Origin of the sequence: Bacillus sp. Au-Bac7 (assembly GCF_021341655.1) — a bacterium.
Classification (GTDB): domain Bacteria; phylum Bacillota; class Bacilli; order Bacillales; family Cytobacillaceae; genus Niallia.
On record NZ_JAJTTG010000001.1, the window covers coordinates 980415 to 1093929 of the forward strand.

Genomic DNA, 113515 nt, shown 5'->3' on the forward strand with positions numbered 1-113515 from the left:
CTTCCTTATTCAGGATAGCTGCCTGCCTGCGCAGAATATGGAAATATTGAGCAGATGTCGTAAGGTTTGCAACCGTCCAGTTGTTCTCGGCAGCAGAAGACAAGAAACGCTCCATTCGGCCGCTGGAATGCTCTGGACCTTGCCCCTCATATGCATGAGGCAACAGCATAACCAAACCGGATTTTTGACCCCATTTTGCTCTACCAGCAGAGATGAATTGGTCAAAAATTACTTGTGCAGCATTCGCGAAATCACCAAACTGTGCCTCCCACAGAACGAGTGTTTCTGGTGCAAACACATTATATCCGTATTCGAAGCCAAGAACGGCACCTTCAGAAAGGGGGCTGTTATGGACAGCGAATGATGCTTGGGCAGTTGACAGCAAATGAAGCGGTGAATAAACCCTTCCAGTTTCACTATCATGAAGGACAATATTTCTGTGAGCAAACGTGCCTCGTTCTGAATCCTGTCCTGACAAGCGAATTGGCGTTCCATCTTGAATTATGCTGGCAAATGCTAAGGTTTCTGCCATTCCCCAGTCAATTTTGCCATCTTCAATTGCAGCTTCACGCCGTTTTAAAATTTTCCCGAGTTTATCGAAAATTTGAAAGTTGTCTGGGAACGAAATAAGTTCATGATTGATTTCTTTCAGTCTTTCAGCTGAAATAGTTGTATCAATCAATGGCAAATCTCTTTTCACAGAGTTTGGCGGCAGTGCTTCTTCGTCCATTTCCTCTTTTGTTGGCACCTTTTCATACGCCTGCTTCAACTTGGCAACTACTTCGTTTTTGAACCCATGGAATTCTATTTCAGACAATACTCCTTCTGCTTGTAATTGGCGGAAATAGCTTGCTGTAATCGTAGGATGCTCTTTAATATTCTTATACATTAATGGATTGGTTGTCATCGGCTCATCCATTTCATTATGACCGTATCTTCTATAGCCGATTAAATCAATCAAGAAATCCTTGTTAAAAGCTGCTCTGTATTCACAAGCTAGCTTAGCAGCCTGGATGACAGACTCTGGATCATCTGCATTTACATGTATAATCGGTATTTCAAAGCCTTTAGCCAGGTCACTTGCATATCTTGTAGATCTAGAATCGCTTGATTCAGTCGTAAAGCCAATTGTATTATTGGCAATGATATGAATTGTTCCACCTGTCCGGTAGCCTTTCAGCCCAGTCAGATTAAGTGTTTCTGCAACAATTCCTTGGCCTGGGAATGCTGCATCGCCATGGATGAGAATGGCCTGTGCTGATTGATGGTTTTCTTCTGGAAAGCCTGGTGCCGTTCTATCATCTTGAGATGCACGTGTAAATCCTTCGACAACGGAGCCGACAAACTCAAGATGACTTGGATTATTGGCTAGTGTCAACCGTACATTTGACGTGCTGCTTTTCTTTATTTGCCTGTTCAAGCCTAAATGATATTTCACATCACCAGTCCAGCCGAAGCTGATTCCGATTGATCCTTCTGATGGAACAAGATTCTTATTTGGAGCATGCTGAAATTCAGCAAAAATCATCTCATATGGCTTTTCAAGGACATGCGCCAATACGTTCAGCCTTCCTCTATGCGCCATCCCGATATGTACATTTTTTGCACCATTAACAACAGACTGGGAAATAATCTCATCAAGCAATGGCACCATTGTATCTAGTCCTTCAATCGAGAAACGCTTTTGGCCGACAAAAGTTTTATGTAAGTAATTTTCAAACTCTTCAACCTCTACTACTCGCTTTAACAGCTTCTTTTTCAGCTCTTTATTGCAAGCAGGTTTGAGGCTTCCTGATTCTACCTTTTTTTGGAGCCAGTTTTTTTCGTTAATATCGTTTACATGATAAAATTCAAAAGCGATTTTCTTCATGTAAACATCCTTTAAGTAATTAACAACTTCATAGGCGTTTTTAACTGTGCTTGGTGCATCTTGACAAAGCAATGATGCATCCATTTTTTCTAGATCTTCTTTTGTTAGCTGATAGCGGGACAAATCGAACAATTCCTCTTGCCTATGTACATCTCCCAAAGGGTAAATATCTGCAGCTAAATGGCCATAAGCTCTGATTTTATTCACTAATGTGACTGCTGCAATGACTTTTTCAATGTCCATTTGGTTAGTTGAGGTTACTGCTGGTTTTCGTTCTGTGACTTCCTGCTCTATTGGTGAACCCCATGTTGCGAAAAAATCTCGCATTTCCTCATCAACAGAATCAGGATTTTCTAAGTATTTGTCGTACAGCTCCATTGCGACCCCGAGATTTGGTCCATAAAATGCTGGCTGATAGGAGCTTTTACCACTAGCTGGCTTTCCCATGAAAATTTCCCTCCACCATAATTAGTAACAACTATATTCCCCATATGCTCGCCTTTTACACTTTTCTAGGCGCTTGTCTGATAAAAAATAAAACGTTTACATTTCTATTTTAACACGGTATTGCCTTCGTTACAAAAGATTTCCCCGTTTTAATAGTAAAAATATTGTAAATTTTTTTCACATTGTTTTTAATTGGGCTAAAAACCTTTTATATTAATAAATATGCCAGGGATTTTCGGATAATGTACATTAATTTTATTATTGGAAAATGGATTAAATTATAAAAAAAAACTGCCTTATAAAAGCAGTTTAGAATGTAATCATGCATATGATATTTTGGGTTTTCCTTAATTCATTGCCACTCCTCTTTTTTAAAAGGGGGCAGCAGATTTTTCTATTAAAGCCTTTGGATCAGGCAATGTAATTATTACTTTTGTACCCTCGCCAAGCTTGCTTTTAATTTCGATTGTTCCAGAATAATAATCAACGATTTTTTTAGCGATGGCCAAACCGAGTCCTGTGCCGCCCCGCTCTCTGCTGCGTGCTTTATCTACTCTGTAAAAGCGGTCAAAAACTTTATCGAGCTCATCATGGGGAATTCCTATCCCTTTATCACTTATTTCTAAGCAGAACTGCTTGTCCTTTTTTGCTGTGGAAATGGAAATTTCTTTAACAGCTCCTGAGTATTTAATAGCATTGTCTATTAATATTGTCAGTATTTGTTGGAAATGCTGTTCAGCTACACCGTAAAGCTCATTAGACTGCAGATTAACATGAAACTTAAACTCACGGTGAAGCATTTGGAAGTCCTTAACGGCCCCGCTAATAATCTCCTCCACCTTGTCTGGTGACATATCATTTTCAAGCCGCTGCTGATCCAATCTTGTCAAATCCAGCAAATTGAGAACAAGTTTTTTTAGTTTTTCTGTTTCATCAAGGGATGCCTTTAAAGATTCTTCTAATATTTCCGGGTTATGCTTACCCCATCTGTTCAGCATGGAAAGATGACCTTCCAATATAGAAATCGGGGTGCGCAGTTCATGAGAAGCATCCTCTACAAATTGCTTTTGTGCTTGAAAGGATAGCTCTATCCGATCCATCATATGATTAAATATCGTCGACAGTTCGGAAATTTCGTCCTTTTGCGGGTACACAGGCATTCTTTCTTTAAAGCCTGCACTTTTTATTTTCTTCATTGTGTTTGTCATAATGCTCAGTGGCTTTAACAGTTCTCTTGATAATAAGTAGCCGATAATCGCGCTGATTAAGATGGCCGCAATTGCAAAAAGCATCATCGCAAAGGCCAGATGCTTCATTACGAGTTTATAGGAATCAAGCAGCCTGATAATTTCTATTTCTCCCGAAAATGCCTTTCCCTTTATCGGGTAACTGTATACTAATGATTGCTCCTCGCCAATGGAAATGTATTTCAACTCTTGTTTACTGTCGATTATGTCAGGTTCAAGTATGGGAAAATCGCCGTTAAGATGAGATATAATCACATTTCCGTTATCGTCAACGACACGAATGAGCTGATTCTTCGTGTTCAGCTTTTCTAATGTCGAAAGACTGTTTTTAACATCCTTTTCCGTAATTGACTTATCTTCTGATTCCAAATAGGCAACAAACTCATCCATCGTTTGTCTGACGTCATTTTCCTCCTGGTTCATCAGCCAAGTAGAGACAGTATGGAATTCAAAAAAGGTAAAAATACTGTAAGTCAAAAAAATGCTGGTTGACAACCCGAGTGTTAGCTTCCATTTCCAAGGAAGGAGAGATAGTCTTTTTACGATATTCATCTCATCACATACCCTATTCCTCTTACTGTTTCAATATATTGCTCCTGCCCCGTCGGATCCAATTTATTGCGTAAATAGCGAACATAAACGTCAATAACATTCGTTTCGACTTCTGACTCATAACCCCAAATTTTATTTAAGAGCACATCCCTAGTCAGTACAATATTGATATTGCTCATAAACATGCTGAGAAGATCATATTCTCTTTTTGTTAAAGCAATAACCTCATTTCCTTTTTTGGCTATATGTGATTCTAGCTCAAGTACTATGTCCTTATATGTAAGAACAGTCATTTTTGGTGCCGGCTCTGCTTGTTCACTCGATATAGTATCTATTCTTCTGAACAATGCTCGCAATCTTGCCAAAAGCTCTTCAATTGCAAACGGTTTAACCAAATAATCATCTGCTCCGCTATCCAAACCTGATACTCTGTCAAGAACATTATCTCTTGCTGTAATCATTAAAATCGGCGTATTTTTCACTTGCCTAATTCTTCTGCAAACTTCCATCCCGTTCAGTTCTGGCAGCATTAGGTCAAGGAGAATAACATCCCATTGCTCTGCGATCGCTTTATTCAAGCCGCTTCTTCCATCTGCACAAACTTCTGTATGATAGCCTTCATAATTTAATTCCAGCTCAATAAACCGAGCAAGATTTTTTTCATCTTCAATAATAAGAATTCTCTTCATTTACACCACTCACATCCCAAATTAAGCATACTTCTAGTTTATCATGCAATGTATAAAGACAAAAAGTGTGCAGATCTATTGTATACAAAAAGAAGGAGCGGGATGTGTCCCACCCCGCCTCATTCATTATATTATCATTTGTTTTTTCTATACATAAATGTGTCTTTTATAGCGTGTGTTATGCCCACAATTTGAACTCCGAACAATGAAGCAGCAGTTAAGGATGAAAAAATAATCATCGCATATCGAAATACCATCACTTTTCCTCCTTTAATCCGTAGTGTAGGTTAATGATTAACCCTATTTCCAAGTTGCATTTGTTTTTCTTATTGTTAAATTACACCCCTATTCAAAAAATCCAATGAGAGAAACATTAAAAAAACATTAGAACGCGTTTTCAGCTGAATATTTTTTTTAAAACTACGAAAGCTACTAATCGAACCAATTGGGGTGAGCTAAAAAAGGATAAGCTAGCAAGGATTAGGAGGATATAAGATGAATGTTGGAAGAGCTATTGAAATTATGAATGCTGGTGAAATAGTGCATGTAAGCTATAAAGGAGAACAGATTTTCATTCAAAATGTCGATGAGGATGCAAGAACAGCAAGAATTTATACGAAGAACAATCCAGACCAAGAATTAGAAGTAGATGTGCTGCAACTTATTGAAGAGCAATAAATACCTTTTTATTCAAAAAATAGTGAAAAACCAAAAAAAATGTTGCAATTTATGGAAAGGTATAGTAAATTAAATTCAAATTACATAAGTATTTTCTTATCAAGAGAGGTAGAGGGAATGGCCCGAAGAAACCTCAGCAACCTTCAGCTTGTATACCAAGACTGAAAAGGTGCTAATTCCATCAAGCAATGAATGCTTGAAAGATAAGAAGAATGGCCATAATGATAACACATTACGTCTTCTTCTTATTTTTAGGAAGAGGACTTTTTTATTGCTAAAATTCACTTCGCCTTCCTTCTATTCCTTGAAAGATAATACTCTCGGACAATATCAAACTATTAAAAATAGACTATATATTTCAAATTGTCCGTGAAACAAGAAGGAGTGTATCAATATGTATGATGTAGAAACTAAATTAGCCCAAATCGGCAACAGAAGTGAAAAAACAACAGGAACAGTCAACCCGCCCGTATATTTTTCAACGGCTTTCAGACATACAGGAATCGGCGAATCTACTGGATATGATTATACACGCACAGGCAACCCGACTAGAGAAATCCTTGAGCAGGCAATTGCTGACTTGGAAGAGGGCGACCGCGGTTTTGCCTGCAGCTCAGGTATGGCTGCTATTCAAACGATTTTAGCTTTATTCCAAAGCGGCGATGAATGGATTATATCGAAAGATTTGTACGGCGGAACTTATCGTTTGCTTGAACAAGGGTTTAAAAAATGGGGCCTTCGATGTTGTTATGTAAATACTTCAAACATTGAGGACATTGAAGCAGCCATTACGGAAAACACAAAAGCTATTTTCATCGAAACACCTACTAATCCTCTAATGGAAACAGCAGATATTGCCAAAGCAGCAGAGCTTGCTAAAAAGCATAATATTTTGCTGATTGTGGATAACACTTTCTATACTCCTCTTATCCAGCAGCCGATACGCCTTGGCGCAGACATTGTCATTCATAGTGCCACTAAGTATCTTGGTGGTCATAATGATGTGCTTGCAGGGCTGATCGTAGCGAAAGGCGCGGAAATCTGCCAGGAGCTTGCTCTGCATCATAATGCTGCAGGAGCTGTCTTGAGCCCATTTGATTCTTGGCTGTTAATGCGTGGAATGAAAACATTAGCCCTTAGAATGGAAAAGCATGAAGAAAATGCGAAAGCACTTCAAACATTCCTGCAAGGTCATGATGCAGTGCTTGATGTCCTGTATCCAGGCAGAGGTGGAATGATTTCATTTAGAGTCCATGATGAAGCATGGGTAAATCCATTCTTGCAAAACCTTACATTAATTTCATTTGCTGAAAGCTTAGGCGGTGTTGAGAGCTTTATTACATACCCTGCTACTCAAACACATGCAGATATTCCAGAAAAAATCAGACTGGAAACAGGTGTCTGCAACCGTCTGCTTCGCTTCTCTGTCGGCATTGAAAACATTGAAGACTTAATTAAAGATTTGGATAAAGCCTTTACGATTGCCAAGGAGGTAATAAAATGAGCGAACGATATTCCTTTGAAACGAAACTGCTTCACAACAAACATAAATTCGATCCTGCCACAGGTGCAGTAAGTGTGCCGATTCAGCATGCTTCCACTTTCCATCAACAGGAGATTGATAGTTTTGGAAAATATGATTATGCAAGAAGTCTTAATCCTACAAGAGAAGCACTGGAAGAGATTATTGCAGATTTAGAGGATGGTACAAAAGGCTTTGCATTTGCATCAGGAATGGCCGCTATCTCTAGCGCCTTCCTCCTCCTTTCCCAAGGAGATCATGTGTTAATTTCTGAGGATGTCTATGGCGGAACTTATCGCATGGTAACAACAGTGCTCAATAGATTCGGTATTGAACATACTTTTGTCGATATGACCGATCTTGCTGCAGTTCAAAATGCCGTGAAGCCTAATACGAAGGTTTTTTATATCGAGACTCCATCTAATCCGCTTATGAAGGTTACGGATATCAAGGCAGTCAGCACATTGGCAAAACAAAACGATGCTTGGACGTTTGTTGATAATACCTTCTTAACACCTGCTTTGCAAAAACCGTTAAATCTTGGTGCAGATATTGTTCTGCACAGCGCCACTAAATTCTTGTCTGGCCATAGTGATGTTATTGCCGGTCTTGCAGTTGTCAAAGATGAAGAGCTTGGCAAACTGCTCGGCTCCATCCAAAATTCCTTTGGAGCAGTACTTGGAGTTCAAGATTGCTGGCTGTTAATGAGAGGACTTAAAACGCTACATGTGCGCATGAAGCATTCTAGTGAGGCTGCCGAAACGATTGCTACCTATCTTAACAATCATCCGGCCATTAAAAAAGTCTATTATCCAGGGTTTGCAGATCATCCGCAATATGATATCCAACAAGAGCAGGCTACAAGCCCTGGCGCGGTATTCTCGTTTGAGCTTCACAGTGAAGAAGCGATGCGAACTTTTGTAAAAAATGTAGAGCTTCCAGTGTTTGCAGTAAGCTTAGGAGCTGTCGAGTCCATCCTCTCCTACCCTGCTAAAATGTCGCATGCGGCAATGGATCCAGTAGCCCGTCAAGAAAGAGGAATAAGCGACGCCTTACTTCGCCTGTCAGTAGGCTTAGAAAATCCACAGGATTTAATTGCAGACTTTGAAGCTGCATTAAAGAAAACAGCAGAACTTCATTATATTTAATAAAAAAATTCAGGACTTACATGTCCTGAATTTTTTGCCATCTACAAACCTGTAAAGGAGGGTATGCTGATGCTTCGGCAGCTTACGGTTAAAGACCACCAACAAGTGATGAAGTTTTTAAATCAAGACCCTTCTCTAAACCTTTTCATTATTGGTGATATAGAAGGGTTCGGATATGAGACTTCCTTTCAATCTTTATGGGGCGAATTTACTAATTCAAGCCTTAAAGCTATTCTACTGAAGTTCTATGACAGCTATATAATCACCGCTCAAGATGAAGCTTATGATGCGGATGCTTTTGCTAGCTTGTTAACATCCACTGATAGCATCATCAAGCTGTCTGGCAAGGCGAATATTGTCGCTAAGCTTGAAGACAAGCTTGGAGGCAGACTTGCATCCAAAAACGTACAATTTTTTGCAGAATGTACAAACTCAGTTAAGATGAAGACAAACACATTGCCGATTAAACAAGCAACAACAGCAGACGTAGACAGAATTATGGACTTGCGTTACGGCATATCCGAATTTAAGCAAAATAAGAACAGCCGTGACATGCTTTATAAAGCGATCGCAACAAATACTGGCCGCAGCTTTTATCTCGAGAATAATTTTGGAGAAATCGTCTGCTCGGCTTCTACCACAGCAGAAACCTCTGATTCTGCTATGATTGTTGCTGTTTGCACACATAAGGATTATCGGGGCAAAGGTTATGCTACTGGATTGCTGTCGGAAATGATTAACATTTTACTTCAGGAAAAGCATAGTGTCTGTCTTTTTTATGATAATCCTGATGCAGGCAGAATTTATACAAAAATCGGGTTTAATGAGATCGGTTTATGGGCGATGCATCGGTAACTTCAATAAATAAAGACGACCTCCAGTAAAGCATAAGGAGATCGTCTTTTTAATCTAGAAAGATGTTACTTAGATCCATGTATTTCGATAAAGTCTTCGTCATTTGCTTCCATTCTTTTGCCTTTATATCAATAAAACTGTATACATAGCTTTTGTTCGTTGTTTTAAGCTGAATCGTATAGAGGCTCTCTCTGCCATACGCTCCCTCGTCGCTTTCCCAATCCCAAATTTTTAATTTATAGAGATCCTTTTTCAAATCTGAATAAGAGAAATACGGAAATAAGACATCCTTAGGAGTAAAGCCTTGATTATCAGAAAATAACGTCCATGACTGAATATGATAAATTTCAAAAAGAAAGTCTACCTTCAGCCGATAAAAATGATTTCCTTTTTTTACATCCAATGTAATTTGGCTTATTTCTTTCTCAGGATGGATGGAAACAATATTATTATGGACGGAAAATAAGTCTTTTTTGCGGCTGATCACTGATTTAACAGAAGAAAGTTGAATTTCCTTATTGTTATCAGCTGAAATATTAGTTGATGACACCATCTTTTCATAAATGGTGCTGATTGGTATTGGACCATTCTCTTCCAAAACCTCAATGATTTTTTCATACATATTGCCCATTACTAATTCCTCGCTAGATTTTTATGACATATTCCTTCTGGGAAAACTCTCTTTCTAGTATAACAAAAGTATGGTAGTTGCCAACATTAAAATTCATACATTTATTTATCTCTGCCTACTCACCGTTTATTAGCTTATTCAACTCTAAGAACACAGTGGCTGCCATCTCCTTATAGCCATCTGCGTTCAAATGGATACCGTCGTCACTCATAAAATCAGAAACATCCCCTGCCTTTTCTAAATTAGTCCGGACATCAATTGTAAAAACGTCAAGTTTCTTCGCCAGTTTCTGAAGCTGATTGTTATACAGTCCATGCCAATGTTCAATTCCGCCGCACAGGCTTATCCAATGGCCAATGGAGTTTCCATATTTGCTTGCAAGAAACTTATAGTATTTAACTGGTTCCAATGGCGGCAATGTCAAGATTACAGGTATGATATTGTATTCTTTCACTTTAAGGACAATTGTTTTTACATTTTCCGTGTAATCGTGAAGTGGTACAATTGGTATATGTTCGAGTTCAGGAAACTCAGCAACCTCTTCCCATTTAAAGTTGCAATCATTTCCGCCTACTCCAATTATACAAATGTCCGGTTTTTCATAAAGAACATCTTTATCGAGACGGTTCATCAGAGAAGTGGAGTCGTCATTAAAGACCCCTTTATTAAGAACAAGCAGCTCCTCTGCAGTATGACCATTTGCCTGTAAGAGACTGTTGAGGATGGAAGGATAATTATCCTTGAGTATGCGCGGTCTTCCTTTTACAAAGGTCACGCCTCTAGTCAGACTGTCCCCAAAACAGATGATTTTCATTTATTACCCCTGCTTTCTGTCCATCACTGCTGCTGATGCGGTTAAATTTTAAAAAGTATACTATTTATTATAGCAAGTACAACTAAAAGAGCTAAATGCATTCGCCTAATTTTAGTAAAATGATGCATTTATCCTTTCAAACAGCAAAAAACAGGGAGCAATACTCCCTGTTCTAAAAATTAAAAGTTGAAGTTATCAGGATCTGGACCTACTCGTTCATTCTTGTTAAGGGCATTGATCTTGTCGATGTCCTCATTCGTTAATTCAAAATCAAAAATGTCAGCATTTTCAATGATTCTGTGTTCTTTAATGGATTTCGGTATTGTCACAATATCATTTTGCAGATCCCATCTTAAGATAATTTGCGCGGTAGACTTATTGTATTTCCCAGCAATTTCAACAAGAACAGGATTATCAAGCAGCTTTCCTTGTGCAAGCGGAGACCATGCTTCTACAACAATGCCTTTTTCCTTACAGAAATCACGTAGCTCTACTTGGCTTAACAATGGATGAAGCTCAATTTGGTTCACCATTGGCACGATTTCTGCCTCTTCCAACAGATCCTCTAAATGATGTTGATGGAAGTTGCTGACACCGATTGCTTTCACTTTTCCATCTTTATATAATTTCTCAAGTGCTTTCCACGTTTCCTTGTACTTGCCCTTTACTGGCCAGTGCACAAGATATAAATCAATATAATCAAGGCCAAGCTTTTGAATACTCGTTTCAAATGCTGCTAATGTAGACTCATAGCCTTGGTCTGCATTCCATACTTTTGTCGTAATAAACAAATCTTCTCTGTTGGCGCCAGACTCTTTAATGCCTTGGCCAACACCTTCTTCGTTCTTATATACAGCCGCTGTATCAATGCTTATGTAACCTGCTTTAATGGCTGATTTTACAGAATCGATAACCTCTTGACCTTCTTCCACTTTAAAAACACCTAAACCGAATCTAGGCATTTCCACACCATTATTTAACTTTACCGTTGACTGTAAATTCATCCCTAATCCCTCCTAATATGTACGCTGCTATTTTCTCATAATATGTCCTGGGAATAAAGTATTTTGCTTTGCGAAATACAAGTGTATTTTCCCTTTGTTATCATGCCAAAAAAAAACCTCTGTATACTTAACAGAGGTTTAGCTAATTATGTTTAAACGGATTTCTCCATTCCATCAGCAGAGCATAGTTTAAAGAATCCTCATCTTCCAAATAGTCCTGCAATACAGCTACAGGAGTCCTTTCACATCTCAGCAAAAAGGAAATGACAGGGTCCTTCTTTTCACCTGCAATAACATCCTTTATATAAGCTTCAGGAGTAAGCTGATCTGCCCATTTTCGATAACCTGGCATTCTGCCGCCGCCAAGAAGTCGATCGAGATTTTTTTCAATAACTATCTGGTACATGCTTTGCATCATAATTTTCCCTAATCCTAGAGAGCGAAAAGCTGGCCTGATACTTATATCCACAATATAAATAGCATTCCCATTTGGATTATGTGTAGTAATATTTCCGTCATCTGTCAGTTCACTCCAAGAATGATGCGGATGCTTTTCGTCATAATCCACACATAAAGAGGTAATGGAACCAGCTAATATTCCGTCAACTTCCACACAAATGGCTCCATCAGAAAAAATAGCTATATGACTCGCCAATTGCGCCTTCGTCCACCAAAGCTCTGACGGAAACGGAGGTGGGAAGCATTCTTCCTGAATTTTGATCAATTCAGCAAAATCTGCTTCCTGATAATTACGGACCTTGCATTTTTTTAATTTATTTCCTTCATATATATAAAAGCTGCTGCTGTAATACATATCAGCCCTCTATTGTTTCCCAATCTGTATACATATCAGTACGTCTGTCTCTCCAAGTTGTCACAGAACCTTTAGCACGCACCTCGTATAATAGAGATAGATCAAGATCTGCTGTGATGATCATATCATCATTAAGCTCGCCTTCTGCCATGATCCCTTTTGGAGGAAATGGGATATCATTTGGAGTAATGACAGCCGCCTGGCCAAAATTCGCACGCATGAAGTCAACATTAGTTAAGGAGCCGACCGTTCCTGTTACGACTACATACACTTGGTTTTCAATTGCTCTTGCATGGCAAGTGTAACGAACACGATGAAAACCGTGACGGTCATCTGTACAAGAAGGACAAAAGATAACATCAGCACCTTTTGCTTTTGCCATCCGGACAATTTCCGGAAATTCTATATCATAGCATGTCAAAATTGCAATTTTCCCTTTATCTGTTTCAAAAATACGGAAGCTGTCGCCTTTTTCCATATTCCACTCATCAATTTCTGTTGGAGTAATATGAAGCTTAGCCTGCTCCTCTATTTTTCCATCTGGATAAAATAAATGGGCGACGTTAAATAATTTGTCATCCCTGCGGATAACATGAGTTCCACCGATAATATGCATGCCAGTTTGTACAGCAAATGTGCGGAACAGATTTTGGTACTGTTCTGTAAACCCAGGCAACTCATTAATGGTTAACGGATTTTGACCATCGCCCATTGACAATAATTGTGTTGTAAAAAATTCAGGAAACAAAACAAACTCAGCGCCAAATTCTTGTGCCGTTCGGACATAGTGTTCACATTGCTTTGCAAAATCTTCAAATGACTTAATGTTTTTCAGCATATACTGCACGGCAGAAACTCTTATTTTCATCTTCCATCTCCCTTTAACAAAAAAATTTTTTGGTACTTCTTTGAAAGTTACAAGAATAGATTATGCGTCATTTTTTGTCTGTTTTCAATAGTTTTGCATCAGTTTTTTATATTTTATCTAATTTAGCATAAATCGTTCCTAAAATAATTGAAATGGTAAATTTAGGTTTAGGTTCTTTTAAACATAAATTTACCATTTCATGATACAATGGATATATATTACAGATAATTAAATAAATAACATATTTACTAAGCTTAGGTGATTTATGTAGCCAACAAGGGAGGGCTTATCATTAAATATTTGCTTTGGGGATTGCTTTTTTTCTTTTTATTGGAGGAAACCATTATTTTTAGTGTAAAGCGCTATTTACATGGACCAGCAAGATGGGAGTTGTTTCTGAAACAGAGAATGTCTCTTCTACGCAGAAAAAAACGGCCAGAGAACCATGCAGCCTAAGTCTAATACAAATAAACCCAAGAAAATCTTGGGTCTTTTTTTATGTTAAATCTCTCTTAATGATTTCTCTGCTAGCTGAGAAATTGTCATATCATCCATCGGAGGATTATGAAGTCCTGCCCGCACATCGCGGTAATATCGTTGCAGCGAGCTGCTTGCTGACAGACTTCGTGCTCCTGCAATACGCATAGCCAAGTCGACTACTTCAATCGCTGTGTTTGTTACAAAATGCTTGGCAGCGCTCATTTCAGGAACTAAAGCTTGTTGCTCCTCCTTTGGTGCAGCATCCCATTTTTTGCTGACGGAATAAAGGAAATGCTTGGCAGTCTGCATTTTCAACTCCATTTCGCCGATTTTCGTGCGCACATTCGGAAGGTCGCTGATTGTTCCTGTTATGCTGTTGGGCGAGTGGCTTTTTGCAAATCTGACCGCTTCTTTTTGAGCTGCCCCAGCAATCCCTAAATAACAAGCAGGGATATGAAGCAGCCATGGATTAATCTTTCTTGCTCCCCCTAGTTTCTCCACTAAAAAACGCTTCTCTATGATTGCATTTTCGAAGTACACATCATGACTGCCTGTTCCTCTTAAAGCGATGCTGTCCCAAGTTTCTTCAATTTTTAAGCCTGGGTTATCCTTTGCAATTAAAAAGTTGGCTACCTCGTCTGAATCCTTAATAGATGCACTGACAATGAAGTAATCAAGCATCGGTGACATGGATGTAAAGGATTTGCGTCCATTAATTACCCAAGTATCTCCGTTTTGCTCTGCTGTCGTTTGAGGTTTCCCTCCCCTAGTTGGACTCCCAGTCTGTGGCTCGGTAGCAGCACTATTAATAAGTGCTCCACCCTTAATTGCTGTATACATTTCTTCAAGAAGCGACGGCTCCCAGTTATTTTCGTACATATTGCGGATAACGCCCATATGCCAGCCAATGGATAAGGCTGTTGAGCCATCACCGATGGCAATTGCCTCCTGCAGCCGTACCATTTCATAAACAGATATCTCCTTGCCGCCATATTCACTTGGCACTGTTAAATATGTATAACCGCTCTTTTGAAGTTCGCTAATATTTTCATATGGGAAAGTTCCATTTTCATCCACTTCCCTTGCTCTTTCTGAAAACTTAACTGCCAACCTTTCCATTGCTTCCAGTCTTTCGCCAAGTTCCTTCATCTGTGAAAAATTCGCAGTCACCTTTTTTCATCTCCCGCACTAAAAGTTCTTGTTATATACTGTCTGACTCTCTCCTTTTTATTATAAAGGACTCTTTGTTACTTGTATATGAAACTGCCCGACCGAAGAACCTTTCAATAAGTTGTAAACCAAAGCAGGCGCTGCAGGCGGTACAGCAAATAACGAAATGCAGGAAGTTCCGCTTCTGTGCTGTAATTTTTTGTATATTCTCCGTCTTTATTAGACCAAAGTTTATCAAAATAACTTTTTGTTTCTTTCATTATATCTTTGTCTGGAGCAGCTGCTATTTTTATATTTGTTTCTAAATTTAAATCATGAAGATTTCTTCTCGTATAGTTGGCAGATCCTGCTATTATGACATTTTCCTTATCTCTTTCTATAAGCATCAGCTTAGAATGGTACTGCTCCATCCCAGTGTTATACCATCTTATCGCAATATGACCATTGCCTTTTTTCATCAACTCAGCAGAAGTTGGAACATTGGGAAGGCCTGCCTTCTTATTTCCGAAGGAGTTTTGATTAGGGTCAAGAATCAGCCGGATATTAACATCCCTTGCTGATGCAGCTATCAGCTCTTCCATTACTGGTCTGTCGGCAAGATAAAGCATACCAATCCAAATAGTATCACCGGCAGCTGTATTGTGAATCTCTTGTATAACATGTTTGGCTATTTTTCCTTCTGTCAAAAGCTGTAGTTTAATATCGCCTTTTTCCTCTGTTTTTTTGGCGACAGGAAAAGTAGTCTTATCCATTAATTGATAAACACTATCCTCCGTTTCTAACAAATCGTTAATAATATTTCCTTTAACTGTATAGGCAATATTAGAATGATATCCGCTCGCATCATGAATATTACCTGATGAAACGATGGCTGATTTTTCCGTAATTAACACCTTGCGATGATTTGCCTTAACATTCAGCAAATCTAAATAAGACCTCAATGTCACATCTGGTCCGCTATCAGCTAAAAGATTAGGAAGATGACCATCCTTACCGTGTCCGAACCATTTCATCGACATCCTCCAGAAAGCAGAATACAGTGGGTTCGAATCACGCAGGCTTTCCATATTCGTTTCCACCACTTGCGCGCCGATAGATTTAAGTTTTTCGAGCTCAGGAGACGGGTAGGAATGATACGTGGTATTTACAGGATCTGTTATAAAGATAAGCTTTAAATCAGGATTCTTTTGTTTCTTCTTCACAAGCTTGTCCAAGAACTTTTCTGTAATTTTTGGATATGTTTGATCATCGTTCGTATCGCTGTTAAATAAAAACATGTCTATCACAATAAATTGCTCTGCTTTATCTACCTCATCAAGCATTCGGGCAATTATTTCCTGATTCAAATGTTGGTTGCCCTTCTTATCCTTATAGGTTGTATCCTCCACAAACTCAATATCTTTATCCTCTACTAAATGTATCTCACCTTCATATGACAGCCCTTGAGGCAATGGTTTAAGTGTATGATATACTATTACGCTTATGTAGACGGCGAAATATACGACAAGTATATTTGCTGCTAACTTTTTTGTTATTCTCATTTCATTTCCCCCAAGTTTACAAAAAAATAATAATAATCTTTTTCCCTTTATGCAGGAAGCGATAAACTTAATGACTAGAAGATTTTTTCGAAAAAAGAGTGAGAATTTATAAATACGTGGTACAATATCCATATACATAGAACGAAGGAGAGTTAGCATTGATCATTGCCATTTTAATTATTTTAGCCTACCTGATAGGATCCATTCCTTCCGGGTTAATTATTGGTAAGGCTTTTTATAAAATAGATATAAGAGAACACGGAAGCGGAAACTTAGGCGGAACGAATTCGTTTCGGGTGCTTGGCAAAAAAGCGGGCTTTGTCGTGACATTTTCTGATATTTTAAAAGGAACGCTGGCAACATGCCTGCCTGTTTTGCTTGGTCTGTTCACAGATATAGATGTCAGTGTAAGTCCCTTAATTTTCGGAGTAGTTGCGGTAATCGGCCATATGTATCCAATATTTGCAGGCTTTAAAGGCGGTAAAGCAGTCGCAACATCTGCCGGTATTCTGCTAGGGCATGAACCGCTGTTATTTATTATAATTATTGCTGTCTTTTTCCTGGCACTATACTTATCAAAGTATGTTTCTCTGTCATCCATGATTGCAGGAGCTGCCGGGTTGGTTTATTCAATTATCCTTTGGGATGACAAGCTTCTGATTGCCATCCTTGCTATTCTAACTATATTTGTTGTATATAGACATCGAGCAAATATTAAACGAATCATAAATAAGACAGAGCCGAAAATTACTTGGCTGTAAATAATTAAAACCATCCTTGCGATGGTTTTTTTGGTTTTTTGACATATATAGCTTAATTTCGTCATAAAGTTTACTAACTAATGCGAAAAGGACGGTTGAACTTTATGTCAGATAACCACAAACTTCTAAACAATCCTCACAAAACAGCGGCTGGCTATGCTCATGAAATCAAAAATCCAATAACCGCAGTCCGCGGCCTTCTTCAGCTTCTTGCCAATCCAGATTTACCTGCATTAAAAAGATCTCTATATACAGAAATCGCCATAGAAGAACTCGACAGAGCAAATGGTCTGCTCTATGAAATGGTGCACAACAATCCACAAGCTAACAGGCAGGAAACAACTAATATGAAGGAAGCGATTACGAAAACTACCCTTCTTTTTGAGCAAGCCATTCAATCTAAAAACCTTCAGCTTGAAACATTTTTTGCGGGCAACTTTAATGTACAAATACCAAAACAGCAGCTGGCACAGGTGCTTGCAAACATTTTAAAAAATGCCATTGAAGCAAGCAGAGCAAATGGCAGGATTACTATTAGTGCCTACACAGAAAGACAATTTGGCATTATTTCCATTAAGGATAATGGACCTGGTATTCCGCCAGAAGCTTTAGACATGCTATTTACACCTTATTTCACAACAAAACGGACTGGAACAGGACTAGGTTTGAGCATATGTCAATCAATTATTCATGAAGCTAACGGTCAAATCACTGTTCACTCCGAACTTGACGCAGGAACAGAATTTATTGTAAAACTGCCTATCTGTTAAGCAATTCTGTCAGCCTTTATCAGAAATTTCATTATTTTTCCATTTTGCGAAATTAGTCGAATCGACCGTGCTTTTTTGTTATCCTATAAAGGAACTTATCTTTTTTAGGAAAACGCAATTAAAGGCAGGAATGAATAATGAAAAAAATCCAGCTCTATCTATTGCTTGCTTTTATCGGTATTTCGATCACAGCCTTTTTTATTTTTAAGCTTGATGAAGCAACATTAATCAAGCAAAACAGCAATACAAGCAGCAATCAGCCCTCAAAAAAAACACAACTCAGCACAAAAAGCATTGGCAAAGAAGTCACTTTAGGTGCTGTCGGGGATATTCTAATCCACGATAGGGTATATAATGAAGCAAAAGTAAAAGACGGTTTTGACTTTAGGCCTATGCTTGAAGAAGTGAAGCCAATCTTACAAAAGCCGGACATCCTTCTGGCTAATCAGGAAACCATTGTGGCAGGCGAGAAAATTGGTTTATCCAGCTATCCTGCTTTCAATAGTCCACATGAAGTCGCAGATGCGCTAATTGATGCAGGTGTCGACATTGTGACAACTGCTAATAATCATTCTTTAGACAGAGGTGTTGATGCCCAAAAGCAGTCTCTTGCGTACTTAAAAAAAATCAAGCTTCCTTATGTTGGTACATTTGAAAATAAAGAAGACCAACAAAAGCTCCGCATAATGGAGCATGACGGCATAAAAATTGCTTATCTTTCTTACACATATGGTTTGAATGGTATTACTGTTCCCAAAAAGGACGACTATATCGTCAATCTTATTGATAAGGAAAAAATGCAAAAAGAGATAGCGCAGGCAAAAAAACAAGCTGATTTTGTGGTAATGGGCATACATTGGGGCACAGAATATGAACGGAAGCCAAATGTGGAACAAAAAACTCTCGCCCAATATCTCGTTAATGAAGGTGTCGACATTATTTTCGGAGGACATCCACATGTTCTGCAGCCAATGGAATGGATGTATGACAAAAACGGAGAAAAGTCCTTAGTCGTCTATTCTCTCGGCAATTTCCTGTCAGGACAAGCAGATGATTATCGAGATATTGGTGGAATGGCCACTGTCAAAGTGACAAAAACTGAACTGGGCGGTAAAGTGACGAAAAAAATAGAGGTTCCATCCTTTTACCCAACATATGTCTACAGTAAAAATGATAAAGACTATAAAATGGTTCCTCTAGAAGAAGCTGGTAGTCTTGGAATGCCTGACAGTGAGGAAAGCTATAAGGAGATCATGACACATATGCTGAAAAATGTGCAGCCTAAATAAACTTACAGACAGTTTAATTATGTGCATAGTATATGTTTATCCTTTATAATAAAAGTGAGGGTTAATCTAATCTCAAAAAAGAGGTGCTTGAAATGAAAATAGTAGTTAGCGATAAAGCAGCAGAATGGTATAAAGATGAAATGCTTCTAAACGAAGGAGATTATGTACGATTTTTCGCCCGATACGGAGGATGCAGCACTGTCCAACAGGGATTTTCACTAGGAATTTCTAACGAAAAGCCTGTGAACTCAGCAGTTAGCACAGAAAAAGACGGCATCCGTTATTATATTGAAGAAAAAGATCTTTGGTATTTTGATAACAATGATTTATACGCAAACTTCAATGAAGCTGCACAGGAACCGGAATATCATTACACAGAAAAGCAGGCTTAATTAGCCTGCTTTTTACTTGAGAAGAATATCGATTCCTTCCTTCTCCAAAATATTTTTTTGGGTATCGCCAAGAAGATCAAAATGAGAGTAGCCATCTTTCCTTTTATGTATCCACTCTTTTTTTAATCCATACTTCGCTCCCCATTGCTCGAGCCTTTTCAAATCCGAACAGCCAACCTTCGTGACTGTCTTGCAGCCTGGAAAGCGGTCATCAAGCCAATAATGAGTCAAAAAAGCAATCTGGCCTTCATCTATTTTTCTTTTCCAGTCTGCCAATTCCTTTCGGTTGATGCCAAACGCCATAGTATTAGTCTCCTTAAAAAACGGTTATTTCTTTTTTAGCTCCTCATACTTTTGGAACCATTCCGGAAAGGTCTTTTTAAATGATTTAGGGCGGAAGCTATCTTTACTGACAATGATATGGGTAGTCGTACCCTCTACACAAAGATCTCCTTGCTCATTTACAATCTGATATCCATAAACCGTTTTAATGCCATCATTTAAGTCTATCCATGTTTTCACATACGCTTTTTCTCCGTATCTTAACGGCTTCTTATACGTAGCCTGTACATCATAGACAGGAGCGAAGTACCCAGCATCCTCCATCGCTACATAGCTATAGCCAATATCCTCTATCAGCGCTGTTCTGCCGCGCTCAAAAAACTTTAAGTAATTCGCATGATACACGACACCCATCATGTCGGTATCTGCATAATCGATCTTTAAATCTAGTTTATGTACGTATTCCAAATCTGCTTGCACTTCCTTTGTATTATTTCTTCCTTATTAATATTATGGTTAATTCAGCAACTAATCAAGGAAAGTGCCACCTTCAACATTACTCCGCAACCATCCTATTAATGAGCTCTTGCATTTTTTTTGTCAAATTTACTTCTTTCCGCAACAGCTCTTTATATCCTTTTGCCATTACAGGCATGTTCTCCATCTGAATGGAAAGCTTTTTAATCTCCATTTGCAAGAGCTTATACTCTGTATCTAAATCAGTCATATTCCCCTCCATATAACTAATCAAATCTATCTACCTTGTTTCTACAGTTATTAATATGTATTCATGTTAAGCGTTTTAAACAGCATAGCGTGTTATGTATTTACTGCCATCAAGCTTGTTATCTTTCCAGTAAGTCTATCCATTTTCAGTGAAACCCCAATCATTTGTGTAGAACTTACTTCTACAAATGCATTAATGTAAAAAACATTCTCTTTTCCCCGCTTGATTGATTCAATTATATATTCGTCTCCCAGCAAATAACCGCCAACTAATTTACCTGCTTCTTTCTCTGTGATTTTTGCAGTATTCATTGCCATCTGTATGTTCCATATAGTCAAGATTGTTAATCTTCCATTGACCTTGCTCTTTTTCTGCCTCTATTGTATAGATTAGGAGCATATTATTGTATGACGTTTGTGCCGTCTCCACGATAATCTTATTTTTTGAATGATCTTTCACGATGAAATGCTGCTGATAATCAAAATCTGCTGGGAAATTACCACCTGTAGGGACAGTAAATTCTACTGTATTAAGCTTACTTATGAAAGCTTCCGTAAAGTAAGGCTGCAATGCCTGTTTAAAGGGTTCCATAGTAAGGTGCTGATTCTGTTCTGCATAGTCTTTGGCCAATTCTGCCAGCTTATACGATTTCTCGCTAATATCTTTTATTTCAGCAACAGACAATAATTCAGTGTCAGAAACATTTACAGTATCCAGTTCTCGCCGTTCGACATTACTATTACTATTACTATTACTATTAATATCCTTTACGCTGTTTCCATATAATAATAATAATGTACAGCTAAATACGATACATAGCGTCAATCTTTTTCTCAAAAAAACGAACTCCTTCCCCAGGACAAATGTTATATTTATCCATTTTACCATATTTTAATGGAGGGAAGTCTATCGAACTTAGATAGTTTTAAGTTCTCTTAGACAGCTGGAATGATTTCTTTCATCTATTTTTTTTATAAGCTTCATACGATTTTTATGTAGATACGTTTGACATTTTTACTTATTAATATTACCTTAATAATTCGAAATAAAAAACACCAAAATGGTGTTTTTTATTTCGCGAATATACCTTAGCTCGCACTATTATGTAAAGCTTTAAGTATTAGGGAGCTTCTCCACTTTTTTCTTTGCTGTTTTCCTCTCTTTTCTCATCTTCCACTTTCCCTTCTGCAACTAGCTCTGTCCAATCTGTTTCTACTATTTTCTTCTGCAGCTTTTCAATGAGACCCATAATTCTTTACTCCTAGTAGTTTATTTTGTTATAATTATAAATACCCACTTAATGGAAATAAAAAACAATATTTTATAGGTTATGTCGTTATTTTTGGTACTATCTGTCTACAAGGAGTTAGAATGATGATTAAAGATGATGAAATGCTTTTATTCATTAGACATATATATTTTCTAGTGAATGAGTGTAAAAAATGTGAAGATTACGAGATGAAAAGCAAAATAACAGATGAGATTTATTTCTTCGGTGAACTATTGGAGCAAAAATAAGCTGAATTTGTGAAAATGTTAGCATTCACTATTAGTCAGACCTCATACAGTGCATTTTTAACCTCTTAAAACATGATATAAACAACGCTAATCCCCACACCACCAACAGTTGTTGGTTTAAATTACCTTTGTTATTTGCTTTTAAAAAAAGTACAATAAAGTCTGCAGTTTTTCACATAAACTACACACCTGAGATAAAAACTGCTGATTTTGACTATCCTTATGGGATAGTCCTTTTTTATATAAAAAAGCGGCTGTAAAGACAGCCGCTTTTGTTTACTATTATGATTGCTTTGTGTTTGCACTGTTGCTGAAGGAATCTAGTGCATGAAGCATATCTGCTTCTGTAAGAATAGAATAATCAAGGCTATCATCATTAGCTTCCATGATTCGCAATGCTTGCATCTGGACAGCTTCATCTACAAGATTAGTCGCAAATCGCCCATTTCCATTTGAGTTAAATGACGCAAGCTTTGTCTGAAGGGCAAGCTTCGCATTATTTTCTAACTGATAGTCATATTTTGCCGCATAACCTTCCATTATTTGAATCAATTCTTCACTATTATAATCCTCGAAATGGATAAACTTCTTGAAGCGTGATGTTAAACCTGGATTGCTTTCAAGCAATGCCTTTGTTTCATCAGGATAACCGGCCAAGACGACAACAAGATTTTCATTATGCTTTGTCATTTCCATCACAAGTGTGTCGATAGCTTCTTTGCCGAAATCTTGATTAGATCCTGACAATAGAGAATATGCTTCATCAATGAATAGAACGCCGCCTAATGCTTCTCTGATCTTCTTTTTCGTTTTAATCGCCGTTTGGCCCACAAATCCTGCTATAAAATCCGCTCTGCTTGCTACTACGAGATGCCCACGCTTTAAAATCCCGCAATCCTTTAAGAACTGGGCATAAAGCTTAGCAACTGTCGTTTTTCCTGTACCTGGATTTCCCGTAAATACAGCATGAAGCTGGATAGGCAAGTTCTTTTTAGAATTCGTTCGTCTGACTTGCTGAACTTTAACGAATGAAATAATTTTTTTCATTTCATCCTTTACCTTTGTCAGACCAATCATAGAATCAAGTTCTTCCGCTGGATTTTCTAAAGCCTCCTCCTCTGACGCAGCAAAATCATTGCCGTCAAGCAAGGTATATGTGAGGAACTGCTTGTTTGATTGTGCTTGAGAACCTTTGTTAAAAATCGCATCTAGGACAATATTTTTAACTGCACGGGCATTGCCGAAGCTTTCATCAACCTGTTCCTTTTCAAGGCGCAGCTCTAATTGCTGTTTGCCTTCTTCACTGATGACATAATCATTGTCATTGGCAATTTTTTCTCCGATAGCAACAAGTTCCTCTGCAGAATAATTAGGTAAATGAATAAAGTTAGATGATGGAAAACGGCTGCTTAATCCATGATTGCCGTCAAGGAACTGTCTCATCTCTTCCGGATAGCCTGCTAATATAACAGCAAACTTCCCGCCGAATTCAGAACTAGTCATTAAGGAAACCAATGTGTCAATCGCTGTTTGTCCGTAATCATTGCCTTGTCCATCTCTGTTTAAGCTGTAGGCTTCATCAATAAACAGCACACCGCCAAGAGATTGCTTTACAACATTGCGCACATTTTCCTCTGTCTGCCCCATATAGCCTCCGACTAGCTGGGATCGGTCTGTTTCAACAACCTCCTGACTAGGCAGCACACCTAGTTCATAATAAATTTTAGCCATTAACCGAGCCAATGTCGTTTTTCCTGTACCAGGATTTCCTGTAAAAATCATATTAAGACTTAATTCATCCTGAATGGTGAAACCGAGCTTTTTCCTTGAGTTTTGATACTTTAAGAATTGATAAAAATCCTTTACTCTATTTTTAACTTTCTCTAAGCCAATCATTTGTTGAAGCTGTTCTAAGGCTGAGGTTGTTTCCGCTTTTGCCTCGCTTGAGTCTTCCTCTTTAAAAATGTTCAACCAAGCAGCCTTTAACTCATTAAGCTCTTCAATCAGCTTTTTAACACTGTCATAATAAATAGATGTATGAAAAACACCGCTTATGGATTCTTCATATTCTTCAGATGATTGCAGAAGCTGAGATGTTTTTTGCGTTACTTCATCCAGCAATGTAATAATTTCTTTGTACTTAGTCACAGCAAGTGTATTATTAAAAATAGATGCTGCTGCACTGTTTTCTGTTAATTTATCGTTTTCATCATCAATCATATCAAGAAACTTCCGGCAGTTATTAATATACTGTTCAGCAATTTTCCTTTTCGCTGTCCGGTTATCTGTCTCTCTAATCGCAGGGAAATTAAGCATGTCCAACAGACCTTCATAGTTTTTCCAGTCGTTTTGGGAAAGGTATTTATTTGCCTCTTTATTACTTGAATCTAAATCTTTCGCCTTTTTAAGCCATGCTGTTGCAATTGAATCCTTTTCATTTGCTTTTAATCGGGAGATTGCCGCCATTGTTAGCAATCGGGAGACAATCTCTGGCTTCTCGGCTTCATTTAATGATTGTATCGCAGACAAAACTGCTTTTTCGTTGTTAATAGTACCTGTATTCTTAAATTCCTCTTCAAGAGAAGCAATTGTTTGACTGACTGTATTTTCGAATTTCTTTTCCATTATCTACTTTCACTTCACTTACATATAAGTTTATTTACATCTTCTTATAGTATCATAATCGTGAATATTCGTTAATGATTTAAGCTGTTTTCCTTCGTTTATACATACAAAAAGCTTCTGCACATATGTACAGAAGCTAAAAAGTTTATTCACCTTTTGTTTGGATCACTTGGGCATGCTGACCTGAAGTATCCTGCATTTTTTTGCCTTTATTGCCGCCGAAACCTCTCGATTTAGTTCCAATATGGCTAGGCACAAAATGCTTGCTGTCTTTTTTTGGATTGCTCATCATTCATCCCCTCCTTTATATAAAGTTTGCACTATAAAGGAATGGATGATGTGTGGCAAAATTTTTCACTAATTGATTATCTTGCTTTTTTCAAATGTTTTTTTTCAATGCGCTCTTCAATTTTCTCAATTGCTTCTCTGTCTCGAAGCAATTGCAGTTTATTTTCTGACACTAGTTCCTGAAATGACCGTTTACGAGGTTTTCTCATCTCTTTTATCTCCTTTATCCTTTTATATTTTCATAATTCCCAAAATTGCCTGTTTTTAATACGCATTTGAAGAAATTCTTTTAAAAGTTTGAAAAGTAATTGTTTTCTGAAAACAATACTCATATGTATACTTTTGATACGCTCTCATTATACGTGATGTCCATATAGTTGTAAAGCGCTTTCAGAAATTATTTCTTCCTTATTAACTCCCTCATTATCTCTAATGACATGACAGAATAGTATTTATTGACAATAACTCCTTTCTCGTCAATTAAAAAAGTAGTGGGAATAGTGATTACCTTATACATTTCATTTACCTTATCTTGTTCATCCAGCACGACAGGAAAAGTAAGCTTCATTTTTTTTATATAATCAGCAACGTTTTTGGGAGCTCCGCCATCAATATTTATTGCCAGTATCTCTATATCTCCCTTTTGTTCTTGAAAAAACTTCTCGATTTCCGGCATTTCCTGTCTGCATGGCGGACACCATGTTGCCCAGAAATTGATCATTACTTTTTTACCTTTTAAATCAGAAAGCCGCACTTTTTGCCCTTTCATATCCTTCAAAATAAAGTCAGGTGCGATATTTCCAATATTCACTCCAATATTTTTTCCAGTGCCTTCGGCAGAAGCTTTTTGTATATCAACCAGTAAAAGGCTTACACTAACAAGGATACATAAAAATACGATTATTTTTTTCATCAAGACCACTCCTATAATCATTTCTTACATTTAAGTTTTCCATTTTTATTTTAATTACGATGTTTATTTTTGGAAGGGACTTTGAATGCGTAAAATTATAAGGTTATAGGAATGAGTAAAATCAGCATATTTCATGCCTGACACGTCGTCATTTAAAACTCATTTGTTTCCTGTCCCTTACACCTTATCAGGTATAGACAGAAAAATATATAGGATATAATAAATGTTGCAAATATTGTCATAAATTAGGATTAAAATAAAAAAACAGCCTAAATGAGGCTGCTTCTTATAGTCAGATTAAAACCTGTCTTGCTCTTTACTTAATATTTTTCCTGTTTCTGCTGAAATGCTCAGCTCTGTTTCCATGCCATCCTTTGCTGTTACTTCTAGGTCATAAATGAATTGAGCGTTATCATCATCTAACTCAAATTCTGTAATGGTGCCATCTGCTTCTTTTAATGCTATTTCTTTCGCTTGCTCTTCTGTTACTTTAATTTTATCAGCAAGCATTTCCTTTGTAATGATGGTGCCGTCTTCTGAATCGACATATATATCATCTTGGTCATCAGCGAATTCTACTTGGTATACACCTGCTCCAGTTTCCGTATACTCTTGCTCTACCTCTTCTACAGCACTATTCTTTTCTTTTGAAGCAATTTCAGCAGCCTCTTGTTTTGATACAGCCGCCGTTTCTGCTGTAAAGCTTTTTACAATACCACCGTTTGCATAGACATCTCTGTCATCAATCAGGTCATATGCAGCTGCTCCGCCAAAACCGATGATTGCTGCACCGATACCGTATTTTAACCATTTAGTTTGTATAATTTTGCTCCACGCTTTTTTTATTGTATTCATTTTTTAATTCCTCCTTTTTCTTATACTTCTATCCTATCCTGAGAAAATGATAAGACTTTAGCAGAAATATGAGAAATTGATGAGAATTCATCGGAGCGTTTTAATCATTGTCCCAATTAATTGATTCAATGGCACCTGTATAGGCATTAATATACATTTTTACTTCTTTATCGCCTTCCGCTTCTATTTCCAATTCATAAACGAGACCGAAATCTTCATCCTCTTCCATATCGATTTCTGAAACAGTTCCTGCGATTTCCTGTAAAGCTATTTCCTCTGCTTTTTCCTTTGAGATATATTCTGTAGTTCCGTCTGCCGCATCTTCTTTAATTTCTCCAGTTTCCCTGTCTAGCAAATAGGCTGTGTCTTTAGCTTCTGTTTTAATAATAAAAGAATAATAGGAAATACTATCTTGGTTTGTTTCTTCAATTGTCAATAAATCACCTTTTATCTGCTCTTGTATCAACGTTTTTGCCTCTTCTTCTTGGATGAGACTAGCTTTGTCGGTAGTATCCTTCACAGATTGTTGAATTAAGGTCTCCACTTTGCCTGTCTTTTTGTTAAGCACTATATTGTATACACCACTGTCTGTTTCAAAAATGATTCGATAAGAAGGTCCTGATTCTCCATCCCTTTGTGAAACACTACTTACTGTGCCTCCATAATTAGACAAGACAAAATCTTTTGCCGCATCCTCTGTTAAAGTACTGCTTTCATCGGCGAAGAAGATAAAATACCCTAAAACCAATAGGACAATAATCAGGAGGAAGCTGCTAATGAGGAGAAGTTTCTTCTTGTTCATCATTTGTCCACCGCCTTTTGTCCTGCAGGGAACATACATGTAAACGTTGTTCCTTTATCTAACTCACTTTCCACTTCAATCATACCATCATGAGCAGTCATGATAAGTTTTGCGATCGACAGTCCTAGCCCAACACCGCCGTTTTCCCGATTTCTCGACATATCAGCACGGTAAAAGCGGTCAAATATTAACGGCTGCTTTTTTTTATCAATACCGATGCCATCATCTTCAACCTTTAAAATAATATTCTCTTGTGTAGTGTTCACTGCCAATTTCACTGTATTTGCTCCATACTTAAAGGCATTATCAAGGAGAATAAGAAGAAGCTGCTTTATTTTTTGCTTATCACCATACAGAATGACTGGCGTGCTTGCCTTTTCAACTAACACGATCCGTCCTGTCGCCATTTCCATATTCTTCGCAGTCTTGATGCAAAGCTTATTCAGCTCAAAGTCTTCCAAATGCAAGACAAGATGATCATCGGCTTTTGCCAGCTCAAGCATTTCATTTGTCATTTCCTTCATACGCACCGCCTCTGATAAAATGGCATCTATTCCTTCCTCTAAAGCATCAGGCTTATTCTTTCCCCAGCGCTTCAGCATGCTGGCATAGCTTTCAATTACAGTAAGCGGAGTTTTCAATTCATGCGAGGCATCATAGACAAATTGTTTTTGCTTATCATATTGCAATTCTAATATAGATATCATTTTGTTAAAGGTGTTCCCAAGCTGATACAATTCATCCTTACTTCTGTCTTGCAATTCAAGCTTTTGAAAACTGCCCTTTGACTGGATCTCCTCCATTGTTTTTATAAGAGACTGAATTGGTGTCAATATGAAACTTGATAGCAATCTTCCAGCCAAAAAAGTCGGCAATATAACGAGAACAGTCCCGATTATCAGAATCAGTCTTAATACATCCAATATACGCAGTGAGCTGTCGATATTTTCAGCCATCTCCAGCTTTACTACACTGCCGTCATTCCAGATGACTGGCAGTGAAGCAACGGCAAACGAGCTTCCATCTTGTTTTAGAACGTTTTCCGATTGGCCAGCTGAAAAGGAATGGTCTATATCAGCATAGCTTGATTCTTTCGTGCTTGTAAAAATCACTGCATTATTTTCGTCAATTGCACGAATCATTCCATTTGCTGGGACGAAGGCACGCAGGAGGGAATTTCTCGTCATTTCTGTTGTTGCACTGTCAAGATTTCCTGCTGCCTGCATCAACTTGCCTGCTGTTTCGTTCACTTCATTTTTAAGGATTTCCTTTTGAAAAACGAAGTAAATGGTCGTATTAAGACAAACCATCATTATGATTAGCAGCAATGTTGAAAAAACTTGGATGCGCGTTCTGACTCTCATATAGAAGATTCCTTAATGACATAGCCAACCCCGCGAATTGTTTGAATCAGCTGTCTATCAAATTGATAATCGATTTTCTTGCGTAAATATCTTATATAAACATCCACCACATTTGTATCTGCCATAAAATCATAACCCCAAACATGATTCATAATTTGTTCTCTGCTTAACACAATATTTTTATTTTCCATTAAATAAAGAAGCAGCTCAAATTCCCTTGGTGTCAGTTCAATATCGATGTCTGCACGCTTTACGGAATAAGATTTGACAAATACTTTTAAATCATCCACTTCTAGCACTTTTTCCTGCTCTTGTTTCCATTGCATCTTGCTGACGCGAAGGCTTGCCCGAATTCGGGCAAGCAGCTCCTCTATTTGGAATGGCTTTGTCATATAGTCGTTTGCCCCTAAATCAAGGCCTGCTACTTTGTCTGGAATAGAACCTCTTGCAGTCAAAAGAATAACCGGAACATGCACAGCTGCATTGCGGATTCTTCTTAAGACCTCTAAACCGCTTAATTCTGGCAGCATTACATCAAGCAAGACAAGACTCCAGCCTCCCTCAAGCACTTTCTCTAAACCTTTAACACCGGAATGCTCTGCGTGAACTTCATAACCTTCGTATTCGAGCTCCATCGTAATGATTCTTGCGATTTTTTGTTCATCTTCAATAACAAGAATTTTATCCTTTGGCAAACTTCCTCAGCTCCCTATTACATCTCTGGGGGAAATGTTTTTTAGTCATATCTTTACTTTGATATTATCGTAAACACGCACATAAAAAAAGAACTTGCCTTTGAATAAGTGATCTTTATGATCAACTTACACAAGCAAGTTCTTTTTACTATTATGGATTATTTTGATAATTCCTCTGTTAATACAGGAACGATTTGTTTTTTGCGTGATACAACACCTTTAAGCAAGGCTGTGTTATTTTCAAGTTTTACGCCAAATGCCGCTTCCACTGCACTAGTTTTCGTTCCAAGTGCGAGGGCAACAGAATCATTGTTTAAGATATCTGTTACAACAAGCAAGAATAAATCAAGCCCTTTGTCAGCAATCACTTTATTTAATGCATCTTCCAGTTCGCCTTGTTTAGCAAGTACATCATTTGTGTCCACTGCATTAACTTGAGCAACTTCCACTTTATATGACCCCATTGGAAATTCTTTTGCATCAAGGCTGATTAGTTGCTCTACTGTTTTGTCGCTTAAATCTGCACCAGCTTTAAGCATGTCCAAACCATATTGGTCCAAATTAATGCCAGCAATTTCAGCAAGCTCTTGTGCTGCTTTAACATCCTGATCTGTGCAAGTTGGAGATTTAAACAATAATGAATCGGAAATAATTGCAGAAACCATTAAACCTGCAATGTCTTTTTTGATTTCAACATTGTTCTCTTTGTAAAGCTTGTTAAGAATTGTAGCAGTACAGCCAACAGGCTCAGCGCGATAATATAAAGGATCGCTTGTTTCAAAGTTAGCAATACGGTGGTGGTCGATAACTTCCAGGATAGAAACCTCTTTAATATCTTCCACACTTTGCTGGAATTCGTTGTGATCTACAAGAATTACAGAATCTGTTTCCTCTGACGCCTTTTGTATGTATCTTGGAGCTTCAGCTTTGAAGTAATCTAGAGCGAACTTTGTTTCGCCATTGATTTCTCCCAGGCGAACAGCTTCCGCTTCTACACCTAAAGCTTTTTTCAATTCTGCATAAGCGATAGCAGAACAAATCGTATCCGTATCAGGATTTTTGTGACCAAAAACTAAAACTTTTCCCATTCTTTAATTCTCCTTGTAACTGAAATTATTGACATAGATAAACAAGGATGCACTTGTTATCCAATGTATTTATTGTATCATATCGCTAGCAAAAATAAATAATCGATAGACAAAATCTCCTTCTTATTTTATCGGAATTGTATTTTTGCGAAGAAGCATTTGACATAAACTACTAAGATAGCACAACAAAAAAAAGAGGGCTGATGCCCTCTCTTATCTATCAAACTATTAGAATTTAAATTGGTAGTTTTCAATTTCCCAAGCATGGATTTGTGTACGGTAGTTATCCCACTCTTCTTTTTTCGCTGCAACATACTCATAGAATACGTGCTCTCCAAGTGTTTTAAGACCGATTTCTCCTGCTTCCAGTTCAGCGATAGCTGCTTCTAGGCCACCTGGTAGGCTGTCGATGCCCAACTCTTCGCGGCGTGCATCTGTCATGTGGAAGATATCTTCGTTAACAGGTGCTGGAGCTTGCAATCCTTTTTCCACTCCATCAAGACCAGCAGATGCTATTACTGCAAATGTCAAATATGGATTTGATGCTGGATCTGGACAACGCAATTCTACGCGAGTTGCCATGCCTTTTTTAGCTGGAATACGGATTAAAGCTGAACGGTTTGAAGCAGACCAAGCAAGATATACTGGTGCTTCATAGCCAGGTACTAGACGTTTGTAAGAGTTTACTAGCGGATTTGTAACAGCTACGAAACTCTTAACATTATCAAGGATACCAGCGATGAAAGAGTAAGCTTCACTTGAAAGCTGCAGTTCATCAGACGGATCGAAGAAAATGTTTTCGCCATCCTTGAAGAACGACATGTTAACATGCATTCCTGAACCGTTGATGCCGAATACTGGCTTTGGCATAAATGTTGCATGCAAGCCATATTGTGCTGCGATTGTTTTAACTACCCATTTGTAAGTAGTCGCAAGGTCTGCAGCTCCTAGAGCATCTGCATATTTAAAGTTAATTTCATGCTGGCCTTCTGCTACTTCATGGTGCAATGCTTCAATTGTAAAGCCCATTGCTCGCAAAGTTTTGAAGATTTCAACACGAACCTTTTCACCTAAGTCTTTAGGAGATGGCTCAAAGTATCCGCCTCTGTCACCTAGGACTGTCGTTGGGTAACCTTGTGCATCTGTTTCAAACAAGAAGAATTCCAATTCAGGACCTACAGAAATCGTATATCCTTGTTCTGCTGCACGTGCCACTGTCTTCTTAAGAACATTACGTGTGTCACCTTCAAATAATGTACCATCTGGATTTGTTACAGAGCAAAGGAAGCGTGCTTCTGAATATCCTTCTTCTTCTGTCCAAGGCAACACAACAAATGTGTTTAAATCTGGGGCTAAATAAGAATCTGATTTATTGATAGGTGAGAAACCTTTGATGGAAGAACCATCAATCATGATTTTCCCTTCTACTGCATCATCTAATTGAGCTGCTGTAATTGTGATATTTTTCAAAATCCCTTCAATATCTACAAATTGCATATGCAATAATTCTACATTTTTTCCTTTAATGATACTTTGAATCTGTTCTAATGTAATTTCAGCCATGTCAATTTACCTCACAATTCATGTTCTATTATCTAACTTGAATTCATTATAAGAAATTATTTATAGTTATACAATATCTTTTTTAAAATTTTTTAAATATTTTATAAGATAGCGTTTACATTCTTTTGTTTTTATGTTTGGTTTATTTTTTATAAAAATCCGAAAATTCTGTAAAAAATGAAATTAACTGCTTATTTTCTTTTGAATGCTCGTTTTTTCGCCGTCTTTTAATATTTCCATATTCGAAATAAATAGCATATAGTTGGCTCTATATTCAGTAATTCTCCAAACGTTTTACTGACGAAAGGAGCAAACTGGCTTGGCTTCATGCAGTTTTGCTATCGGCAGCTTCTTTTCCCATTAGGAATGTCTGCACCATTAATCTTGTCAGATTTTCTTCGCTTATTAGCAATTCATGGAAGATAAATCAGGAATTTGCAAAACAGTACATGGAGGTAGTGAATCAAGGATTTATGATTAGCCTTTAACAAGCAATCCTTTTCTACTAAAAGCAGTTTTTGAAATAAATTACTTTATAAATTATTTGAATAGTGTTAATTTTTAAAATAAATTATTTTTTAAGAGGATGGTGTTTATAGTATGAATTCATTAAAGCAATTTACATTTAGTAAAAGATTTCCGAACATGCCGATTATCGGCTCCTCCTTCGCCGGTTCACTAGACCATGTTATTCCATTGTCTTATGGTTTTCCTGCTCCAGAGTCTTTTCCATTAGAAACGATGGTTGCTGCAACACAAGCTGCCATGAAAACGCAAGGGTTTGGTGCTATGTCTTATAGCGGCGGAACAGGCACAAGTCATATTGTTAACTGGATTCTCGAACGATCAAAGCTCCGTGACGTACATGCAAAAGAGGACCAAATCCTTGTAACTGCCGGGAGCATGCAGGCAATCGATTTAGTGGCACGAACACTCACTGACCCAGGTGACGAAATTTGGATTGAAGCTCCTTGTTTTTTTGGTGCAATTCGGACATTTAATTTGGCGCAGGTAAAATTACGGTCATTTCCGATTGATGAGAATGGAATAATGGTTGACTATGTGGAAAAAGCATTATTAGAAGCCACTCTTCAGCAAAAGCCAATTCCGAAGCTTCTGTACATCATGCCCAATTACCATAATCCAGGCGGTGTCAATCTCTCTGTAGACAGACGAAGGAAACTCGCAGAGCTTGCTTATGAATATAATTTCTTCATTTTGGAAGATGATGCTTATGTGGAGCTTTCCTTTGATGGCACTTATCTCCCTTCTATCCACTCCTTCGGTCCTGAGCGCGTCATCTATTTAAGCACCTTTTCTAAAGTAATTGCACCTGGGATCCGTTTAGGCTGGGCAATTGGATTAAGTGAGATTATCACTAAGATGCGTATTTTGAAAACAGACGGGCTGACTAGCGTATATGTACAGGAAGTTGTTCACAATGTGTTAGACCAGCTGGATATCGAAGAACATATCAAGTATTTAAGCAATACGTATAAATCAAGAAAAGAGGCAATGGTTGAAGCCATTAACGAGCATTTCGGCGACGAGGTCAGCTTTGTTTCACCAGAAGGAGGCTTCTTTCTCTGGCTCACATTCCCTGCTGGCATAAATACAAGCGACTTTGTGGAAGCTGCAATGACTGCTGGTGTCTCCTATTTGGATGGACAGCATTTCTTCCTTGAAGACGAAGGCTTTAACACAATGAGACTTTGTTTCACATACTGTAGTGAGGAGAAAATTAAAGAGGCGATTAAACGGCTTGCGGATACTTACTTCCAATATATCCGCACCTTGCCGATGGAGGAAGCTAACTGATGGATTCATCATCCCCTGTCATTTATGTTAGGTACAATATACCAAAAAAGTATATCGAAAAAATAAAAGCCTTAGGTGCAACCGTTTTGTTTGATCCTTGGCAATTTGGTAAAGAAGAACCAGCAGTGAACTTCGATTTAAGTGAGTGTGATATTATCCTTACCTTAGGTTTAATGGACCCTCTTACCATTAGGAACAACGCCCCAAAGCTTAAATGGGTACAATCATTAAGTGTTGGACTGGATGCTCTGCTTCATGAGGAAACAATTAAAAGTAATCTACTGATTACCAATACAAAGGGCTGCACTTCTATACCGATTGCCGAACATACTGTTGCCATGATTTCTGGGTTTGCAAGAGGGCTGCCAACCATGCTGCGTAATCAAAACAAGCGAATCTGGAGCAATACGGATATTCAAGACTTAGACGGCGCCACTATAGGAATTATCGGATATGGAGAGATTGGCAAAGAGATTGCGAAAAGATGCAAAGCTCTTGGCATGCATGTAGTCGGCTGCCGAAAGAGACCTTCCATTACAACAAGTAATGATCCTGCAGATGAGGTGGTTGGACTTGAACAAGTCGATGATGTCATTAAAAATGCTGATTTTCTTGTTCTCGCTTTGCCTTCAACAAAGGAAACGTACCAATTCATAAATAAAGAGAAGCTAAAGCTTATGAAACCATCTGCTTACTTGATTAATATCGGCAGAGGCAATACAATTGCAGAAGCTGATTTGCTGGAAGTGTTAACAGCTCAGCGAATTAAAGGTGCTGCTCTTGATGTATTTGAGGTGGAGCCGTTACCAAGCGAGTCCCCCTTCTGGGCATTGGAGAATGTCATAATATCTCCCCATAATGCCTATTATTCTCCGAAAAGCATGGATCGTTATATGGATATATTTTTAGAGAATGTCACTAGATTTAAAGAAGGCAAAGAGCTACTTAATTTGGTTAATAAAGAGCTTGGCTATTAAAATATAAAGAGGAGCGACCATTTAGCGCTCCTCTTTTCCTTCGATATTAAACTGTTTCGTAGCCTTCTTGTTTCCAAGCTGTTGTTCCGCCTTCAATGAAAGCTACATCAGCAAATCCCATTTGTTTAAGCAAATAAGCGCCAAGAGCAGCTTGTCCGCCTAAACCGCATGTTACTAGAATCGGTCTGTTGCGATCAGCTAATTCTGGATTGCGAAGCTCTTCAGGAAGCTCCAAATCAGCACGAATCGGCAGCATGCCTAGTGAGATGTTTACACTGCTTGGAATTAATCCGCAAGCTCCTGCATCCTCAGCATCCTGCACATCAATTACATATGTATTAGGTTTGTCTTCCATTTGTTTTTTTGCTTCAATTGATGAGATGCCTTTCACATTGCTTCTTGCTTCTTCTAATAATTTTCCGAATGTCAACGCCATTCCAATCACTCCTTCATGGTAATTTCCTACATATCTATAGTAGCAAACTTTTCCTTAATTACCTAGCAGAATGTACGCTCACTAAAAGAAAAAGAGACTAATGAGTCATTAGTCACTCATTAGTCTCTTTCTATCATTAGTTCTTCAATTTATCTCGAAGCACCATCGGTAAGATTCCACCGTGACGGTAGTAGTCTATCTCTACTTCAGAATCAAAGCGTACAAGCACTTCAAATGTCTTCTTGTTTCCATCCTCATCTGTCGCAGTAACTTCAATGAAATCACGAGGTTTAACTGTTTCATCGACATATATGTTAAACGTCTCTTTACCTGTTAAACCAAGAGACTCTGCGCTGTCTCCATCCTTGAATTGCAATGGAAGCACACCCATTAACACAAGGTTAGAGCGGTGGATTCTCTCAAAGCTTTCAGCAAGAACTGTTTTAATTCCAAGGAGATTCGTACCTTTTGCTGCCCAGTCACGAGAAGATCCCATGCCATAATCTTTGCCGGCAAGAACCATCAGGCCAGTTCCATCTTGTTTATATTGCATACAAGCATCATAAATGGATGTCACTTCACCTGTCGGCCAGTATGTCGTAAACCCACCCTCTGTACCAGGAGCAATCTGATTACGGATACGGATATTCGCAAATGTTCCTCTCATCATGACCTCGTGGTTACCGCGGCGAGAACCGTAAGAGTTGAAATCGCGAACCTCTACTCCGTTTGCTTTTAAATATTTACCTGCAGGAGTGTTGACACCGATTGCTCCGGCTGGTGAAATATGGTCTGTTGTAACAGAGTCGCCAAACTTGCCGACAATTTTAAGCCCTTTAATCGGAAGCACCTTCTCAGGATCAGGCTTCAGCCCTTCAAAGAATGGAGGGTTTTGAATATAAGTGCTTGAATCATCGAATGTGTATAATGAATCGCTGCTAGTCTGAATTTCATTCCAGCGCTCGTTGTCGTCGAACACACGCTCATACTCCTTCTTAAACAGTTCAGGAGTTACAGTGCGGTTTACCACTTCATTAACCTCTTCAGTTGATGGCCAAATATCCTTGAAGAATACATCGTTGCCATCCTTATCCTTGCCGATTGACTCGTTTTGCAGGTCAATATCAACAGTTCCCGCAAGTGCATAAGCCACAACTAACGGCGGTGATGCCAAGTAGTTTGCTTTTACAAGCGGATGAATACGACCTTCAAAGTTTCTGTTACCGGAAAGCACACTAGTAACAAGCAAATCAGAATCAGCAACTGCCATTTCGATTTCATCACGCAATGGACCAGAGTTTCCGATACAAGTCGTACAGCCGTAACCAACAAGGTTAAAGCCGATTTGTTCCAAGTATGGCAGCAAGCCGGAATCTCTTAAATAACCAGTTACTACTTTTGAACCTGGCGCCAAAGAAGTTTTAACGAATTTAGGCACTTCCATGCCAAGTTCCACTGCTTTTTTGGCAACAAGGCCAGCACCAACAAGCACATACGGGTTGGATGTATTTGTACAGCTAGTGATAGCAGCGATTGCAACAGAACCTGTCCTCATTGTCGTTGAGTCCCCGTTAGCAAACTTGATATCTACTGATTTATCAAACTCATCTTTCTTCAAGCCGAAGCCTTGATTTCCTTCAGGTGCAGTCACAGAATCAACAAATGCTTTTTGCAGCTGCGATAATGGAATCAAGTCTTGCGGACGTTTTGGTCCAGACAGGTTTGCTTCAATATCTGAAAGATTAATTTCAATTACTTTTGTATAAACTGGCTCAATACTAGGATCAAAGAACAGTCCATTAAGTTTAGAATATTCTTCTACCACTTTGATTTGCTCTTCTGATCTGCCTGTTAATCTCATATAAGCCAATGATTCCTCATCAACTGGGAAGAATCCGCAAGTTGCTCCGTATTCTGGAGCCATGTTAGCGATTGTCGCACGGTCAGCTAGCGGCAATTGGGAGATACCAGGTCCGAAGAATTCAACGAACTTGCCTACTACCCCTTCACCTCTCAACACTTGTGTAACTTTTAAAGCAAGGTCTGTTGCTGTTGAACCGTTAGGCATATCACCAATAAGCTTCACACCCACAACTTCTGGAACTGGGAAATATGATGGTTGTCCAAGCATGCCAGCCTCTGCCTCGATACCGCCGACACCCCATCCAAGTACGCCGATTCCGTTGATCATCGTCGTATGTGAGTCTGTTCCTACTAATGTATCAGGGAAAGTTTCTAACTCTCCATCTTCATTTTCGACTACTTGCACAACATTTGCTAAATATTCTAAATTTACTTGGTGTACGATTCCTGTAGCAGGCGGAACGGCACGATAATTATCAAAAGCTTTTTGAGCCCAGCTCAAAAATTGGTAACGCTCTGCGTTTCGTTCAAACTCAAGATCCATATTTGCAGTCAACGCATCTGGCGTACCATATTTGTCAACCTGCACACTGTGGTCAATAACAAGATCGACCGGTTTTTCCGGGTTAATTTTGCTTGGATCTCCGCCAAGATCAGCCATGGCTTTTCTTAAAGAAGCCAAGTCAACAACTGCAGGAACTCCTGTGAAGTCCTGTAGGATAACCCTTGAAGGCTTAAATGGCACATCAATTTCTTTCAGTTCATCTGTTCCCCATTTTGCAAGGTTTTCCACATGTTCGTCTTTAATGACAAAACCATCCATTTGTCTTAATACAGATTCCAATAGAACTTTGATAGAGTACGGCAATTTGGAAACATTGCCGATTCCCGCTTTTTCCAATGCATCCAATTGATAATAATGATAACGCTTCCCATCAACCTCGAATGATTTACGTGCATTGTAAGTATCTTTTGCCATATGTATTACCCCCTCCATGTAATCATATACCAAAAATAGAAAAATAGTCGAATATTTCGTACTTTCTATCTTTTTAGTCTTTTATTTCCTCATTCATTTTAATACAGCAGCTTTGATAAGTAAATAATAAGAAAGTTATCATTTATAATAAGCGCTACTTATGACCTAATTTAAAAAGCACCCTTTCCAAAAGAAAAGGTGCAGCTATTAAAGTTACGAAAGATCATTTACCTCACTGACAATCGTTTTTAAATCTTGCTGGAATGTCTCTAGCTGTTTGCGCTGATGTTCAGACGCAGTTTCTAAAGCATTTTCGATTTGTTCATATGTTTCGTTTATTTCTTGTTTCAGATGCTTCAGCTGATGACCGTAGCTTGCAGAATCCTTTACAATATCTTCATATAATGTCTGCGTTTCACGCATGTTATTTTGGGCAGCTTGGAAAGCTTCTTGTTTATTGCTGTGATAAAACACTGTATTTCCTCCTATCTATTTTTGCATAAGAATCGTGGTTGTAAGCAGGAAAGAAATCCTACAGTTAAATTGCTCAAAGACACAAAAAAATATTCTGTATAAACAAGAGATATTTCTCCCATTCTAAACAGTGAAGAGCAAACTGCTTTTCAAATGGCAAAGGAGATGAAGGTCTTGAATAAAAACGACGGTAAAGATATGCGCAAAAATTCACCGAAAGGCCATCACGGCGGACAGCCTGAGCCTCTCAGCGGGAGCAAAAAAGTGAAAAACCGCAACCATACTAGACAGAAGCACAACAGCGGACACGACTTTTAATAAATAGATAAACACAGGCTGATGATATATCATCAGCCTGCTAAAAAATTTTCTATGCACAGGTTACGGCAGCTGCGAATATCTTGTCATCAAAAAGGAGCAATTCACAATGAGTGATGAGCAATTATTTCCCTTGATGGAAGGATATAACTCTATTAGCAGCTATTTAGATGAAACAGAATTTCCTGTCGATTTATATGAAGCAGATTCTTACTATTTAGCTGAAAGCCTTCTGCCATACATCTCTCCTAATAGTATGGAGATCTTTGTAAAAGACAACCACCTGACTGTAAGGGTTCGTACTTTAGACAATCACATTAAATCAAGGACAGTTTATTTCCCTCAAAAGATTGAAAATAATGCTATTACTTCCGCCTTTACCAACAATATTTTAGAAGTAAAAATCTTTAAAAATTAGGAATACTTCAGTGTTAATCGTTCTTTCTCTAATATATAGTATATGATTCCGTTTGAATGGTTGCACGCCTTCATCAACTGCTTATTTGCTGAATCACATTTCCCCTGCTCTTGATAATCTAATGCAGCGATTGTATATTCCATCCATTTATGATCGGACGCTAAGCTTGAATCATTAAATTCATCTTTGTTTTGTCTGATTTTTAACCACTGCATAAAAAATTTTTTATTGTTATCACTGCTAAGTTTTGCTATTTCTTCCTTCACTCCTTTCGTACTGTGAAAATAAAAGCAAAATAGAATGGTCAAAAGCGGATAATACTTTCTGAGATTAGGGCGTTTCACAGCTCTGCGATAATTGGCAATAACAGCTTTGTCATCCTTATTAGCAAGGGCATAAATATAGCCATAATACGGGTTATGTTTTCTAAGCCGCAAATACGTTTCTATCCACTTGCTGCTCCGTGATTTTTTTTCGAAATGATAAGCAAGTAATCGTAAAAATAGAATCGCTGTAAGCATAATGATTGCTGTTACATATATAACTGTCAAAAGCACCCACCCTCTTCTCTACTAATTAAACCAAACTTTCGCAAGCTGCTTTATGTATTCGTCTATTTTATGCAGTGTTAATCCTCCAAACCCTAATATGATTGGACAATCATCTACTGATTTATTGGAATAATAGCTTGCAGTAGAATATATGCCAATAGACTGGTGTGCTGCTGCCTCAATCAATTGGGAATGCTGCTTATTTTCAACATTTATAAGCAGATGCAATCCGGCCTTTTCACCGATTATGTTAACAAATCCCCCCATATACTCATTTAGGGATGACAGCAGCATCTCATGTTTTTCTTTATAGATTTTCCTCATTTTTCTTAGATGCCTCTCATAGTGTTCTCTTTCCATAAATAGTGCTAATGCATGCTGAAAAATGGGTGAAGCATTTTGGGAATCAATGAACCCTTCATGCAGATTCTCCAATAATTTTTTTGGCAATACCATATAGCTAATCCGAACAGAAGGCAAAAATGATTTTGAGAAAGTCCCTGCATAAATAACTCTGTCCTGCCGGTCTAAGCCTTTTAAACTTGCAACCGGTGCCCCTTCATAACGAAACTCACTGTCATAATCATCTTCAATAATATAAGCATTTGTCTCTTCAGCCCATTTTAACAGCTCCAACCTTTTGGCAGCTGGCATGATACATCCGAGGGGGAATTGATGGGATGGTGTGATATACGCGGCATTGCAGCCACTGCTTTTTAATGCTTGGACATCGTACCCATCGTCTGCTGTAACAGGTATGTCAACAATCATACAGCCTTCTGTTAAGAAAGTATTTTTTACCCCATCATAGCCAGGGCTCTCCATGGCAACAGCTAGTTTATCCTTTTGAAGAAGGGAAATAACTGTTCTGACAAGCTGATTTGTTCCTGCTGATATTACGATATCTTCATATGTGCAATGAATTCCCCGCGATTTGTAAAGATATGTGGCTATCTGTTTTCGCAATGAAATGCTGCCTAATTTATTTCCGTATAGCAGGATTTCTTTATCATTTTCCTGTAAGCTGTCTTGTAAGCATTTTTTCCAGGTTTTCATTGGGAAATGCTCTAGATCAATATCTCCGTATTGAAAGTCAATGGTAAATTCCTTCGCTGCAATAGTTTTATTCTCCTCTTGAAGTACTTCCTGCTTTGTATCAGGTAAATATTCAAGATTAGGGACAACCCAATACCCTTTTTTGACTCTGCTTTCAATAAATCCTTCTGCCAAAAGCTGCTGATATGCTTCATTTACTGTATTTTTACTTATGCTTAACGTTTGAGAAAGGGATCTGACAGAAGGAAGTTTTGTGCCTTCTTTTATGTTCCCATTGAGCATTTCTTCTTTGTAGAAATCGTACAGCTGTTTATAAATTGGTGTTTTTTTGTCTTTTTCAATAAAACAGGAAACCATCTTCCCTCTCCATTCTGTCCCAATGTTTTTTTCGCAAACTGGCACTTTTTTCTATGACACTATTTTTTTACAATGATTCTAACATAACACTGAAGGAGATGGATAGGATGGAACAAATGAGACAGAAAAAAATGGAATGGACCGATGATGAACAAATCAACAGCTGTTTAACAAGTTGCCGCACCGGTTATCTTGGCTTGAGTGATGGCACTGAACCTTATGTTATTCCCCTTAATTATGTTTGGTATAACAAGGCCATTTACTTTCACGGTGCTGATGAAGGCAGAAAGGTGCGCATTATCGAAGCAAACCCCGCAGGCTGCTTCACCATTTGCGAAGAGCTTGGCACAATGAGCAATCCTGTTCCTGCAAAAACGGATACTGCTTATTGGAGTATCATGGCATTCGGAGAAATAAAGAAGGTAAGTGAAATGGAGGAAGCTAGGAATATCATGCAGGAAATGCTGAACAAATATGTACCAGATTACTATAACAAACCTCTTGCTTCGTCTCATTTAGAAAAATATCGGTCTTCTTTAGGCAGCAAAACAGCAATTTATAAACTTTGCCCAACAACGATAACGGGCAAGGAAAATCCACTTGATGCAAAGACAAAATTCTCGCTAGGACGAACGATTTCAATGGATTTAAGATGAAAATAATAGAAATGAAGGAACTAGTCTAGTTTTCTGTTCATTATTTTAGTATTATGAAGAAATGGATACTGCTATTTATTGATTTTAGAAATAGCAAACTGTCATCTTACATGTACTTTATAATGAAGTGAGGATACAAAAATATGTTATTGAATGTGGAAAATTTAAGCCATACATTTGGAGACCGCACCCTATTTAAAGATGTGTCTTTCCGTTTATTAGCGGAAGATCATGTCGGTCTTGTTGGTGCAAACGGGGTTGGAAAATCAACACTGATGAATATTATTACAGGACAGCTGATTCATGACTCAGGCAAAGTAGAGTGGATTCCTTCTGTTCATTACGGCTATTTAGATCAGCATACAGTTCTTACACCTGGAAAAACAATTCGCGATGCATTAAAGGACGCATTCCTTCCTCTATTTAAGGAAGAAGAGAAGCTGAATGAAGTAACGGCGAAAATGGGCGATGCCACTCCAGAAGAGCTGGAAGCTCTGCTTGATGAAATGGGAGTTATTCAAGATAAACTTGATGCCGGCGGCTTTTATACACTTGATATAAAAATTGAAGAAGCAGCGCGCGGGCTTGGTCTTGATGCAATCGGACTAGACCGTGACGTAACAGCACTAAGCGGTGGACAGAGAACAAAAGTTTTACTCGCAAAATTGCTCCTTGAACAGCCGCAAGTGCTATTGCTTGATGAGCCAACGAACTATCTGGATGTAGAGCATATTAAATGGCTTGCTTCTTATTTAAAAGAATATCCATATGCTTTTATCTTGATTTCTCATGATACAGAGTTTATGAACCAAGTATCAAATGTTATCTTCCATCTCGAATTCTCGAAGCTGACGAGATATACTGCAAGCTATGATAAATTCCTTGAGCTTGCTGAAATTAATAAAAACCAGCATTTGAATGCTTACGAAAAGCAAAAGGAATTTATTAAAAAACAAGAGGATTTCATCGCGAAAAACAAAGCGAGATACTCAACAACAGGACGTGCAAAAAGCCGTCAAAAGCAATTGGACCGCATGGAGCGCATTGACCGTCCGGAAACTGCCTTAAAGCCGACATTTGACTTTAAAGAATCACGCGGCAGCAGCCGTTATGTTTTTGAAGGGTCAGATTTTGAAATTGGCTATGGATCTCCGCTATTGCCGAAAATGTCCATTACAATTGAGCGCGGCGAAAAGATTGCTGTAGTCGGCTGTAATGGTGTCGGAAAATCTACGTTGCTGAAAACAATGCTTGGTAAAATTCAGCCGTTAAGCGGAAAAATTGAACGAGGTGACTTCCTGTACCCTTCTTACTTTGAACAAGAGGTTAAAGCAGGAAACTTAACACCAATCGAGGATGTTTGGAATGCATTTCCAAGCATGGATCAGCACCAAGTTCGTGCTGCCCTTGCACGTTGCGGGTTGAAAAACGAGCATATCTCAAGACCATTAAACCAGCTGAGCGGAGGCGAGCAAGCAAAGGTGCGCCTATGCAAGCTATTGATGGAAGAAAGCAACTGGCTATTGTTTGACGAGCCTACGAATCACTTAGATGTGACGGCAAAAGAAGAATTAAAACGAGCGCTGAAAGCTTATAAAGGCACTGTTGTTCTTGTTTGCCATGAACCTGATTTCTATGAAGATTGGGTTACAAAGGTTTGGAATGTGGAAGAATGGTCTAATCAAAACTAATTAATTTAAAAAACTATCATTAATGATATATTTTTCGCAAGGAATGGATAAACGGCCATTCGCGGGAATATTCATTATTTGATAGTTTTTTTATTTGAAGAAAGGAGGCTTTGCATGTATTTCTTTGGCCGAATTTGGAAAGTGATCATCAGCTTCAGCTTTTCAGCGATACTGCTCGTTACCATTATTGTTCTAATAAGTGCTGCATGGGTGTTTCACTTTTTAGAGCCTGCTACATTCCCAACCTATTTTGATAGCTTGTGGTTTACAATGGTCACTTCTACAACCGTTGGTTATGGAGACTATTATCCTCAAAGTGTGCCAGGCCGCTTATTTGCAATGGTCTTTTTCTTATACGGTATTATGACATTGACTGTTTTTATCGGAAAAATGCAGCAAATGCTTTCTGACTATAAAAGATTAAAGGAGGAAGGAAAGCTGGACTACAAAAAATCAGGTCATATTATTTTTATTGGTTATGGAAAAAAGACAATGATTGCGCTGAAAGAGATAAAAAACGCCAGCCCTGAGATGGCAATTGTGCTGATTGACAGCAAGCTTGCCAAAAACCCATATGATAATGATTATGTTTTCTTTATAAGTGGAAATCCAGCCGAAGATAAAACATTACTGAAAGCAAATTTGCCTGTTGCTGAACGGGTGTTTATCTTCTCAGATGAAAGGATAGAGGATGATTTAGCAGCGGATGGAACAACTGCGCTGATTGCATTAGGCGTTGAGGATTTATCCAGTGCTTATCATGTAAATATGCATACTACTGTTGAAATTCGTAAAGCAGCACATAAGGAGCGTTTTAAACATGCGAATGTAGAACGTTTCATTTATTCCTATGAATCTGTCGGGCTGCTATTTGCCAGAGAATGTCTGCATTCTGGAAGTGCGACTCTGTTTAATGATCTTCTGTCAAATGAAAGAGGCTCTGACTGGCATCACATAAAAGCCAAGCCAGAATGGATTACATATAAAGACGCTGCACTTGGTGTGTTTTCTTTAGGTGCAACATTACTAGCAGTGAATAATGATCTTGATGTCGCCACGAGAGCAGCAGAGCCCCTCCCGAAAAATGCGACACTAACGATTGTTTGCACCGACAGTTCTATCACTAATTTTTAACTGTACATAATTTGGGCTCTTTGTGTGTTTAAAACCAATCAGCCCCATTTTTTATTAATTTGCTTCTGTAGATTGCTTCCCTTTTTTAACTGCTTTTAATTCATATTTGCCGACAGTCACAGAGATTATATGATCCGGCTTTGGCTTACCAAGATTTTTGCGGTGTCCTTCAATATGTGCCGGGCTCTTTTCCCAATTTTTCCATGCTTCTTCTGATTCCCATCTGATTAATATCAGCACTTCTTCGTCACCGCGGCGGACTTTTTTTACATATACGCTAATGTCGACAAAGCCTTCCTGCTCCTCAATTATTCCCCCTTTACTGAACCTGTCCACAACAAGATGTGATGTTCCTTCCTTTACTACCATATTTCGTGTAACAACAAACATAACTCTATCCCCTTTCCAATTATATATACATATATTTTATTGATAAAGATTATCACTGTCAATTAAAACCCTTCTCTTCAACTTCCTGTCTGAATAAATACAAGGAAAAAATCAACTTTAAGCACTTTTTTTGGAAAGACTGTATTTTTTTCTCGTAACGACAAATAATACCAATAATTAGATTTATTGGAGGTCTTTCCTATGTTTAAAGGTTATACTCTTGCACTGCTTGCCTGCTGTTTGTTTGTTATGTACCCGCTCGATGCGTTTGCTGCTCCTACTGGTGAAGAAGTCAGTCAGCTTGCCGACTCCCTCGGCTGGACAGTTGATGATTTAGAAAACTACTTAAGCGATAAAGAGCTCTCTGTAGAGGAGTTTGATTCCATTAAGGAATTGAAGGATTATCTCGGCACACCAATTACGCCAAATAACTTAGATGCCTTATTAAAAAACTATAATATGACAAGGGAAGAACTTGATATTCTTCTGACAGGATTTAATGAAAATGTTCAAGATTACTGGTTTATTGAGGATTTAGACGTTGCGATTGATTTTTACCAGAATCACGAAGAGCAAATGCAAAGTCTAGAGGTATTCCTTCTCAATGCAGGAATGACGGAAGAAGAAACGGCAAATCTTTACCACCATTTTAAAAAGCTGGATAAACAAACACTTGCCGAAAATATTTCAGCCTGGAAGGAATTACTGCAAGGATTCGCTGCGATGGATCAGGAAGAGCAATTATCTGCTTCTAGCAAAGAGACATTGCTGTCGATGTGGAAAAGTGTCAGTGAACAGCTCGAATTGACACCTGTTTTCTACTCTGTTGATGACAATGGCAAGCGGGAAAAAATTGTTTTAGATGAGTTTCTCCAAGCACCGCAGTATGACACTGTCGCACTTGAAGTATTCGACAACAATAACGACTTGCTTGTCGATACTGTCATTTCTCCAGAGAAATTAACAAGCAACTTTGCTGTTGCAGCTGCTGACAAAGTCGTAAATCTTGCTGAATTAAGCGGTAACTTAACAACACTTTATGAGTCTCAGCTGCCAAACACAGCGTCAAAAGTCCCGTTATACTTATTTATCGGCTATTTGCTTGTATTAATCGGCTGCTTTATCCTTCTTGGTAAAAAGAGCAAAAAGCTTTATGAAAAGTAAAGCTGTCAATAGCCTATCTTTGCTTGCCTACTTCCTAGTGATTATTGGAATGACATTCATCGTGTTTAATTCCATTATTCTGTTAAGAACACATGAGCAGATACCTGTACAGGACATCACAGACATTCCCTCTTTCGATAAAAAGGATCTACCATTAAAAGAAGGCGAATGGTTCGGTGTTTTAATTGCACCGAGCCAAAATAAAAAGGTGCCCATTTATGAAGGCACAAGCAGCGATATTTTATCGAAAGGGGCTGGTCATTATTCAGCCAGCGCTTCTCCTGAAGACAGTGATAATACAATTATATCAGGACATCGTGATACGTACTTCCGTTTTTTGAAGGATGTATCAAAAAATGATAAAATTATTATCCAAACAAAAAAAGGGATTTTCACCTACCGTATCCGAAAAACCGATATTGTTTCTGCTTCGGCTGATAATATATTAACACCTAAAAGCAGACCGATTTTAACGTTAACGACTTGTTTCCCTTTTTCCTATATAGGCGATGCGCCTGATCGGTATATTTTAACGGCAGATTTAATAAAACAGGAAATAAATAAATAAGCCAAGATGCTACTATCTTGGCTATTCTTTCGTTCCTTTTACAACAAGAAAATGCGGATGACTCATCAAGTAATCATAACTTCCCCTAGCCAATTCTTTTAGCTGCTCTGTAGGCTTTAGCTCTTTTACTGCATTTAGCTTGAATGCTTTTGTTGTTTCATTAATAATAGCATGCAGCGGCCTGCGGAACATCGGAACCTCAAATTTTTGTCCGTCTTTATGCCAAGAATCTACATAAGCTTCCGTTTCAAAATAGCCTTGTTCGCCTGCATTCTTTATATCCATAAATGGATGATGAACAGAATAGATTATCTCACCACCCTTTTTTAATATCCTGTTAAACTCTTTAAATGTGCTGCTCCAATCTCGGATATAATGGAGGGTTAAAGAGCTGACAATGATATCAAAGGAAGCATCCGCAAATGGCAGTGCTTGCTCTAAATCCACACAGTAAATTTTACCCCTTTCACCAATTCTCCTTCGTGCCGCTTCAACCATTTGCGGGCTGATGTCAATCGCAGTTACGCTAGCGCCCCTAACAAGCAGTTCATTTGTATACCAGCCTGCTGCACAACCGGCATCCAGTATGCTCTTATCGTTTAGGTTCTCTGCGATTTCAGCAAGCATTCCCGGTCTTTCGTATTCTGCATTATAATAACTAGAACTATCCACTTGTGTTTCATAAATAGTGGATAAAGCATCGAATACCTTCCGTAATTCTGTTTTCATCCTTAAGCCTCCCTCATCTTTTTTATCCTTTGTTTATATTCTTGATATAAGCAAAATATCCTTTATCCAAGCAAAAAACCATGCAAACGCATGGTTTTTAATTCCATTTCGTTAAAATGGCCGCTAGTTTATTTTTCCATTCTTTTAAATATAAACTAATATTTCTTCCGCTTTTTTGCTTTTGCATTTCATACAGGCTGGCAGACGCAATTAAGATTGTGCCTGCGATAAGCAAGTACGCCCACCATGGCATAACACCCCAAAATGGTCTTGTTTGCAGAAGTACATTTAATAGAAGCACCCCTATGCCGATGAAAAAGTAGGATTTATACCGGAAATAAAATCCGCCGATAACAGACAGTAAGGAAAGTGTCCCTAAAATGATAGCATCTGTTATAGCAGAGGTTCTCAATCCGTCAACACATAAACTAACGGCAGCAATAAGCAGGAAGCCCCATTCTGCTCGTATGATGAATTGCTTAAATGGCGCCATGATTTTTTTGCTTGCCCAAAATAGCAAAAACCATGGGAAAAGCAGAAGCTCCATTCGATAATAAACTGATATCTGCCATTCATGGAGCAATATATAATATGGCTGCAGCAACAACAGCAAAGCAAGCATTTTTACTGTCCACGTAAATTTAATGCTAACTCTTCCCTTCTGGATGTATGCAGTTAATGCCATAAGCAATCCAGGCACTGCCTTCATCCACCATACATCCACGTGCGAAAACACCAAGAAAAGGAAGGCTATAAAGCCACTGATAGTGTAGAAATCAATGGATAACACTTTTCCATTTTCAATGAGAAGGATTTTTTTATAAAGATACATACCAATACAGACAAGTGCGACACCAATTAAAGTGTAGAGAATAAAGCGGTCTGTTGGCAGAAACCCTTTTGCGTATATTAACCGTTCTGCACTAATGAACAGGAGCAGCATTGCAGGTGCGACAAGAAAATGCTTCCTGTCCAGATGCGTAATAACTAAGTATATAATCAGATAAAACAGTGTGGCAAAAAAGACTGAATAAGAAAATACTGTAAGCACTTGCCACGAAATGATTCCAATGATGCTAAATGGGATAAAAAACAGGAGCAATGATCTGCTGCTTGCGCTTAAAACAACTCTGTGCAGGAGCAAAAGTATACTTGTAAATATAAAGGCTTGTGATACGGCAGGGACACTGTCAATTACAAGCAGCTTTTCTAAAGTAAAAAATAAAAAGAAAGATAGATAAGCCCCATATTGCAGCAGCACGTTAAAATACTTCTGTTTAACAAAATAAGCACTTGCCGCATAAGCAAAAAAGCTAAAAACAAAATGAATGCTTGCGTCACTATAGTTAAACCAAACATCCAATAGTAATGCAAATGGCAAATACAAATGACCAATAAAACTTAAAGGCATTTTAAAGTCTTTGTTTTTTATAAGCACGGCGGCAGTCATTAGGAATATCCAGCCATATAGTGCTGCTTTTTCAAATAACCAGTCAGATGAATCAAATAATAGGTCAATGGCCGAAAAATAAGTAAAACAAGCTACTGCTGATACAAGCCAAGCCAATGGTTTTTCCCGTTTTTTCCTATAAAACAGGTAAAAGACAAAGATGCCTGCAGCATATACTGCTGTTCGTGCGAAATCATGAGTAGATGGTGATGTAACAGTCAGCAAGATTGAGACCATATACATGATTTGGCTAATATAAAAACCATTTATGCCTAGTTTTTGATTTTTATTAGAATACCATTTGCACACCGATAATAATGTGATACTGCCAAGTGCAGTTGGACATGCTATCCCAAGCTCTCTAATGACTGGGACAGCTGTGTATAATGCTGCAAACGCAAAATATCCGACAATAGGAATAACAATGTCCAGTAATGAAAAACCAATCATATCTACCTTTTTATATTGGATATACAATAATATTACTCCAAGAAGGATAAGCATAAATACTACTTCCCATCCTCCAAAGAAAAACATCCCGCTTCCATATGCGCAAACAGCAAGTGCCCAAATGGAGATATTTGTTGAACTTCTTTTAATTAACTGAAGCATGGAAAACTTATTAAATATCCCTAAAACTAGCAAAAGGAAAAAGGCAATGACATAGCAAGTCACTAAAAAACTGTTTAAATTGGTGACAAAATCCCATTTTACTGCAAGCTGCCACAGACTGCTTCCCCAAAGTACTGCTGGGAAATAGGCAATGATGCCATGATAGTATCGAGATAAATAAACAAATTGTGCTCCAAGCAGTAAAAACGTACAGAAAACTATAAGAGAACCATACCAAAATAGTTCTAAATGAAAAACAGCACTATACAGCAGTGACGCCAAGCCCACAGCAATACTCGTGTATTCCCATGTTTTCCCTAAGTACAAGTCATTCCTCACCAATTTGAGCAAAAGGAATACAGCTCCTAAAGCAGCAAAGGCTAATGGCTGGAAATTGAAAATAAGATCATTTGAAAAAAGCTGATATGTCCCGGCAACAGCGGTCACTGTAACAAAAAAATGATAGTCCTTTTTTTTCGTTTGTAATAAAAATAAGAAATAAACTGCACTCATTAACAAAAAGTTCCAACCTTGAAAAACAGCAGATTCATAGAAAAAGCTTAGAAAAAGGGTTGTAACTGCCATATGAACAAGCAAATATACTGGAAGCAAACGATAGTAGCTTGAAGCCCATTTGTATTTCTTCTTTATTCCCATGAACAGAATGACTGCTAAATTAAAAATAACCATCAGCAAGACAAATACATCAAGCGGCACATACAATGCTGCAAACGCAAAGGCAAAAGCTGCTGAGACAGCGATTAATACTAATATGCGAAAAATGAGCGATTCTGTTATTTGTGCACATTTATGATAGACAGGAACAAGGATAATTCCTGCCATGACACCAAATAAATATTTGCCATCCCCGGTGACTGAAAGATACAGGCCTGCCAAGCGAAAATAGCTGACTGACAGAAATCCAATTGGTAAAAACAAACCGCCTAGCACAGTAAAGGCAAAAGCAGTTTTTTCAATCTTCACAAATACTTTGGCTACATAGCCAAAGCCGAAAAACAAAATAGACACAAAGAAGATGCTCGCAGCCTTCATCCAATCTGCCATTGTGCTCCAATTGCTTGTAGCAACAAATAGCCCGCCAATTATAAGCAGAAAGACGCCGATATACAAAAGATACGAAATATTTCTTTCGCGTATTTCTTCTTTGCTGCGGATTTTTTTTGGTTTTTTCGGTTGAACCGGCTTGGAGTTTACTTGTTTCTCTGTATAGGTTGAAACCGCCGTTTTAGCCTTTTCTGCTGCTGCTAATTTTTCATCATCAACATAGCTGGTATAGCCGCCTAACACTTCATCATACGTTTGTTCCCGTATGTATCCACGCGATTTAAGCAGTGCAAGCTTAGTCAAAAATGGATTTTCTGTCATTTCTATTAACCCCTTATGATCATTTTGTACATAATGTGTAATTTTACATTATTTAATACGATATTTCAATATTATGCACAAAAGTAATAAAAAAGCCGCTTAGGTTTATGTCTAAGCAGCGATTAAGATTAATTTGAAATTTTTATATATGTGTAAGTATCTTCCGCAATATTATTTAGGAATGGACTAGGTTTATCTTTTTCTTTATAAACATACAATTCATGCATTGCTCTTGTGCAGGCAGTATAAAAAAGTTCTTTTTCGAGCTCATTCACATATGCTGAGCTGTTATAAAGGATAACAGCGTCAAATTCAATTCCTTTTGCCAAGTAGGCAGGAACAACAGAAATACCCTTTTCGTAAGAAATAGTTCCCTTTTCTAATAAGCGGACACCGCCTAATCCTTTTAAGGAGTCATATACTTCTGTACTTTCCTTTTGTGTTTTACAGATGACTGCAATTGTTTTATGACCCGCCTCTTTTAATGTCTGCAAATCTCCTTGCAAATTAGCCAAGATTACTGCTTTATCAGCAGCTTCCTTAACGACTGGCTTATTTCCATGACGGTTAAATGGCTCAATGTCATCCCCATTATGAGTTAAACTTCTAGTAAACTCGATGATTTCTTTCGTGGAACGATAACTTTTCGTTAGAGTAATTTTCTCGACGTCTTCATTGCCATCCCGTATAAATTCATCATTTCCATGTGCAAAGATAGCCTGGTTTAAGTCACCTAAAAATGTCATTTTACTGTACGGGAAAAGCTCTTTTATATAGCTGATTTGGAAAGCGGAATAGTCTTGTGCCTCATCGATAAACACTTGCCTGATGCTTGTGCTTGCTTTTTTCCCTTCAAGCTTATCCTTCAAATAGGAGTAAGGTGTTCCATCTTCATTCCAAAGCAATCTCTTTTCTAGATTCTCCGATGTATCAGTGATAATTTTGTCCCAGTCTGTGTTTGACAGCTCTGCTGGCGTTGGCGTAATCTCCCTTAATGCGTTTTTGTATATTTGGCTGTAATCGATAAACCGGAGATTTTTTATCCTTTTATAAATTGATTTAAACCGTTTGTTCACAATTACCCTGCGAAGAACAACTTCTTCTTTGTCAAAATAAGTAAACTCATCTAAGTCATTATTTTTTTTCTGTGCTTCTTTAAAGGCATTTAAATAATCTTCTTTATCCAGAAGCATCATTTCCTCATCGACCCAGCTCTGTTTTCTTTCTGTTTTCGCATGCTTGCGCATTTCTGCTTGTGCCCAGTCCTTTAGAAGCTGCATTCTATTAGGTATAGTGATATGCTCTTCGGACTCATAAAATTTCCGTTCTAATTCTTCCTTAGAAATCAGGACTTTCTTTCGGAAAGAGATATCTTTAAAAACAATCCCTTCCTGCATTAATCCTTCTACATATTTATCAAGCTCATTTTTAAAGGAAAGACTGCTCTTATATTGAATCCCTGCAAGACGGAGCTTATGGCTTTGCACATCCTCATCGGAAAGAAGAGCTTCCAGCTGGGAAAAGGGATCTTCCACTTCTAATGATTTTCCAACACGATTGACAATATACTCATGCCAAGTTGTCTGCTGCATATTCTCCTCTCCTAATTCAGGAAGAACGGTGGAGACATAGCTGTTAAATAACGGATTGGGTGAAAACAGCATGATATTATCCGATTTAAGTGTCTTACGGTGCCTGTAAAGGAGAAATGCGACACGCTGCAGTGCAGCCGAAGTTTTGCCGCTGCCTGCGACGCCTTGAACGATTAAATATTTGCTCGTTTCATTGCGGATGATTTTGTTCTGCTCCTTTTGAATGGTGGCGACAATGCTTTTCATCATCGAGCTTGCATTAGTGCCGAGCACCTCAAGGAGCAATTCGTCACCGATCGTTACGCCAGTATCAAAAAGATTTAGAATTTTTCCATCACGAATCAGAAATTGCCTTTTTAATAAAAGCTCTCCGCCAATTTCTCCTTCTGGTGTCATATATGCAGCCGCACCTGGCGAATAATCATAATAGACACTGGAAATAGGCGCTCTCCAATCATATATTAAGAAATTTTCTTCGTTTTGGTCCATCAAGGAAGTAATGCCAATATAAATGGCTTCTGCTTCTTCGCCTTCTTCCTTAAAATCAATTCGGCCAAAGTATGGTGAGTACTGCAGTTTCTCTAATGTCTTTAGCTGCTTATGTATTTGGCCGATGCTTCGCTCTCTTTCACCCAACAGTTCTGCCTGCTGTCTAAGACTGATATGCGTCTCTAAGACGTCATCAGGCTCGTCAAGGTTAACCGTGACATCTTCCCAAAAAGTTTCACGAAGGTGTCCTGCATCACCGCCAACTTCTTTTCTGTTTGCTTCTAATTTATTTATTTTTTTGCCGATTTCCTGTATTACCATATCTGCTCTTTGTTGCTCTGTTGAGATTTCTTCTATATCCTTTTTGCTCATTTTTTCTACCACTCCTTGTACTTTACTATTTGACAAGCAGGATTTTTTATGATAATATAATATTAGATAGTTATAAATATTTTTATATGTTGTTATTTATAACTTTTCAAGTATATCATAATTTTCTTTACATATCTATAGAAATCATCCCATGCTAATAAGAAGCATGGGATTTTTTGCGTTTTCATTTTTTAAATCTTCGCCGCGGTTCTTTTCAAAAGAAGCGTATCTTTTCTCTTTAAGTATACGTAATAAGCAAAGAAAAATACACCGCTTAACGCTCTCAAAACAGATGATATATTCATCGCACTGTATATATTCGTCATTTCCAGCAGCACTACACCTGCTTGGGGTGCTACAAATGCAACAAGTGCCAAAAGGATATTATAATTTGATATACTTTGACTTCTTGTTTCTTCATTGGTGCTGTCCAGCAGCTGATTAAACAATAGCAGAACCGTTCCTGACACGAATAGTCCAGCAAGGAGATTAACAGCAACTATATAAGGTAAATTAGTGGATAGCACCGTCATAAATGGAGTTGTTGCCATCCCTAACGATACAAGGACAAGCATTTTAGAATGGGAATGCTTTTCAGCCATCCTGCCCCACCATTTAAAGCTGACAATTTGTCCGATGGAGTTGGCGACAGCAAACAAACTGATCCATAAACCAGTAGCTCCAGCGTACTTTATTTGATAGATGCTGAATAATGACCAGCACATTTGCCATGCAAAATTAAAAAACAAACTGCATAGCAGAAAATATAAAAAAGGTTTATGCTTAAAAACTGTTAAACCAAACAATGATTTTTTAACAGCTGTTTTTGGTTTTTCTTTTATCGGTTCGACATGTCTTTTTAAATAGATAATTTCAACTATTCCGCAAAGGAAGGCAGCGATAAATAACAGCTGGTATGGCAACGGATTGCTTGAATCAAACAGCTGCAGAAACAAACCGACAAGGAAAGTTGATATCATTGCTACAATTGTCATAACCTTATTGCGCGTGCTAAAAAATATATTTCGCCTCGTTTCTGAAACGATATCAGCAATTAAAGCCTGCCATGATAAATTAGCAAAGGAAAAAGGCAGATTCATCAAAGCGACAAGGAGAATAAATGTCCAGCTTTGCATTGTCTCTGGCAGGAAAACAACTAATGCCATCCCAATTAGAAAGATACGCGCCATCATAAAGGAATATACTGTAAACATTTTTTTACTTTGCAGCCTGTTCATGATGACGGAACCTATAATCATCGCAAACATTCCAACAAATTGCGGCAATGAGCCGATCAGTCCAAGCTCATAGTTACTAACACCAAGAACACTAATAGCGAAAAGAGGAAAATAATTATTAGAGATATTAAGAATGAGAGTAGTATAAATCCCGTTTTTAATACTCCATTTTTCATTAGCGCTATTCACCTGTTCATGCTCATCCATTATTGAATCCATCCTTTTATCGAATAGTTTTTCCTATCAAAATTTATTTCGAATTCTGAACTTTTCCACTAGTAATAATACTCCCATCCTATCGCTGTTACAAGTACTTTTTGAGAAATAAAAGTACAATTTTTATAAAGCTTATATAAAAGGAATAAAAGCTGTTGTTTGCAAATAAAAAAGCCGTTTATCCAATTGGATAAACGGCTATACTTTTATTCGCCACTATCTGTTGTTGCATTTGTTTCTGTTTCAGACTCTGTTGAATCTTCACCATTTTTTACATAGCTGTAATCATCTCGATTAATTGGCGTGAACCCTTTTGGCGTATAGAAACGCAGCAGATCTTTATTTACGATAGCATCAGATGTTTGCAGCTCTGCTGCTGCACTTTCTGCTTGCTGTGCACATTCTTTGCTGTCTAATAAATCACCGCTATTCGTATCATAACAATTGTCTCCGATTTTTGTTACGGTCGGTGACACATAGTCTCCGTTACGGAACGGTATTGTTTCACGATGATCTTTTGACAGCAAATCAGATCCGATTTGCAGATAATCCTTTGTGTCTACGCCTAATAAATGAAGCACTGTCGGCATAACATCAACGTCGCCGCCATACTCGCTGACAACTTTTCCTTCAGCACCAGGAACGTGGATGAATAATGGGACACGTTGCAGCTGCGCATTCATTAACGGTGTAATTTCATCAACACCCATAACCTTTGCCATTGCAGTATTATGGTTTTCAGAAATACCATAATGGTCTCCGTACATGACAACCATTGTGTCGTCATATAAACCTTCTTCTTTCAAGTAGCTGAAGAATTCTTTAATCGACTCATCAAGATAATGAGCAGATTGGAAATAGTCGTTTACAACAGAATCGCCAAAATCACCAGCAGGGAAGTCCGTATCTCCTTCATCCATTTCAAAAGGATGGTGGTTAGACAATGTGATGAATTTTGTATAGAACGGCTGTTGCAATGATTTTAAGAGCGGCATGCTTTCCTTAAAGAAAGGAATATCCTTCATACCGTAGTTCTTTGTATTTTCTTCGGACATATCATAGTATTCTGCATCAAAGAAATAATCATAACCAATTGATTTGTACATTTCATTTCTGTTCCAGAAAGTCTTGTAGTTACCGTGGAACGCCGCAGAAACATAGCCTTTTGTCTTCAGGATAGCTGGAGCAGACTGCAATGTGTTTTGCGCTTTGTTCACGAACACTGAGCCTTGGCTCATTCCATACAAAGAGTTATCCATCATGAACTCAGCATCAGAGGTTTTCCCCTGGCCTGTTTGATGGAAGAAGTTTTCGAAATAGAATGTGTTTTGGTTACCAACGAGAGAATTCAAGAACGGCGTAACTTCTTCTCCGTTAAGCTTGTAGTTAATAATAAAGCTTTGCAGTGATTCAAGAGAAATATAAACGACGTTTTTGCCTTCCGCTTTTCCATAATAAACGGAATTCGGCTCTGCGAAGTTAGCGTTGATATAGTTTTGCACTTCCGTTATATCACTGCTGTCAGCAAGAGCTCTTTGGCTTTCTGAGCGGGCATTCTGCACGACATCATAAATCGTAAAGTTATATGCGCCCAAATATTTCACCAAATAGTTTCGGTCAAATGATCTGCTTAAAAGCTGTGGACGATCTGCTTCTGCAAGACCTAAGTTGATGATAAACACCAAGATTGCAAGAGCAAACACAGATTTGGCAGCTCTTCTATTTTTTTGAACTTTAGGTTTATAAACTTTCGTTGCCAGCAATACTATTAGTATAATCACATCCAGGAAGTACAGGATATCAAATATGCTCATCAGCGAGTTGATGCTGTCGCTGAGCTGGCCACCGTTCACCTTCACCTGCATAACAACAGGAACGGTGATAAAGTCTGTAAAGAATCGGTAGTACACGATATTTGCATAAAGCAATGCAGACATGATTCCACTTATGACAACTATCATGATTGATTGTGCTTTTCCTTTAATAAACAAAGCAAGTCCTATAAAGAATAAAGCAGAGCTTAACGGGTTTAAGAACAGAAGGAATTGCTGCAGTGCACCTTCGACTCCAAGGCTGAACTCAACCTTATAAGCAATATACGTTTTCATCCAAAATAAAATAATGGCGATTAAAAAGAAAGAAGAATGTTTAGAGAAAAATTTCTTCATTAATTCCGCTGTACCTTTCAATCATATTCACCTCAATTCAAGTTTGTAGCAAAAAATCCAATACTGATTTCATCGGCTTCTTACTTAGCCTTTTTTTTGTAAATTTTATTGTCTAATCCTAATACAATTAGTAAAAGCCTATGTTCAGCCTTAATCGAGATGTGTTTTGCCTTTACATCAAAATACCGTTTAAAATTATAACACAGGATGATTCAAAGAGAAATAAATAAATATGCCTTCTTTTCCACTAATATCCTTCACATAGTGTTTACAAAAAGCATATAAATTCTTCAAATTAAACCCATCTTACATTAATTACAAAAAAAATGCTAGTGAAATACTATAAGTAAAAAGAATCAAAATACTTCGTTAATCAAATTAATTTTTCCCTCCTATTTCAGGGATTTCTTTAAACTATATCTTCCAGAATTTTTCAAGTATAATAAAATAGATACTTTAGCAGGAGGAATTAGCATGAATAACTGGAACAAAGAGGAGTTCTTTGAGACACTAGAGGGCTTATTAAATATAAGCAGCCCTTCTGGCAATACCGATACCATTATTGAATACATAGAACATCAGCTGCAAGCTGACGGAATCAGCACGAAAAGAAATAATAAAGGCGGCTTGATTGCAACCATTGGTGGTAAAAGCTCAGACAAACATAGGATGCTGACTGCACATGTCGATACACTAGGAGCAATGGTGAAGGAAATTAAAGCAAATGGAAGGCTTCGTCTTGACTTAATAGGCGGCTTCACCTACAACAGCATTGAAGGAGAAAACTGCCGCATCGAAACGGCAACAGGCGATGTATACACAGGAACCATTCTGCTTCATCAAGCATCTGTTCATGTATATAAAGATGCAGCCAAGGCCGAAAGAAACCAGGCAAACATGGAAGTCAGAATCGACGAACGTGTCTCTACTGCAGAGGATGTTAAAAAATTAGGAATTGCTGTAGGTGATTTTGTATCGTTTTATCCAAGGGTAGAAATGACTAAATCAGGCTTTATTAAATCTCGTCACTTAGACGATAAAGCTAGTGTTGCAATTCTTTTGCATATTATAAAGAAACTGCAAGCTGCAACAGATACTCTACCCTATACAACTCATTTCCTTATTTCCAATAACGAAGAAATTGGCTATGGCGGAAATTCCAATATACCAGCAGAAACGGTTGAGTATTTGGCAGTTGATATGGGTGCAATGGGTGATGGCCAATCAACAGATGAGTATACTGTTTCCATTTGCGTAAAAGATGCAAGCGGTCCTTATCATTTAGGGCTCCGTAAAAAGCTGGTGAAGCTCGCAGAAGATAACAGTATTCCATACCAGCTTGATATTTACCCCTATTACGGCTCCGATGCTTCTGCTGCCATCCGATCAGGACATGATATTATACATGGATTAATTGGTCCTGGAATTGATTCATCTCATGCGTATGAAAGAACGCATTTTTCCTCGATTGAGGCAACGGCAAACTTAATTTATGCTTATGTATGGAGTGAAATGGTTAAATAACTTAAATTATTCATAAAAAAAAACAGCGGCAATGTCATTTTGCTGCTGTTTTTTTATGGACGTTCCCCATTTTGCAAGTCTTCAATCGATAAACCGAAGTCCATTTGAAAATGTGGATAATCCTTAAAGCTGATCCAATCGCCGCCCCACTCAAATCCTAAGGATTTAGCTATTTCGACAACCTCCGACCAGTCATCTTTTGAATTGCCGTTTCCGTCATATTCCATATCCCAAATGACTTCCCCATTTATATTCATTAAGGCAAAATCGATTGCCAATCCATAGTTATGATAGGATTCGCCGCCCTTAGCATTTGTCACAATATCTCCATCTGCAGTCCTGCCTTGGGCATACAGTTCATCCTGTTCCTCTGCGCTTCTGAAATCTGCCGTTATAACCACATTGATTCCTTTGTCTGCTGCTAAGCTTATTAGCTCATCTCTTTTTTTAGCAACGGTCTCATTTAGTTCTGTCGGCATTGGAACATTTTCTTTTTTTACAGGCTGCTTTTCCTGCCAGTACACAACAACAAATAGACATAAAATCAGACAAACTAAAAGGAAGCTGGCAATATTCCTGCTCTTTCTTTTATTTGTTTTTTTCAATAATTCTCTCCTTGTTTCTTCTATAATATTATTGCTTAGTTAACAAATAGCAACACATATTTATATCACCTGCTGCTGCTTAACTTTTTCGCCTCAAAATAAAGCACTTGGATAAACTTTTTCGTGTGAATTTTCACTTGCTTTGGTGAAACTTCCTGTTCATTGCTGAGCTCTGTCATCTTACACCTTATAGTTGAAAAATCAAAAAACTTTGTCGCGTAATTTTCAAATTTTGCATTAGTTGACGCACTTAAACCAATGTTCGCCCAATGGGTAATCGATTGATAAATGGCCCTCCGCACCCGCTGTTCACTAGCTTTCGTCTCTCTGTTCAGCTCAAGTGGTGATGCTGCTTCGCCAAGTCTCATAAATGACAGCTTTTCAAACAGCTCCTTTAAAGAAGGAAAATGAAGATCAAACCCATCATTTATTTCATGTTCATATAAATATTGAACCATTTCCAGTAAATCTTTACTGCCGTTTTCCCCGATGATACCAAGTTCTGACAGCAAAAACTCTGCTGATTCGACAATTTTTACACTTGCTTGAGCAACTGCTGTACCGTCTGCGGTGTTTTTCCCATTTGAAGTCAATAAACTGTTAAGTGAACAGCGAATATCATTAACGGTTTTCTCCAGCTGAATGGATTGAATCACTTTATTTATAACAGCAACTAATTCCTTTTTGTTAATTGGTTTTGTCACATAATAATCAACGCCTTCAGCATAGGCATCGCCGATTAATTCTTTTGTTTCAACTTGAGAAAGCATGATAACTTTGCCTTTAAACTCTCTGTTCCAGGACTTTATTGTTTCAATACCATCACGCTCTGGCATCAGTAAATCCATGATGACAATGTCGATATCATTAAATTGCAATACATTGCTTGTCACTTTACAGCCTGTTTCCGCTTCTCCAATAACAGAGCCAAGCTTTTCACCCTCAATGATATGCCTCATTACAGATCGGATTGCTCCATCATCATCTACTAAAAAAAATCTCATGCATTATGCCCCTTTTTCCATTTTACTAATAATGGCCAGATTTTGCAGCTATTCGCAACTGTCCTATATACTAATTAAACATGTGTACTAACTAAAAATCTATTTTGAAACTATGTTTAAGTCGCTTTTTATCAAAATAGTACTACAAATTTTCCATTTCGTTGTATTTTTTTATTTTTCTTATTATTCAGAAGTCAAATAATAAAAAAATATAGGACGCTTATTCACCGTCCATTATAGCAGGACAACCAAAAAGGACATGTGCTAAAAATCACTTTTGTGATAAAAAGCCATGCCCTAATTATCTTAGAAAGCCTCTTTCTTTATTAGCAATTAAAGCTCCTCGAGATTTCCGAGCAATACTGATATAGAAAGGAGTTCTCTATTTATTAGAAATATGATTTTACGCCTAAATAACGTGGTTTCCAGTATGAATTGCTCATATCTGTAATTGTAACACCTGTTGAAGATCCAGCATGAATAAATTTATTATTCCCCATATAAATACCAGCATGTGATGGACCAGAAGTTGTCTCATAAAACACGATATCGCCTACTTCAGGTGTTGAAACTTGAGTTCCAGCATTCCAAATTGTTGCAACTGTTCTAGGAATAGAAAGACCTACTTTTGAGAAAACATAATTAATGAACCCGCTGCAGTCAAAACCAGATGGTGTACTTCCGCCCCATACGTACGGAACACCAATATATTTTTGTGCTTCAGCAATTAATGCATCAGCTTTACTAGCTGTGTTTTGAGTGGGAGCAGTTGACTCGCCAGATGCAGGTGCCTTAACATTTAAGGCTTGTCCAACATAAATGGTGTCTGTGCTTAACTTATTCCACGTTTTTAATTGATCGACTGTAATCTTAAACTTTGTTGCGATCGACCATAACGAGTCTCCGCTGGCAACCTTGTACGTTGTCACTGTTGAAGCTGTTTCAGTAGTATTCGTAGCTGTACCTTGAGACGTGACGATCATTAATGATTGACCAACTTTAATGATATCGCTTGTCAAACCGTTCCATTCTTTAATCTTTGCTGCTGTAGTATTATACGTGACTGCAATTTTAGACAATGCATCACCGCTTTTCACCGTGTAATGAATATGAGTCGGAAGCAATGTCAGCTCTTGTCCTACCTTAATAATAGAACCATTTAAATTATTATAAGCAGTAAGATTCGCAACAGAAACATTATTGGCAGCAGAAATCTTCCATAATGTATCTCCTGATTTTACTACATACTTCTTTTCATGAGCACTTGCATTTGTTTGAAATCCGGCAAAAAATATAGTCGCTGTTGCACAAACAGTTAGCAGCTGTTTTTTCATGTAGCAGCATTCTCCTTTTGGTGTGTTGTTGTCTATCTGACTTTTATTCTAATAACTAACCTGCTAGATTCCTATGCGTAAAAGCTGGATGTTTTGGTGTTCATTTCCTTTTTTGCAGCAGCAAGTATAAAAATACTATAAACGTTCACAGAAAACAGTATATTAAGCCTAGTATTTTTCCGGATGATTACTGTATTACCATATAAAAGAAAGAAAGCGCAAAGCAAAAAAAGCAATACACTAGGAGTATATCCCTAGTGTATTGCTACTTTATCTGTCTATTAAAACAAATGATGGAACTGAGTGGTGCTTCCGCTTTGTCCTGCAATAACTTCTAATTGTACATCAATTCTTTCCTTTAACTCAGGCACATGAGAAATAATTCCAACCAATCTGCCGGAGCTTTGAATTTCCATCAATGTTTCAATTGCTTGATCTAATGATTCAGGATCTAATGTTCCAAATCCTTCATCAATGAACATGGTTTCCAAAGAAACACCGCCAGCATATGCTTGAACAACATCTGCAAGTCCCAATGCTAACGACAGGGCAGCTTTAAAGCTTTCTCCGCCTGATAAAGTTTTAACATGCCGTTCTTGTCCAGTATATTGGTCAAAGACAAGCAGCTCAAGCCCACTTTGAACATTTCCTTTCGATCTGTCCTTCTTTCTCATGAGCTGATATCTTCCGCTTGTCATCTTCACAAGCCTGCTGTTGGCCTCTTTTAATATATCATCAAGGAATGCCGCCAATACATAACGCTCAAACGTCATTCTGTATGTGTTCTGCCCTCTTGTAATATCATATAAATGACCGATAAGCTTATAGCTCTCTTCTAGTTCTTTAATTTCTTGATTGATTTTCTCCACCTTGCTCATAATTTCTTTATTATCATTTTCTTTTATGAGCAGATTTGTATGCTCCTGCTGCTTCTGGCTGATGACTTCATCCAAGTCTTTCCGTCTTGCCAACAGTGATTCCATATCAGGTGTTTTCACATCCCGAAGTATTTCGTCCAAATCATGATAGCGATCCCTAATTGAACGGTATTGTTCCTTATATTGCTGTATGCTAGCCAGCAATGCTTCAATCTCACTTGCAGGCAGCTTCGCTTGATGAAATTGTCCGTATGTGGAAAAACCTTCTCCTGTCATCTTATCCAAGAAAATTTTCCGTTCTGTTTGCAGGTTCGCAGCAATATCCTTATGCTGCTTGTCCAAGCTTTCCATAATGCCAAGTTCTTTTTGCTGTTTCGTTTTCATTTCCTGCAAGGCAGCCTGTGATTTGCTGTATGCTTCCTCCAGAAGAGCAAGCTTAGACTCAGAGGCTGAGAGCTCCTGTTTAAAGCTAGCACTGTTCCGCAGATTTTCTGGGACTGCATTCCTCATTGTATTAAGGGCTGATTCTGATTCTGTCTTTTTTAAGGTTAACTGATGAATTTGCTCTGTTGTCTTTTCCATACGAGCAGTATTTACATCCATTGCCTTTTCCAGCTCTGTAATCGTACTATCAAGCTTTTCGAGCTTGCTTGCAGAAAGCTCTAACTTGCGCTGCTCAAGCTCTAATTCTTCTGTTTCCTGTAGTACTATTTGCTTCATGTCTGCAGCAGATTTACTTACAGCATCCTGTCTAACCTCTTCTAGTTCCACTCTTGTTGCCGTCTTCTGCTCTTCTAGGAAGCTAATTTGCGAATTTGTCTGCAGCAAGTCATTTTCTGCAGCAATCTTTTCCTTCTCAATGACAGCTAAATCTGCTTTCGCACTTTTAATATCTTCCTGTGTCGGCATTGTTCCATGGTTGTTTTTAGGGTTAGGGTGATGCGTGCTGCCACAGACAGGACATGGCTTGTCTTGTTCAAGTGTTTGAGCTAAATGGTAGCTTTGTGCTGCAAGCCAGTTCTCCTCTAGTTTCTCAACAAGCGCTTTAGCATCCTCGAAGCGGGCCGTATTATGGGCTGCCAATTTCGTTTTGTTTTGGACTTCTACTGTGCGTTCTGCAATTTTATTTTCAACGGATATAAGCTTTTCAAGCTTTTCCAATAAGTATCTTTTATCTGCTAATATTCCTTTGTTTTCCAAAAGGGTAAGTTTATTTTTTTCAAGTTCTTGCTTGTTTGCTTTTAATGCTTGAACGTCTTTTTCGTGCTGGGCTTTTTCTTTTACTAGAAACTGCTTGTTTGCTTCTTGCTGGCTTATTTGCGCAGACACCTTGACTACGGCTTCTTCTAATTTAGAAAACTGCTCCACATCATGCTGGATTGTTTTTAGATAAGCAATATATTCAGACAGCTTTTTTCGTTCCGGCTCTTTATCCACTTCCTGGTGAAAAGCTTTTTCTGCTTGGATTATATTTTCGGAAATTTTTTCAAGAATAGCAGTCAAATCATTTTTTTGTTGCTCACATCTGTCCAGCTGTCTTTTTAAATGATGGCAAATTTCCTCCTGTTGGGTAAGCAATGCAGCCTTTTGGGCCAATAATGCTGTCTTTTCGTTCGTTTCGACAGCTTCGCGCTGTTGTTCGAGCTTATCTTTTTGCTCTTTCAATTCTTCCCTTAGCTTCATTTGCTTTAAAACAGCTTCTGCCTCAAACACTTTATTGTTAAGGTCATCCCGTTCTTTATGCTTTGCTTCCAATTCTATTTTTAACTGAACTGCTGTTTGCGCCATTGCTTGTAATTCCTTTTGAAGAAGCGGCATTAGGACAACATCATTATCATTACCTTGCAGAAGCAATTCTTTCAATTCATCTACAAATAGGCTAGTAATATTGGAAAGAGCAGATGCGCGCATTAACAGCTGCTGCTCCACATTCTTCTTTAGATGAGAGGATTTTTCCTTCAGCTTTTCCTCCATATATTTATATATTTCGGTATGGAAGAGACGCTGAAGAATCGCTTCCTTCTCCTTGCTGTCTGAAGTGAGAAGCTTTCTGAACTCTCCTTGTGGTATCATAAGAATTTGGCGAAATTGATTGCTGTCAATTTGCATTATCTCTTTAATTTTTTCCTCAACATCACGAATGGAAGACGCAATATTCTTTAATTCCCCATTTTCGTCATACACATATAACTCTGCTTTTGCGCCAATTGTTGTGAAGCCGTCGCCTCTTTCTTTCTTCTTCTCCTGCTGTGGTGACCTTGTGATAAGATACCGTTTATCCCTTAATTTAAAATCAAGGCTCACTTCTGTTGATAAAGAGTCACTTGCAAATTGGCTTCGCAATTCAGGGCCATTCCGGTCTTCTCCGCTTGCTTTTCCATAGATAGCATAGCTTATGCCATCAAAAATCGTCGTTTTCCCTGCACCTGTTTTGCCTGAAATAACGAACATTGTCCGAGTTCCAAGCTTAGTAAAATCGATTACTTCTGTTTTTGCATACGGCCCAAAGGCCTGCATTGTCAATTTTAGAGGCCTCATTTCAACGCTTCCTCCCTTCTGACCTGATTGATGACATCACTAATCATCTGGCGCTTTTCTTCTGTAAACTCAGCTGTTGTCATCTCTTCATAGAAGGACATAAATAAATCAAGCTCTGTTTTTCGCTTCTGGTCTTTTTCTGTTAAAGATGACTTTTTCTTTTTATCAATATTTTCTAATTTACGTTCAAGATGAAGAACGTTTGGGTACACCTGTCTCAGCTTTTGAATAGGATCCAAAATGGCTCCTTCATCTAAAATCGTTATTTTTAAATAATCATCTATTTTTTGCTGCCCATAAAAGCTTGGATCGAGCAATTCTTCCATATATCCCTCTAATTCTCGCATGTCTTTTTTTGGTGTAAAGGTATGGAAGCGCTCTGTGAAGTTGCCTTTATCATCCATTTCGATAATAGATACAGATTTACGCTGTTTTGCTTCTGAAAAGGAATACTTCATTAAACTGCCTGAATATTTAACTGATTGATGATTTAAAGCATCTGGACTGTGAAGATGGCCTAAAGCAGTGTACGAAAAAGGCGCGAACAATTCTGCACCGACACAGCCTGAACCACCAACAGACAGGACTCTTTCTGAGTCTGTTGTTTTCCCGCCTAGAACGAAGCTATGTCCTATAAGGATATTCGGTTCGCTCGCATTCAATTGAGCTTCTATTTTGCCGACGATTGCTTTCATTGCATCATGGTGATTAACGATGGAAGAATCTCCGAGAAATTCTCTTACAGTTACCGGCTCACAATAAGGAACTAAATAAAAGTTAACGCCTTTCATATGAATTGGCGCAAGGCTATTTTCGATTTTGCCGTTTAAGAAAAATTTGTTTTGTTTATACCATGAGCTTCCGAAAGACAATCGTTCTGCACTGTCATGATTGCCAGAAACAGCTAGAATCGGAATATTCAATTCAACGTTAATGGTATATAACACCTCATCAAGCAGGTTCACTGCTTCTGTAGGAGGTATGGAGCGATCATATAAATCCCCGGCAATAATAATGCCATCCGGCTGTTCTTCCTTCGCAAGCTCAACAAATTGATTAAGCATATGCCTTTGGTCCTCTGTCATATACAAACCATGAACAAGCTTTCCTAAATGCCAATCTGCAGTATGAATGAATTTCAAATCTATCACCTCAAAAAACTATATATATTAAAATTTCGTTATCTAGTATTACTATGGAGACTATCCTTCATTATAGCAAACAATTGAGTTTTGCAGTTTATGAGATTTTTTGACAATACAAATTAGGGGATGCTTCTTGTGGAAGCATCCCCTAATATATTTATGTTAGTATATTATTTTTTATTAACATTAGCAGCTTGAGGGCCACGTGCGCCTTCTACTACTTCAAATTCAACTTCTTGTCCTTCTTCTAAAGACTTGAAGCCTTCTGTTTGAATAGCAGAATAGTGTACAAATACGTCGTTTCCGTTTTCTTGTTCAATAAATCCGAAACCTTTTTCTGCATTAAACCATTTTACTTTGCCGTTGTTCATGAAAATATCCTCCTATTAGCTAAAAAGCTTCCCTTAAAATTACCATTTTATCCCGCATTTTTATTACGAATGCCAATCTTTAAAACTATGAAAAAAAGGCTGTAACACGTAAATACGTTAACTAACGGTTAATGTAAATTTAACATTTTTAGTTATTATTGTCAATAGAAAACCCTTTCATTTTTCAGATAATTACCCCAGAAATTTTATTACTATTATTTCATCCTATCTGGCAGACTATCAATTGACTGAATCATCGAGTCTAATCTTATTTCAATCCTGTACAGTAAATACATACTGACAGCGATTGGAAAGCCAGCTTCACTGATTACTGCCATCCATTCAGTCATTGCCTTCACCTCTTCTTTTAGTTAAAAAGGGACAGGAAAAAAACTGCCCCTTCTTCTGCTACAGTTCATACTCGGTAACATTTCGTTCAATTACCCGTGCACCTTTCGGGGAAATTAAATCACCATTAGCTGTAGTAAAAACGTCGGCTGCAATAATGCTGTCCATTGCCGTTTTCATAGCTTCCAAATCTATTGGCTCCTGCGGCTCACCTAAAGTTAGTTTAGACTGTTTGCCATTTGCGGCGCTAAAGGTCAATTCAAGTGTTTTCGCCATTCTTTTCACCACCTTTCTATGCAAGATTTCTTTATCTTGAAATATCATAGCTTTCATGCTTTGTTACAGAATATACAGGGAAACTCACAATCGTTTCAATAGAGTCGGCTGCCTGCAGAATCTGATCAGCAGAAGCAGTTGGCTTGACGAGATTAAAGGTTTTGCTGATTAACTGGGGGTCACCATTTTCCTTAACACCGTTTTGAAAATGCAGCTTAATACTAGTTTCTTTCAACACAATTTGTGCCATGATTAACATCACCTCCTTTCCCTTTCTATATAGACATATGGTGCTAAAAAGGACAGGGGGAATGCACCGTTATTTTTATAAATATTTTATTCATAGGTATGCAAACAAACGAAAGAAAGGATTTTTTCATAGAATGGAAGCATAAGAGGATTAAAGGAGGGAACCTACATGGAATTGGAGCTACTAAAGGCATTTATAAACGAAAATTATTATGTTTTCATACCAGTTCTATGGGTGATTGGATATGCACTTAAACAAACACCCAAAATCCCTAATTGGCTAATTATTTGGATTTTACTAGCATTCTCCATCATTCTTGGAACTTTTGCTTATGGATTTAACCTTTCAGCCATCATAAATGGAGTATTAGTAACAGGTGTAGCTGTATTAGGACATCAAATCATTCAACACAACCCATTCAGATGATATTAAACATCTTTTATATATAAAAAAGGCTGGTGCAAAGCATCCCTTAAGGGGAGGTGCGCACCTGCCTTTCATTTTGCGTTTTAAGCACAACAAATTTTTTATTCCTTAACTATCCTTTTTTCTATAACTAATACAACAAATAATCCTGCCAATAAACATAGACCTGAAAGTATTTTTACCGATATGTTTACAGCAGAAGTAATATCTTTCAAAAAAGAAAAACAAACATATATGAACAAAAGCCAGTGACCCTTTTTAGCTATCCGTTTTATGTTAATCACCCTTCATATAGTTAGACTAATATTTATTGATTTTTGATCGGAGTATCCAACTGGGATAGAAAGGTACCGACCTATTTAATTATCTGTCCTTCTAGCAACTTTTAAGACTTTTCCTCTGTATATAATTTATATAGTTTTAAATGCCTCTCACTGAGCGTTTTCCGTTTCTCGATATCTCTATTTAATTGAATGAATGCTTCTAACTTAGCGTTTCTTCGCAGCCAATATACTTTTAAGTGCTCCTCACAATACCAGTTTAATGCTGTTCCTTCCCAATTTTTCAATGGACGATTTCCCCTTGAATCACAGTTCTCTGCTTCGCATTTTCTATCTATAAAGTATTGGGCCATAAATCTTCCTTCTCTATTTTTTAATGGTTTCTTTTAGTTTCTCCTTTGTTTCTGCTAATCTTCTCTGTAAATGGCTATTGTGATAGGTATCCAAGTAAAAATCTGCAAAAGATTGATGCTTATAGCGTGGTACAACATGCATATGAAAATGAGATAACTCGCTAAAGATGCCGCGATTTTGGCATCTCGTTATACAATCCGGCTGGTAAAGCTTTTTAAGAGCTTGTGCAAATAATCTAGAAGCTTGTATGACAGAATTTGCTGTATTTGTATTAAGCTTCCTCAACATGCCCTTCATTAAAAAGACCATCATCTAATAGACCACAAATATACTCATTATCATAAACGATATGCGCTGTTAATCTCTTATTTGCTAGACTGCAGCCTTAACATTCCAACTACTCACCTAAATATTAAAACTGGGACTACATTCACTCCAAACATCAAATTTATTGCCATCAATATCTGAAAATACAAAGTTACGTCCTGAGTGTCCTCTATCTTCTATGTCACCAACTTGGATTTTTTTATAAACAAACTCGTTATGTAATGCTTCTAATTCGCGTAATCCATTAACTTCGAATGTCATGGAGAAATGTTCTTGACCATATATATCCAAAAAGTTTGCAGTTTGGTTAGGTTGGGATGCAACTAAAAATAAGCTTTGGTTTGCCAGGTTTAGGATAGCCTTATCAGCATCCTTATAACTCAACTCCGCACCTAAATTCCGTACATACCATTCTGCAGAAAGGTCTACATTAGTAACTGGGATATAAGTTGTGCCTACTCTTATTAGTTTTTCACTCACCATTATCCTCCTTTTCTAAGTTTATTTTTTACGTATATCCTGTAAAAATCAGCTTTATCTGCTGCAGTATTCGTTTACCATTTTCATCAATAGTTTGTTTTCTTCCGCAGATACATTTTCATATAACCTTGCTCCTGCGATTATTGGCAACCACTCGAGTATTTCACCTTTAAGAATGGTTGTATGTTTACAATACATATCTATATAAAGCTCGGCTAACTCTATAGAAAATGACAAAAACAATAAATAAGTTCGGCATATATCTGCCAGCCTATCACCAGCACTAGCATCCACCCAATCAATGATATAAACTTCCTTGTCTGTTGCAATTAGATTAAACGGATGAAGATCTCCATGACAAAGTCTGTGTTCATGCTTTAAACTCTTCAATTTTAGAAGCAAGGCTTGCTTTTGTATGTCATTTAAACAAGAAACCGCTTGAAGCTTAGATTTGAGTCTTTCTGGCAGAGGCTCTAATGCATCGGCTTCAACTATAACTGCATGAATGGATGTTTGTACGTTAATTAAAAGCTTCATGTATCGCTCCGCATGCTCTAAATCATTTAATAATTGCTGCCCCAATGTTTCCCCGTAAATATACTCCATAACGATTGCCTGACTGTCATTTATATTTTTCACTTCCAGTACTTTAGGAGCATTAAGCCCTTTAGAATAAGCATACTGTTGTTTTTTAGCTTCATAATAAGCTTCACCCTGCGGTAAAAAATCTTTAAAAACTTTCATTATTTTACTGTCCAATAAATATAGATTGGCTGTATTGCCTGTAGCTATTGGATTCCCTAAATTCATTATTTTCTCCTCCGACCGAATAACGTACTAGGCGTAATACAAAAATGGCTGTATTGCAGCAACTAACATTTTCTATTTTAGGAAAAGACAGCAGGACTAATAAAATCTCCTTGGATAGGATCTAACCCTTTCTCAAACCGAATACGAATGGATGAACCCTCTCGGTAGTTTGATGAATTCATAACTTGAAAATGCAAATGAGGTTCTGTTGAATTACCTGAATTACCGCATAAAGCAATTAATTGACCTTTCGTTATTGAATCTCCTTCTTTTACAACAATGGAATCCTGTTTTAAATGGGCAAGCATACTAAACTCATTATTGCGGTGTTCCATGATTACGCAATTTCCTTCAGGATATTCCGAATTCAATTCACCTATAGCATTGTCTTTCATACCATCTACAATTTTTACAATCTTGCCATCTGCTGGTGCAGTTATTTCTTTATTAAAGGCATAATAATTACTCAGATTGTTTCTAGAATCATGGTAGGATAGACCATCCTTCATAATGACTAAATCATATGCATATCTTTGATTTTCATAAGGATAATGATAGTTAATAAATTGATTAGTGCCGCCCCAAAAAACAAACCATTCTTCTTTAATTGGCATTATATAAGCATTTCGGCTAAATTGACGGTCACTTTCTGGATAGGAAATAAAGGGGGCAAGTCTTATTCCATGTATGACATTATCCGGGGCAAAGAAAACCACCATAGCCTTGTCCCGGCTGCTGTCTAACCACAAATATTGTGTTAAATCTCTATTCAAATTTGTTTTCATTTCTAAGGAAAAGCAGTCTACTCCGATATTGAAGGATTCTCCGAGTTCCTTTAATTGTTCAAATGATACTTCCTGTTTAAATTCTTCTGTTGTTTGAGAATAAATGCTTAAAAAATCTCCATTTAAAAATTTATGTGCGAATTCTTCTGGTGTGACCCTTCTATTTTCTTTCATATAGACACCTCCTGAATTATTACATGTATCTTTACGGACTCATTTGGGAAAAGTTTCTAAAACGTAATTAATTTACTGTAAAAACTACTACTAGACCTTTTTTACAGTCCTTTCCACTTTCATTCTTTATTTAATATGTCTCTGATAAATTCCGTTTTGCCATTTGTATATGCTTGCCTGTCTTTTGCCGTTCTTGCAAGGTCTTTTTTTAATTTAGTATATTCGGCTGCTGCTTCTGCATTCTTACGAAGGTAGTTGCAAAAGGCAAGATGCCTAGCTAATTCTTCACTTCCTTTATCACATACATACAAATGATGTTCCAGCCAATCTGTACAATGATTATCCCATGGAACGAAACAATCTCTTCTCCCAAACGCTTCTCTGCCTTCAAAGCTCCATTCTTGCTGATGATAATAGCCTATTTCCTCCAGTCCTTTGACTACAGCAGGAAGAATACGATAATCTTCGATGACGATATCAATATCTAAAATCGGTTTCGCTCCAAGCCCTCTTACTGCTGTACTTCCGACATGCTCCACACAGAGTATAAGGTCACGAAGAGCTGATTTTATAACATACTTAATAAGACCAAAACTCTCTTCCCAATTTTCATCATAATCCTTAATTTCAATGCCGCTTTTAGCTTTATTATTTTTTGACATAATCGCCTCCAACAATAGTGTTCATGCACCCATTAATCCTTTCTCCGTTTATAAATATCTTCTACAAATTGCGCCTTATAGTCCGTATATTTATCAATACCGGCAGTAGGATATTTCTCTATAAAACTAGTCTTAAGATTTGTATACATGTCTCGTGCTGTTTTATTTGAATTTAAATAATCCCTAAAAAAGATGAAATTATTCCAAAGGTCTTTATTATATTCAACAAGATGGAGATAATGAGTTTTTTCTTCAAAGGTATCGTCTGTAAATTTTGCTAGTACGATTTCCTCCGGCCTTTCAACACGCAGCCTGAAAAAACCTAATTTTTTTAATGCATAAAAAAATTTTTGGTCAACTTTTGTTAAATCATCTATTCCTACTGCTAAATCCAGTACTGGTTTAGCTGTCATTCCTTTGATTGCTGTACTGCCAATATGCTCCACTCTATTCCTTAATTGTGGAAGCACATGCAGAATAGCCTGCTTTATTTTTATGTATTCTTTATCCCATTGCATCGAATACTGACTTAGTTTCACTTCATTTCTTCTCAACCCGAGTTTCATAAGCGCACCTCAATAATCTATCATGGTATATAGGAGAACAATTCGGGATATATCCAATAAATCCCTCTTCTTACCTTGTAAAATATGATGAAAAACAACTTCCCAGGATTAGGAAGCTGTTTGTCATCATTTCTTAAGTTATTCAACTTCTTTAAGCATCTTCTCTATAACTACTAATCTTTGATTCAATTCATCTAATCTTTGGTTTATTCTTGCTGAATTTTCCCTTTCTAGCATTAGTCTTTCCTCCGCTTTTTGTTCGAGTCTTTTGGCTATTCGGGAAAGACTAATCCAAGCGATAGCTCCTATAATGATAATAGGTATTAATTGCAGAAATAAATTAACAATCATGGAAATTATGAGCGTATTATTAGCCATTATTAAACCCCTTTACTGGTTTTCTTTTTTCTTGTTATTGGTGAAGAAAGGAACTAGTGAGCTTATTATTTGTTCATTAATGGTGAAACGCAAGAAATACAACTTATAGTATTTCATCGCCTTACCGCTATCTGATATTTCCATATCACACTTGATACAAGCTCTGCCTCCCCTAATTTTGGTAAACGAAGATACAGTAAGGCTCTGCTGATAAGAACCTTCACAGTTCTATAGATTCATTTTTATTTCAAGCCCTGTTGGTTCATCCATTAAAAAATCTCTATATTCTTTAAATACTAAACGAATGCCTGAAACATCATCTGGTAGGGCTGGAGAAACAATAAAACTATATGTATAATGTCCTATTGAACCGCCTGATCGATTGTTTCGGCACTCATATTGCTTGTCGGTAATATTTAAAGCGTAGGTAGGATTTTGTTTCTTGATTCTGGTCATAATTGGCGTCTCTTCAGACTCTTCCCAGTCAACATGAAGCTTTATGACACTAGTATTCTCATACTGGCGAATAACGGTTAAGGAATAAAAACGGCCAGCTATCTCCTTTACTTTTTGCACAGCAATCTGTTTTCTGAAACCAACTGGTTCTATTGTCGATTTAAATATGTGATCATAATTCATTGCTCCAAATAATTGATATAAAAAGTTCGGATAAAGTTCGTACTGATTTGCCCAGCTAGAAAGAATTTCTTCAGGTGGTACACCTGGATTATCGTTGGAAAGGATTTTACGTTGTTGTAATAAAGAACAAATTTGTTCATCAATTTCGAGAAGTTGATTATCATAATAATCTGTAAAGCGGGGAACTTGTTTCATATAGACCTCCTCCTTTTGTTTTTATTGTTACTTTAACAGAAAGTGGAATAAAGTGTATATGGATATGGTATAATTTTCTAAAACAAATACAAAAGAAATATCTTTTCAGAAATATAAGGAGCAGAAACTATGTTAAAAAGAAAATTACTTGCTTGCATGTTTACCTTCCTTTTATCTCTTTCATTCATTACAATATTGTTGCCTGCAAATTTATGGTTTTCTGAAATGGAAATGCAATCAGACTTTATTGGTGATTTATTTATGTATTCCGTTTATATAGGGTTAGGATTATTGCTTTACGGTCTCCCTGTTTCCATCCTTATCGAAAAAATAGCAAACAAACTTCCTGAAGGAAGAATGGCATTTACCTTTGGATTACATATTTTATTTGGTTTCCTTCCCTTCTTTCTATTATGGTTTTTTACGTTATTTTCATTAATCAGCTCTATTTTATTTTTTGTAATAGATGAAGGAATAAGATTCATAGAAAAAAGAAAAGCGATGGAGGTAAAAGTCTAATAGCAGACTGGATGTAAGTAAAAAAAAGAGCTGCCTATTGGCAACTTTTAAAGGTAAGCTTCGTTCGGATCTGCTGAAAGCTCTTCTATTGTCAAAAATTCAAATTGCACAGTTTGTTCCTTTCCTTGAGGACTGCATGCGAATACTCCAGCAGAAATTGGTGCGTCATTGGGAATATCCAAATGAGCTAAACGTATTTGCGACCAGTCATTACCATTCCACGAAAAGTCAACATAGCAGTTTTGAGCTATTCTCGATATTCGGAAGTACAGATTTGTCTCATTAGATTCCGCTTTTTGAGTCGACCAGTCCGAGTACCCTTGATTAGTAACGACAGCTCCTAATTTACTGAGCTCATCTGTGATATATTCTAAAGAAGTTTTAACCCAGACATCTTGTGAATAGCGAATCATCAAACCTGCATGATCATACTTTGATTTTGGGTATGTTTTTACCTTTGTTGTCATCCTGAAGTTCTTATCTGTTTCTATAAACAGAAAGTGCCCATTGTCTGCTTGAAAGCCATAATGTGTTTTTTGCCAATAATCTGTTTCCTGATCTGTTTCTAACACTAATTGCGAGCTTTTTTCATCGACGTACCATTTTCGCGGCTCACACCGCCACTGAAGCAAGCTGTTCAACTTTGTATTTTCAAACTTTTCATCGAGAAGCAAATTACCCATATTCCATTTACCTCCTATTTTCCCAATTATAAGTATACGCTTTCATTATACTTCAGCTTACTTCTATAAGATATAAAAAAGTCATGAGAATCTTAGACTTATATGGTAAATATTATGTTAAAATGAATTAGTTCACGCTTAGTGTTCAAATACATATACTTTTTGAGGTAAACGATGAATAACAAATTGCTATTTACTTTTTCCACTCTGTTAATTGCTGCGATTGCATTTATCACAAGAGAGATTGCTACTGTTATGATGCTGTACTTAATATTATTAGCTTTACATGGCATCCACGGCACATTGAAGAATTTCTATGAAGATTGGAAAAATCGGAATAACTATCCTCACTAGAAGGATTTAATACACCTCCTGTTTTGCAGAAATGGGAGGTGTTTTTACTAACACACAAACCATAGAGGAAAACATGTAATTTGCTACTATAAAAATTTTTATGCAGCTATGCTTCGGATGTATAATCATCTACTATTTCTACCACTTCTATCCTGCCGTTTATTAAAAGTTCTGGAAGCTCATTTCCTATATTTTCTTTCCAATATTCTCTTGCTTCCTTGATCTTATGTGCAAATGTTGCCCCATCTTCTTTTGGCAGAAGACTGCCATCACCTTCAAAACAACTGCCTATAACCTTTAATTTAACAATTTGCAAAACATTGCGGTTAAAAGAATCAAATAATACTTTCCACTTTAATGCATCTTCATAGCTTTTGGCAGCATACAAACAAGACAATCGTGAAGGATATTCGGGAAATTCTTGAAGCCTTACCATTTCTACAATTACTTCTCTAATAGCGCGAACGGTTTGGCCAACATATTCAAAGGCAACTTTTGCATCTTCGTCCTTTAAGTTCAGTTCATCTGCTGAAAAGTTATTATAGAAAATTCTCATAAAGTCTTCTCCTTGAGAATTTTTCCAGTCTCTTTCGAAAGAGAATCGATAAAGATTATTAGCTTCATTCTTATCAAAGTTCAGAACTTGGCCAAGCGCCATTTTCTTTCTTGTAACTAGATGATAAACATAATATACTCCATCCACCTGCATCGCCCTCCCTTTCCCAGTATTAGTTCTCGTCTTTTTTTGAAAAGCCTGCTATAATAAAAAACCTTATCCAAAAAGGATAAGGCTTTAACTAGCTTTAAGCTGTGCTTCTAGTTTTTTATAGTTAACTAACATCGCTATTCTCCAAGGTACAATCATCGAAAAAGCAAGAATCCAGAACATTCCGCTTAGTGCTCCCACATCTATGGAGCTGCTTAAGATTAATTTAGCGACAATCCGAACAGCAAGAAGCCCAAATAAAATAAAAATAAAGGCTTTCGACTTTTTCAAGTATATATCATTTTCCTTTATCTCAAAACTTGAGGTTTTAATCAACAAGATAGAAAAAAGCATACCTATAATACAAGATTCCAATATCTCCGTTGTCGTTACCGCAAACATCGGAAAAACGAACATGAGCGCGCCTGTGCTCATCATGACAGGAGGCAAGATAATTTTTTTTGCTGATACTGGTTTTTTTGCCGCTTTCATTCGGACGACCATAAAAAATGTCCCCATGAAAATAGCTACAATTGATGATAGAATGACTGATGTCATTGCTCATCTCTCCTTTTTATTTAAGCCAGCCGATTGGCTATTATCATTTAATCCTATTATATAGTAACAAAATTTAGCTTTTTTTAAAAGAATTAAAAAACGGATATGATTTGCATCATACCCTAAAAACTCCATTATACATTAGCTCAATACTCTATTGACAGCATCTAAAACTCTGTTTTCATCAAACGGCTTAACAATAAAATCCTTTGCTCCTGCTTCAATTGCTTCTACTACCATTTTTTGCTGTCCCATTGCTGAACACATAACAACTTTAGCATTTGGGAATTCTTTTTTTATTTCTTTGACTGCTTCAAGTCCACTCATTTCTGGCATTGTAATGTCCATAGTGACTAGATCTGGATCTAATTCCCTATACAGGCGAATAGCATCTTTCCCGTTTTCTCCTTCACCAACCACTTCATGGTTTGCTTTGGTTAGTATGTTAAAGAGTGTCAATCTCATAAATTTTGCATCGTCTACTATTAATATTCTTGCCATAGTTGTTCCTCCTCAACAAAAAACGGACAAATACTTTTCCATCTATAAATTAGCACCTTAAACAATATATCGAATCTTTGTGATCTTTTCAATCACTATTTTTTGATAAGTTTGCGGGCATTTCCCTTACCTATTATTATACAGGAAAGTAAAAAATTTAAAAGCCTTTGAAGCCTCCAAAGATTGGCGAAAGAGCTCGAATTATGACATTTAGCCCATTAAAATACAAAATAATTCCCATAATTATCATAAAAACTCCTCCTATTCTCATAAAAGACCTGCTGTATCGTTGAATGACAGGCATACTCCCAATGAAAAAGGAAAGCAGCAAAAAGGGAATCGCAAACCCTAAAATATAGGCAAACATATAGAGAATGCTCGAGGCTGGATTTGTGCTCGCTAAGTAAAGAACAGCACCTATAATTGGTCCAGAGCATGGTGTCCAGCCTGCTGCAAAACTTATTCCGATTAAAAAGGAACCAAAAAAACCAGCTGGCCTTTCACGGAATGTGATTCTCCGTTCCTTCATTAAAAATTTCGGTCTGATTATTTCTAATATAAACAAACCAAAAACAATGATAATAATCGATCCTGCCTTTCTCAACAACTCCATATGCTCTTCAAATAATGTCCCTATTAACGTAGTGCTAAATGCTAAAGCAAAAAAAATCGAAGAAAACCCTATCAGGAAAAAGATTGTATGCAAAATGCTTGTTCTTTGTAGAAGTACAGCATTATTTTTCATACTGCCAACAGACATTCCTGTAATATAGGAGAGAAATGCCGGATAAAGCGGAAGACAGCATGGAGATAGAAAGCTTAAGAAGCCTGCTCCTAAGGATATAAACAAATTAATATCACTCATCAAATCCCTCCTGTTTATGTCCATCCATATACTATATGACAAGCTTTCCTTAATATGATATTTACAGATTTTTTGCATTAAATTCCATAAATCGCTATAATCAAGATATAGACATGCATAGTAAAAGTTTTTTAATAGCTTAAGAAATAGATAACACTTTTGATGCATAAGATTTCGGCGGCATGTACATGATTTAAGTAACAAGGATGTTCGACGAATCATAAAGCTAGAAAGGACTAATACCATGTCAAATCAGCAATTGGTTTACTTAATAGAAATAAAAAGACAAAAATTAGTTGAAGCTGCAAAAGAACATGGTTTTGCTTCACCCATTGTAATCAGCTGCAGTCAGGAACTAGATATACTTATAAATAAATTAATGGAAACTACCGCTAATCCCAAAAAAGTTTCTAAATAAAAAATCCCCCACTTTATGAAAAGAGGGGGATTTTCTTGAGGAATAATATATTCAATTATTCCCCCGGCAATCGCAAAAAACGACAAATTTATTGGTTTTTCACCATTGCTAATAATCGACTTATATATAAAAAAGACATCCAACAGGATGCCTTGTACTAATTTTCTATCTCAATACATCTCTCTCGTAAAATCATTAGGTGCTTCTTCAACAGAGAAGCTTAACACTTTATCAAAATTAAAATATTCTCCTGTAACTGAATCCTGAATCCACTGATTCTTTAAAATAAAGCCTGTAGCATTGCTTAAATGATTGTGCCGAATAACCAAGCTTCTTTTTTCATCATTTCCATAAGTAAAATAAACAATATATTCTTTCATATTGAATACACCTCCACTATTATTAGTATTCGGTGATATAACAAACAATTCCTTCTTAATAACGAACACCTTACTAAAAATTTTATAACTTGGCGGTATTCTCGCCTTATTAAGTAGATTAGCTATATCTTCAATTACAAGCTTAAATCTTTTTAGCCAATAGTTCACAAACCATTTCATTCATACTCACTATTCATCGTCTCTCTTTTCTAAACTCAAATATTCCCACTATAATCACACCAACAAAAATAATAGAAAGCCCAAGCCACCAATAGTAGATAAACTTCTCACCTTCTGTCATGTATAAACAGTTTCAATAGCTAACGATGTCCCTTTTTTTAAATCTCTGTTTATTTACAAAAGAATTAATAAAAATAGTGTTTGTTCTTCGTTTACATACCATAAACTCCCATAATATACTTTACTGTAACTTACATAATTAAGCGAAGTAAGTTATACACCGATCTAACCTTCACTAAGGACAAGTGAAGGCTTTTTATTTTATACGCTTATCCAAAACAAAAAGCCCATTACTGTACTTCCATTCGCTTGTATTTACCTTTCCCTAACTTTAACCACTGGTCACTTCTATGTATTGCATACCATAATGACTTACTAATTGCAGTTGGATAATATGTTTCCACTTCTTCACTATAAAACTTAGACGTTTTGAATATATCTATAAGTTCCTGATTACTAATAACTACACCTGATTTAACCAACTTAGTGTATTCCATTAAAAAATCCAACGTTGATTGATTTAAGTTATACTTTTCTGTAATCATAATAATCCCCATTTACTTTTTACATTATTATAAAATAAAAAGCCCTATAATGGGCTAATTTCATTTTAAATTCCCTGTTTTATAAAGTCACCTTTTTTCTTACTTTACTACTACATTGCTTACATTTGCCTTTTTCAATTTCGTTATGGTATACGATTTTCCCACATTCTCGACACTTCTTATATAGATTACTTACTAATAATTCATTGATATTATTTTCAAATAAGTGAATCTTATTTTCATACTTAATAAATAAGTGTGCAGTATTTATAGAATCATCCAGTCCAGAATGTAACTTTCCTTCATGATTAATATTTGCAAATTCTAAAGCCTTTTTTAAGCTAACAGGATGATGACTTCCTAATACTTTAGAAATTGGTTTTTGTATGTCAGTGTAGTTTTTTAACCAGGAAATAGGATATGCGTCAATTGAATAATTATTAATTAATATATTGAGGTCAGATGGACTCCACGTACATATATAGTAATCATCTTCACCTATCCACTTTTCAAACTCCTTCATCGCTATAGCCAAAGGGATTCCCTTGCGCATTTCAGCCTCTGTAATACCGATCATTTTTCTAGATGATTTTCTTATGTGTCCTGTCTTTGGTAAAACAATGCGCCTGAAAGTAGAAATGACTTTGGAGTTTCTAACTTTTGCAGCTCCAATCTCTATAATGTATTGTTTTTCCCCTTTGTTGAAAGTAATTTGATTTTCTAGATCAACAATTATGACATCCATGATGGTTATTACATCTCCCTCTTAATGCTGTACAAGTAAAAATTATACCATTCCTATTATTAGTGTTCAATTTCACTTATATTATTACTAATAAAAAGTCTGCATTTATCAATAAAACACCCAAAGGTTAATGTACTATTATTAACATTAAAAAAAGATGAAAGGCATATACTAAACGTAATACGCACCTTTCATCTTTCTCTTTTATCTACTCTCTAATTAACTGGGAATCTTCTTCTGTTCCACTTGAAGATTTTACTACAATGATTTTGTCTTTATTTTCAAAATAACCTTCAAATAATAATTCATTAGTTCCGTCTTCCGGATTAATTACTTCTAGCAAAAAGTTACCATCTTCTGATTCGGTAACTATGTACTCTGCAGTCACTGATTCATCCTTGTTTATTAATCTTTCTTCACCTATTTCTAGATGTCCAGCAGTTTCCCCATCTATTACAACTTTCCAAGTTCCCACTAATTTATCTTTAGTAGAGCCACCACAAGCAGCTAGAAGTAATACAACAGATAATACTAAAACCAATCCCAATCGTTTATTGCGTAAAAACATTTTTCCAACCTCCGTAATTATTTCTCAACATTACAGTATAGTAATAATTACTCATTATTTCAACCAAATAAGACAAATAATAGTACTTTTGTATCACTATAATTATTTCCTTTCAATAATAAAATTAGTTTTCTAATTGCTTTTTTAAACATCTCTCAAAAACTTAGCTAAAGTCTAAATAAAAGTTGTTTTTATTAACCTTCTTTCTCACACCAACTAAAGAAAGCTGATACCATCTTAAACATAGACACTATACTCTGTGGCTTTAATCCATCCTTCTGTTTTAGCCGTACATAGGACTTTAAATCAAATATTGTTATGTTTTCTAATTGTTCAATTCCAAGCTTTTCATTTAGGTACTGTTTGAGTTGTTTGTACTCTTGACGTTTATTTACCATGGTCTATGGGGTAAAACCCATTGCTTCACAATGATATAAATACTCGTTTAATACATCTTCAAATTCCAATGAAAAAACCACTTTCCCTATGATTATGTTTTCACAGGAAAAGTGGTTTTAAATTAGTTTGATGAAAGTTACACCAGAAGGTTAAACCAAATGCGATGTAAATTCTAGATGAAAGATTCACTCTACAAGGCATTTTTAGGGAAACCTTTATCTATTAAACGCTATGTAACAGCGTAGAACCTACAACCACAAAGGTTTATTTCCCTTGTTGTTTGTTCATTGCAGCCATCATTTGATTGATTTTCTTTTGGGATGGTTTCATTCCCATTTGCATCATCATCATTTTAAGCATTTGCTCGTTAATTGGCGGGTTGTTCTTCAAGTAAGTCATCATGTATCTACGCGCGATGAAGAACCCAATAGCTAGTCCAGCAATCAGTGCCAAAACACCAATTAGAATATAAAGCCATAGCATATATCTTTTCCTCCTTCATGTTGTCTATTACTTAGTGTACTAGACCAAAGAATATTATACAATATTTGTCCAATAATTTCTCATGTTCATATCAAATTTCTTTCTTTTATTGGTTTTAACCAGCCAAATCGGGCATTTTCCACGTCAATCGCCAAAAAGGACGGTTCATTTTTTCGCAAAATTTCAAAGAAAATCGACTCAGCATCATAATATCCTTCTGCTTCAATAACTATGTATTGTTTGGTGAGCCTCAGCTGCGCACTGCTTAAATTGCCGTTTTCTATGTAATATGTATGGCTGTCCTGCTGCTTGAAGCTTTTGTTTTTTTGCAGATCGCCAAACAATAGCTTCTGGAGTCTCCACACAGATATAGGAAGTGTGATATAGTCGATTTGCTTTGCCGTCTCTAATTTAAGCAAGGAATCATCTGTTTTAGTATGCTCAGAAAATAATTTGTAAAACATTCTTTCTTTCCCAAGATAATCAGTTGCTATATCCTCTTTAATCAAATACAAATAATATTTTCTCATACCCTTTGCACACCCGCCTATTTGCATTCTTTTCTTCTATTATAAGGAAGCAAATATACAAGTTGTGTCTCAAGCTGTTAAAAAAACAGACTAGTTTTGTCGAATTCGAAATTTATTGGCATATTCGAGAGATTCTGTTCAAAAAAAAGAAGAGCAATCTGCTCTTCTTTTTTCTGTATATATTAGTTGTTATCAAGCACTGCTTTTAGACGTGCTACAACATTTTCTACTGTAAAGCCATATTCTGCTAGAATTTTATTTCCTGGTGCAGAAGCTCCGAAAGTATCGATTGCCAATACTTCGCCTTCGTCTCCAGCATATCTATGCCAGCCTAGTGAGCTTCCCATCTCAATTGCAAGACGTTTTTTCACTGTTTTTGGAAGCACGCTGTTTTTATACTCAGCAGATTGCTGTTCGAAGCGATCCCATGATGGCATGCTGACAACAGATACAGAAATACCTTCTGTTTCTAATGCCTTTTGTGCTTCAACCGCAAGTCCTACCTCTGAACCAGCTGCTACTAGAAGTGCATCTGGAGTTTCTTTGCTTGCAGGTGAAATGACATATGCACCTTTAGAAACGCCTTCGTATGCGTTAACATCCGTCCCTTTAATAGTCGGCAAGTTTTGACGAGTCAATACTAAAGCAGTTGGTTTGTCCGTTGATTCTAAAGAAAGCTTCCAAGCAGCTGCTGTCTCATTACCATCAGCTGGACGAATTACGGAAAGGTTTGGCAATGCACGCAAACCAGCAAGCTGTTCAACCGGCTCATGTGTAGGACCATCCTCACCTACTGCAATACTGTCATGTGTAAAGACATAAGTTACAGGCAAGCCCATGATTGCTGCAAGTCTGATTGCTGGTTTAAGGTAATCAGAGAATACGAAGAACGTTCCTCCAAATATTCTTAATCCGCCGTGAAGAGCGATACCATTCATAGCAGCACCCATTGCGAATTCCCTTACTCCGAACCAGATGTTTCTGCCTGCAAAGTTTTCAGGAGTGAAATCTTTTTCTCCTTTAATCATTGTATTGTTGCTTCCTGCCAAGTCAGCAGAACCGCCAATGAAGGAAGGAACGTTTTTAGCGATACCGTTAAGCACTTCTCCAGAAGAAGCACGGCTTGCAAGGCTCTTGCCTTCTTCATAAACAGGAATATCTTTATCCCAGCCTTCTGGCAATTTATCATCGATTGCAAGCTTGAATTGTTTAGCAAGCTCTGGATATTCACCTTCATATTGTTTAAGAAGTTCTGTCCACTCTTGCTCTTTTTTCGCACCATTTTCAGCGATTGTTTTTTTGAAATGCTCGTAAACCTCTTCAGGAACATAGAAATCCTCTTCGAAAGTCCATTTGTATGCTTCTTTCGTCAATTTGATTTCGTCTGCACCAAGTGGAGCACCATGTGAAGCAGATTTACCAGATTTGTTTGGAGAACCGAATCCGATAACTGTTTTCACTTCAATCAATGTTGGATGGTTTTCATCTGATTTAGCTGCTTCCAAAGCAGTTGTCAATTCTGCAAGATCGTTTCCATCTTCAACACGCAAGTATTGCCATCCATAAGACTTAAAGCGTTGTTCTACACTTTCAGAGAAGGACTTGTCCAAGTCTCCGTCCAATGAGATATCGTTTGAATCATAAAGAACAACTAGTCTTCCAAGCTTTAAGTGACCTGCAAGTGAAGCTGCTTCTGCAGAAACACCTTCCATTAAGTCGCCGTCGCCGCAAATGCCGTATGTAAAGTGATCTACCACTTGATATGAATCTCTGTTATAAACAGAAGCCAAATGTCTTTCAGCCATTGCCATACCAACAGCCATGGCAATACCTTGACCTAGTGGACCTGTTGTTGCATCAACACCAGCTGTGTGCTTGTATTCTGGATGTCCAGGAGTTTTGCTTCCCCATTGGCGGAATTGCTTCAAATCTTCGATTGATAAATCATAACCGGATAAATGCAGCATGCTGTATAGCAATGCAGAACCGTGGCCTGCAGAAAGAACAAAGCGATCGCGGTTAAACCAAGTTGGATTTTTTGGATTATGGTTCATGAAAGAAGTCCATAATTTATATGCCATCGGAGCTGCACCCATTGGCATTCCAGGATGGCCGGAATTAGCTTTTTCAATACTATCAATCGCTAATGTGCGGATTGAACTAATAGCTAAGTTATCAATTGTTTCTGTCATTCACTAACATCCTCTCATTTATAAATCGTACATACTTATAATAAATGTCTCGGCTTTATAACACAACTCATTAGATTATAAGATGTCTGACTTTTATAGTATAAACCCAATTTCGGTAAAAAAAAATACCATGATGACTATTTAATCTCCCTGTTTACCAATTCTTTCATTATATCTTAACCAAATTCACAAAAAATCCTAAAATTTTTTTGAATTTCATACAAAGAAATTTTATGTTTTCTAGTAAGGATTGGCATATAAATCGATATCAAAATCTGCTTCAATTTTGGAAGCGAATTCTACTAAATGGCTATCTAAATGCAAACTTGGTGAATATCCATCATTAATTTTTATCACGATAACGAAACTGCATTCTAAGCCAAATTCCTCTCTAAGATCATTTATAACAGTAGTTTTCCCCTGTAATTGTCTTATAATTTGCGATATCAGTTCTCCTGTATCAAGAGATTCTTGATACCCGGTACTGAGTTCCCAAGATGTATAGCTTCTAGTTAAGTTTTTCGTTTCATTTATCTTTCTAATGAAGTCACCTTTTTTATAAATTTTTGTTGGGTATATATCCAAGCGTTTTGTAACCTGCTCCAATGGAAAATCATCTGCGTAGATTTTAAAGTACACCTTGATTTCTGTTTGATCCATTCCATTCTCACCTCTTGTGATTCCATTAACCATCTTTATTGAAAGTGAAATCTTCAACTTTTTAACAAATTCCGTTAATCGTCAGAAATAAAAAAAATCATGGCAAACTAAGCCATGATTTTTTAGTGCAATTTTTTCTTTTCTTGAATGTCTTTAATTTTTTGAGGAGTTACATCATCACCATTTGGGTCATAGATTTTAACACCTTCTAGTGTTGTAAGCATGTTAGAACGGAATGTTTTTAAGTATTCAGCTCTTAATGCAGTTTGTTCTTTTGCTTCTGCTTCAGTTAAGCCTTGTTCTTTTTTCTTTTTTGCCAACTCGTTTATGCGATTAAGCTTTTCATTTGAAATCATCTGCATTTTCTCCTTTCCTTCTTCCATTACGGAAATCCCCGAAATATATATGGAAACATAGTTAAGTTATTTATGAAAAATTCATTATAACATAAAGAAGTGCAGCTTTACATTTATCAGCATTATTTGGCAGCGTCTTTGTTCTCATCCATAAACTCTTGATATCTTCTATGAATCGTCGCTTTCGAAAATTCATAGCCTAAACCACGAAGGGTAGACGCAATCTCTGCGAAGGTTAGTCCGTTCTTCTTCAACTTAACCACTTCTTCTACTGGAACTTCCAAGCGGCTTCTTCCTGAATGAACACCTTGATTCCGCAGGTTTTCTGCTGGCTTATAGCCGTTTTCAATCGCTCTGTTCATACCTCTTTTAATCTTAATATTATGTATCTTTCTTTGGTATTCTTCCACAAGACTAACGATTTGCAGCACCATGGAGTCTGCATCAGATAAAACCAGCTCACCTGCATGTGATATGCTGTAAAGCTTTACCTTTTCACGCAAGATGCAGTGCAGTATAGCAATCTTTGCATTCCCCCTCCCCAGTCTTGTCTCATCCTGTATCAAGACGGCTGCGATATTCTCTTCCTTTATGATTTCAAGCAGCTCTAGCAGGCCATCTCTTTCGAGGTCGAAACCGCTTGCCTGTTCTTTAATGATATGACAGACACGAAAATTCTTTTCTTTGGCGAGCTGGAGGAGCTCTTCTTCCTGTCTTACTAAAGAGGTTGCCTGTTCCTCTTTGTCTGTAGATACTCTGCAATATATTACAACGTCCATTTTATAACCACCATTAACAAGTTTTTAATACACAGATGCCGCCTGCAATTTATAAGCAAGCGGCATCTGCAATCCATATTAACATAATATTGTTTATTACTGCTTTAGTCTGCTGCAAGCATTGTGTTCTGCTTTTCTAGCAGGACTGGAATAACCAGCTCTTCTCCTGTTTGAATCTGATTACTGGCAATGTCATTATGGTCTTCCACCCATTTGATAAACTGTTTTTTTGGCATGCTGTATAAACCCTCATATTGATCAGAAATCTCCCATAGGGAATCCCCTTTGCTAACCGTTACCTTTATGTATTTATCTGTATCTGCATGACTGGACTTTAATGCGATGATAAAGCATGTCACTAAGCTGAATATTATAAGTATGATAGAGTATGAATGTTTTCTCCAAATTTTTTCGACCATTGTAAATCACCCTTTATTTAGAATGTACGTTCGCTTATATTTGCATTTTAATACGAACGGATGTTTTGTGTCAACAAAAAAATCAGAACTTATGTTTGTATCGATATTTATTCCATGTTATACTAGCTGTAAGAAATAATAGTCGAGGTGCATACAATGCAAAAGCTATCTAAAAGACAACTAGATATATTGGAATACATAAAAGAAGAAGTCCGCCTCAAAGGCTATCCGCCATCCGTAAGAGAAATTGCGGAAGCTGTCGGACTTGCTTCAAGTTCAACTGTACACGGGCACTTGGCAAGATTGGAAAGCAAAGGCCTAATCAGAAGAGACCCTACAAAGCCACGTGCAATTGAAATACTAGATTTGGAAGAAAACAATATACCAAAATACAACATTATCAATGTTCCTGTTGTCGGTAAGGTAACTGCAGGTTTACCAATCACAGCGATTGAGAATGTAGAAGAGTATTTTCCTCTTCCTGAAAGACTTGCTCCAAGTGATGAACAAGTATTTATGTTGGAAATTATGGGAGAAAGTATGATTGAAGCAGGGATACTTGACGGGGACTATGTAATTGTAAGACAACAGAATTCCGCTAATAACGGAGAAATTGTTGTCGCAATGACAGAAGATGACGAGGCGACAGTCAAGCGCTTCTTTAAAGAAAAGGATTCGATTCGTCTTCAGCCGGAAAACTCTACGATGGAGCCAATTGTCCTTCGTCATGTAAGCATCCTTGGAAAAGTTATTGGCGTATACCGCCATATCCAATAAAAAGAGATGTCGTCCTTAGTGGTCGACATCTCTTTTTATTGGATATGTTCCCGCTGATTAGTGTTTACTCTCTGTAAATGGGGGTAAATTTCTACTATCAAATGATAAAAGGTGATGTAATGCATGATTTAGAGATTAGGATGTTCGTTAAAGAGCTGCAGCATTTGAACCGCGAATATCTTGTCTGTAATAACCCCACAGTCAAAAAGCTGATACTGTCCGATATCCTCTTGTTGATTTCTGTCCTGCCTGCTGTTATATAAACTAGTCTAAAGTGACTGTTAAGACCCTCAATCTTTTTTCCATAGTGTGTTAAAAGGCTGTAAAAATAGAGCTGCCTGTAATACTGAGCCTTGTTTAGCAGGCACAAGGATATTATTTGGGAGACTATTTCTAATTACTAATTTATGAATAGTCTCCTTTAATTTTTATTAATGCCAATCATGGATGTTGAGTATTTTTCGAAAGAAGCTGTCCAGTGTTAAAGTGATTTCTCTTTCATTGTAGATGCTTACAGGCATTGTATCTGCTGTTAATTGAAGAAGCTTTAATTCTTCTGCTATAAATTGATTAAGAATGGGATAAATAACTTCTTGCTTATTTCCACTGGCTTTCTTATTAATCAGCTTAGTGATTTCAGAATGAAGTACGCCATTGTCGTTAACCTCAAAGAGCAGTTGCTGGATATCATTTGGAGGCATTTCTTTATTTCTGTCAATCCACTTGCATGCAAGAATTGATTTCAAGCAATAATAATAAAGCTTTATTGTCCCCGGCTTTTGTTCAAGGTCTTTCCGGTTATTCTTTGCGAGCTGGAGATAATGATAAAAGGCTGTTTTTGTATTAAATGCCTTTTTGTATAGATCCAGCAGCTCGCTTTCAAATTGATTATCTCTTATATACACGATATCCGATTGAAGCCACTCAGCAAGTGATATATTTGATTTGCGCAAAAGTCTTAAAGTTTTAGCCAGCTCCCAGCCGCTTATATCCAAATTTCCAGTCTTATCTTCCAGACTGTCCCTTTTTTTGTCTAATGACAAGTACCATTCCTTCTTGTGCATATAGATAAACCGAACATCATAATCGCTGTCAGAAGAAAATGAACCCTGTGTTCTGCTGCCAGCTTCCACGGCGTACAAAATTTTAATAGCATGCTCTTGTTCGAGCTCTTTCAGCTTGTTCATTATTGTCTCTCTCATTCTTCTCTCCAACCTTTGCAGACATCTACCCAGCCTTTCCCGTTTCCATACAGGAACAACTCATCACATGTCAGTTCAATTGCCGAATTGCTGCTGCCACACGCTGGGAATACAGTAGAGAAACGCTGTAATGATTCATCTAAGTAAACGTCCATGTTTGTTGTCAGTCCAAACGGACAGACACCGCCAATCATATGGCCTGTTTTTTGGAACACTTCATCAGCTGTGAGCATGCGAGGTTTTTCTAAAAAAGCAGCCTTGAATTTTTTATTATCAATTTTAGCGTCACCTGCAGCTACAATAAGCACACCCTCTTCTCCTTTTCGAAAGGAAAGTGTTTTAGCAATTCTGGCAGGCTCTGCATTTAAAGTATCTGCTGCCTCTTGCACGGTTGCGCTTGATGTTTGAAATTCCATGATTTCCTTTTCTTTCTCCCACTTTGCAAAGTGTGTTACAACATTCTCTAATGACATATAAATCCCCCAAAGTTTTTTCATTTATCAATAAATTCAAATATACCATTCTGTGCCCCTTTTTTTCAAACGTCAAACTTCTATACAAAAAAAGCGCAGCCGGCAATTGGCAACTCCGCTCTTTCTATTTCAAACAAAAGTATTGTAGATATTTTCGCATTCTGCTTTTTGCCCTGAGAAGTCTTGCAAGCAAATCAATATCTGCAGATGTCGCTTTAATGACACCCATGACTCTCACCTCCTATATTCCATCATATTAGCAGGTGACTTATCTCATTACAGACTAGAGATATCAGTGCTTAGTCTATAAACCAAGCACTTCCTTAAAATCTTTAAAACCGATTACGTAGCTAAGAATAACAATGGAGCCCATAAACATTAGAAAAAATGCACCTTGCAGATAGGTCTTCATCTGTTTTCCAAGTTTCATTTCGTTCACTCCCTTTTTTGCATATCTTTTCCAATGACATATTCTTATATGCAGTAAAAAGGTTTTTCCCAATTGGAATCATAATTTACAGAGGTAAGAGCAATAATAAAAAAATATTCACGCTGTAAATTGGCTTAACACGCCTAATTTAATTTTCCTGGTAACTGATAAGCTGGCTTACTAAACTATATGAGTGGTGAGTGAACATGATATTCCTTATTCATGACATGCCGACACATACAGAGATTAATGAGGCGAAAAAAAATCTCGCCGATATGACATTAAACCATTGGCTTCACCATGATCTATTTTCTATTCAGTGGTGGATACTTGTTTGTGCCACCATACTTCCCTATTTTATTTGGTGGAAATTAGTGAATAAAAACCGTTTTTACGAGATTTTCACATATGGGCTTTTATGCGGGTGCTTTTCTATTGTCTTAGATATTATTGGGACTGAAATGATGCTTTGGAGCTATCCGGACAAGCTACTCCCATGGATACCGCCATTAATACCAGCGGATCTTGTGATGATTCCGATTACTGCTATGCTTGTATATCAGTATACAAATAAATGGAAAACGTTTATTGCGGGTACCATCATTTGGGCTGTCTTGTTTTCATACATATTTGAACCGTTATTTGTTGCTTGGAAAATGTTTATGCTTGGATCTGTCTGGAAACATAGCTATTCTTTTTTCGGTTTTATCTTCCTCGGCATATTTTTACGACTATTATTTTTAGGGATAAAAAAGGAGCTAATCCAGAGCTTAAAAGACAGCACATAGCGAGTGCATATAAATGATAAAAAGCTGGCATCCTACAATCGAGGTGATTTGTTTTGGAAAACAACAATAACAGCCAAAATGAAGAATTAAAACAAAAACTGGCGAGACAGCAAGCAGAATTAGGCGTTGATATGGATGAGCAAGAAATAAATGGCTTATGGGGTATGCTGGAAACAAAAGAAGAGGATATGCTTCATAAAAAAGACAAATAAGACCTGTCAAAAACAAGAGTTCTATCTCCATTTTTTATAGAACTCTTGTTTTTTTGCTGCAAATATTTCGGTAATGGAAGGTATTCTGCTCTGATATAAAGAATATTTGAACAGTAAGATTATGTTTGAAATATAATGATAGGAGAATACATACTAAATGACTAAATTAACTCTGTACTTCGTACGTCACGGAGAAACACAATACAATATCGAAAAAAGAATGCAAGGGTTTTGTGATTCCCCTTTAACCGACAAAGGTATACAGCAGGCGAAAGCAGTAGGTGCCGGTCTTGCTTCCATTGATTTTAAAGCGGTCTATGCAAGTGAAAGCCAGCGAGTGCTTGACACAGCTAAATTTGCATTAGGTGAAAGAGAGCTTTCTGTATCAACAGATGCACGTCTGAAGGAAATGAATTTCGGTGTTCTCGAATCATTGTTAGAGGAAGAGATCATTTCAGAGCACGGCAATATATTAGAGAGAATATTCTCTATGTCTGATATTGACTTCAGAGTACCAAAAGGAGAATCATTTACCGATTTATTAACAAGAACAAAAGCCGCGGTAGAAGAAATCATTGCAAAACATAAGGACACAGGCGGTAACATCCTGCTATTTTCTCATGGTGTGACAATTGGTTACTTTATCATGTCTGTTGCAAAATTAGAAACCTTCCCACATCATGATAATTGCTGTGTGTCTGTAGTTTCCTATGAAAATGGGAAGTTTACAGTGGAACATACTGCAGATCCTTCCTTCCGTGATAAAGGTAGAGAAATGCTGCAATCTTAACAATTCTTCCCTTTAGGTCAGCTTGTAAGCTGACCTTTTATTTGTGTAAATACCCCTTAAGCAATGCTGCAATTTCCTTAAAATAAGAATCTTGGTGGGGAACAAACTTGTCTTTCCCTATTTTTAAACTCTCCTTGCTTTTAGTTGCTCCAGCTTGCCAAGGGTAAATTTCCATTTCTGCTCTTGTACCTGTACAAAAATTATAAAAGCATTCAAACTCGGTTATTACCATTTCTGAAACTTCCTCTTCTTGTAAATGGAAAGAAATATTATCATTCACGAAATATACATAAATATGACTAAATTCATTATCTGTTAATCGGTCTGTATGAATGATATTCTTGACAATTCCGAGCTTATGTAACTGATCCTTATTTACACTGAAAAAGCCTAATTCCTCTTGAAGCTCGCGCACTCCATTTGCCGGGCTTTCTGTTGCTAATAAATGTCCAGCAGCTGTAATATCATAAAGATTAGGATAATCCTTTTTGCTTTTGCTTCTCTTTTGCAGAAATACATAATGTTTGCTGTTGATTTTCGTCATCAGCCAGAAATGAACCGTTTCATGCCAAAGTCCTTGCGTATGAATATCTGTTCTTGTTGCTACCCCCTTTGCTGCATAGTTCTCGTCAAATACTTTCAACCATTCTTCTGTCATAACACGCTCGTCCAATCTTTATTGTTATCATTACTCTTTATCATATCATTGATTTCCAATTCTTTTCTAGTTAGAATATATATATAACAAATATTAGGAGAATATAGATGAAAAAACGATGGCAGCAAGAACTCTATTCTTTGCTAAAGTGCTTTGTTTTTGCCTTTATTATTGTAGTGATTTGCAGGAACTTTCTGTTTAGTCCAAGTGTAGTTCATGGTGAAAGCATGTCTCCGACTTTCGAGGACGGCAATAAAGTTATCCTGAGCAAAATCAGTGATATTGAGCATTTTGATATGATAGTATTTCATGCACCTGACCAGGATGCAAATTACATCAAAAGGGTTATCGGCCTTCCAGGAGACACGGTGTCAATGAAAGACGACGTTTTATACATTAACGGCAAGGCATACACAGAATTCTATTTAAAGGAAAATAAGCTAGGAGCAACCACAGCAAAGCTGACTGGCGACTTTACACTTGAAGAGGAAACTGGTGAGAAAACTGTTCCGAACAACAGTCTGTTTGTGCTCGGAGATAACCGGCTTAAAAGTAAAGACAGCAGAGATTTCGGCTTTATAAGTGACAAATCTGTTATTGGCAAGGTTGTTTTGCGCATATATCCGCTAAATGAGATCGGACTTCCATAAAAGCAAGGGAGGGCTACTGCCCTCCCCTTGTTATGTTCATCGCTTGAATAACTGCCTGCTCTATTTCCTCGTAGCTCGTACAACGGCAAATATTGGATGACAGCCATTCACGTATCTGCTCTTTTGAAGGATCAGGCACAAGTGTCAGGGCATGGGCATTCATAATAAACCCTGTGGTGCAATAACCGCATTGAAAGGCGAATTGCTCCATAAAGGTTTTTTGGATAGGAGCTTCATGCAGACCCTCTACTGTTACAACTTCCTTGCCGATTGCTTCAACTCCAAGCATAAGACATGATTTCATAGGCTCATTGTCGACAAGCATCGTACATGCACCACAATCACCATTTAAACAGCCTGGTTTGCTGCCTGTTAAATGAAGCTCCTCTCTGATCACCATCAAAAGTGTTTTATTTGGAACAATAGCGACCTGTTTTTCCTCCCCATTAACAAACAGCTTTATTAATGTTTTTTTTGCTGGTATATGCATGCTACATCCTCTCCAAGCTTTGTAAGATTTCCTCGAGCAGATTTCTAAGCACAAATAACCGGTATTCACGAGAACCTTCCACATCATCGAGAATTTCGCCTGGCACAGTTTGAATTGCTTTATTTATTTTTTGCTCAGCACTTAATTCTGCTTCATTTAGTGCAGCCTCCATTTCATTTGAACGAAATGGAAATGCACATAATCCACTGAAAGCAACCCGTATTTTTTGGTCGACCTTTAATGCTGCAGCTGTAATCAGCGGATAACCAGTTTCCCATTGCTGTCGTTTCTTTCTAGTATAAAACGGCTGCTTTCGATACTTTTCTTCCACAAAGGCTTGGACAAAGACTTCCCCTTCCTCTAATAGCATTTTCTGCTTAAATTTTGCCGAAATATATTCCATCCTAATGTCCCGCTCTTTTGCTGTTACGATCAGACTGTCTGCTAAAAGAAGGGGAAGTACAGCTTCCCGATAAAAGATATTGCCGCAAATATTGCCGCCGAGCGTAATTTTATTGCGTGCTGTTCTGTCTGCAACCTCTTTGCTGACCTCTGTCAGCAGAGGGAAAAGGTTTTTGTTCTGAATTTCTGTCAGTGTCACTGCCGCCCCAATCGCAACATAGCCTTCCACTATATCATGGATGTTGACAGCATCTATAGCTTTAATATCTATCGCTGTGTCAAGTGTTATCTCATGCAGGCGCTGCATCGTTATTATTTCTGTGCCGCCCCCAAAAAACAGCGGAATTCCTCCTTCCTTCCGCCTTTCTGTGAAATATTCCGTCGCCTCCAGCAATCGCTCTGGTCTGAAATAATCAAAGATCATTTTTGGCAGTCTCCCTTTTTGTTCTCCAAATTTCCTCAGGAATGAGCGGAAGTCTAACTAGCTCTACTCCTGCAGCCAATGACAGCGCATTAGCTAAAGCTGCAGGAATGCCAATAAGTCCATGCTCGCCTGCTCCCCTTGCTCCAAATGGTGCTTCTAAATGAGGAGTTTTGACAAAGTCAGCGATATATTCTGGATGTTCACCAAACCGGATGGGCCGATATGTCCGCAATTGGGGATTAAGAATCCTGCCGTTTTTGTCAAAATAAAATGCCTCCCTGGCCGCCCATGACAGCCCCATACTCATGGCTCCCTTTACTTGGCCGACTGCGGCCTTGAAATTTAGAACTTCACCAATATCCATTACAGTTACAGCCTTGCGAATTCGATATGTACACTCTCTCGTATTAAAATCCACTTCGACTCCATGAGCTGCAACTGCCCATTCAGGGCCCGGGTTTCCTGCCCCAGTCTCTGGATCTAAATTTGTTAAGCCTCTCAAAATATATTTTCCTCTTGCTACAATTTGCCCGCCGATTGCATTGCCATTCGGATAAACATAACCGTACACAATATCTTTGAAATCCAAGAAGGAATCAGGATTATCTCGCAGATACACCTTTTTATAACCGACCTCGAGATCATCTGCAGGCACACGCATTACTGTTGCAGCAATGGATTTCAACTGTTGAATAGCATCATTTGCAGCAGCTAGCACTGCTCTGCCTGCCATCAATGTTCCTCTGCTTGCCACTGTCTTCCAATGCTCTGGTTCTGTTTGTGTATCAATTGTCATTCGCACATATATATCATTTATATCCATCTTCATCACTTCTGCCAGTATTTGTGCCAGCACCGTTTTCGTGCCTGTGCCAATCTCTACTATACCTGACATAAGGTTAATGCTGCCGTCAGAGTTAAAGGTAAGCACAACACCTGATGCTGCATCAGGACCAATAGTGGAGTTTTTCCAGCTGCAGCTGATTCCTTTTACTCTAAGCACATGCTCCCCTATTCGTTCAACCTGCCCCTTTTCCCAGCCAATCAATGGTCTCAAGCGACTAATACATGCTTCCACATTGCCGACAGTACTTCTGTTTAACACCACTCTTGTTGGCGTTTGATCTCCTGGGCGAATCGCATTAATCTGCCTGAACATCAGTGGGTCCATCTTCAGCTTTTTCGCCAGTAATTCCATTCCCCGCTCGAAGGCAAAATGAACCTCACCATGTGAAAAACCGCGAAATGGTGCTGCATATGGATGGTTTGTGTACACACATAAGCTGTCACAAAATATATTGTCTATTTTATACGGCCCAGTGCAGTCAACTGCCCCTGCCGTTGTCAAATGAGGAGATTTATCTCCGTAAGCTCCGCCATCAAAAATATATTCAAGCTCGGCCGCTTGCAGCTTCCCGTCTGCAGAACAGCCAAGTTTTACTTTTGCTTCTAAACCGATATGAACAGGAGATACAAGAAAATCATCTTCTCTTGTATTAACTAACTTAACGAACCTGCCACCAACTGCTTTGCTTGCAAGATAAGCAAATATTTCAAGCTGCACCGAGGCCTTGCCCCCATAGCCGCCCCCGACAAATGGAGTTTGCACAACAATTTTTCCTGTTGGGATATGAAAGTCTCTGCTGAGGATTTTTTTGACCATATACGGTGCCTGGGAACTCGTCATAATCCGTACGTCTCCGTCAGGCATAATTTCACAAGTGGCGCTTCTTGTTTCCATCGCACTATGGTCTGAAATTGGGATAGAAAAAGACGCTTCCACTATTTCACTACAATCGGCCCAGCCTTTTTCCATATTGCCTTTGCGGATTTTCGTTTTATTAATGATATTTGTCCCTGTAATTGGATATATTCCTGGATCTTTATCGTATTTATCTATGCCCTCATGAATGAGCGGAGCATCTGCTTGAATGGCTGTGAGCGGCGAATTTACGACTGTAAGCGGCTCATACTTAATATCAAGCAGCACCTCAGCATTATTTGCTGCGTCATACGAATCAGCAACAATTAGGGCAACCACTTCACCAGCGTAACGAACCTTGCTGTACGCAAGCGGCGGCCTGTCTCGGACTTCCTCTCCGACATAAGGCAAGCCTTTTCCCAAGACTATTGCACGCACTCCTTTTTGCTGCAACGCTTTCGTTTCATCTATTTTTAATATATTGGCATGTGCATATTTACTTTTGACAAGCTTTACGAACAACGCTTCTCCTGTTGTTGTATCAGCAGTATAGTGGGCATAACCGGTGACTTTGCTTTTCGATTCCTTACGCAATACGCTCTTTCCAATTATATGCAAGTATTTTATACCTCCTTTAAGAAAAGGCAGTAATTTGTACGTCTCTACCCATCTAGTCACTAATGTATATGAACAATTTACTGAAAAAATTAATAAAATGGAGTTTGATTTTGCTTCATGCAGTGTTTCGGCAGTTATATTGACGTTATTGTGATTTTGCTATAATATATGGCTGTACATGATAATCCAAGAGGTTCATAGCAGATACCCTCTATAAAAAACTATGGATACAGGTGAGCTTGCCATGTCCATAAGGATGTGGCTTTTATTTTGCTTAAAAAACCGGCCATATCTATAGATTGCTATTCTCGAGTGTAACGCATAAATGAAATGGAGAGATGAAAAATGTCAGGCAGAAAACATGAAGAAGGTCTTGAGGATTTAACTTTACTTGGTAACCAAGGAACAACCTATCTTTACGAATACAATCCAGAAATATTAGAGTCTGTAGACAACTTGCATGTCAACAGAGATTATTTCGTTAAGTTCAACTGTCCAGAATTTACTAGCTTGTGTCAATAAGGGCACACTTCAGTGGAAACACTGTCGCTTAAACCTCGTGAACTCAGGGAAGGAAGGAAATTCTAATCCTGAGCCAAGCCTCTAAAAACTAGAGGAAGGTGCAGAGACTATCGAAACCATTCAAACAGGAATCGGGTAAAAGTACTGCTTGAAGAAGGAAGTAGAGTACATCCAATCAGGATGGAAGCGCGAGGATGCTTATATTCTACCGTAAGAATATATGTATATGATATAGTCCACCTGCGTTTTATCGCAGAGCCAATTACTGGACAGCCGGATTTCGCTACAATGTATATCAGCTATATTCCGGACAAAAAAATCGTGGAAAGTAAATCATTGAAGCTGTATTTGTTCAGCTTCCGCAATCATGGTGACTTCCACGAAGACTGTGTTAATATTATTATGAACGATCTAATTAAATTATTAGATCCTAGATATATCGAAGTATGGGGCAAATTCACACCAAGAGGTGGATTGTCAATCGATCCATACTGCAATTACGGCAAGCCTGGCACGAAGTTTGAAGAAATGGCTACACACCGTCTTATGAACCACGATCTGTATCCAGAAAAAGTGGACAACAGATAAAAAAATATAGAAAGGATGCAAAAGCTCATGGCTTTTGCATCCTTTTTTCATTTACCAGCCTAGCCGCTTCTTTAGGCTTGTGATATGGGCAAGATGGTGCTTACCGTGCCATGCATAAATTCCGATATTTCTTTTTAATGTTACTTCGCCAGACTCTGGATGAAGAAAGGCTCTGTCTAACTGATCTTGTGATAAAGACCGAAGTAATTGTATTAACCGCAAATGCAAGGAAGCTAGTAATTGTAAGGAAACATCAACCGGCAAAAATGAATCAGGCGTTTCAGCCCATTTATCCTCGGCATACGGTTTAATGACCGGTCTATCCTCTGTTACAGCAAGCTTAAAGCGAGTATATGCGTTTAAATGACTGTCTGCAACATGATGGACAACTTGCCGTATTGTCCAGCCTCCTTCACGATACGGTGTATTTAATTGCTCATCAGTAAGGTCAATTACAGCTTGATGCAATTGTGCAGGCAACTGCTCGATATCATCAAGCCAGGAGGCAATCACATCTTCTGTGTATTCATCATTCCAAGTAAATTGTCCAATTGGATATCGTAAATCTGTCATTATTTCACCTCTTAACTGCTGAATTCAAGTTTGTTTTTCCGTAATATATGTCTTAATACTAGGGGGATTATATGTAAGAAACCTGTCAATTATTACAGCAGGGTCCTCTTCGACTATAGTGATACTTCTGTATTTCTCCTGCAGAAACTCCGCATCAGCCATATGGTTAATAAGCTTGACTAATGGATCATAATAATGATTCGTATTCAAAATGCCGCATGGTTTTTGGTGCAATCCAAGCTGTGCCCATGTGAAAATTTCAAAAAACTCCTCCATTGTTCCAGCACCGCCTGGCAATGTGATAAATCCATCCGCCAGCTCGGTCATTTTTGCTTTTCTTTCATGCATCGATTGCACAGTAATCAATTCGGTTAATCCTTTATGTGCAATTTCTCTGTTTTCAAGAAACTCAGGAAGCACGCCAATCACTGTACCTCCTGCTTCTAATACAGCGTCAGCAACACTGCCCATTAATCCGATGCTTGAACCTCCATAAACTAGCTCTATCTTTCTTTTGGCTAGCTCCATTCCTAATTCTTTTGCTGCTTGTACGTAAATAGGAGAACTGCCATTGCTTGAACCACAAAACACTGCTACTCTTTTCATCATAAATTCCCCCTTACTTAATAAACGGACTCTTCCTCTCTTATTATAAAATGTTATGAGGTGATTAGGAACAGCTATCACTATTTTTACAAAAAACCTTCATAATTTACATAAAGAAGGACGTGCTGACAAAAGCTAATGCTTAGAAGATGGATTTTTTACCAAATTAATTATACATTTTTTGTGAAAAAAGGAGTCTTTCATATGGTCACGCTATTTATAAGATGCGGCATGATACTCTTGTCATGGTCAACAATCTTTTTTTTGCCAAGAAAATCTTTTCTTAAATTTTTGCCAGTAACGATTTTTTCTACTGCCGTCCTGTTAATTGAAGACATGATTGGCCGAACATATAAATTGTGGAAGGTAAAAGGCGGGAAAAAATCAGCAACGAACAATGCCTTGACGTTTATTCTCGGTCCATTTTTCGCAGCAAATTTATGGACGTTTCATTTTACTTACGGAAGGTTTTGGATCTATACCATTTTCAACTTAGTGTTTGATTTACTGTTTGCTTATCCTTTACATTATTTTCTGGATAAAATCGGATTATATAAACTAAAAAAAGTGAAACCAATATTTTTGTTTTATACGGCCTTTGCTTATTCTATGCTGAACTATGGCTTCCAAATATTCCTTGATAAAAATTTCACTGTAAAACAGGAGAAACACTAAAATGCAGTTTCGCTGCCTTCTAGTGTTTCTTTAAGAGCTTAATGTATTAATGATTTTAAATAATCAACATGTTCACGGTCCTTATTTAAAACTTGATGAACTATTTGAAGGCTGTCCTCATCAAGTTTATTGCGAACAAGCTGTTCAGACATTTTTATTCCGTACAAATTTTCACCCTTAATGGCATGTTTAATAATCACTTCATCCCCATTGTCTGGATCAAATAAATTGCCGATAAAGCTTTCTGCCTTGCCGACTACCCCTTCATTCGTGACTGGTTCTCCTCCTAGTTGGTGAATTCTGTCTGAAATGATATGGGCATTTTTCGTATGTTCTGTTAATATGTCTGAAAAGGACTGCTTTAAGGACGTATCTTCTAAGTTCTCAATAAAATGCTCATATGCATGAATTCCCATGAATTGTCCTTGTAGAAACTTATTTAATGTTTTTATCGATTGCTCCGTATTCAAAGTATGTTCACCTCTATTCCACATTTCTCTTTGTTCTACTAGTTAGAATGCTCATTTTTCTCCTTTTCATCCTAATCTGTATTCTTGTCCATTTCCTCTTTTACAGAACTTCATATGATGTTGTATACCTGATGTTCGGAGGTGAGAGGCATGTCAAGAGGTTATGAAGAAAATGGTGGAGGGTATAACAACAGCTTTGCACTAATCGTTGTTCTATTTATTCTTTTGATCATCATCGGTGTATCTTATCTAGGCTAATTAGAAGTAAGCGAAAAATGCCCCGGTCTCTTTAAGACTAGGGCATTTTTTGTTATAGATTTTTCCAGTCACCTTTTAAGAGTTCAGCCTGTATTTCTGAATCAATTTTGCTAAAACCGTGCACAAAAGCATACTCCTGCACCTTTTTCCCAACTGTAGCAAGTGCAAGCTGCGTATAATCAAAATCTGCTACCGTCTTACAATATTTTACAAAGAAATCAATAGACAGCATATTAGGGAAAATGACTGTTTGCCAATCTGTTTCGTTCAGCGTTTTACTCATTTCTTTTTCAAAAGAGAAGTCTAGTCCGATATGATGTGTATGTATAAGTAAATCATCTTCGGAGTATACGTTGCTGTGCTGATAATCATGCCCAAGGAGAACAGCGTGTTGCTCCTTCTGATAGGAAGCAAGATTTGCTTTTATTCCTCTTGCCTCTAATACCTTTCTTGATTTCTCTGATAAATATTCGATTTGCTCTGGAAGGTTTGCTGTTATGCCGCTCTTTGTATATTGCCTGAAAAAGATTTGGATGCTTGTTGGATTTAAAAAAATCAACCGATGTTTCTTCGCAATCAATGAAAATACCTCAATAGGTAACTCTTGCTCCGTGCTTTTCAAAATAGGGAAGGACATTGTCTTTGCTCCTAGCTTCTGAAAGTAAGTCTCCAGCCTGCTTTGCTGTTCTCCGCCTCTTGCAATAATAATAGACTTTTCCATCATATTAATCTCCTTTAAGTGGATATTTCCTATTATATCAAGATGCTTTTTGTTTGAGAGTAAAAAGAAAAATCAGCTCATCGGCTGAACTGATTTTAAGGTGCTCGTTTAATGAGCTTTATATTATCCACCTTCTCTTCCTTAAATGTGATGTATACTTTATCACCTTGTTGGAAGGCTTCTGTTTTATCAATAAGAACAATATCCTTTTCATCATAATTATTTACTGCTGAAAAATGTTGCCCATCCTGTGTTTTGCTGATAATTGTTGCAGAGATTGTTTGTTTTGCTTCATCATTATCTTCTATTACTTTCCTATTATTTTCTGTAATAATTTCCGGCTCTTTATAAACTGACTCTGCCGTTGTTTTTGGAGTAGAGTTAGAGGATAAAGTTAATACAGCTATTATAACGATGGCCGTAGAAATACCAGCTACTGCGTAATAGGAACGATTGCTTTTCAGTTTCATCCTTAAAACTCCTTTTTGTTCATTAAATACCCGTAAAGTATCGTACTAAACAGTTTTGAGTATTTTTAAGGAACAAAAGGCGCGACGATTACATATTTTTACTATATTTTTCATAAAGCTGCCGTGACTTTTCCGGAAGCCATTTTCGTTTTTCTGGATCGGAGTAATAGTGCATAAATGCCTGTTTCTCTTTATTACTAAATGCTGCAGCTGCTTTAAGATGTTCACTGCAAAACCAATAAACTTTATCTGGCTTATCCCATGAAGTAAAGGGGAAAAGCTTATCAGCGCCACGCACTTTACACGCAAGGCCTTCACATTTCTCTCCCTTTAACATCCATGGTCCCTCCCGATAAACATATTATCTTTTAACCTGCTCTCAAAACCCTCAATATATGCACAAAGGAACAAAGCAACCTTATTGCAATATATTGCTCTGTTTTTTAGTTCTTGTCTTTTTATAATTTATTAACGAATCATTAACAAGTTGTTCATATTCTCCGCATAGAATGAAACTAAACTAGCTAAAGGGCAGGTGATTAATGTGAAGCTAATGTCCATTATTTGCTTTTTTAAAAGAAACCATAAATACAGCTATTACTCCGACAGATGTGTAAGATGTGGAAAAGAAAAACAGCATCACTGACCAGCCCGCTCTAACAATTGCCCCACACATCACAGCAAATAAATTAAACACTACATCCTGCTAGGAAAGAATTCTCTTTTTCCAATTACATAAAAAATCAAGATTATTTGGTAAACAAGACGAAAGAGAGGCAGATTTTTAAGTATATGCCTCTCTTTCGTCTTATATTATGTAAGTTAACTTTTCATTTCTTTTAGCAAGATGCTAATTTGATGATCCAATTCTTCTTTCACTAGCAAAGTTGGTGATAATCTGCTCTAATCTGATTGCTGCACATTTAAGCTGCTTTTTATTAAGGATGTTTGTATCTTTATCAGCTCTTGAATATCCTTGATAAGTAGTAGGTTGTTAAAAGGATATTGCCGCTTTATCTTTGTTTTTGATTAGATATTTTTATATATAAACTCCTTTTGCACAGCTTATTTTTGCTGTAGTTTATTTCTTAAAGCTCAGGAACGCTTTCTAACTAGCGGTAAAAAAAAGACAGCAGATAAACGTATCTGCTGTCTTAACTATTAATTATATTTAGCAAGGAACTGAAGTAATTCTTTATTAAACTGCTCTGCATGTGTCGCATTAAAACCGTGCGGGGCACCTTCAATGACGGCAAGTTCAGAGCCTTCAATCATATCATGGGACAGCTTTCCGCTTGCTTCGAATGGAACGACATTGTCTGAATCGCCATGAATGATTAAAGTCGGGATGTTGATTTTTGCTACATCCTCACGGAAATCGGTATAGGAGAATGCTTTAATGCATTCAAGCGTACCTTTCGGTGATGCGAACGCGGCAATATCACGATTATAAAGACGGAATGGTTCACTAACAAGGCCATCTCTTTCTCCTGCAGAAAAGAAGTTATGTGTAAAGTTATCAAGGAAAGCGATACGGTCTTTTTGCACACCATTCAAAAACTCTTCAATTGTTGCATCATCAAGAGCACCCTCTGGATTACCTTCTGTTTTATACAGATAAGGAGGCACCGCACCTGCTAATACAGCCTTTTTCACACGTTCCACGCCGTATGTACTAATATAGCGGACCACTTCCCCGCCGCCCATTGAAAAGCCGACAAGTGTAACATCCTGAAGATCTAGATGTTCAATTAATTTATGCAAATCTTTAGCAAAAGTATCATAGTCATAGCCTTCATAAGGTTGAGATGACCCTCCGAAACCTCTGCGGTCATATGCAATAACACGATACCCTGCTTCAATCAGGGCAGGCACTTGCAGTTCCCATGAACGGAGACTCAGCGGCCAGCCATGGATTAAAATAATCGGTTTTCCGCTTCCATGGTCTTCATAATTTAAAACAACTGGTGCATTATTGACTGTATCAACTGTAAGTTTTGGCATCTCTCTAACCTCCAATGAAATGTTTTGTTTCTTTGCAGCTTATAATCCTTTACCCAAACTTCCCTTGGCATAATCTTTTCTGATATCAGAATTCCATTATATACCAGAATAGTACTTAACTCCACTAAAAAGATGCTTTCCTGATAGAAAGCATCTCTACTAGCTTTTCAACTAAAGAATAGGTTCTTTTGCACTCGATAGAAGTGCCTCTGCTGTTGCATGATGTACCTCTTCTAAAAGGATAGGGTTTTCCATTAAGGATAGACCGTAGGATGGGATCATTTCCTTAATTTTTGACTCCCACTCGTTAAAATGCTGCGGAAAGCATTTTTGGATTACTTCAAGCATGACATGAACAGCTGTTGAAGCACCTGGTGATGCACCGAGCAATGCTGCAATCGAACCATCGGAGGCAGTGATAACTTCTGTGCCGAATTGCAGTGTTCCTTTGCCGCCATCCTCGGTATCTTTAATCACTTGCACACGCTGCCCTGCTACTACTAAATCCCAATCTTCTAGTTTTGCATTCGGAATAAATTCTCGCAGTTCTTCCATGCGCTGCTCTTTTGATAACATAACTTGCTGAATTAAGTATTTAGTCAATCCCATATTTTTTGCACCTGCTGATAACATTGTGATAATGTTGTCTGGCTTCACAGAGGTGATTAAATCAAACATAGAACCAGTTTTCAAAAACTTTGGTGAAAAGCCGGCAAAAGGTCCGAATAACAGCGATTTTTTATTATCAATAAATCTTGTATCTAGATGAGGAACAGACATTGGCGGTGCGCCAACCTTTGCCTTGCCGTAAACTTTTGCATGATGCTGCTCAACGATAGCTGGATTGTTGCACACCATAAAAATTCCGCTTACCGGGAATCCTCCAATATGCTTGCTTTCAGGGATACCGGTTTTTTGAAGAAGATGCAAGCTTCCGCCTCCGCCTCCGATAAAGACAAACTTAGCCTTATGGCGTTCGACCGTTCCTCGCTCAAGATTTCTGACTGTTAGCTCCCATAAGCCATCACGAGTCCTTTTTATATCATTAACACTATGTTTGTATTTAATCTTTACACCATTGCTGCCTAAATGATCAAATAACATCCTTGTTAGTGCCCCGAAGTTAACATCTGTTCCAGAATCAATTTTAGTTGCTGCTATCGGTTCTTCTATATTCCTTCCCTGCATGATGAGGGGAATCCACTCTTTCAGTTTTTGCGGATCTTCAGAATACTCCATGCCTTGAAATAAGGGATTGTTTGACAGCGCTTTAAATCTTTTCCTTAAGAATTCTACATTCTCTTTCCCTTCCACTAAGCTCATATGCGGTAATGGCATAATAAAGTCTTTCGGGTTATGTATGCGCTTACTGTTTACTAAATAAGACCAAAACTGCATGGATAATTGGAACTGTTCGTTAATGTTAATTGCTTTGCTAATATCGATGGAGCCATCTGGCTTTTCAACCGTATAGTTCAGCTCACAAAGTGCCGCATGCCCTGTTCCAGCGTTGTTCCATTCGTTTGAACTTTCCTCTCCAGTGTTAGCAAGCTTCTCAAATACTGTAATCTTCCAGTCAGGTACTAATTCTTTCAGAAGTGTCCCCAATGTTGCGCTCATAATTCCAGTACCAATTAAGAAAACATCTGTGTTAGTTTCTCTTTCGCTCATATTAACCTTCCCTTTACATTATTGTATTCGCAGAAAGGATGCTGGCGCTCGATATGAACACACCATTTCTGTCTTTCATTATGACACTCTTGTTATCTATTATAATTATTTACAGATAAAAATATCTTCTTTTATCTGATAATTATATACTATTTACATCATTTTAAAAAGGATAAGTTCTAATTCTACCTGCCATTTAAGAAAAAATCCCTATATAAAGCACTCTTTCCTTCCTCTATCAGTCAATATGCTTCGTTCATAAAAAATGCAATTTGTACGTTCCTTCCTTACATTCTATGCAAAAAGAATATATTTTATTAAAACCGCATACACCATAACCTATCTAAACAAACATAACCCTTTTAAAAAATACTATTCTAATATATTATTTCTCGTAAGATAAAAGGTTATTATTTGATTCAATCTTAATATTTAAACTCCTGTTATTAACTTAAATAAAGCTTTATAAGCTGCTCTTCCACATTAATGAGGAACCGTAATTTCCCAGTAATTCAATGAACAGGTTATTCTCCTCCTATAACTAAAAGCAGGTCATTTTTAAAGTGACCTGCTTTTTTTATCTCTGTACTTTTACTTAAATAACACCTTGTTCGAGCATAGCATCAGCCACTTTTTTAAAGCCTGCAATATTAGCACCTGCTACAAGATTGCCTGGTACATCATATTCTTCAGAAGCTTGCATACTCTTACTATAGATATCTTTCATAATTACTTGGAGCTTTTGATCGACTTCTTCCTGTGTCCAAGAAAGCCTTGCACTATTTTGTGCCATTTCCAATGCTGACACAGCAACTCCGCCAGCATTCGCTGCTTTTGCTGGTCCAAATAAAACATTGTTTTCAATAAAAAGATCGACTGCCTCTTGTGTGGACGGCATATTGGCACCTTCACCGACTGCCTTTACTCCATTACTTAGTAAGATATTGGCAGCTTCCTTGTCCAGCTCATTTTGCGTAGCACTTGGCAAAGCAATCTCACAAGGGACTTGCCAAATTCCTGCACAGCCTTCAGAATAGGTAGCGCTTGGATGCTCGTTAACATATTCTGAAATCCGTTTAGATTCTGCTTCTTTTAATTGCTTTACTGTATTTAAGTCAATTCCGTTTGGGTCGTAAATATAGCCGCTTGAATCACTGCAAGCTACAACTTTTGCGCCTAGCTGCATGGCCTTTTCCATTGCATATATGCTTACATTTCCAGAACCAGATACGACTACTGTGCTGTCTTTAAAACCTAAGCCTTTATTGTTAAGCATCTCTTCGACAAAATAGACTAGACCGTAACCAGTTGCTTCTTTCCTGCCAAGACTTCCTCCATAACCGATGCCTTTTCCTGTCAGCACTCCTGCTTCAAAGCTGCCTTTCAGTTTTTTATATTGGCCGAACATATAACCAATTTCTCTTGCTCCGACACCAATATCTCCAGCAGGCACATCTGTATCTGGGCCAATATGTCTTGCTAGCTCTGTCATAAAGCTTTGGCAAAAGCGCATAATTTCCATATCTGATTTTCCTTTTGGATCAAAATCAGAGCCGCCCTTCCCCCCGCCGATTGGCTGGCCAGTTAGAGAGTTTTTGAAAATTTGCTCAAACCCTAGAAATTTAATAATACTTGCATTAACAGACGGATGGAAACGCAGTCCGCCTTTGTAAGGACCAATCGCACTGTTAAACTGTACGCGGAATCCTCTGTTCACCATGATATTACCATTATCATCAACCCACGGCACTCTAAAGCTAATCATCCGTTCAGGTTCTGCGATTCTGTCCAGCACAGATTTTTTTATATATTCAGGGTTTTTCGCAAGAACAGGAATTAAAGAGTCCAGTACTTCCTTTACCGCTTGGTGGAATTCTATTTCATGGGGATTACGCTCCACTACCTGTTTATATAAATGATTAACATAGTCTTTTGCGATTTCAACTTCATTTGTTTGTGCTACTTCCATATATTCCACCACTTTCATTCGAACTCAGCTCCTAAAGATGTTTTAAGTTTTAGAAAATTCCCTTTTCTTAAATGTGGTTTCATTTTATAATTTTATAATTGATAGTTCCAATACTAATTTCGGATGAGATTCATGCGTTAAACGCATTAGGAGAGTTGAAAACATGGAAACAAGGCAAATTCAATACTTTTTAGAAGTCGCAAAACGGGAACATGTAACAGAAGCAGCAGATGCTTTGCATATTGCGCAATCCTCTGTCAGCAGGCAAATATTCAATTTAGAAGAGGAATTAGGAATCGAGTTGTTCATCCGCGAAGGCCGCCGTGTAAAGCTGACACCTTTAGGAAAAATCTTTTTTGAACGAATGAAACAGGTGTGGAACATGATGGAGGATGCCAAAAGAGAGGTAAAGGAATATTTAGACCCTGAAAAAGGAACCGTCAGAATTGCCTTTCCAATCAGCATGGCAGCACACACATTGCCATCGATCATCTATGCATTTAGGACAAGATACCCTGAGGCTAAATTTCAAATGAGCAATGCTCTTTATTATGATTTAATCGATGGTGTTATCAAAGGTGATTTCAATTTAGCCATGATGGCGCCAATGCCAAATCAGGAAAAAGAGCCGAAGATTAAAGGAGCTACCCTCTTCACGGAAAATATTGTTGCATTAGTTCCAAACCATCATCCATTAGCAAACAGAGCCTCTATAAGACTTCGTGACTTAAAGGATGAGCCCTTTTGTGTGCTGCCAGAAGGTTTCGTCTTTCGAGAACAAGTCGTACAAGCATGCAAGGACGCTCACTTCTCACCGAGTATTGCCTTTGAAGGCAAGGATATTGATGCATTAAAAGGGTTAGTGTCCGCTGGTTTAGGGGTTGCATTAATGCCTGAGATGACGCTGGTCGACAATACGCCCCGCTCTACCGTTATTATTCCGATTGCAGACAGCAATCTGACCAGAACGGTTGGTGTCATCTATCCGACGCAAAGAAAGCTTTTGCCAACAGAGGAATTATTTTATGACTTTTTGCTGGAAACATATGAAAGATTGAATGAATTTAAACAATGATTTAAACTGTCCTGCATACAGGACAGTTTTTTCGTCCTCCTTGATAAAGACTATTTCTATAGTAAAATAGTTTGCCATATAAAAGTTTGGGTAAGTAGTAAGTAACACCTACTAAAGAGGAGGATACTTTGACATGAAAGCAGTGACGTTTCAAGGAACAAAAGATGTACAAGTAAAGCAGGTCGCAGATCCGAAGCTTCATAAAAAGGACGATATTATTGTCAGAATTACTTCGACAGCGATTTGCGGATCTGATTTGCATATCTATCAAGGCGCTATTCCTGCTGAGAAGGACTATGTAATTGGGCATGAACCAATGGGAATAGTCGAAGAAGTAGGATCTGAGGTAACAAAAGTCAAAAAAGGAGACCGCGTTGTACTTCCATTTAATATTTCATGCGGCCATTGTTATTATTGTGAACATGATATGGAAAGTCAATGTGATAACTCTAACCCAAACAAGCAAATTACCGATACTGGTGCATACTTTGGCTTCACAGAACGTTACGGCGATTATCAAGGCGGCCAAGCAGAATTATTGCGTGTGCCATACGGAAACTTTATGCCATTTGTAATTCCTGAAAGCTGCGAATTGGAAGACGAAGCATTGCTGTTTATGTCTGACGTACTGCCAACAGCGTACTGGAGTATCGAAAACTCTGGAGTAAAAAAAGGAGACACAGTGGTCGTATTAGGTTGCGGACCTATCGGCTTAATGACCCAAAAATTCGCCTGGATGAAAGGTGCAAAGCGCGTCATTGCTGTTGATAATATCCCCTACCGCTTAAACCATGCCAAAAACATGAATAAAGTCGAAACAATTAATTTTGACGAACATGAGGATGCAGGAAATTTCATTAAAGAAATAACCGCCGGTGGAGCAGATGTCGTGATTGACTGTGTTGGAATGGATGGAAAAAAATCAACAATTGAAGCAATCGGACAAAAATTGAAAATCCAGGGCGGGACATTAAGCGCTATAGAAATCGGACTAAATGCTGTTCGTAAATTCGGAACGATGCAATTAACAGGTGTTTACGGCTCTAAATACAATATGTTCCCATTAGGACAAATATTTGAACGAAATATTAACATAAAAACTGGCCAAGCCCCTGTTATTCACTATATGCCAATGCTGTTTGATAAGATAACAACAGGAGAAATTGACCCGACAGAAATCATTACACATCGAATTTCCCTTGATGACGCCAGCAATGCCTATCAAATGTTTAATGATCATCAGGATGAAGTAATTAAAGTCATACTTAAGCCATAACGTACTTTAGACTCGGCAATAATATGCCGAGTCTTTTTTATATTCCTATTAATAAAAAAAACAGCTGTTAAAACATACAGCTGCTATTGCTATCTTCATTACATTCCTGTTTTATATTTCTTTTCACTAGAAGATGTATTCTTCGTATCATGCTTTGCTTTTTCTTCCCGATATTCTTCTTTTATATCTTCCATCGGCAATGAATCCACTGCTTGTTCACTTTCAAACTTATCAAATAGGCTTTCGTTTTCGGTAGGATATTGTTCAGGGTTGTCCATATTTGTATGAGCATTATTTAGGCCTGACTTTTTCTTTTCATCCATCACTATCACCTCCTTATAAACATTCCCCTATTTAAGAAGAAAAAACTGTCCATATTTATCCAGTTGTTAGTGATGATTGCCCTTTTTAAAAATTATCCACATATAGCTTAGCCTTTTGTAAAAATAACCATTTAATATAGTATAAAGTAAATGTTTACAAACTATAAAAATTTGAACGTAGGGGAAAAACGAATGAAACTTGCTGATATTAAAGGAGAATATAATCAAATTTTTAGTTTAGGAGAAAACTGCATTCCTGCTTTGAAATTGAGGAAATTTAATTTGAGACAACAAGCTGGACCATTCGATTGGGTAGGCACACCGAATTTATTTAAGATTATCATCTTATTTCAATCAAATTTCGCCGATTTTCTTAAAGAAGAAAACCTAGAGCCGCTGCAGTATGTTAATGAGGATGACATACTTGTACATGATAAACTATATAATATTGGCTTTAATCATGATTTTAAAAAAGATGTTAACACATTGGAGCACCTGGGAAGTTTGCCGCAAGTTCAAGAAAAATATCAAAAACGAATCAATCGTTTCATGGAAGCTTTGTCCGCATCCCCAAACCTATTATTTATTAGAACAGAAGCAACATTAGAAGGAGCGACTGAGTTAAATAATGAATTATCCCATCTAGTTAAAAACTCTTATCGCCTGTTAATCGTCAACCATGCACCAGTAAAAGAAATCATCGAGCAGGACTGGGGCATCAGCAATGTCTGTGTACTTGAATTACCAAATGATGAAATTTGGGACGGAAACGATCATCTATGGCAGTCAATATTTGAAGGCATCACATTAGTAAAATAAATGTATAGTAAGACTTTTAAGGATGCAATCCAAAACAGTGCATCCTTTTTCTTGCCCAAATAAAAAAAGGAGTAGGCGAACCTACTCCTTTTTCAAATACATATCCTTATACAAAGCGAATGATATTTGTCTTTCGATTTTCCGAAGTGGCTGCAGTAACATTTGTAGCTGTAATTGGTTCAATCGTTACCGTATACGTAGCTGTCCCCGTTTCCGCTGGAACATCGACAACAGTAACAGAAGCAATAAACCGCTGCGTCCCGGCAGCTGCTCCGTCCCGGCTAATTCCTTGCGTATCAATCACCGTTCCATCTCTGCTGATGTTTACATTAAAATCTATACCCCAATCCGCAGCAGTAACAAAATCCAGCTGCTGTGACGTATCAATTTTCACCTCATTACCAGCAGTGACAGGAACAGCAACAGTATTCACAACAGTTGCCGCATCTAAAGGTAAAGCCAATGCTGCGGCAGCTTGGTCGAAGAACAATGCAGAAACAGAAGGATCACCGCTTGGGCCTGTCGGGCCTGTCGGTCCTGTTGGACCGGCTGGACCCGTTGCTCCTGTTGGACCTACTTCTCCCGCTGGACCGGCTGGGCCTGTTGGACCTACTTCTCCTGCTGGACCGGCTGGGCCTGTTGGACCTACTTCTCCTGCTGGACCGGCTGGGCCTGTTGGACCTACTTCTCCTGCTGGACCGGCTGGGCCTGTTGCTCCTGTCGGGCCTACTTCTCCCGCTGGGCCCGTTGCTCCTGTCGGACCGGCTTCTCCCGCTGGACCTGTTGCTCCTGTTGGACCGGCTTCTCCTGCTGGGCCTGTTGCTCCTGTTGGACCCGCTTCTCCCGCTGGACCCGTTGCTCCTGTTGGACCTACTTCTCCCGCTGGACCGGCTGGACCTGTTGGACCGGCTTCTCCTGCTGGGCCTGTTGCTCCTGTTGGACCGGCTTCTCCCGCTGGACCCGTTGCTCCTGTTGGGCCTACTTCTCCTGCTGGACCCGTTGCTCCTGTTGGGCCTACTTCTCCCGCTGGGCCAGCTGGACCTGTTGGGCCTGTTTCTCCCGCTGGGCCTGTTGCTCCTGTTGGACCTACTTCTCCCGCTGGGCCTGTTGCTCCTGTTGGGCCTACTTCTCCCGCTGGACCGGCTGGGCCTGTTGGGCCTACTTCTCCTGCTGGACCGGCTGGGCCTGTTGGACCTACTTCTCCTGCTGGACCGGCTGGGCCTGTTGGACCTACTTCTCCTGCTGGGCCCGTTGCTCCTGTCGGACCGGCTTCTCCCGCTGGGCCTGTTGCTCCTGTCGGGCCTATTTCTCCCGCTGGGCCTGTTGCTCCTGTTGCTCCTGTTGGACCGGCTTCTCCCGCTGGGCCCGTTGCTCCTGTTGGGCCTACTTCTCCCGCTGGACCGGCTGGGCCTGTTGGACCTACTTCTCCTGCTGGACCGGCTGGGCCTGTTGGACCTACTTCTCCTGCTGGGCCTGTTGCTCCTGTTGGACCTACTTCTCCCGCTGGACCCGTTGCTCCTGTCGGACCGGCTTCTCCCGCTGGACCTGTTGCTCCTGTTGGACCGGCTTCTCCCACTGGACCCGTTGCTCCTGTCGGGCCTACTTCTCCTGTTGGGCCAGCTGGGCCTGTTGCTCCTGTCGGACCTACTTCTCCTGCTGGGCCCGTTGCTCCTGTCGGACCTACTTCTCCTGCTGGACCGGCTGGGCCTGTTGCTCCTGTCGGACCTACTTCTCCTGCTGGACCGGCTGGGCCTGTTGGACCTACTTCTCCCGCTGGACCGATTGGACCTGTCGCTCCTGTTGCCCCCGCTGGACCGATTGGGCCTGTCGCTCCTGTTGCTCCCACTGGACCTGTTGGGCCTGTTGCTCCTGTTGCTCCCGCTGGTCCAGTCGGTCCAGTCGGTCCGGTTGGGCCTATAATGCCGGTTGCTGTTAGAAGAGCTACATCATCTACTAGCACATTTGAAGTTCCCTCCGAAGGAATAACGCTGATTAATAAATATGCTTGGCGTGTTTCACTCGGTGCACTGCTTGCAGTCAAGTAGACTTCCTTCCAAATACTGACTCCCGCATCTGGTAATCTACCGGGAGGAATATAGTTGGACAATCCTGTATTAAGAAGCTGGAAATTCTCATCAAAAAAGAACAATTGTAACAGCATTGCTGGTGCTGGAAGATCATCAAGCTTAGCTAACGATATAATTAGCTCAAGATTTTCTCCTGCAGATGCTGAAACAAACTGCCCTAAATAAGTCGATCCTTCTCCTTGTTCAAGAAGTGCTGAGTATGCACCTGAATGGGAATACTGGGTAGTCACAGAGGCATTCTCTGAAATCCAGCTGCTTAGATCGCCTGTTTCAAAACCACTGTTCCCAATTAAATTTAGTAAACTCATTCTCATTCTCCTTTCTGTAAAAAACTAGAATACAAAGGTATTGTATGAAGCAATCAAAAAACCGTTTATGCGCATACCTCTGCTTTGATAGTACATTTTCAAAATAATGGATAAACCTATAATATTTAGGTCTACTAACTCAAGTTATTAAATCTATGAGAAGGCACAACCCCTAAGTTTGGTTAACGATTATAAGAATTAGGTATTATAGAATACAAAAAACGATTCTCCTCAAAGAAGAATCGTTTGCTTTTTTCCATAATAAACTACTAAACAGTATTAATATTCGTTCTATGTACTGGAAGCTGTATGGTAAGAATAAACCAATTCCCTTTAAGCTCCGCCTCCATTTTCCCATTCATTTTTTCCACGAGCTTTTTCGAAAGATAAAGACCTAGCCCGCTTGATTCTGTATTTGTTCGACTAGAGACCTCAGTATAAAAACGCGAAAATACTTTATCAATCGCTATTTTACTATCTGGTTTTATATCATTTTTCACCGTTAATAGAAAATACTCCTTTTCCATTCGATAGCTAATCGCTGCATGACTACTGGCATAACGAAGGATATTTTGCACAATATTTTGAATGACACGTATTAACATTAATTTATCTGCAATTATCCTATTATCCTGTTTATGTTCAGAGAATTGAAGTTCAATCTTCCTTTCTTCTAGCTGCTCATAAAAAGACAAAAAGATGTCCTCGACTATAGTGACAAGCGAAAGCGAAGTTAATTCTATGTCTTTTTGGTTTGTTTCCATTCGTGCTAAGTCATAAAATTGATCTGTCATTTCAATTAAACGCTGAACGGAATGTTCGATAATACTAATATATTGGGCTTTCTTAGCTTCATCTGCAGCTACATTT

General features: G+C 37.9%; 126 protein-coding genes, 2 pseudogenes and 1 riboswitch (2 of these 129 only partly in view). Of the genes and pseudogenes, 36 read left to right on the plus strand and 92 right to left on the minus strand.

The annotated features are described in order from the left end of the window. The 4 genes from LXM54_RS04990 to LXM54_RS27890 form a co-directional block, all read right to left on the minus strand. On the minus strand, positions 1-2317 hold the 5' portion of the coding sequence (locus LXM54_RS04990) for a 2-oxoglutarate dehydrogenase E1 component (protein WP_233313983.1). The gene continues 506 nt to the left of window position 1, outside the view; 2317 of the gene's 2823 nt are visible here — the first part of the coding sequence; it begins with the start codon at positions 2315-2317; its stop codon lies off the left edge, out of view. Between the two features lie 371 nt (positions 2318-2688). Continuing rightward, positions 2689-4116, minus strand: a complete 1428-nt coding sequence (locus tag LXM54_RS04995) for a HAMP domain-containing sensor histidine kinase (RefSeq protein ID WP_233313984.1) — start codon at positions 4114-4116, stop codon at positions 2689-2691. After that, positions 4113-4805: a response regulator transcription factor gene (locus LXM54_RS05000; RefSeq protein WP_233313985.1), complete on the minus strand. Its 693-nt coding sequence runs from the start codon at positions 4803-4805 to the stop codon at positions 4113-4115. The genes LXM54_RS04995 and LXM54_RS05000 overlap by 4 nt, the downstream gene beginning before the upstream one ends. A gap of 134 nt (positions 4806-4939) precedes the next feature. Further along, positions 4940-5062, minus strand: coding sequence for a hypothetical protein (locus LXM54_RS27890; RefSeq protein ID WP_267913289.1), 123 nt, complete (start codon positions 5060-5062; stop codon positions 4940-4942). A 238-nt stretch (positions 5063-5300) separates the two neighbouring features. Between LXM54_RS27890 and LXM54_RS05005 the strand changes: the two genes are divergently transcribed. From LXM54_RS05005 to LXM54_RS05020, 4 genes are all read left to right on the plus strand, one after another. After that, positions 5301-5483: an H-type small acid-soluble spore protein gene (locus LXM54_RS05005; protein ID WP_233313986.1), complete on the plus strand. Its 183-nt coding sequence runs from the start codon at positions 5301-5303 to the stop codon at positions 5481-5483. A gap of 93 nt (positions 5484-5576) precedes the next feature. After that, positions 5577-5693, plus strand: a riboswitch (SAM riboswitch). A gap of 184 nt (positions 5694-5877) precedes the next feature. Beyond that, the gene (locus LXM54_RS05010; protein WP_233313987.1) at positions 5878-6987 is read left to right on the plus strand and encodes a methionine biosynthesis PLP-dependent protein; all 1110 of its coding nucleotides are present in this window, start codon (positions 5878-5880) and stop codon (positions 6985-6987) included. Then, a complete protein-coding gene (gene metC, locus LXM54_RS05015) occupies positions 6984-8153 on the plus strand; it encodes a cystathionine beta-lyase (protein ID WP_233313988.1) in 1170 nt (389 codons plus the stop codon). The genes LXM54_RS05010 and metC overlap by 4 nt, the downstream gene beginning before the upstream one ends. A 69-nt stretch (positions 8154-8222) precedes the next feature. Beyond that, the gene (locus tag LXM54_RS05020; RefSeq protein ID WP_233313989.1) at positions 8223-9008 is read left to right on the plus strand and encodes a GNAT family N-acetyltransferase; all 786 of its coding nucleotides are present in this window, start codon (positions 8223-8225) and stop codon (positions 9006-9008) included. A 49-nt stretch (positions 9009-9057) separates the two neighbouring features. Here LXM54_RS05020 and LXM54_RS05025 read toward each other — a convergent pair whose 3' ends face one another. The 7 genes from LXM54_RS05025 to LXM54_RS05055 form a co-directional block, all read right to left on the minus strand. Further along, positions 9058-9639: a hypothetical protein gene (locus LXM54_RS05025; protein ID WP_233313990.1), complete on the minus strand. Its 582-nt coding sequence runs from the start codon at positions 9637-9639 to the stop codon at positions 9058-9060. A gap of 115 nt (positions 9640-9754) precedes the next feature. Then, a complete protein-coding gene (locus LXM54_RS05030; protein ID WP_233313991.1) occupies positions 9755-10453 on the minus strand; it encodes an SGNH/GDSL hydrolase family protein in 699 nt (232 codons plus the stop codon). A 179-nt stretch (positions 10454-10632) separates the two neighbouring features. Next, a complete protein-coding gene (locus LXM54_RS05035; protein WP_233313992.1) occupies positions 10633-11457 on the minus strand; it encodes an aldo/keto reductase in 825 nt (274 codons plus the stop codon). Positions 11458-11599: 142 nt separating this feature from the next. Then, complete coding sequence (locus LXM54_RS05040) at positions 11600-12271, minus strand: GNAT family N-acetyltransferase (protein ID WP_233313993.1); 672 nt, start codon at positions 12269-12271, stop codon at positions 11600-11602. A 1-nt stretch (position 12272) separates the two neighbouring features. Continuing rightward, entirely contained in the window at positions 12273-13139 is an 867-nt protein-coding gene (locus LXM54_RS05045; RefSeq protein WP_233313994.1) for a carbon-nitrogen hydrolase family protein, read from the minus strand. Between the two features lie 501 nt (positions 13140-13640). Then, a complete protein-coding gene (locus tag LXM54_RS05050) occupies positions 13641-14768 on the minus strand; it encodes an acyl-CoA dehydrogenase family protein (protein WP_233314757.1) in 1128 nt (375 codons plus the stop codon). Positions 14769-14902: 134 nt separating this feature from the next. Then, complete coding sequence (locus LXM54_RS05055; RefSeq protein WP_233313995.1) at positions 14903-16330, minus strand: phospholipase D-like domain-containing protein; 1428 nt, start codon at positions 16328-16330, stop codon at positions 14903-14905. Positions 16331-16488: 158 nt separating this feature from the next. Here LXM54_RS05055 and plsY point away from each other — a divergent pair, with 158 nt between their 5' ends. The 4 genes from plsY to LXM54_RS05075 all read left to right on the plus strand — a co-directional run bounded on the left by plsY (position 16489) and on the right by LXM54_RS05075 (position 19542). Continuing rightward, a complete protein-coding gene (gene plsY / locus LXM54_RS05060) occupies positions 16489-17091 on the plus strand; it encodes a glycerol-3-phosphate 1-O-acyltransferase PlsY (RefSeq protein ID WP_233313996.1) in 603 nt (200 codons plus the stop codon). Between the two features lie 104 nt (positions 17092-17195). After that, positions 17196-17861, plus strand: a complete 666-nt coding sequence (locus LXM54_RS05065) for a two-component system sensor histidine kinase NtrB (RefSeq protein WP_233313997.1) — start codon at positions 17196-17198, stop codon at positions 17859-17861. A 137-nt stretch (positions 17862-17998) separates the two neighbouring features. Further along, positions 17999-19150, plus strand: coding sequence for a CapA family protein (locus tag LXM54_RS05070; protein ID WP_233313998.1), 1152 nt, complete (start codon positions 17999-18001; stop codon positions 19148-19150). Between the two features lie 92 nt (positions 19151-19242). Beyond that, positions 19243-19542 (plus strand): HesB/YadR/YfhF family protein, encoded by a 300-nt coding sequence (locus LXM54_RS05075; RefSeq protein ID WP_233313999.1) that lies wholly within the window; start codon positions 19243-19245, stop codon positions 19540-19542. Between the two features lie 12 nt (positions 19543-19554). On the opposite strand, the gene LXM54_RS05080 is transcribed toward LXM54_RS05075, so the two are convergent. The 6 genes from LXM54_RS05080 to LXM54_RS27895 form a co-directional block, all read right to left on the minus strand. Next, positions 19555-19845: a hypothetical protein gene (locus LXM54_RS05080; RefSeq protein ID WP_233314000.1), complete on the minus strand. Its 291-nt coding sequence runs from the start codon at positions 19843-19845 to the stop codon at positions 19555-19557. Positions 19846-19869: 24 nt separating this feature from the next. Further along, positions 19870-20292 (minus strand): acyl-CoA thioesterase, encoded by a 423-nt coding sequence (locus LXM54_RS05085; RefSeq protein ID WP_267913290.1) that lies wholly within the window; start codon positions 20290-20292, stop codon positions 19870-19872. 88 nt (positions 20293-20380) lie between these two features. Then, positions 20381-20551 carry a hypothetical protein gene (locus tag LXM54_RS05090; RefSeq protein WP_233314001.1) on the minus strand — a complete coding sequence of 57 codons (171 nt, stop codon included), beginning with the start codon at positions 20549-20551 and terminating at the stop codon, positions 20381-20383. Positions 20552-20643: 92 nt separating this feature from the next. After that, positions 20644-20868, minus strand: coding sequence for a hypothetical protein (locus LXM54_RS05095; RefSeq protein ID WP_233314002.1), 225 nt, complete (start codon positions 20866-20868; stop codon positions 20644-20646). Continuing rightward, positions 20825-21388 (minus strand): hypothetical protein, encoded by a 564-nt coding sequence (locus LXM54_RS05100; RefSeq protein ID WP_233314003.1) that lies wholly within the window; start codon positions 21386-21388, stop codon positions 20825-20827. The genes LXM54_RS05095 and LXM54_RS05100 overlap by 44 nt, the downstream gene beginning before the upstream one ends. A 283-nt stretch (positions 21389-21671) precedes the next feature. Continuing rightward, the gene (locus tag LXM54_RS27895) at positions 21672-21800 is read right to left on the minus strand and encodes a hypothetical protein (protein ID WP_267913291.1); all 129 of its coding nucleotides are present in this window, start codon (positions 21798-21800) and stop codon (positions 21672-21674) included. Positions 21801-21922: 122 nt separating this feature from the next. Between LXM54_RS27895 and LXM54_RS05105 the strand changes: the two genes are divergently transcribed. Then, entirely contained in the window at positions 21923-22069 is a 147-nt protein-coding gene (locus LXM54_RS05105; protein WP_233314004.1) for a hypothetical protein, read from the plus strand. A 282-nt stretch (positions 22070-22351) separates the two neighbouring features. On the opposite strand, the gene LXM54_RS05110 is transcribed toward LXM54_RS05105, so the two are convergent. The 10 genes from LXM54_RS05110 to LXM54_RS05155 all read right to left on the minus strand — a co-directional run bounded on the left by LXM54_RS05110 (position 22352) and on the right by LXM54_RS05155 (position 32262). Further along, positions 22352-24694 carry an AAA family ATPase gene (locus tag LXM54_RS05110; RefSeq protein WP_233314005.1) on the minus strand — a complete coding sequence of 781 codons (2343 nt, stop codon included), beginning with the start codon at positions 24692-24694 and terminating at the stop codon, positions 22352-22354. Positions 24695-24839: 145 nt separating this feature from the next. Next, on the minus strand, positions 24840-24983 hold the full coding sequence (locus LXM54_RS05115) for an acid-soluble spore protein N (protein WP_127741263.1): 144 nt from the start codon (positions 24981-24983) through the stop codon (positions 24840-24842). A gap of 76 nt (positions 24984-25059) precedes the next feature. After that, positions 25060-25191, minus strand: a complete 132-nt coding sequence (locus LXM54_RS05120) for an FbpB family small basic protein (protein ID WP_233314006.1) — start codon at positions 25189-25191, stop codon at positions 25060-25062. Positions 25192-25379: 188 nt separating this feature from the next. Continuing rightward, positions 25380-25895, minus strand: a complete 516-nt coding sequence (locus LXM54_RS05125; protein ID WP_233314007.1) for a TlpA disulfide reductase family protein — start codon at positions 25893-25895, stop codon at positions 25380-25382. 297 nt (positions 25896-26192) lie between these two features. Continuing rightward, positions 26193-26750, minus strand: a complete 558-nt coding sequence (locus tag LXM54_RS05130) for a PepSY domain-containing protein (protein ID WP_233314008.1) — start codon at positions 26748-26750, stop codon at positions 26193-26195. A 100-nt stretch (positions 26751-26850) separates the two neighbouring features. Continuing rightward, positions 26851-27555: a PepSY domain-containing protein gene (locus LXM54_RS05135; RefSeq protein ID WP_233314009.1), complete on the minus strand. Its 705-nt coding sequence runs from the start codon at positions 27553-27555 to the stop codon at positions 26851-26853. Beyond that, positions 27552-28916 (minus strand): sensor histidine kinase, encoded by a 1365-nt coding sequence (locus LXM54_RS05140; RefSeq protein WP_233314010.1) that lies wholly within the window; start codon positions 28914-28916, stop codon positions 27552-27554. The genes LXM54_RS05135 and LXM54_RS05140 overlap by 4 nt, the downstream gene beginning before the upstream one ends. Then, a complete protein-coding gene (locus LXM54_RS05145) occupies positions 28913-29611 on the minus strand; it encodes a response regulator transcription factor (protein WP_233314011.1) in 699 nt (232 codons plus the stop codon). Before LXM54_RS05145 ends, LXM54_RS05140 begins: the two co-directional genes overlap by 4 nt. Positions 29612-29769: 158 nt before the next feature. Continuing rightward, positions 29770-30699 (minus strand): manganese-dependent inorganic pyrophosphatase, encoded by a 930-nt coding sequence (locus tag LXM54_RS05150; protein WP_233314012.1) that lies wholly within the window; start codon positions 30697-30699, stop codon positions 29770-29772. A 228-nt stretch (positions 30700-30927) separates the two neighbouring features. Next, the gene (locus LXM54_RS05155) at positions 30928-32262 is read right to left on the minus strand and encodes a glutamine synthetase family protein (protein ID WP_233314013.1); all 1335 of its coding nucleotides are present in this window, start codon (positions 32260-32262) and stop codon (positions 30928-30930) included. Positions 32263-32862: 600 nt separating this feature from the next. On the opposite strand from LXM54_RS05155, the gene LXM54_RS05160 reads away from it, so the two are divergent. Next, on the plus strand, positions 32863-34080 hold the full coding sequence (locus LXM54_RS05160; protein WP_233314014.1) for an aminotransferase-like domain-containing protein: 1218 nt from the start codon (positions 32863-32865) through the stop codon (positions 34078-34080). Continuing rightward, positions 34080-35057: a D-2-hydroxyacid dehydrogenase gene (locus tag LXM54_RS05165; RefSeq protein ID WP_233314015.1), complete on the plus strand. Its 978-nt coding sequence runs from the start codon at positions 34080-34082 to the stop codon at positions 35055-35057. The genes LXM54_RS05160 and LXM54_RS05165 overlap by 1 nt, the downstream gene beginning before the upstream one ends. Before the next feature lie 46 nt (positions 35058-35103). Here LXM54_RS05165 and LXM54_RS05170 read toward each other — a convergent pair whose 3' ends face one another. The 3 genes from LXM54_RS05170 to LXM54_RS05180 all read right to left on the minus strand — a co-directional run bounded on the left by LXM54_RS05170 (position 35104) and on the right by LXM54_RS05180 (position 38809). Then, the gene (locus LXM54_RS05170) at positions 35104-35493 is read right to left on the minus strand and encodes a rhodanese-like domain-containing protein (protein WP_233314016.1); all 390 of its coding nucleotides are present in this window, start codon (positions 35491-35493) and stop codon (positions 35104-35106) included. A 136-nt stretch (positions 35494-35629) separates the two neighbouring features. Next, positions 35630-38335: an aconitate hydratase AcnA gene (acnA, locus tag LXM54_RS05175; RefSeq protein ID WP_233314017.1), complete on the minus strand. Its 2706-nt coding sequence runs from the start codon at positions 38333-38335 to the stop codon at positions 35630-35632. A 213-nt stretch (positions 38336-38548) separates the two neighbouring features. Then, the gene (locus LXM54_RS05180) at positions 38549-38809 is read right to left on the minus strand and encodes a hypothetical protein (protein WP_233314018.1); all 261 of its coding nucleotides are present in this window, start codon (positions 38807-38809) and stop codon (positions 38549-38551) included. Positions 38810-38983: 174 nt separating this feature from the next. Here LXM54_RS05180 and LXM54_RS05185 point away from each other — a divergent pair, with 174 nt between their 5' ends. Both LXM54_RS05185 and LXM54_RS05190 read left to right on the plus strand, forming a co-directional pair. Next, the gene (locus LXM54_RS05185; protein WP_442780416.1) at positions 38984-39127 is read left to right on the plus strand and encodes a small acid-soluble spore protein P; all 144 of its coding nucleotides are present in this window, start codon (positions 38984-38986) and stop codon (positions 39125-39127) included. A gap of 109 nt (positions 39128-39236) precedes the next feature. Then, positions 39237-39545, plus strand: coding sequence for an Hsp20/alpha crystallin family protein (locus LXM54_RS05190; protein WP_233314019.1), 309 nt, complete (start codon positions 39237-39239; stop codon positions 39543-39545). On the opposite strand, the gene LXM54_RS05195 is transcribed toward LXM54_RS05190, so the two are convergent. Both LXM54_RS05195 and pdxR read right to left on the minus strand, forming a co-directional pair. After that, a complete protein-coding gene (locus tag LXM54_RS05195; protein WP_233314020.1) occupies positions 39542-40096 on the minus strand; it encodes a hypothetical protein in 555 nt (184 codons plus the stop codon). The two genes, LXM54_RS05190 and LXM54_RS05195, sit on opposite strands and share 4 nt — an antisense overlap. 21 nt (positions 40097-40117) lie before the next feature. Next, positions 40118-41509 (minus strand): MocR-like pyridoxine biosynthesis transcription factor PdxR, encoded by a 1392-nt coding sequence (gene pdxR, locus LXM54_RS05200; RefSeq protein ID WP_233314021.1) that lies wholly within the window; start codon positions 41507-41509, stop codon positions 40118-40120. 107 nt (positions 41510-41616) lie between these two features. Here pdxR and LXM54_RS05205 point away from each other — a divergent pair, with 107 nt between their 5' ends. From LXM54_RS05205 to LXM54_RS05215, 3 genes are all read left to right on the plus strand, one after another. Continuing rightward, positions 41617-42165 (plus strand): pyridoxamine 5'-phosphate oxidase family protein, encoded by a 549-nt coding sequence (locus LXM54_RS05205; RefSeq protein WP_233314022.1) that lies wholly within the window; start codon positions 41617-41619, stop codon positions 42163-42165. 143 nt (positions 42166-42308) lie between these two features. Then, complete coding sequence (locus LXM54_RS05210) at positions 42309-43856, plus strand: ABC-F family ATP-binding cassette domain-containing protein (RefSeq protein WP_233314023.1); 1548 nt, start codon at positions 42309-42311, stop codon at positions 43854-43856. A 114-nt stretch (positions 43857-43970) separates the two neighbouring features. Further along, positions 43971-44990, plus strand: coding sequence for a potassium channel protein (locus tag LXM54_RS05215; protein ID WP_233314024.1), 1020 nt, complete (start codon positions 43971-43973; stop codon positions 44988-44990). A 54-nt stretch (positions 44991-45044) separates the two neighbouring features. Here LXM54_RS05215 and LXM54_RS05220 read toward each other — a convergent pair whose 3' ends face one another. After that, positions 45045-45380, minus strand: coding sequence for an antibiotic biosynthesis monooxygenase (locus LXM54_RS05220; protein ID WP_233314025.1), 336 nt, complete (start codon positions 45378-45380; stop codon positions 45045-45047). 201 nt (positions 45381-45581) lie between these two features. Between LXM54_RS05220 and LXM54_RS05225 the strand changes: the two genes are divergently transcribed. Continuing rightward, complete coding sequence (locus tag LXM54_RS05225) at positions 45582-46544, plus strand: processed acidic surface protein (protein WP_233314026.1); 963 nt, start codon at positions 45582-45584, stop codon at positions 46542-46544. After that, positions 46534-47112 (plus strand): class D sortase, encoded by a 579-nt coding sequence (locus tag LXM54_RS05230; RefSeq protein ID WP_233314027.1) that lies wholly within the window; start codon positions 46534-46536, stop codon positions 47110-47112. Before LXM54_RS05225 ends, LXM54_RS05230 begins: the two co-directional genes overlap by 11 nt. Before the next feature lie 21 nt (positions 47113-47133). On the opposite strand, the gene LXM54_RS05235 is transcribed toward LXM54_RS05230, so the two are convergent. The 5 genes from LXM54_RS05235 to LXM54_RS05255 all read right to left on the minus strand — a co-directional run bounded on the left by LXM54_RS05235 (position 47134) and on the right by LXM54_RS05255 (position 57364). Continuing rightward, complete coding sequence (locus LXM54_RS05235; RefSeq protein ID WP_233314028.1) at positions 47134-47841, minus strand: class I SAM-dependent methyltransferase; 708 nt, start codon at positions 47839-47841, stop codon at positions 47134-47136. A gap of 97 nt (positions 47842-47938) precedes the next feature. Then, positions 47939-51289 carry a hypothetical protein gene (locus LXM54_RS05240; RefSeq protein ID WP_233314029.1) on the minus strand — a complete coding sequence of 1117 codons (3351 nt, stop codon included), beginning with the start codon at positions 51287-51289 and terminating at the stop codon, positions 47939-47941. A gap of 128 nt (positions 51290-51417) precedes the next feature. Continuing rightward, positions 51418-53742: an RNA polymerase recycling motor HelD gene (helD, locus tag LXM54_RS05245; RefSeq protein WP_233314030.1), complete on the minus strand. Its 2325-nt coding sequence runs from the start codon at positions 53740-53742 to the stop codon at positions 51418-51420. Between the two features lie 191 nt (positions 53743-53933). After that, entirely contained in the window at positions 53934-55187 is a 1254-nt protein-coding gene (locus tag LXM54_RS05250) for an MFS transporter (RefSeq protein WP_233314031.1), read from the minus strand. A 215-nt stretch (positions 55188-55402) separates the two neighbouring features. Further along, positions 55403-57364: an LTA synthase family protein gene (locus LXM54_RS05255; protein ID WP_233314760.1), complete on the minus strand. Its 1962-nt coding sequence runs from the start codon at positions 57362-57364 to the stop codon at positions 55403-55405. Between the two features lie 474 nt (positions 57365-57838). Between LXM54_RS05255 and LXM54_RS05260 the strand changes: the two genes are divergently transcribed. Next, positions 57839-58888 (plus strand): M42 family metallopeptidase, encoded by a 1050-nt coding sequence (locus tag LXM54_RS05260; RefSeq protein ID WP_233314032.1) that lies wholly within the window; start codon positions 57839-57841, stop codon positions 58886-58888. A 53-nt stretch (positions 58889-58941) separates the two neighbouring features. On the opposite strand, the gene LXM54_RS05265 is transcribed toward LXM54_RS05260, so the two are convergent. From LXM54_RS05265 to LXM54_RS05305, 9 genes are all read right to left on the minus strand, one after another. Then, complete coding sequence (locus LXM54_RS05265) at positions 58942-59493, minus strand: M15 family metallopeptidase (protein WP_233314033.1); 552 nt, start codon at positions 59491-59493, stop codon at positions 58942-58944. Positions 59494-59558: 65 nt separating this feature from the next. Then, the gene (locus tag LXM54_RS05270) at positions 59559-60497 is read right to left on the minus strand and encodes a response regulator (protein WP_233314034.1); all 939 of its coding nucleotides are present in this window, start codon (positions 60495-60497) and stop codon (positions 59559-59561) included. Positions 60498-60886: 389 nt separating this feature from the next. Beyond that, entirely contained in the window at positions 60887-61831 is a 945-nt protein-coding gene (locus LXM54_RS05275) for a C40 family peptidase (RefSeq protein WP_233314035.1), read from the minus strand. A gap of 281 nt (positions 61832-62112) precedes the next feature. Next, positions 62113-65247 carry an AAA family ATPase gene (locus tag LXM54_RS05280; RefSeq protein WP_233314036.1) on the minus strand — a complete coding sequence of 1045 codons (3135 nt, stop codon included), beginning with the start codon at positions 65245-65247 and terminating at the stop codon, positions 62113-62115. Further along, entirely contained in the window at positions 65244-66389 is a 1146-nt protein-coding gene (locus tag LXM54_RS05285) for an exonuclease SbcCD subunit D (RefSeq protein ID WP_233314037.1), read from the minus strand. The genes LXM54_RS05280 and LXM54_RS05285 overlap by 4 nt, the downstream gene beginning before the upstream one ends. Before the next feature lie 173 nt (positions 66390-66562). Beyond that, positions 66563-66763: a cold-shock protein gene (locus tag LXM54_RS05290; RefSeq protein ID WP_233314038.1), complete on the minus strand. Its 201-nt coding sequence runs from the start codon at positions 66761-66763 to the stop codon at positions 66563-66565. 215 nt (positions 66764-66978) lie between these two features. Continuing rightward, complete coding sequence (locus LXM54_RS05295; RefSeq protein ID WP_233314039.1) at positions 66979-67113, minus strand: YvrJ family protein; 135 nt, start codon at positions 67111-67113, stop codon at positions 66979-66981. A gap of 58 nt (positions 67114-67171) precedes the next feature. Beyond that, positions 67172-67387: a DUF2922 domain-containing protein gene (locus tag LXM54_RS05300; RefSeq protein WP_233314040.1), complete on the minus strand. Its 216-nt coding sequence runs from the start codon at positions 67385-67387 to the stop codon at positions 67172-67174. Positions 67388-67418: 31 nt separating this feature from the next. Beyond that, positions 67419-67637, minus strand: coding sequence for a DUF1659 domain-containing protein (locus tag LXM54_RS05305; RefSeq protein WP_233314041.1), 219 nt, complete (start codon positions 67635-67637; stop codon positions 67419-67421). Positions 67638-67805: 168 nt separating this feature from the next. Between LXM54_RS05305 and LXM54_RS05310 the strand changes: the two genes are divergently transcribed. Further along, on the plus strand, positions 67806-68063 hold the full coding sequence (locus tag LXM54_RS05310; protein ID WP_233314042.1) for a phage holin family protein: 258 nt from the start codon (positions 67806-67808) through the stop codon (positions 68061-68063). A gap of 385 nt (positions 68064-68448) precedes the next feature. On the opposite strand, the gene LXM54_RS05315 is transcribed toward LXM54_RS05310, so the two are convergent. From LXM54_RS05315 to LXM54_RS05355, 9 genes are all read right to left on the minus strand, one after another. Further along, positions 68449-68631 carry a hypothetical protein gene (locus LXM54_RS05315; RefSeq protein ID WP_233314043.1) on the minus strand — a complete coding sequence of 61 codons (183 nt, stop codon included), beginning with the start codon at positions 68629-68631 and terminating at the stop codon, positions 68449-68451. 79 nt (positions 68632-68710) lie between these two features. After that, entirely contained in the window at positions 68711-68995 is a 285-nt protein-coding gene (locus tag LXM54_RS05320; protein WP_233314044.1) for an HIT family protein, read from the minus strand. 108 nt (positions 68996-69103) lie between these two features. Continuing rightward, positions 69104-69505, minus strand: a complete 402-nt coding sequence (locus tag LXM54_RS05325; RefSeq protein WP_233314761.1) for a VOC family protein — start codon at positions 69503-69505, stop codon at positions 69104-69106. Between the two features lie 54 nt (positions 69506-69559). Next, positions 69560-70315, minus strand: a complete 756-nt coding sequence (locus LXM54_RS05330; RefSeq protein ID WP_233314045.1) for a phosphotransferase family protein — start codon at positions 70313-70315, stop codon at positions 69560-69562. Positions 70316-70392: 77 nt separating this feature from the next. Further along, positions 70393-71274: a M23 family metallopeptidase gene (locus LXM54_RS05335; RefSeq protein WP_233314046.1), complete on the minus strand. Its 882-nt coding sequence runs from the start codon at positions 71272-71274 to the stop codon at positions 70393-70395. 119 nt (positions 71275-71393) lie between these two features. Further along, positions 71394-71936, minus strand: a complete 543-nt coding sequence (locus LXM54_RS05340; protein WP_233314047.1) for a GrpB family protein — start codon at positions 71934-71936, stop codon at positions 71394-71396. A gap of 32 nt (positions 71937-71968) precedes the next feature. Next, the gene (locus LXM54_RS05345) at positions 71969-72502 is read right to left on the minus strand and encodes a GrpB family protein (protein WP_233314048.1); all 534 of its coding nucleotides are present in this window, start codon (positions 72500-72502) and stop codon (positions 71969-71971) included. Positions 72503-72640: 138 nt separating this feature from the next. Next, positions 72641-72880 (minus strand): hypothetical protein, encoded by a 240-nt coding sequence (locus LXM54_RS05350; RefSeq protein ID WP_233314049.1) that lies wholly within the window; start codon positions 72878-72880, stop codon positions 72641-72643. 228 nt (positions 72881-73108) lie between these two features. Then, positions 73109-73714 carry a hypothetical protein gene (locus LXM54_RS05355; protein ID WP_233314050.1) on the minus strand — a complete coding sequence of 202 codons (606 nt, stop codon included), beginning with the start codon at positions 73712-73714 and terminating at the stop codon, positions 73109-73111. A gap of 129 nt (positions 73715-73843) precedes the next feature. Here LXM54_RS05355 and LXM54_RS05360 point away from each other — a divergent pair, with 129 nt between their 5' ends. Further along, positions 73844-74233, plus strand: coding sequence for a hypothetical protein (locus LXM54_RS05360; protein WP_233314051.1), 390 nt, complete (start codon positions 73844-73846; stop codon positions 74231-74233). A 47-nt stretch (positions 74234-74280) separates the two neighbouring features. On the opposite strand, the gene LXM54_RS05365 is transcribed toward LXM54_RS05360, so the two are convergent. Continuing rightward, positions 74281-74916: a DUF1349 domain-containing protein gene (locus LXM54_RS05365; protein ID WP_233314052.1), complete on the minus strand. Its 636-nt coding sequence runs from the start codon at positions 74914-74916 to the stop codon at positions 74281-74283. 174 nt (positions 74917-75090) lie between these two features. Between LXM54_RS05365 and LXM54_RS05370 the strand changes: the two genes are divergently transcribed. Continuing rightward, a complete protein-coding gene (locus tag LXM54_RS05370; RefSeq protein WP_233314053.1) occupies positions 75091-75270 on the plus strand; it encodes a hypothetical protein in 180 nt (59 codons plus the stop codon). Positions 75271-75376: 106 nt separating this feature from the next. On the opposite strand, the gene LXM54_RS05375 is transcribed toward LXM54_RS05370, so the two are convergent. The 4 genes from LXM54_RS05375 to LXM54_RS05390 form a co-directional block, all read right to left on the minus strand. Next, positions 75377-75928, minus strand: a complete 552-nt coding sequence (locus tag LXM54_RS05375; RefSeq protein WP_233314762.1) for a DUF2441 domain-containing protein — start codon at positions 75926-75928, stop codon at positions 75377-75379. Between the two features lie 135 nt (positions 75929-76063). After that, positions 76064-76534, minus strand: a complete 471-nt coding sequence (locus LXM54_RS05380; RefSeq protein WP_233314054.1) for a CcdC family protein — start codon at positions 76532-76534, stop codon at positions 76064-76066. Positions 76535-76675: 141 nt separating this feature from the next. Continuing rightward, positions 76676-77035 (minus strand): response regulator, encoded by a 360-nt coding sequence (locus LXM54_RS05385; protein ID WP_233314055.1) that lies wholly within the window; start codon positions 77033-77035, stop codon positions 76676-76678. 157 nt (positions 77036-77192) lie between these two features. After that, the gene (locus LXM54_RS05390) at positions 77193-77900 is read right to left on the minus strand and encodes a cytochrome c biogenesis CcdA family protein (RefSeq protein WP_233314056.1); all 708 of its coding nucleotides are present in this window, start codon (positions 77898-77900) and stop codon (positions 77193-77195) included. Positions 77901-78144: 244 nt separating this feature from the next. Between LXM54_RS05390 and LXM54_RS05395 the strand changes: the two genes are divergently transcribed. Continuing rightward, the gene (locus LXM54_RS05395) at positions 78145-78318 is read left to right on the plus strand and encodes an aspartyl-phosphate phosphatase Spo0E family protein (RefSeq protein ID WP_233314057.1); all 174 of its coding nucleotides are present in this window, start codon (positions 78145-78147) and stop codon (positions 78316-78318) included. Positions 78319-78488: 170 nt separating this feature from the next. Here the strand turns inward: LXM54_RS05395 and LXM54_RS05400 are convergent, their stop codons facing one another. The 11 genes from LXM54_RS05400 to yneA all read right to left on the minus strand — a co-directional run bounded on the left by LXM54_RS05400 (position 78489) and on the right by yneA (position 86614). Beyond that, on the minus strand, positions 78489-78698 hold the full coding sequence (locus LXM54_RS05400; protein WP_233314058.1) for a hypothetical protein: 210 nt from the start codon (positions 78696-78698) through the stop codon (positions 78489-78491). A gap of 530 nt (positions 78699-79228) precedes the next feature. Continuing rightward, positions 79229-79483: a hypothetical protein gene (locus LXM54_RS05405; protein ID WP_233314059.1), complete on the minus strand. Its 255-nt coding sequence runs from the start codon at positions 79481-79483 to the stop codon at positions 79229-79231. Positions 79484-79562: 79 nt separating this feature from the next. Next, positions 79563-80228, minus strand: a complete 666-nt coding sequence (locus tag LXM54_RS05410; RefSeq protein WP_233314060.1) for a 3'-5' exonuclease — start codon at positions 80226-80228, stop codon at positions 79563-79565. A 208-nt stretch (positions 80229-80436) separates the two neighbouring features. Continuing rightward, on the minus strand, positions 80437-80796 hold the full coding sequence (locus LXM54_RS05415; RefSeq protein ID WP_233314061.1) for a hypothetical protein: 360 nt from the start codon (positions 80794-80796) through the stop codon (positions 80437-80439). 663 nt (positions 80797-81459) lie between these two features. After that, positions 81460-81678: a YneF family protein gene (locus LXM54_RS05420; protein ID WP_127741347.1), complete on the minus strand. Its 219-nt coding sequence runs from the start codon at positions 81676-81678 to the stop codon at positions 81460-81462. An 86-nt stretch (positions 81679-81764) separates the two neighbouring features. After that, the gene (gene sirA / locus LXM54_RS05425) at positions 81765-82208 is read right to left on the minus strand and encodes a sporulation inhibitor of replication protein SirA (RefSeq protein ID WP_233314062.1); all 444 of its coding nucleotides are present in this window, start codon (positions 82206-82208) and stop codon (positions 81765-81767) included. 182 nt (positions 82209-82390) lie between these two features. Then, the gene (gene tkt, locus LXM54_RS05430; protein WP_233314063.1) at positions 82391-84400 is read right to left on the minus strand and encodes a transketolase; all 2010 of its coding nucleotides are present in this window, start codon (positions 84398-84400) and stop codon (positions 82391-82393) included. A 240-nt stretch (positions 84401-84640) separates the two neighbouring features. Then, the gene (locus LXM54_RS05435; RefSeq protein ID WP_233314064.1) at positions 84641-85060 is read right to left on the minus strand and encodes a DUF4279 domain-containing protein; all 420 of its coding nucleotides are present in this window, start codon (positions 85058-85060) and stop codon (positions 84641-84643) included. Positions 85061-85182: 122 nt separating this feature from the next. Then, positions 85183-85416 carry a DUF896 domain-containing protein gene (locus LXM54_RS05440; protein ID WP_233314065.1) on the minus strand — a complete coding sequence of 78 codons (234 nt, stop codon included), beginning with the start codon at positions 85414-85416 and terminating at the stop codon, positions 85183-85185. 122 nt (positions 85417-85538) lie between these two features. Next, entirely contained in the window at positions 85539-86195 is a 657-nt protein-coding gene (locus LXM54_RS05445) for a YneB family resolvase-like protein (RefSeq protein ID WP_233314066.1), read from the minus strand. Positions 86196-86299: 104 nt separating this feature from the next. Beyond that, on the minus strand, positions 86300-86614 hold the full coding sequence (gene yneA / locus LXM54_RS05450; protein ID WP_233314067.1) for a cell division suppressor protein YneA: 315 nt from the start codon (positions 86612-86614) through the stop codon (positions 86300-86302). A 156-nt stretch (positions 86615-86770) separates the two neighbouring features. On the opposite strand from yneA, the gene lexA reads away from it, so the two are divergent. Then, entirely contained in the window at positions 86771-87391 is a 621-nt protein-coding gene (gene lexA, locus LXM54_RS05455; RefSeq protein WP_233314068.1) for a transcriptional repressor LexA, read from the plus strand. Positions 87392-87510: 119 nt separating this feature from the next. Continuing rightward, complete coding sequence (locus tag LXM54_RS05460) at positions 87511-87654, plus strand: hypothetical protein (protein WP_233314069.1); 144 nt, start codon at positions 87511-87513, stop codon at positions 87652-87654. 168 nt (positions 87655-87822) lie between these two features. On the opposite strand, the gene LXM54_RS05465 is transcribed toward LXM54_RS05460, so the two are convergent. From LXM54_RS05465 to LXM54_RS27900, 3 genes are all read right to left on the minus strand, one after another. Further along, positions 87823-88593 carry a nucleotidyltransferase domain-containing protein gene (locus LXM54_RS05465; protein ID WP_233314070.1) on the minus strand — a complete coding sequence of 257 codons (771 nt, stop codon included), beginning with the start codon at positions 88591-88593 and terminating at the stop codon, positions 87823-87825. Beyond that, entirely contained in the window at positions 88590-89066 is a 477-nt protein-coding gene (locus tag LXM54_RS05470; protein WP_233314071.1) for a YbaK/EbsC family protein, read from the minus strand. The genes LXM54_RS05465 and LXM54_RS05470 overlap by 4 nt, the downstream gene beginning before the upstream one ends. Positions 89067-89370: 304 nt before the next feature. Continuing rightward, positions 89371-89496, minus strand: a complete 126-nt coding sequence (locus LXM54_RS27900; RefSeq protein WP_267913293.1) for a hypothetical protein — start codon at positions 89494-89496, stop codon at positions 89371-89373. A 206-nt stretch (positions 89497-89702) separates the two neighbouring features. Between LXM54_RS27900 and LXM54_RS05475 the strand changes: the two genes are divergently transcribed. The 3 genes from LXM54_RS05475 (at position 89703) to LXM54_RS05485 (ending at position 91286) form a co-directional block, all read left to right on the plus strand. After that, entirely contained in the window at positions 89703-90284 is a 582-nt protein-coding gene (locus LXM54_RS05475) for a CBO0543 family protein (protein ID WP_233314072.1), read from the plus strand. A gap of 53 nt (positions 90285-90337) precedes the next feature. Then, positions 90338-90496 carry a DUF4021 domain-containing protein gene (locus tag LXM54_RS05480; RefSeq protein WP_233314073.1) on the plus strand — a complete coding sequence of 53 codons (159 nt, stop codon included), beginning with the start codon at positions 90338-90340 and terminating at the stop codon, positions 90494-90496. A 157-nt stretch (positions 90497-90653) separates the two neighbouring features. Next, on the plus strand, positions 90654-91286 hold the full coding sequence (locus LXM54_RS05485) for a histidine phosphatase family protein (RefSeq protein ID WP_233314074.1): 633 nt from the start codon (positions 90654-90656) through the stop codon (positions 91284-91286). Positions 91287-91323: 37 nt separating this feature from the next. On the opposite strand, the gene LXM54_RS05490 is transcribed toward LXM54_RS05485, so the two are convergent. Continuing rightward, entirely contained in the window at positions 91324-91944 is a 621-nt protein-coding gene (locus LXM54_RS05490; RefSeq protein ID WP_233314075.1) for an NUDIX hydrolase, read from the minus strand. A 107-nt stretch (positions 91945-92051) separates the two neighbouring features. Between LXM54_RS05490 and lepB the strand changes: the two genes are divergently transcribed. After that, positions 92052-92594: a signal peptidase I gene (lepB, locus tag LXM54_RS05495; protein WP_233314076.1), complete on the plus strand. Its 543-nt coding sequence runs from the start codon at positions 92052-92054 to the stop codon at positions 92592-92594. A gap of 13 nt (positions 92595-92607) precedes the next feature. On the opposite strand, the gene LXM54_RS05500 is transcribed toward lepB, so the two are convergent. Genes LXM54_RS05500 through LXM54_RS05510 form a run of 3 tightly spaced genes read right to left on the minus strand, consistent with a single transcriptional unit; the run spans position 92608 to position 96230 of the window. Beyond that, entirely contained in the window at positions 92608-93084 is a 477-nt protein-coding gene (locus LXM54_RS05500) for a (2Fe-2S)-binding protein (protein ID WP_233314077.1), read from the minus strand. A 1-nt stretch (position 93085) separates the two neighbouring features. Continuing rightward, on the minus strand, positions 93086-93910 hold the full coding sequence (locus tag LXM54_RS05505; protein WP_233314078.1) for an FAD binding domain-containing protein: 825 nt from the start codon (positions 93908-93910) through the stop codon (positions 93086-93088). Beyond that, the gene (locus tag LXM54_RS05510; RefSeq protein WP_233314079.1) at positions 93900-96230 is read right to left on the minus strand and encodes a xanthine dehydrogenase family protein molybdopterin-binding subunit; all 2331 of its coding nucleotides are present in this window, start codon (positions 96228-96230) and stop codon (positions 93900-93902) included. The genes LXM54_RS05505 and LXM54_RS05510 overlap by 11 nt, the downstream gene beginning before the upstream one ends. A gap of 345 nt (positions 96231-96575) precedes the next feature. Between LXM54_RS05510 and LXM54_RS05515 the strand changes: the two are divergent. Then, positions 96576-96746: pseudogene (locus LXM54_RS05515) on the plus strand (preQ(1) synthase); the annotation flags it as partial. A gap of 264 nt (positions 96747-97010) precedes the next feature. After that, positions 97011-97340, plus strand: a pseudogene (queF, locus tag LXM54_RS05520) (preQ(1) synthase); the annotation flags it as partial. 51 nt (positions 97341-97391) lie between these two features. Here the strand turns inward: queF and LXM54_RS05525 are convergent. Then, the gene (locus LXM54_RS05525; protein ID WP_233314080.1) at positions 97392-97913 is read right to left on the minus strand and encodes a YfiT family bacillithiol transferase; all 522 of its coding nucleotides are present in this window, start codon (positions 97911-97913) and stop codon (positions 97392-97394) included. A 24-nt stretch (positions 97914-97937) separates the two neighbouring features. Further along, a complete protein-coding gene (locus tag LXM54_RS05530; RefSeq protein ID WP_233314763.1) occupies positions 97938-98519 on the minus strand; it encodes a TIGR00730 family Rossman fold protein in 582 nt (193 codons plus the stop codon). Positions 98520-98723: 204 nt separating this feature from the next. Between LXM54_RS05530 and LXM54_RS05535 the strand changes: the two genes are divergently transcribed. Beyond that, on the plus strand, positions 98724-99194 hold the full coding sequence (locus LXM54_RS05535) for a hypothetical protein (protein ID WP_233314081.1): 471 nt from the start codon (positions 98724-98726) through the stop codon (positions 99192-99194). A gap of 38 nt (positions 99195-99232) precedes the next feature. Here the strand turns inward: LXM54_RS05535 and LXM54_RS05540 are convergent, their stop codons facing one another. Further along, a complete protein-coding gene (locus LXM54_RS05540) occupies positions 99233-99664 on the minus strand; it encodes a DUF2383 domain-containing protein (RefSeq protein ID WP_233314082.1) in 432 nt (143 codons plus the stop codon). 150 nt (positions 99665-99814) lie between these two features. Between LXM54_RS05540 and LXM54_RS05545 the strand changes: the two genes are divergently transcribed. Further along, positions 99815-99922, plus strand: coding sequence for a YjcZ family sporulation protein (locus LXM54_RS05545; protein WP_233314083.1), 108 nt, complete (start codon positions 99815-99817; stop codon positions 99920-99922). 52 nt (positions 99923-99974) lie between these two features. On the opposite strand, the gene LXM54_RS05550 is transcribed toward LXM54_RS05545, so the two are convergent. From LXM54_RS05550 to gdhA, 7 genes are all read right to left on the minus strand, one after another. Continuing rightward, complete coding sequence (locus LXM54_RS05550; RefSeq protein WP_233314084.1) at positions 99975-100646, minus strand: hypothetical protein; 672 nt, start codon at positions 100644-100646, stop codon at positions 99975-99977. A gap of 92 nt (positions 100647-100738) precedes the next feature. After that, a complete protein-coding gene (locus LXM54_RS05555; RefSeq protein ID WP_233314085.1) occupies positions 100739-101113 on the minus strand; it encodes a hypothetical protein in 375 nt (124 codons plus the stop codon). A gap of 88 nt (positions 101114-101201) precedes the next feature. Further along, the gene (locus LXM54_RS05560) at positions 101202-101450 is read right to left on the minus strand and encodes a hypothetical protein (protein ID WP_233314086.1); all 249 of its coding nucleotides are present in this window, start codon (positions 101448-101450) and stop codon (positions 101202-101204) included. 213 nt (positions 101451-101663) lie between these two features. Beyond that, entirely contained in the window at positions 101664-101810 is a 147-nt protein-coding gene (locus LXM54_RS05565) for a hypothetical protein (protein ID WP_233314087.1), read from the minus strand. Between the two features lie 464 nt (positions 101811-102274). After that, positions 102275-103117, minus strand: a complete 843-nt coding sequence (locus LXM54_RS05570; protein WP_233314088.1) for an alpha/beta fold hydrolase — start codon at positions 103115-103117, stop codon at positions 102275-102277. A 171-nt stretch (positions 103118-103288) separates the two neighbouring features. Next, complete coding sequence (locus tag LXM54_RS05575; RefSeq protein WP_233314089.1) at positions 103289-104788, minus strand: malate:quinone oxidoreductase; 1500 nt, start codon at positions 104786-104788, stop codon at positions 103289-103291. Between the two features lie 595 nt (positions 104789-105383). Next, positions 105384-106775 (minus strand): NADP-specific glutamate dehydrogenase, encoded by a 1392-nt coding sequence (gene gdhA, locus LXM54_RS05580; RefSeq protein WP_233314090.1) that lies wholly within the window; start codon positions 106773-106775, stop codon positions 105384-105386. 145 nt (positions 106776-106920) lie between these two features. Here gdhA and LXM54_RS05585 point away from each other — a divergent pair, with 145 nt between their 5' ends. Further along, a complete protein-coding gene (locus tag LXM54_RS05585) occupies positions 106921-107832 on the plus strand; it encodes a LysR family transcriptional regulator (protein WP_233314091.1) in 912 nt (303 codons plus the stop codon). A gap of 133 nt (positions 107833-107965) precedes the next feature. After that, positions 107966-109108, plus strand: a complete 1143-nt coding sequence (locus LXM54_RS05590) for a zinc-dependent alcohol dehydrogenase (RefSeq protein ID WP_233314092.1) — start codon at positions 107966-107968, stop codon at positions 109106-109108. A 98-nt stretch (positions 109109-109206) separates the two neighbouring features. Here LXM54_RS05590 and LXM54_RS05595 read toward each other — a convergent pair whose 3' ends face one another. Further along, a complete protein-coding gene (locus tag LXM54_RS05595) occupies positions 109207-109431 on the minus strand; it encodes a hypothetical protein (protein WP_233314093.1) in 225 nt (74 codons plus the stop codon). Positions 109432-109623: 192 nt separating this feature from the next. On the opposite strand from LXM54_RS05595, the gene LXM54_RS05600 reads away from it, so the two are divergent. Continuing rightward, on the plus strand, positions 109624-110250 hold the full coding sequence (locus tag LXM54_RS05600; RefSeq protein WP_233314094.1) for a DUF1796 family putative cysteine peptidase: 627 nt from the start codon (positions 109624-109626) through the stop codon (positions 110248-110250). Between the two features lie 106 nt (positions 110251-110356). Here the strand turns inward: LXM54_RS05600 and LXM54_RS05605 are convergent, their stop codons facing one another. Continuing rightward, positions 110357-112645: an NTTRR-F1 domain gene (locus tag LXM54_RS05605; protein WP_233314095.1), complete on the minus strand. Its 2289-nt coding sequence runs from the start codon at positions 112643-112645 to the stop codon at positions 110357-110359. Between the two features lie 269 nt (positions 112646-112914). After that, positions 112915-113515, minus strand: the 3' portion of a protein-coding gene (locus tag LXM54_RS05610) for a sensor histidine kinase (protein ID WP_233314096.1). It continues 314 nt past the right edge of the window; the window shows 601 of its 915 coding nt (coding positions 315-915); the start codon falls outside the window, past its right edge; it ends in the stop codon at positions 112915-112917.

What these genes read in the sequence shown, in the direction of transcription:
- LXM54_RS05335 (WP_233314046.1), bottom strand. Translation starts at nt 71,274, where the DNA reads ATGAAAGAAAATAGAAGGGTCACACCAGAAGAATTCGCACATAAATTT.
- LXM54_RS05445 (WP_233314066.1), bottom strand. Translation starts at nt 86,195, where the DNA reads ATGGACGTTGTAATATATTGCAGAGTATCTACAGACAAAGAGGAACAG.
- LXM54_RS05355 (WP_233314050.1), bottom strand. Translation starts at nt 73,714, where the DNA reads ATGAAACAAGTTCCCCGCTTTACAGATTATTATGATAATCAACTTCTC.
- LXM54_RS05020 (WP_233313989.1), top strand. Translation starts at nt 8,223, where the DNA reads ATGCTTCGGCAGCTTACGGTTAAAGACCACCAACAAGTGATGAAGTTT.
- tkt (WP_233314063.1), bottom strand. Translation starts at nt 84,400, where the DNA reads ATGACAGAAACAATTGATAACTTAGCTATTAGTTCAATCCGCACATTA.
- LXM54_RS05475 (WP_233314072.1), top strand. Translation starts at nt 89,703, where the DNA reads ATGATATTCCTTATTCATGACATGCCGACACATACAGAGATTAATGAG.
- gdhA (WP_233314090.1), bottom strand. Translation starts at nt 106,775, where the DNA reads ATGAAAGTGGTGGAATATATGGAAGTAGCACAAACAAATGAAGTTGAA.
- LXM54_RS05290 (WP_233314038.1), bottom strand. Translation starts at nt 66,763, where the DNA reads ATGAACAACGGCAAAGTAAAATGGTTTAATGCAGAAAAAGGTTTCGGA.
- LXM54_RS05350 (WP_233314049.1), bottom strand. Translation starts at nt 72,880, where the DNA reads ATGGCTAATAATACGCTCATAATTTCCATGATTGTTAATTTATTTCTG.
- LXM54_RS05330 (WP_233314045.1), bottom strand. Translation starts at nt 70,315, where the DNA reads ATGAATTTAGGGAATCCAATAGCTACAGGCAATACAGCCAATCTATAT.
- LXM54_RS05210 (WP_233314023.1), top strand. Translation starts at nt 42,309, where the DNA reads ATGTTATTGAATGTGGAAAATTTAAGCCATACATTTGGAGACCGCACC.
- LXM54_RS05500 (WP_233314077.1), bottom strand. Translation starts at nt 93,084, where the DNA reads ATGCATATACCAGCAAAAAAAACATTAATAAAGCTGTTTGTTAATGGG.
- sirA (WP_233314062.1), bottom strand. Translation starts at nt 82,208, where the DNA reads ATGAGAAAATATTATTTGTATTTGATTAAAGAGGATATAGCAACTGAT.
- LXM54_RS05240 (WP_233314029.1), bottom strand. Translation starts at nt 51,289, where the DNA reads ATGACAGAAAATCCATTTTTGACTAAGCTTGCACTGCTTAAATCGCGT.
- LXM54_RS05390 (WP_233314056.1), bottom strand. Translation starts at nt 77,900, where the DNA reads ATGAGTGATATTAATTTGTTTATATCCTTAGGAGCAGGCTTCTTAAGC.
- LXM54_RS05190 (WP_233314019.1), top strand. Translation starts at nt 39,237, where the DNA reads ATGAGTGATGAGCAATTATTTCCCTTGATGGAAGGATATAACTCTATT.
- LXM54_RS05275 (WP_233314035.1), bottom strand. Translation starts at nt 61,831, where the DNA reads ATGAAAAAACAGCTGCTAACTGTTTGTGCAACAGCGACTATATTTTTT.
- LXM54_RS05010 (WP_233313987.1), top strand. Translation starts at nt 5,878, where the DNA reads ATGTATGATGTAGAAACTAAATTAGCCCAAATCGGCAACAGAAGTGAA.
- LXM54_RS05035 (WP_233313992.1), bottom strand. Translation starts at nt 11,457, where the DNA reads ATGAATTTACAGTCAACGGTAAAGTTAAATAATGGTGTGGAAATGCCT.
- LXM54_RS05225 (WP_233314026.1), top strand. Translation starts at nt 45,582, where the DNA reads ATGTTTAAAGGTTATACTCTTGCACTGCTTGCCTGCTGTTTGTTTGTT.
- LXM54_RS05050 (WP_233314757.1), bottom strand. Translation starts at nt 14,768, where the DNA reads ATGAAGGAACTTGGCGAAAGACTGGAAGCAATGGAAAGGTTGGCAGTT.
- LXM54_RS05530 (WP_233314763.1), bottom strand. Translation starts at nt 98,519, where the DNA reads ATGAAAAGAGTAGCAGTGTTTTGTGGTTCAAGCAATGGCAGTTCTCCT.
- LXM54_RS05235 (WP_233314028.1), bottom strand. Translation starts at nt 47,841, where the DNA reads ATGAAAACAGAATTACGGAAGGTATTCGATGCTTTATCCACTATTTAT.
- LXM54_RS05165 (WP_233314015.1), top strand. Translation starts at nt 34,080, where the DNA reads ATGGATTCATCATCCCCTGTCATTTATGTTAGGTACAATATACCAAAA.
- LXM54_RS05075 (WP_233313999.1), top strand. Translation starts at nt 19,243, where the DNA reads ATGAAAATAGTAGTTAGCGATAAAGCAGCAGAATGGTATAAAGATGAA.
- LXM54_RS05555 (WP_233314085.1), bottom strand. Translation starts at nt 101,113, where the DNA reads ATGAAACTGAAAAGCAATCGTTCCTATTACGCAGTAGCTGGTATTTCT.
- LXM54_RS05040 (WP_233313993.1), bottom strand. Translation starts at nt 12,271, where the DNA reads ATGTATTACAGCAGCAGCTTTTATATATATGAAGGAAATAAATTAAAA.
- LXM54_RS05470 (WP_233314071.1), bottom strand. Translation starts at nt 89,066, where the DNA reads ATGTCATTAGAGAATGTTGTAACACACTTTGCAAAGTGGGAGAAAGAA.
- LXM54_RS05490 (WP_233314075.1), bottom strand. Translation starts at nt 91,944, where the DNA reads ATGACAGAAGAATGGTTGAAAGTATTTGACGAGAACTATGCAGCAAAG.
- LXM54_RS05000 (WP_233313985.1), bottom strand. Translation starts at nt 4,805, where the DNA reads ATGAAGAGAATTCTTATTATTGAAGATGAAAAAAATCTTGCTCGGTTT.
- LXM54_RS05155 (WP_233314013.1), bottom strand. Translation starts at nt 32,262, where the DNA reads ATGGCTGAAATTACATTAGAACAGATTCAAAGTATCATTAAAGGAAAA.
- LXM54_RS05280 (WP_233314036.1), bottom strand. Translation starts at nt 65,247, where the DNA reads ATGAGGCCTCTAAAATTGACAATGCAGGCCTTTGGGCCGTATGCAAAA.
- LXM54_RS05055 (WP_233313995.1), bottom strand. Translation starts at nt 16,330, where the DNA reads ATGAGAATAACAAAAAAGTTAGCAGCAAATATACTTGTCGTATATTTC.
- LXM54_RS05415 (WP_233314061.1), bottom strand. Translation starts at nt 80,796, where the DNA reads ATGTTTTTACGCAATAAACGATTGGGATTGGTTTTAGTATTATCTGTT.
- LXM54_RS05110 (WP_233314005.1), bottom strand. Translation starts at nt 24,694, where the DNA reads ATGGAAAAGAAATTCGAAAATACAGTCAGTCAAACAATTGCTTCTCTT.
- LXM54_RS05600 (WP_233314094.1), top strand. Translation starts at nt 109,624, where the DNA reads ATGAAACTTGCTGATATTAAAGGAGAATATAATCAAATTTTTAGTTTA.
- LXM54_RS05360 (WP_233314051.1), top strand. Translation starts at nt 73,844, where the DNA reads ATGTTAAAAAGAAAATTACTTGCTTGCATGTTTACCTTCCTTTTATCT.
- LXM54_RS05220 (WP_233314025.1), bottom strand. Translation starts at nt 45,380, where the DNA reads ATGTTTGTTGTTACACGAAATATGGTAGTAAAGGAAGGAACATCACAT.
- LXM54_RS05560 (WP_233314086.1), bottom strand. Translation starts at nt 101,450, where the DNA reads ATGTTAAAGGGAGAGAAATGTGAAGGCCTTGCGTGTAAAGTGCGTGGC.
- LXM54_RS05260 (WP_233314032.1), top strand. Translation starts at nt 57,839, where the DNA reads ATGAATAACTGGAACAAAGAGGAGTTCTTTGAGACACTAGAGGGCTTA.
- lexA (WP_233314068.1), top strand. Translation starts at nt 86,771, where the DNA reads ATGCAAAAGCTATCTAAAAGACAACTAGATATATTGGAATACATAAAA.
- LXM54_RS05420 (WP_127741347.1), bottom strand. Translation starts at nt 81,678, where the DNA reads ATGCTATGGCTTTATATTCTAATTGGTGTTTTGGCACTGATTGCTGGA.
- LXM54_RS05295 (WP_233314039.1), bottom strand. Translation starts at nt 67,113, where the DNA reads ATGACTGAATGGATGGCAGTAATCAGTGAAGCTGGCTTTCCAATCGCT.
- LXM54_RS05045 (WP_233313994.1), bottom strand. Translation starts at nt 13,139, where the DNA reads ATGAAAATAAGAGTTTCTGCCGTGCAGTATATGCTGAAAAACATTAAG.
- lepB (WP_233314076.1), top strand. Translation starts at nt 92,052, where the DNA reads ATGAAAAAACGATGGCAGCAAGAACTCTATTCTTTGCTAAAGTGCTTT.
- LXM54_RS05550 (WP_233314084.1), bottom strand. Translation starts at nt 100,646, where the DNA reads ATGATGGAAAAGTCTATTATTATTGCAAGAGGCGGAGAACAGCAAAGC.
- LXM54_RS05105 (WP_233314004.1), top strand. Translation starts at nt 21,923, where the DNA reads ATGATGATTAAAGATGATGAAATGCTTTTATTCATTAGACATATATAT.
- LXM54_RS05125 (WP_233314007.1), bottom strand. Translation starts at nt 25,895, where the DNA reads ATGAAAAAAATAATCGTATTTTTATGTATCCTTGTTAGTGTAAGCCTT.
- LXM54_RS05270 (WP_233314034.1), bottom strand. Translation starts at nt 60,497, where the DNA reads ATGAGATTTTTTTTAGTAGATGATGATGGAGCAATCCGATCTGTAATG.
- LXM54_RS05485 (WP_233314074.1), top strand. Translation starts at nt 90,654, where the DNA reads ATGACTAAATTAACTCTGTACTTCGTACGTCACGGAGAAACACAATAC.
- LXM54_RS05300 (WP_233314040.1), bottom strand. Translation starts at nt 67,387, where the DNA reads ATGGCGAAAACACTTGAATTGACCTTTAGCGCCGCAAATGGCAAACAG.
- LXM54_RS05340 (WP_233314047.1), bottom strand. Translation starts at nt 71,936, where the DNA reads ATGTCAAAAAATAATAAAGCTAAAAGCGGCATTGAAATTAAGGATTAT.
- LXM54_RS05405 (WP_233314059.1), bottom strand. Translation starts at nt 79,483, where the DNA reads ATGATTACAGAAAAGTATAACTTAAATCAATCAACGTTGGATTTTTTA.
- LXM54_RS05140 (WP_233314010.1), bottom strand. Translation starts at nt 28,916, where the DNA reads ATGAGAGTCAGAACGCGCATCCAAGTTTTTTCAACATTGCTGCTAATC.
- LXM54_RS05030 (WP_233313991.1), bottom strand. Translation starts at nt 10,453, where the DNA reads ATGAAAATCATCTGTTTTGGGGACAGTCTGACTAGAGGCGTGACCTTT.
- LXM54_RS27895 (WP_267913291.1), bottom strand. Translation starts at nt 21,800, where the DNA reads ATGGGTCTCATTGAAAAGCTGCAGAAGAAAATAGTAGAAACAGATTGG.
- LXM54_RS05505 (WP_233314078.1), bottom strand. Translation starts at nt 93,910, where the DNA reads ATGATCTTTGATTATTTCAGACCAGAGCGATTGCTGGAGGCGACGGAA.
- LXM54_RS05585 (WP_233314091.1), top strand. Translation starts at nt 106,921, where the DNA reads ATGGAAACAAGGCAAATTCAATACTTTTTAGAAGTCGCAAAACGGGAA.
- LXM54_RS05090 (WP_233314001.1), bottom strand. Translation starts at nt 20,551, where the DNA reads ATGACTGATTTAGATACAGAGTATAAGCTCTTGCAAATGGAGATTAAA.
- LXM54_RS05150 (WP_233314012.1), bottom strand. Translation starts at nt 30,699, where the DNA reads ATGGGAAAAGTTTTAGTTTTTGGTCACAAAAATCCTGATACGGATACG.
- LXM54_RS05025 (WP_233313990.1), bottom strand. Translation starts at nt 9,639, where the DNA reads ATGGGCAATATGTATGAAAAAATCATTGAGGTTTTGGAAGAGAATGGT.
- LXM54_RS05410 (WP_233314060.1), bottom strand. Translation starts at nt 80,228, where the DNA reads ATGGATGTCATAATTGTTGATCTAGAAAATCAAATTACTTTCAACAAA.
- metC (WP_233313988.1), top strand. Translation starts at nt 6,984, where the DNA reads ATGAGCGAACGATATTCCTTTGAAACGAAACTGCTTCACAACAAACAT.
- LXM54_RS05525 (WP_233314080.1), bottom strand. Translation starts at nt 97,913, where the DNA reads ATGACAGATTTACGATATCCAATTGGACAATTTACTTGGAATGATGAA.
- LXM54_RS05230 (WP_233314027.1), top strand. Translation starts at nt 46,534, where the DNA reads ATGAAAAGTAAAGCTGTCAATAGCCTATCTTTGCTTGCCTACTTCCTA.
- LXM54_RS05435 (WP_233314064.1), bottom strand. Translation starts at nt 85,060, where the DNA reads ATGGATCAAACAGAAATCAAGGTGTACTTTAAAATCTACGCAGATGAT.
- LXM54_RS05255 (WP_233314760.1), bottom strand. Translation starts at nt 57,364, where the DNA reads ATGAAGAAATTTTTCTCTAAACATTCTTCTTTCTTTTTAATCGCCATT.
- LXM54_RS05590 (WP_233314092.1), top strand. Translation starts at nt 107,966, where the DNA reads ATGAAAGCAGTGACGTTTCAAGGAACAAAAGATGTACAAGTAAAGCAG.
- LXM54_RS05465 (WP_233314070.1), bottom strand. Translation starts at nt 88,593, where the DNA reads ATGAGAGAGACAATAATGAACAAGCTGAAAGAGCTCGAACAAGAGCAT.
- LXM54_RS05400 (WP_233314058.1), bottom strand. Translation starts at nt 78,698, where the DNA reads ATGAAAGAATATATTGTTTATTTTACTTATGGAAATGATGAAAAAAGA.
- LXM54_RS05305 (WP_233314041.1), bottom strand. Translation starts at nt 67,637, where the DNA reads ATGGCACAAATTGTGTTGAAAGAAACTAGTATTAAGCTGCATTTTCAA.
- LXM54_RS05545 (WP_233314083.1), top strand. Translation starts at nt 99,815, where the DNA reads ATGTCAAGAGGTTATGAAGAAAATGGTGGAGGGTATAACAACAGCTTT.
- helD (WP_233314030.1), bottom strand. Translation starts at nt 53,742, where the DNA reads ATGAGCAAAAAGGATATAGAAGAAATCTCAACAGAGCAACAAAGAGCA.
- LXM54_RS05080 (WP_233314000.1), bottom strand. Translation starts at nt 19,845, where the DNA reads ATGGCGTTTGGCATCAACCGAAAGGAATTGGCAGACTGGAAAAGAAAA.
- LXM54_RS05395 (WP_233314057.1), top strand. Translation starts at nt 78,145, where the DNA reads ATGTCAAATCAGCAATTGGTTTACTTAATAGAAATAAAAAGACAAAAA.
- LXM54_RS05205 (WP_233314022.1), top strand. Translation starts at nt 41,617, where the DNA reads ATGGAACAAATGAGACAGAAAAAAATGGAATGGACCGATGATGAACAA.
- LXM54_RS05385 (WP_233314055.1), bottom strand. Translation starts at nt 77,035, where the DNA reads ATGGCAAGAATATTAATAGTAGACGATGCAAAATTTATGAGATTGACA.
- LXM54_RS05120 (WP_233314006.1), bottom strand. Translation starts at nt 25,191, where the DNA reads ATGAGAAAACCTCGTAAACGGTCATTTCAGGAACTAGTGTCAGAAAAT.
- LXM54_RS05365 (WP_233314052.1), bottom strand. Translation starts at nt 74,916, where the DNA reads ATGGGTAATTTGCTTCTCGATGAAAAGTTTGAAAATACAAAGTTGAAC.
- yneA (WP_233314067.1), bottom strand. Translation starts at nt 86,614, where the DNA reads ATGGTCGAAAAAATTTGGAGAAAACATTCATACTCTATCATACTTATA.
- pdxR (WP_233314021.1), bottom strand. Translation starts at nt 41,509, where the DNA reads ATGGTTTCCTGTTTTATTGAAAAAGACAAAAAAACACCAATTTATAAA.
- LXM54_RS05130 (WP_233314008.1), bottom strand. Translation starts at nt 26,750, where the DNA reads ATGAATACAATAAAAAAAGCGTGGAGCAAAATTATACAAACTAAATGG.
- LXM54_RS05460 (WP_233314069.1), top strand. Translation starts at nt 87,511, where the DNA reads ATGCATGATTTAGAGATTAGGATGTTCGTTAAAGAGCTGCAGCATTTG.
- LXM54_RS05375 (WP_233314762.1), bottom strand. Translation starts at nt 75,928, where the DNA reads ATGGCGCTTGGCCAAGTTCTGAACTTTGATAAGAATGAAGCTAATAAT.
- LXM54_RS05215 (WP_233314024.1), top strand. Translation starts at nt 43,971, where the DNA reads ATGTATTTCTTTGGCCGAATTTGGAAAGTGATCATCAGCTTCAGCTTT.
- LXM54_RS05170 (WP_233314016.1), bottom strand. Translation starts at nt 35,493, where the DNA reads ATGGCGTTGACATTCGGAAAATTATTAGAAGAAGCAAGAAGCAATGTG.
- LXM54_RS05320 (WP_233314044.1), bottom strand. Translation starts at nt 68,995, where the DNA reads ATGAAGGGCATGTTGAGGAAGCTTAATACAAATACAGCAAATTCTGTC.
- LXM54_RS05440 (WP_233314065.1), bottom strand. Translation starts at nt 85,416, where the DNA reads ATGATTTCAAATGAAAAGCTTAATCGCATAAACGAGTTGGCAAAAAAG.
- acnA (WP_233314017.1), bottom strand. Translation starts at nt 38,335, where the DNA reads ATGGCAAAAGATACTTACAATGCACGTAAATCATTCGAGGTTGATGGG.
- LXM54_RS05095 (WP_233314002.1), bottom strand. Translation starts at nt 20,868, where the DNA reads ATGGCAATGAATACTGCAAAAATCACAGAGAAAGAAGCAGGTAAATTA.
- LXM54_RS05575 (WP_233314089.1), bottom strand. Translation starts at nt 104,788, where the DNA reads ATGAGCGAAAGAGAAACTAACACAGATGTTTTCTTAATTGGTACTGGA.
- LXM54_RS04995 (WP_233313984.1), bottom strand. Translation starts at nt 4,116, where the DNA reads ATGAATATCGTAAAAAGACTATCTCTCCTTCCTTGGAAATGGAAGCTA.
- LXM54_RS05115 (WP_127741263.1), bottom strand. Translation starts at nt 24,983, where the DNA reads ATGAGCAATCCAAAAAAAGACAGCAAGCATTTTGTGCCTAGCCATATT.
- LXM54_RS05250 (WP_233314031.1), bottom strand. Translation starts at nt 55,187, where the DNA reads ATGGATGAGCATGAACAGGTGAATAGCGCTAATGAAAAATGGAGTATT.
- LXM54_RS05570 (WP_233314088.1), bottom strand. Translation starts at nt 103,117, where the DNA reads ATGCCAAAACTTACAGTTGATACAGTCAATAATGCACCAGTTGTTTTA.
- LXM54_RS05535 (WP_233314081.1), top strand. Translation starts at nt 98,724, where the DNA reads ATGGTCACGCTATTTATAAGATGCGGCATGATACTCTTGTCATGGTCA.
- LXM54_RS05135 (WP_233314009.1), bottom strand. Translation starts at nt 27,555, where the DNA reads ATGATGAACAAGAAGAAACTTCTCCTCATTAGCAGCTTCCTCCTGATT.
- LXM54_RS05345 (WP_233314048.1), bottom strand. Translation starts at nt 72,502, where the DNA reads ATGAAACTCGGGTTGAGAAGAAATGAAGTGAAACTAAGTCAGTATTCG.
- LXM54_RS05595 (WP_233314093.1), bottom strand. Translation starts at nt 109,431, where the DNA reads ATGGATGAAAAGAAAAAGTCAGGCCTAAATAATGCTCATACAAATATG.
- LXM54_RS05310 (WP_233314042.1), top strand. Translation starts at nt 67,806, where the DNA reads ATGGAATTGGAGCTACTAAAGGCATTTATAAACGAAAATTATTATGTT.
- LXM54_RS27890 (WP_267913289.1), bottom strand. Translation starts at nt 5,062, where the DNA reads ATGGTATTTCGATATGCGATGATTATTTTTTCATCCTTAACTGCTGCT.
- LXM54_RS05065 (WP_233313997.1), top strand. Translation starts at nt 17,196, where the DNA reads ATGTCAGATAACCACAAACTTCTAAACAATCCTCACAAAACAGCGGCT.
- LXM54_RS05005 (WP_233313986.1), top strand. Translation starts at nt 5,301, where the DNA reads ATGAATGTTGGAAGAGCTATTGAAATTATGAATGCTGGTGAAATAGTG.
- LXM54_RS27900 (WP_267913293.1), bottom strand. Translation starts at nt 89,496, where the DNA reads ATGAAACTTGGAAAACAGATGAAGACCTATCTGCAAGGTGCATTTTTT.
- LXM54_RS05380 (WP_233314054.1), bottom strand. Translation starts at nt 76,534, where the DNA reads ATGACATCAGTCATTCTATCATCAATTGTAGCTATTTTCATGGGGACA.
- LXM54_RS05370 (WP_233314053.1), top strand. Translation starts at nt 75,091, where the DNA reads ATGAATAACAAATTGCTATTTACTTTTTCCACTCTGTTAATTGCTGCG.
- LXM54_RS05070 (WP_233313998.1), top strand. Translation starts at nt 17,999, where the DNA reads ATGAAAAAAATCCAGCTCTATCTATTGCTTGCTTTTATCGGTATTTCG.
- LXM54_RS05160 (WP_233314014.1), top strand. Translation starts at nt 32,863, where the DNA reads ATGAATTCATTAAAGCAATTTACATTTAGTAAAAGATTTCCGAACATG.
- LXM54_RS05605 (WP_233314095.1), bottom strand. Translation starts at nt 112,645, where the DNA reads ATGAGTTTACTAAATTTAATTGGGAACAGTGGTTTTGAAACAGGCGAT.